107 protein-coding genes, 2 tRNA genes and 1 pseudogene (1 of these 110 only partly in view) are annotated in these 111,681 nt (G+C 70.9%); 70 read left to right on the forward strand and 40 right to left on the reverse strand.

What is annotated here, in order from left to right; genetic code table 11:
* Positions 1–106: 106 nt before the first annotated feature.
* Together ABZT12_RS20045 and ABZT12_RS20050 are read right to left on the reverse strand one after the other, a co-directional pair.
* Complete coding sequence (locus ABZT12_RS20045) at positions 107–1,399, reverse strand: extracellular solute-binding protein (protein WP_356385921.1); 1,293 nt, start codon at positions 1,397–1,399, stop codon at positions 107–109.
* Positions 1,400–1,540: 141 nt separating this feature from the next.
* Positions 1,541–2,815, reverse strand: coding sequence for an MFS transporter (locus tag ABZT12_RS20050; protein WP_356385924.1), 1,275 nt, complete (start codon positions 2,813–2,815; stop codon positions 1,541–1,543).
* Positions 2,816–2,898: 83 nt separating this feature from the next.
* Here ABZT12_RS20050 and ABZT12_RS20055 point away from each other — a divergent pair, with 83 nt between their 5' ends.
* Positions 2,899–3,867: a LysR family transcriptional regulator gene (locus ABZT12_RS20055; protein ID WP_356385927.1), complete on the forward strand. Its 969-nt coding sequence runs from the start codon at positions 2,899–2,901 to the stop codon at positions 3,865–3,867.
* 575 nt (positions 3,868–4,442) lie between these two features.
* Here ABZT12_RS20055 and ABZT12_RS20060 read toward each other — a convergent pair.
* A complete protein-coding gene (locus tag ABZT12_RS20060) occupies positions 4,443–5,048 on the reverse strand; it encodes a hypothetical protein (RefSeq protein WP_356385930.1) in 606 nt (201 codons plus the stop codon).
* Positions 5,049–5,063: 15 nt separating this feature from the next.
* Between ABZT12_RS20060 and ABZT12_RS20065 the strand changes: the two genes are divergently transcribed.
* From ABZT12_RS20065 to ABZT12_RS20120, 12 genes are all read left to right on the forward strand, one after another.
* The gene (locus tag ABZT12_RS20065) at positions 5,064–7,292 is read left to right on the forward strand and encodes a bifunctional polysaccharide deacetylase/glycosyltransferase family 2 protein (RefSeq protein ID WP_356385933.1); all 2,229 of its coding nucleotides are present in this window, start codon (positions 5,064–5,066) and stop codon (positions 7,290–7,292) included.
* Positions 7,289–8,575, forward strand: a complete 1,287-nt coding sequence (locus ABZT12_RS20070) for an acyltransferase (protein ID WP_356385936.1) — start codon at positions 7,289–7,291, stop codon at positions 8,573–8,575. Before ABZT12_RS20065 ends, ABZT12_RS20070 begins: the two co-directional genes overlap by 4 nt.
* A gap of 107 nt (positions 8,576–8,682) precedes the next feature.
* Positions 8,683–9,099, forward strand: coding sequence for a polyketide cyclase (locus ABZT12_RS20075; protein ID WP_356385939.1), 417 nt, complete (start codon positions 8,683–8,685; stop codon positions 9,097–9,099).
* Entirely contained in the window at positions 9,099–9,533 is a 435-nt protein-coding gene (locus ABZT12_RS20080; RefSeq protein WP_356385942.1) for a MarR family transcriptional regulator, read from the forward strand. The genes ABZT12_RS20075 and ABZT12_RS20080 overlap by 1 nt, the downstream gene beginning before the upstream one ends.
* Before the next feature lie 282 nt (positions 9,534–9,815).
* Complete coding sequence (locus ABZT12_RS20085) at positions 9,816–11,171, forward strand: nitrate/nitrite transporter (RefSeq protein ID WP_356385945.1); 1,356 nt, start codon at positions 9,816–9,818, stop codon at positions 11,169–11,171.
* 126 nt (positions 11,172–11,297) lie between these two features.
* Complete coding sequence (locus ABZT12_RS20090) at positions 11,298–12,458, forward strand: uroporphyrinogen-III synthase (protein WP_356385947.1); 1,161 nt, start codon at positions 11,298–11,300, stop codon at positions 12,456–12,458.
* Between the two features lie 197 nt (positions 12,459–12,655).
* Positions 12,656–13,246 (forward strand): CGNR zinc finger domain-containing protein, encoded by a 591-nt coding sequence (locus ABZT12_RS20095; RefSeq protein WP_356385950.1) that lies wholly within the window; start codon positions 12,656–12,658, stop codon positions 13,244–13,246.
* Positions 13,247–13,575: 329 nt separating this feature from the next.
* Positions 13,576–14,097 (forward strand): sigma-70 family RNA polymerase sigma factor, encoded by a 522-nt coding sequence (locus tag ABZT12_RS20100; RefSeq protein ID WP_010039908.1) that lies wholly within the window; start codon positions 13,576–13,578, stop codon positions 14,095–14,097.
* A 38-nt stretch (positions 14,098–14,135) separates the two neighbouring features.
* Entirely contained in the window at positions 14,136–14,897 is a 762-nt protein-coding gene (locus ABZT12_RS20105) for a zf-HC2 domain-containing protein (RefSeq protein ID WP_356385953.1), read from the forward strand.
* 144 nt (positions 14,898–15,041) lie between these two features.
* Positions 15,042–17,306, forward strand: a complete 2,265-nt coding sequence (locus ABZT12_RS20110) for a UvrD-helicase domain-containing protein (protein ID WP_356386290.1) — start codon at positions 15,042–15,044, stop codon at positions 17,304–17,306.
* Between the two features lie 342 nt (positions 17,307–17,648).
* Entirely contained in the window at positions 17,649–19,076 is a 1,428-nt protein-coding gene (locus tag ABZT12_RS20115) for an NAD-dependent malic enzyme (RefSeq protein ID WP_356385956.1), read from the forward strand.
* Between the two features lie 464 nt (positions 19,077–19,540).
* Positions 19,541–19,822: an HU family DNA-binding protein gene (locus tag ABZT12_RS20120; protein WP_007382399.1), complete on the forward strand. Its 282-nt coding sequence runs from the start codon at positions 19,541–19,543 to the stop codon at positions 19,820–19,822.
* 163 nt (positions 19,823–19,985) lie between these two features.
* On the opposite strand, the gene murA is transcribed toward ABZT12_RS20120, so the two are convergent.
* Positions 19,986–21,332, reverse strand: coding sequence for a UDP-N-acetylglucosamine 1-carboxyvinyltransferase (gene murA, locus ABZT12_RS20125; RefSeq protein WP_356385959.1), 1,347 nt, complete (start codon positions 21,330–21,332; stop codon positions 19,986–19,988).
* Between the two features lie 309 nt (positions 21,333–21,641).
* On the opposite strand from murA, the gene ABZT12_RS20130 reads away from it, so the two are divergent.
* From ABZT12_RS20130 to ABZT12_RS20165, 8 genes are all read left to right on the forward strand, one after another.
* A complete protein-coding gene (locus ABZT12_RS20130; RefSeq protein WP_356385962.1) occupies positions 21,642–22,214 on the forward strand; it encodes a YqgE/AlgH family protein in 573 nt (190 codons plus the stop codon).
* 28 nt (positions 22,215–22,242) lie between these two features.
* A complete protein-coding gene (locus tag ABZT12_RS20135; RefSeq protein WP_356385965.1) occupies positions 22,243–22,530 on the forward strand; it encodes a DUF3039 domain-containing protein in 288 nt (95 codons plus the stop codon).
* A 211-nt stretch (positions 22,531–22,741) separates the two neighbouring features.
* Positions 22,742–24,031: an extracellular solute-binding protein gene (locus ABZT12_RS20140; protein WP_356385968.1), complete on the forward strand. Its 1,290-nt coding sequence runs from the start codon at positions 22,742–22,744 to the stop codon at positions 24,029–24,031.
* Between the two features lie 115 nt (positions 24,032–24,146).
* Positions 24,147–25,817 carry a beta-N-acetylhexosaminidase gene (locus ABZT12_RS20145; RefSeq protein WP_356385971.1) on the forward strand — a complete coding sequence of 557 codons (1,671 nt, stop codon included), beginning with the start codon at positions 24,147–24,149 and terminating at the stop codon, positions 25,815–25,817.
* Positions 25,818–26,050: 233 nt separating this feature from the next.
* The gene (locus ABZT12_RS20150; RefSeq protein ID WP_356385974.1) at positions 26,051–26,944 is read left to right on the forward strand and encodes an FAD binding domain-containing protein; all 894 of its coding nucleotides are present in this window, start codon (positions 26,051–26,053) and stop codon (positions 26,942–26,944) included.
* Positions 26,941–28,728 (forward strand): 2Fe-2S iron-sulfur cluster-binding protein, encoded by a 1,788-nt coding sequence (locus ABZT12_RS20155; RefSeq protein WP_356385977.1) that lies wholly within the window; start codon positions 26,941–26,943, stop codon positions 28,726–28,728. Before ABZT12_RS20150 ends, ABZT12_RS20155 begins: the two co-directional genes overlap by 4 nt.
* On the forward strand, positions 28,725–31,034 hold the full coding sequence (locus tag ABZT12_RS20160) for a molybdopterin cofactor-binding domain-containing protein (RefSeq protein WP_356385980.1): 2,310 nt from the start codon (positions 28,725–28,727) through the stop codon (positions 31,032–31,034). The genes ABZT12_RS20155 and ABZT12_RS20160 overlap by 4 nt, the downstream gene beginning before the upstream one ends.
* Before the next feature lie 156 nt (positions 31,035–31,190).
* Entirely contained in the window at positions 31,191–32,102 is a 912-nt protein-coding gene (locus ABZT12_RS20165) for an SUKH-4 family immunity protein (RefSeq protein WP_356385983.1), read from the forward strand.
* 66 nt (positions 32,103–32,168) lie between these two features.
* Here the strand turns inward: ABZT12_RS20165 and ABZT12_RS20170 are convergent.
* Positions 32,169–32,240: transfer RNA gene (locus tag ABZT12_RS20170), tRNA-Cys, on the reverse strand.
* An 89-nt stretch (positions 32,241–32,329) separates the two neighbouring features.
* Between ABZT12_RS20170 and ABZT12_RS20175 the strand changes: the two genes are divergently transcribed.
* The 4 genes from ABZT12_RS20175 (at position 32,330) to ABZT12_RS20190 (ending at position 36,344) form a co-directional block, all read left to right on the forward strand.
* On the forward strand, positions 32,330–32,572 hold the full coding sequence (locus tag ABZT12_RS20175) for a hypothetical protein (protein ID WP_356385986.1): 243 nt from the start codon (positions 32,330–32,332) through the stop codon (positions 32,570–32,572).
* Positions 32,573–32,727: 155 nt separating this feature from the next.
* Positions 32,728–34,524, forward strand: coding sequence for a DEAD/DEAH box helicase (locus ABZT12_RS20180; RefSeq protein ID WP_356385989.1), 1,797 nt, complete (start codon positions 32,728–32,730; stop codon positions 34,522–34,524).
* 305 nt (positions 34,525–34,829) lie between these two features.
* Complete coding sequence (locus ABZT12_RS20185; RefSeq protein ID WP_356385992.1) at positions 34,830–35,471, forward strand: helix-turn-helix domain-containing protein; 642 nt, start codon at positions 34,830–34,832, stop codon at positions 35,469–35,471.
* A gap of 69 nt (positions 35,472–35,540) precedes the next feature.
* Complete coding sequence (locus ABZT12_RS20190) at positions 35,541–36,344, forward strand: S16 family serine protease (protein WP_356385995.1); 804 nt, start codon at positions 35,541–35,543, stop codon at positions 36,342–36,344.
* A 7-nt stretch (positions 36,345–36,351) separates the two neighbouring features.
* On the opposite strand, the gene ABZT12_RS20195 is transcribed toward ABZT12_RS20190, so the two are convergent.
* Genes ABZT12_RS20195 through ABZT12_RS20215 form a run of 5 tightly spaced genes read right to left on the reverse strand, consistent with a single transcriptional unit; the run spans position 36,352 to position 40,533 of the window.
* Positions 36,352–37,308: a glycine betaine ABC transporter substrate-binding protein gene (locus tag ABZT12_RS20195; protein ID WP_356385998.1), complete on the reverse strand. Its 957-nt coding sequence runs from the start codon at positions 37,306–37,308 to the stop codon at positions 36,352–36,354.
* Positions 37,305–38,150: an ABC transporter permease gene (locus ABZT12_RS20200; protein WP_356386001.1), complete on the reverse strand. Its 846-nt coding sequence runs from the start codon at positions 38,148–38,150 to the stop codon at positions 37,305–37,307. The genes ABZT12_RS20195 and ABZT12_RS20200 overlap by 4 nt, the downstream gene beginning before the upstream one ends.
* The gene (locus ABZT12_RS20205; RefSeq protein ID WP_356386004.1) at positions 38,147–39,388 is read right to left on the reverse strand and encodes a betaine/proline/choline family ABC transporter ATP-binding protein; all 1,242 of its coding nucleotides are present in this window, start codon (positions 39,386–39,388) and stop codon (positions 38,147–38,149) included. The genes ABZT12_RS20200 and ABZT12_RS20205 overlap by 4 nt, the downstream gene beginning before the upstream one ends.
* On the reverse strand, positions 39,381–40,028 hold the full coding sequence (locus ABZT12_RS20210; RefSeq protein WP_356386008.1) for an ABC transporter permease: 648 nt from the start codon (positions 40,026–40,028) through the stop codon (positions 39,381–39,383). The genes ABZT12_RS20205 and ABZT12_RS20210 overlap by 8 nt, the downstream gene beginning before the upstream one ends.
* Before the next feature lie 13 nt (positions 40,029–40,041).
* Complete coding sequence (locus ABZT12_RS20215) at positions 40,042–40,533, reverse strand: Lrp/AsnC family transcriptional regulator (RefSeq protein ID WP_356386010.1); 492 nt, start codon at positions 40,531–40,533, stop codon at positions 40,042–40,044.
* Positions 40,534–40,657: 124 nt separating this feature from the next.
* On the opposite strand from ABZT12_RS20215, the gene hppD reads away from it, so the two are divergent.
* Positions 40,658–41,812 carry a 4-hydroxyphenylpyruvate dioxygenase gene (hppD, locus tag ABZT12_RS20220; RefSeq protein WP_356386013.1) on the forward strand — a complete coding sequence of 385 codons (1,155 nt, stop codon included), beginning with the start codon at positions 40,658–40,660 and terminating at the stop codon, positions 41,810–41,812.
* A 32-nt stretch (positions 41,813–41,844) separates the two neighbouring features.
* Positions 41,845–42,705: a Teichoic acid biosynthesis protein C (Precursor) gene (locus ABZT12_RS20225; protein ID WP_356386016.1), complete on the forward strand. Its 861-nt coding sequence runs from the start codon at positions 41,845–41,847 to the stop codon at positions 42,703–42,705.
* 36 nt (positions 42,706–42,741) lie between these two features.
* Here ABZT12_RS20225 and ABZT12_RS20230 read toward each other — a convergent pair whose 3' ends face one another.
* Positions 42,742–44,325, reverse strand: coding sequence for a tetratricopeptide repeat protein (locus tag ABZT12_RS20230; protein WP_356386019.1), 1,584 nt, complete (start codon positions 44,323–44,325; stop codon positions 42,742–42,744).
* A 92-nt stretch (positions 44,326–44,417) separates the two neighbouring features.
* On the opposite strand from ABZT12_RS20230, the gene ABZT12_RS20235 reads away from it, so the two are divergent.
* The gene (locus tag ABZT12_RS20235) at positions 44,418–45,833 is read left to right on the forward strand and encodes an FAD-linked oxidase C-terminal domain-containing protein (protein WP_356386022.1); all 1,416 of its coding nucleotides are present in this window, start codon (positions 44,418–44,420) and stop codon (positions 45,831–45,833) included.
* Between the two features lie 24 nt (positions 45,834–45,857).
* Here ABZT12_RS20235 and ABZT12_RS20240 read toward each other — a convergent pair whose 3' ends face one another.
* Positions 45,858–46,316, reverse strand: a complete 459-nt coding sequence (locus ABZT12_RS20240; protein ID WP_356386025.1) for an SsgA family sporulation/cell division regulator — start codon at positions 46,314–46,316, stop codon at positions 45,858–45,860.
* Positions 46,317–46,560: 244 nt separating this feature from the next.
* Here ABZT12_RS20240 and ABZT12_RS20245 point away from each other — a divergent pair, with 244 nt between their 5' ends.
* A complete protein-coding gene (locus tag ABZT12_RS20245) occupies positions 46,561–48,216 on the forward strand; it encodes an RDD family protein (RefSeq protein ID WP_356386028.1) in 1,656 nt (551 codons plus the stop codon).
* An 89-nt stretch (positions 48,217–48,305) separates the two neighbouring features.
* Complete coding sequence (locus ABZT12_RS20250) at positions 48,306–48,959, forward strand: RDD family protein (RefSeq protein WP_356386031.1); 654 nt, start codon at positions 48,306–48,308, stop codon at positions 48,957–48,959.
* A 200-nt stretch (positions 48,960–49,159) separates the two neighbouring features.
* Here ABZT12_RS20250 and ABZT12_RS20255 read toward each other — a convergent pair whose 3' ends face one another.
* Positions 49,160–49,462 carry a hypothetical protein gene (locus ABZT12_RS20255; protein WP_356386033.1) on the reverse strand — a complete coding sequence of 101 codons (303 nt, stop codon included), beginning with the start codon at positions 49,460–49,462 and terminating at the stop codon, positions 49,160–49,162.
* A 518-nt stretch (positions 49,463–49,980) separates the two neighbouring features.
* On the opposite strand from ABZT12_RS20255, the gene ABZT12_RS20260 reads away from it, so the two are divergent.
* Complete coding sequence (locus tag ABZT12_RS20260; RefSeq protein WP_356386036.1) at positions 49,981–52,323, forward strand: immune inhibitor A domain-containing protein; 2,343 nt, start codon at positions 49,981–49,983, stop codon at positions 52,321–52,323.
* 121 nt (positions 52,324–52,444) lie between these two features.
* Entirely contained in the window at positions 52,445–52,792 is a 348-nt protein-coding gene (locus ABZT12_RS20265; RefSeq protein WP_356386039.1) for a hypothetical protein, read from the forward strand.
* A gap of 74 nt (positions 52,793–52,866) precedes the next feature.
* Here the strand turns inward: ABZT12_RS20265 and ABZT12_RS20270 are convergent, their stop codons facing one another.
* Together ABZT12_RS20270 and ABZT12_RS20275 are read right to left on the reverse strand one after the other, a co-directional pair.
* Positions 52,867–53,454: an isochorismatase family protein gene (locus tag ABZT12_RS20270; protein WP_356386041.1), complete on the reverse strand. Its 588-nt coding sequence runs from the start codon at positions 53,452–53,454 to the stop codon at positions 52,867–52,869.
* 149 nt (positions 53,455–53,603) lie between these two features.
* On the reverse strand, positions 53,604–54,950 hold the full coding sequence (locus ABZT12_RS20275) for a nicotinate phosphoribosyltransferase (protein WP_356386044.1): 1,347 nt from the start codon (positions 54,948–54,950) through the stop codon (positions 53,604–53,606).
* A gap of 158 nt (positions 54,951–55,108) precedes the next feature.
* Between ABZT12_RS20275 and clpS the strand changes: the two genes are divergently transcribed.
* The 7 genes from clpS to ABZT12_RS20310 all read left to right on the forward strand — a co-directional run bounded on the left by clpS (position 55,109) and on the right by ABZT12_RS20310 (position 59,803).
* On the forward strand, positions 55,109–55,426 hold the full coding sequence (gene clpS, locus ABZT12_RS20280; protein ID WP_242773010.1) for an ATP-dependent Clp protease adapter ClpS: 318 nt from the start codon (positions 55,109–55,111) through the stop codon (positions 55,424–55,426).
* A gap of 12 nt (positions 55,427–55,438) precedes the next feature.
* On the forward strand, positions 55,439–56,044 hold the full coding sequence (locus tag ABZT12_RS20285) for a DUF2017 domain-containing protein (RefSeq protein ID WP_356386049.1): 606 nt from the start codon (positions 55,439–55,441) through the stop codon (positions 56,042–56,044).
* Between the two features lie 277 nt (positions 56,045–56,321).
* Positions 56,322–57,734, forward strand: coding sequence for an amino acid permease (locus ABZT12_RS20290; RefSeq protein ID WP_356386052.1), 1,413 nt, complete (start codon positions 56,322–56,324; stop codon positions 57,732–57,734).
* A 116-nt stretch (positions 57,735–57,850) separates the two neighbouring features.
* A complete protein-coding gene (locus tag ABZT12_RS20295) occupies positions 57,851–58,273 on the forward strand; it encodes a M67 family metallopeptidase (protein ID WP_356386055.1) in 423 nt (140 codons plus the stop codon).
* A 79-nt stretch (positions 58,274–58,352) separates the two neighbouring features.
* The gene (locus tag ABZT12_RS20300; protein ID WP_356386058.1) at positions 58,353–58,454 is read left to right on the forward strand and encodes a putative leader peptide; all 102 of its coding nucleotides are present in this window, start codon (positions 58,353–58,355) and stop codon (positions 58,452–58,454) included.
* 103 nt (positions 58,455–58,557) lie between these two features.
* Positions 58,558–58,836, forward strand: coding sequence for a MoaD/ThiS family protein (locus tag ABZT12_RS20305; RefSeq protein ID WP_356386061.1), 279 nt, complete (start codon positions 58,558–58,560; stop codon positions 58,834–58,836).
* A gap of 16 nt (positions 58,837–58,852) precedes the next feature.
* A complete protein-coding gene (locus ABZT12_RS20310; RefSeq protein WP_356386064.1) occupies positions 58,853–59,803 on the forward strand; it encodes a cysteine synthase in 951 nt (316 codons plus the stop codon).
* Positions 59,804–59,939: 136 nt separating this feature from the next.
* On the opposite strand, the gene ABZT12_RS20315 is transcribed toward ABZT12_RS20310, so the two are convergent.
* Positions 59,940–60,398, reverse strand: a complete 459-nt coding sequence (locus ABZT12_RS20315; protein ID WP_356386067.1) for a type II toxin-antitoxin system PemK/MazF family toxin — start codon at positions 60,396–60,398, stop codon at positions 59,940–59,942.
* Between the two features lie 213 nt (positions 60,399–60,611).
* Here ABZT12_RS20315 and ABZT12_RS20320 point away from each other — a divergent pair, with 213 nt between their 5' ends.
* The gene (locus ABZT12_RS20320; RefSeq protein ID WP_356386070.1) at positions 60,612–61,364 is read left to right on the forward strand and encodes an MBL fold metallo-hydrolase; all 753 of its coding nucleotides are present in this window, start codon (positions 60,612–60,614) and stop codon (positions 61,362–61,364) included.
* Between the two features lie 80 nt (positions 61,365–61,444).
* Here the strand turns inward: ABZT12_RS20320 and ABZT12_RS20325 are convergent, their stop codons facing one another.
* Together ABZT12_RS20325 and ABZT12_RS20330 are read right to left on the reverse strand one after the other, a co-directional pair.
* Positions 61,445–62,761 (reverse strand): PTS transporter subunit EIIC, encoded by a 1,317-nt coding sequence (locus ABZT12_RS20325; protein ID WP_356386074.1) that lies wholly within the window; start codon positions 62,759–62,761, stop codon positions 61,445–61,447.
* A 184-nt stretch (positions 62,762–62,945) separates the two neighbouring features.
* Positions 62,946–64,238 (reverse strand): PTS transporter subunit EIIC, encoded by a 1,293-nt coding sequence (locus ABZT12_RS20330; RefSeq protein ID WP_356386077.1) that lies wholly within the window; start codon positions 64,236–64,238, stop codon positions 62,946–62,948.
* Positions 64,239–64,344: 106 nt separating this feature from the next.
* Between ABZT12_RS20330 and ABZT12_RS20335 the strand changes: the two genes are divergently transcribed.
* From ABZT12_RS20335 to rdgB, 4 genes are all read left to right on the forward strand, one after another.
* A complete protein-coding gene (locus ABZT12_RS20335; RefSeq protein WP_356386293.1) occupies positions 64,345–64,614 on the forward strand; it encodes a PTS glucose/sucrose transporter subunit IIB in 270 nt (89 codons plus the stop codon).
* A gap of 107 nt (positions 64,615–64,721) precedes the next feature.
* On the forward strand, positions 64,722–65,459 hold the full coding sequence (gene rph / locus ABZT12_RS20340) for a ribonuclease PH (protein WP_356386081.1): 738 nt from the start codon (positions 64,722–64,724) through the stop codon (positions 65,457–65,459).
* A gap of 116 nt (positions 65,460–65,575) precedes the next feature.
* On the forward strand, positions 65,576–66,007 hold the full coding sequence (locus ABZT12_RS20345) for a hypothetical protein (RefSeq protein WP_356386084.1): 432 nt from the start codon (positions 65,576–65,578) through the stop codon (positions 66,005–66,007).
* 31 nt (positions 66,008–66,038) lie between these two features.
* Positions 66,039–66,641 (forward strand): RdgB/HAM1 family non-canonical purine NTP pyrophosphatase, encoded by a 603-nt coding sequence (gene rdgB / locus ABZT12_RS20350; protein ID WP_356386087.1) that lies wholly within the window; start codon positions 66,039–66,041, stop codon positions 66,639–66,641.
* A 145-nt stretch (positions 66,642–66,786) separates the two neighbouring features.
* Here rdgB and ABZT12_RS20355 read toward each other — a convergent pair whose 3' ends face one another.
* The 3 genes from ABZT12_RS20355 to bcp form a co-directional block, all read right to left on the reverse strand.
* Entirely contained in the window at positions 66,787–67,446 is a 660-nt protein-coding gene (locus ABZT12_RS20355) for an HNH endonuclease signature motif containing protein (protein ID WP_356386089.1), read from the reverse strand.
* Positions 67,443–68,096 carry an HNH endonuclease signature motif containing protein gene (locus ABZT12_RS20360; protein WP_356386091.1) on the reverse strand — a complete coding sequence of 218 codons (654 nt, stop codon included), beginning with the start codon at positions 68,094–68,096 and terminating at the stop codon, positions 67,443–67,445. Before ABZT12_RS20360 ends, ABZT12_RS20355 begins: the two co-directional genes overlap by 4 nt.
* Positions 68,097–68,246: 150 nt before the next feature.
* The gene (gene bcp / locus ABZT12_RS20365) at positions 68,247–68,714 is read right to left on the reverse strand and encodes a thioredoxin-dependent thiol peroxidase (RefSeq protein WP_356386093.1); all 468 of its coding nucleotides are present in this window, start codon (positions 68,712–68,714) and stop codon (positions 68,247–68,249) included.
* Positions 68,715–68,807: 93 nt separating this feature from the next.
* Here bcp and ABZT12_RS20370 point away from each other — a divergent pair, with 93 nt between their 5' ends.
* Together ABZT12_RS20370 and ABZT12_RS20375 are read left to right on the forward strand one after the other, a co-directional pair.
* The gene (locus ABZT12_RS20370; RefSeq protein ID WP_356386097.1) at positions 68,808–69,137 is read left to right on the forward strand and encodes a DUF3618 domain-containing protein; all 330 of its coding nucleotides are present in this window, start codon (positions 68,808–68,810) and stop codon (positions 69,135–69,137) included.
* 54 nt (positions 69,138–69,191) lie between these two features.
* A complete protein-coding gene (locus ABZT12_RS20375; RefSeq protein WP_356386100.1) occupies positions 69,192–69,548 on the forward strand; it encodes a co-chaperone GroES in 357 nt (118 codons plus the stop codon).
* 109 nt (positions 69,549–69,657) lie between these two features.
* On the opposite strand, the gene ABZT12_RS20380 is transcribed toward ABZT12_RS20375, so the two are convergent.
* Positions 69,658–72,093: a transglycosylase domain-containing protein gene (locus ABZT12_RS20380; protein ID WP_356386103.1), complete on the reverse strand. Its 2,436-nt coding sequence runs from the start codon at positions 72,091–72,093 to the stop codon at positions 69,658–69,660.
* A 241-nt stretch (positions 72,094–72,334) separates the two neighbouring features.
* Between ABZT12_RS20380 and ABZT12_RS20385 the strand changes: the two genes are divergently transcribed.
* The 4 genes from ABZT12_RS20385 to ABZT12_RS20400 all read left to right on the forward strand — a co-directional run bounded on the left by ABZT12_RS20385 (position 72,335) and on the right by ABZT12_RS20400 (position 75,966).
* On the forward strand, positions 72,335–73,135 hold the full coding sequence (locus ABZT12_RS20385) for an ABC-2 family transporter protein (RefSeq protein ID WP_356386106.1): 801 nt from the start codon (positions 72,335–72,337) through the stop codon (positions 73,133–73,135).
* 37 nt (positions 73,136–73,172) lie between these two features.
* Positions 73,173–73,949: an ABC transporter permease gene (locus ABZT12_RS20390; protein WP_356386296.1), complete on the forward strand. Its 777-nt coding sequence runs from the start codon at positions 73,173–73,175 to the stop codon at positions 73,947–73,949.
* A gap of 82 nt (positions 73,950–74,031) precedes the next feature.
* Positions 74,032–75,024, forward strand: a complete 993-nt coding sequence (locus ABZT12_RS20395) for an ABC transporter ATP-binding protein (protein WP_356386299.1) — start codon at positions 74,032–74,034, stop codon at positions 75,022–75,024.
* A gap of 33 nt (positions 75,025–75,057) precedes the next feature.
* Positions 75,058–75,966: a DUF1707 domain-containing protein gene (locus ABZT12_RS20400; protein WP_356386109.1), complete on the forward strand. Its 909-nt coding sequence runs from the start codon at positions 75,058–75,060 to the stop codon at positions 75,964–75,966.
* 27 nt (positions 75,967–75,993) lie between these two features.
* Here ABZT12_RS20400 and ABZT12_RS20405 read toward each other — a convergent pair whose 3' ends face one another.
* Positions 75,994–77,331, reverse strand: coding sequence for an SGNH/GDSL hydrolase family protein (locus tag ABZT12_RS20405; RefSeq protein WP_356386112.1), 1,338 nt, complete (start codon positions 77,329–77,331; stop codon positions 75,994–75,996).
* Between the two features lie 212 nt (positions 77,332–77,543).
* Here ABZT12_RS20405 and ABZT12_RS20410 point away from each other — a divergent pair, with 212 nt between their 5' ends.
* From ABZT12_RS20410 to ABZT12_RS20420, 3 genes are all read left to right on the forward strand, one after another.
* Entirely contained in the window at positions 77,544–78,854 is a 1,311-nt protein-coding gene (locus ABZT12_RS20410; protein ID WP_356386115.1) for a DUF445 domain-containing protein, read from the forward strand.
* 63 nt (positions 78,855–78,917) lie between these two features.
* On the forward strand, positions 78,918–80,408 hold the full coding sequence (locus ABZT12_RS20415) for an MFS transporter (RefSeq protein ID WP_356386118.1): 1,491 nt from the start codon (positions 78,918–78,920) through the stop codon (positions 80,406–80,408).
* A gap of 111 nt (positions 80,409–80,519) precedes the next feature.
* Complete coding sequence (locus tag ABZT12_RS20420) at positions 80,520–80,942, forward strand: hypothetical protein (RefSeq protein ID WP_356386121.1); 423 nt, start codon at positions 80,520–80,522, stop codon at positions 80,940–80,942.
* Positions 80,943–81,009: 67 nt separating this feature from the next.
* On the opposite strand, the gene ABZT12_RS20425 is transcribed toward ABZT12_RS20420, so the two are convergent.
* Both ABZT12_RS20425 and ABZT12_RS20430 read right to left on the reverse strand, forming a co-directional pair.
* Positions 81,010–81,312, reverse strand: coding sequence for a hypothetical protein (locus tag ABZT12_RS20425; RefSeq protein ID WP_356386124.1), 303 nt, complete (start codon positions 81,310–81,312; stop codon positions 81,010–81,012).
* A 158-nt stretch (positions 81,313–81,470) separates the two neighbouring features.
* Positions 81,471–82,577, reverse strand: a complete 1,107-nt coding sequence (locus ABZT12_RS20430; protein ID WP_356386127.1) for a serine hydrolase domain-containing protein — start codon at positions 82,575–82,577, stop codon at positions 81,471–81,473.
* A gap of 175 nt (positions 82,578–82,752) precedes the next feature.
* Here ABZT12_RS20430 and ABZT12_RS20435 point away from each other — a divergent pair, with 175 nt between their 5' ends.
* Entirely contained in the window at positions 82,753–83,355 is a 603-nt protein-coding gene (locus ABZT12_RS20435) for a nitroreductase family protein (protein WP_356386130.1), read from the forward strand.
* Positions 83,356–83,372: 17 nt separating this feature from the next.
* Here ABZT12_RS20435 and ABZT12_RS20440 read toward each other — a convergent pair whose 3' ends face one another.
* From ABZT12_RS20440 to ABZT12_RS20465, 6 genes and pseudogenes are all read right to left on the reverse strand, one after another.
* Positions 83,373–83,783, reverse strand: coding sequence for a hypothetical protein (locus ABZT12_RS20440; RefSeq protein ID WP_356386133.1), 411 nt, complete (start codon positions 83,781–83,783; stop codon positions 83,373–83,375).
* A gap of 49 nt (positions 83,784–83,832) precedes the next feature.
* Complete coding sequence (locus tag ABZT12_RS20445) at positions 83,833–84,270, reverse strand: hypothetical protein (RefSeq protein ID WP_356386136.1); 438 nt, start codon at positions 84,268–84,270, stop codon at positions 83,833–83,835.
* 246 nt (positions 84,271–84,516) lie between these two features.
* Positions 84,517–85,364, reverse strand: a pseudogene (locus ABZT12_RS20450) (helix-turn-helix transcriptional regulator).
* Complete coding sequence (locus ABZT12_RS20455; RefSeq protein ID WP_356386139.1) at positions 85,361–86,101, reverse strand: DUF6879 family protein; 741 nt, start codon at positions 86,099–86,101, stop codon at positions 85,361–85,363. The pseudogene ABZT12_RS20450 and the gene ABZT12_RS20455 overlap by 4 nt, the downstream one beginning before the upstream one ends.
* A 186-nt stretch (positions 86,102–86,287) precedes the next feature.
* Positions 86,288–86,452: a DUF397 domain-containing protein gene (locus tag ABZT12_RS20460; RefSeq protein WP_356386142.1), complete on the reverse strand. Its 165-nt coding sequence runs from the start codon at positions 86,450–86,452 to the stop codon at positions 86,288–86,290.
* Between the two features lie 22 nt (positions 86,453–86,474).
* Positions 86,475–87,332 (reverse strand): helix-turn-helix transcriptional regulator, encoded by an 858-nt coding sequence (locus ABZT12_RS20465; RefSeq protein ID WP_356386145.1) that lies wholly within the window; start codon positions 87,330–87,332, stop codon positions 86,475–86,477.
* Positions 87,333–87,571: 239 nt separating this feature from the next.
* Between ABZT12_RS20465 and ABZT12_RS20470 the strand changes: the two genes are divergently transcribed.
* Positions 87,572–88,195 carry an ATP-binding protein gene (locus ABZT12_RS20470; RefSeq protein WP_356386148.1) on the forward strand — a complete coding sequence of 208 codons (624 nt, stop codon included), beginning with the start codon at positions 87,572–87,574 and terminating at the stop codon, positions 88,193–88,195.
* Between the two features lie 19 nt (positions 88,196–88,214).
* Here the strand turns inward: ABZT12_RS20470 and ABZT12_RS20475 are convergent, their stop codons facing one another.
* On the reverse strand, positions 88,215–89,249 hold the full coding sequence (locus ABZT12_RS20475) for a hypothetical protein (RefSeq protein WP_356386151.1): 1,035 nt from the start codon (positions 89,247–89,249) through the stop codon (positions 88,215–88,217).
* A 101-nt stretch (positions 89,250–89,350) separates the two neighbouring features.
* Between ABZT12_RS20475 and ABZT12_RS20480 the strand changes: the two genes are divergently transcribed.
* Positions 89,351–89,926, forward strand: a complete 576-nt coding sequence (locus tag ABZT12_RS20480; RefSeq protein ID WP_356386154.1) for a hypothetical protein — start codon at positions 89,351–89,353, stop codon at positions 89,924–89,926.
* Here the strand turns inward: ABZT12_RS20480 and ABZT12_RS20485 are convergent.
* The 3 genes from ABZT12_RS20485 to ABZT12_RS20495 all read right to left on the reverse strand — a co-directional run bounded on the left by ABZT12_RS20485 (position 89,923) and on the right by ABZT12_RS20495 (position 95,873).
* Positions 89,923–93,072 (reverse strand): DUF3427 domain-containing protein, encoded by a 3,150-nt coding sequence (locus ABZT12_RS20485; RefSeq protein ID WP_356386157.1) that lies wholly within the window; start codon positions 93,070–93,072, stop codon positions 89,923–89,925. The two genes, ABZT12_RS20480 and ABZT12_RS20485, sit on opposite strands and share 4 nt — an antisense overlap.
* A gap of 136 nt (positions 93,073–93,208) precedes the next feature.
* Complete coding sequence (locus tag ABZT12_RS20490) at positions 93,209–94,219, reverse strand: hypothetical protein (RefSeq protein ID WP_356386160.1); 1,011 nt, start codon at positions 94,217–94,219, stop codon at positions 93,209–93,211.
* A 178-nt stretch (positions 94,220–94,397) separates the two neighbouring features.
* Entirely contained in the window at positions 94,398–95,873 is a 1,476-nt protein-coding gene (locus tag ABZT12_RS20495) for a beta-1,6-galactanase (RefSeq protein WP_356386163.1), read from the reverse strand.
* 271 nt (positions 95,874–96,144) lie between these two features.
* Between ABZT12_RS20495 and ABZT12_RS20500 the strand changes: the two genes are divergently transcribed.
* The 4 genes from ABZT12_RS20500 (at position 96,145) to ABZT12_RS20515 (ending at position 99,137) form a co-directional block, all read left to right on the forward strand.
* Entirely contained in the window at positions 96,145–96,927 is a 783-nt protein-coding gene (locus ABZT12_RS20500; protein WP_356386166.1) for a class E sortase, read from the forward strand.
* A gap of 103 nt (positions 96,928–97,030) precedes the next feature.
* Positions 97,031–97,345: a DUF6412 domain-containing protein gene (locus tag ABZT12_RS20505; RefSeq protein WP_356386169.1), complete on the forward strand. Its 315-nt coding sequence runs from the start codon at positions 97,031–97,033 to the stop codon at positions 97,343–97,345.
* A gap of 87 nt (positions 97,346–97,432) precedes the next feature.
* Complete coding sequence (gene yidC, locus ABZT12_RS20510) at positions 97,433–98,152, forward strand: membrane protein insertase YidC (RefSeq protein WP_356386172.1); 720 nt, start codon at positions 97,433–97,435, stop codon at positions 98,150–98,152.
* 127 nt (positions 98,153–98,279) lie between these two features.
* Entirely contained in the window at positions 98,280–99,137 is an 858-nt protein-coding gene (locus tag ABZT12_RS20515; protein ID WP_356386175.1) for a fumarylacetoacetate hydrolase family protein, read from the forward strand.
* 27 nt (positions 99,138–99,164) lie between these two features.
* Here ABZT12_RS20515 and ABZT12_RS20520 read toward each other — a convergent pair whose 3' ends face one another.
* The 3 genes from ABZT12_RS20520 to ABZT12_RS20530 are packed head-to-tail and all read right to left on the reverse strand — an operon-like array spanning position 99,165 to position 101,689.
* Complete coding sequence (locus ABZT12_RS20520) at positions 99,165–100,031, reverse strand: LLM class F420-dependent oxidoreductase (protein ID WP_356386178.1); 867 nt, start codon at positions 100,029–100,031, stop codon at positions 99,165–99,167.
* A gap of 60 nt (positions 100,032–100,091) precedes the next feature.
* The gene (locus ABZT12_RS20525; protein WP_356386181.1) at positions 100,092–100,613 is read right to left on the reverse strand and encodes a heme-degrading domain-containing protein; all 522 of its coding nucleotides are present in this window, start codon (positions 100,611–100,613) and stop codon (positions 100,092–100,094) included.
* The gene (locus ABZT12_RS20530) at positions 100,610–101,689 is read right to left on the reverse strand and encodes a Gfo/Idh/MocA family oxidoreductase (RefSeq protein ID WP_356386184.1); all 1,080 of its coding nucleotides are present in this window, start codon (positions 101,687–101,689) and stop codon (positions 100,610–100,612) included. The genes ABZT12_RS20525 and ABZT12_RS20530 overlap by 4 nt, the downstream gene beginning before the upstream one ends.
* A gap of 56 nt (positions 101,690–101,745) precedes the next feature.
* Here ABZT12_RS20530 and ABZT12_RS20535 point away from each other — a divergent pair, with 56 nt between their 5' ends.
* The 5 genes from ABZT12_RS20535 (at position 101,746) to ABZT12_RS20555 (ending at position 106,329) form a co-directional block, all read left to right on the forward strand.
* Positions 101,746–102,855 (forward strand): ROK family transcriptional regulator, encoded by a 1,110-nt coding sequence (locus ABZT12_RS20535; RefSeq protein ID WP_356386187.1) that lies wholly within the window; start codon positions 101,746–101,748, stop codon positions 102,853–102,855.
* A 307-nt stretch (positions 102,856–103,162) separates the two neighbouring features.
* The gene (locus ABZT12_RS20540; RefSeq protein WP_356386190.1) at positions 103,163–103,969 is read left to right on the forward strand and encodes an LPXTG cell wall anchor domain-containing protein; all 807 of its coding nucleotides are present in this window, start codon (positions 103,163–103,165) and stop codon (positions 103,967–103,969) included.
* 240 nt (positions 103,970–104,209) lie between these two features.
* The gene (locus ABZT12_RS20545; protein WP_356386193.1) at positions 104,210–104,989 is read left to right on the forward strand and encodes an HAD-IIA family hydrolase; all 780 of its coding nucleotides are present in this window, start codon (positions 104,210–104,212) and stop codon (positions 104,987–104,989) included.
* 96 nt (positions 104,990–105,085) lie between these two features.
* Complete coding sequence (locus ABZT12_RS20550; RefSeq protein ID WP_356386196.1) at positions 105,086–105,628, forward strand: hypothetical protein; 543 nt, start codon at positions 105,086–105,088, stop codon at positions 105,626–105,628.
* Positions 105,629–105,630: 2 nt separating this feature from the next.
* Complete coding sequence (locus ABZT12_RS20555) at positions 105,631–106,329, forward strand: class F sortase (protein WP_356386199.1); 699 nt, start codon at positions 105,631–105,633, stop codon at positions 106,327–106,329.
* A 327-nt stretch (positions 106,330–106,656) separates the two neighbouring features.
* Here the strand turns inward: ABZT12_RS20555 and ABZT12_RS20560 are convergent, their stop codons facing one another.
* Together ABZT12_RS20560 and ABZT12_RS20565 are read right to left on the reverse strand one after the other, a co-directional pair.
* Positions 106,657–107,334, reverse strand: a complete 678-nt coding sequence (locus ABZT12_RS20560) for a FadR/GntR family transcriptional regulator (protein ID WP_356386202.1) — start codon at positions 107,332–107,334, stop codon at positions 106,657–106,659.
* Between the two features lie 67 nt (positions 107,335–107,401).
* A tRNA-Lys gene (locus ABZT12_RS20565) sits at positions 107,402–107,475 on the reverse strand.
* Between the two features lie 187 nt (positions 107,476–107,662).
* Here ABZT12_RS20565 and ABZT12_RS20570 point away from each other — a divergent pair.
* From ABZT12_RS20570 to ABZT12_RS20590, 5 genes are all read left to right on the forward strand, one after another.
* On the forward strand, positions 107,663–108,340 hold the full coding sequence (locus ABZT12_RS20570) for a peptidoglycan-binding protein (RefSeq protein ID WP_356386205.1): 678 nt from the start codon (positions 107,663–107,665) through the stop codon (positions 108,338–108,340).
* Between the two features lie 132 nt (positions 108,341–108,472).
* Positions 108,473–109,585 (forward strand): SPFH domain-containing protein, encoded by a 1,113-nt coding sequence (locus ABZT12_RS20575; protein ID WP_356386208.1) that lies wholly within the window; start codon positions 108,473–108,475, stop codon positions 109,583–109,585.
* A 165-nt stretch (positions 109,586–109,750) separates the two neighbouring features.
* Complete coding sequence (locus ABZT12_RS20580; protein WP_356386211.1) at positions 109,751–110,356, forward strand: lytic polysaccharide monooxygenase; 606 nt, start codon at positions 109,751–109,753, stop codon at positions 110,354–110,356.
* 74 nt (positions 110,357–110,430) lie between these two features.
* Positions 110,431–110,895: a DUF3592 domain-containing protein gene (locus ABZT12_RS20585; protein ID WP_356386215.1), complete on the forward strand. Its 465-nt coding sequence runs from the start codon at positions 110,431–110,433 to the stop codon at positions 110,893–110,895.
* Between the two features lie 48 nt (positions 110,896–110,943).
* On the forward strand, positions 110,944–111,681 hold the start of the coding sequence (locus ABZT12_RS20590) for an AMP-binding protein (RefSeq protein WP_356386218.1). It continues 942 nt past the right edge of the window; 738 of the gene's 1,680 nt are visible here — the first part of the coding sequence; the start codon lies at positions 110,944–110,946; its stop codon lies off the right edge, out of view.

The following is a 111,681-nucleotide window of genomic DNA, read 5'->3' on the forward strand; positions in this document are numbered from 1 at the left end:
GAGCCCGCGCCCGCCCTCCGACTTCATGGACAACTCCCTTGGCAGGCACGGAAGTAGGTGGACCGGCCCGCGCCGACGGCCCGCGCGCCCCTTTCGGCGGTGACCGTCATGTGGTGGGTACGCCCTTGTCGTACGCCTTCTGCAGGTTGCTCAGGTAGGCGTCCGGCTTCTCGCTGCCGGTGATCAGCTTCTGGGTCTCGGAGACGAGGACGTCGTAGAAGCCGGGGACCGGCCAGTCGGGGTAGAAGGCCAGGCCGTCGCGGCCGGAGACGGTGTTGAAGTCGGCGATCAGCTTCTTGGACTTGGGGTCCGTGATCGCGGAGGTGTCGGCCGCCACCGGGATGCCGCCCTTGTTGCCGAGCAGGTTCTGGATCTTCTTCGACAGGGTGATGTCGATGAAGTCGTAGGCGAGTTGCTTGTTCTTGGCGCCCTTGGGGACGACCCAGAGGTTGCCGCCGGAGCCGGGGGTGAGGTTCGAGCCGGGCCACAGGGTGGTGTCCCAGTCGAACTTGGCCTCCGTCTGGAAGCGGCCGTACCACCAGCTGCCGGAGAACAGGATCGGTGCCTTGCCCTGGATCCAGGAGACACCGGCGTCCTCGGCCTTGGTCCCGCTGGAGGTCTTGGCGATGTACCCCTTCTTCACCCAGTCGGCGAAGGTGGTCGCCGCGTACGTCCAGGCGGCGTCGTGGAAGTCCGTCTTGCCCTTGTACAGCTCGTACTTGTCGACCCAGGCGCGGTCGGCCTTCGACAGGGCCAGCTGGTAGAGGTACTGCTGGGCTATGTACTCGGCGCCCGCGTTGGCGAGGGGGGTGACGCCCTTGGCCGCGAACTGGCCCATGGCGGCGGTGAGTTCGTCGAGGGTCTTCGGTTCGGCGATCTTGTACTTCTTGAACAGCTCCTTGTTGTAGTAGACCATCGTGTACTCGCCGTAGTCGGTGACGCCGTACCACTTGCCGGAGCCCATCACGCCGTTGGCGTCGTACCTGCTGGTCGTGCCGACGCTGGACGGGATCTTCTTGTCCCAGCCGCGCTTCGTCGCCTCGGCGGTGAGGTCGGTGAGCAGGCCCTGCTTGGACAGGAGTCCCGCCGTCGCGTTGCCCTTGTTGTACTCCATGAGGTCGGGCGCGTCGGAGGAGTTGAGGACCATCGGGGCCGTCTTCTGGATCTGCTCGAAACCCTTCTCCTCGAACTTCACCTTGACGCCCGGGTGTTGGGCCTCGAACTCCTTGATGGCCTCGTTCCAGGCCACGCCCATCGCGCTGTCGGGGCCCTCGTAGTGCCACAGCTTCAGGGTCTTGCCGTCCGAGGAACCGCTGTCCGAGCCGGAGCAGGAGGAGAGGAGCAGTGATCCGCTGAGGATCACCGCCGCGGCCGTCGCACGCCTTCGTGCCGTCAACATCCAGTGCCTCCGCGTAAGTCGGACGGGTATCGGGGCGCCACGCGTCCGCGTCGAACCGACCGGGGACGCGTGGTCGAATCGATTCGACGCGGAACGTCGAAGCGCTTCGACGCAGGAAGGTATGTACACCCCGTGGGTGCGTCAATGGGTACGGCAGGAATTGGCGCAAGCGATTCGACGGCCGGGCCGGGCACGCCTCCCGAGGAGACCGATCAGCAGCGCCCCGGCCGCCGCCGCCACCGGAACCAGGAAGCCCGCCGTGGGCGACAGACGCTGCACCGTCCAGCCGCCCGCCGCCGAGCCGCAGGCGACCCCGGCCAGCAGCCCCGTCACGGCCAGGCTCATGCCCTCGTTCAGGCGCCCCTCGGGGGTGCGGTGCTGGACCAGGGTCAGCGCGGTGACCATGGTCGGGGCGGTCGCCGTGCCCGCGAGGAGCAGCGCCGCCGCGAGGGCGGGGAGGGAGTCGAGCGCGCGGGCCGCCAGCAGGGGCAGGGACATCAGGGCGGCCATCGCCAGCAGGCACCACGGCAGCCGGCGTTCCGGGGGAGCGGCCGGTCTCAGCGTGCCGTACAGCAGGCCCGCCGCGCAGGACCCGGCCGCCTGGAGCGCGAGCACCGCGCCGCCCGCCGAGCGGTGCCCGTGGGCGTCCGCGTACGCCAGTGTGACGACCTCCAGCGCGCCGAACACCGCGCCGGTCGCGACGAACCCGGCGATCAGCGGCGGCATGCCGGGCACCCGCAGCGGCGCCCGGCCCCGTACCGACGGGCGCGGCGGCGGCTCGGTGGCGCGCTGGGCCGCGAAGACCAGCATCCCGGTCAGCAGCAGTAGGGCCGCGACGAGCATCCCCGCTTCCGGGAAGAGCGTGCCGCTCAGGAAGGCGGCGAGCGCAGGACCGAGCAGGAAGCAGAGTTCGTCGGCGGCCTGTTCGAAGGAGTTCGCGGTGTGCAGCGCGCCCGCGTCCCCCGCCAGCAGATGCGCCCAGCGGGCCCGGGACATGCCCCCCGTGTTGGGTGTCGTCGCGGTCGCGGCGTACGCGGCGAAGAGTGTCCAGTCGGGCGCGCCGAGCCGCACGCAGAGCAGCAGCGCCAGGGCACCGAGGACCGCGATGACCGTCGCGGGCACGCCGGTTCGCGCCTGGCCGTACCGGTCGACCAGCCGCGCCACCCAGGGCCCCGCCACGGCGGTCGCCGCCAGGCCGGTAGCGCTGACGGCGCCGGCGAGGGCGTACGAGCCCCGGGTACCGGCGATCATCACCACCGCGCTCACCCCGAACATGCCCATCGGGAGGCGGGCGAGGAGGTTGCCCGCGATGAAGGCCCGGGTGCCCGGGAGGGCGAACAGGGCGCGGTAGGAGGTTGGTTGGGATGCGGCAGGTTGGGATGCGGTCGGTTGGGATGTGGTCGGGGAGGTGGGCATGGGGTCACGGTCGCTCCGGGCGGTCCGCGGGGTCCAACACCTTCCGGGCGCTGATTCACGCACCCGGGTTGTAGGTTCACCGGATGTCCCGGACCCCCGCCCATCTGGACCCCCGCCTCCTCCGTGCCTTCGTCACCGTCGCCGAAGAGCTGCACTTCACCCGCGCCGCCGCCCGGCTCTACCTCGCCCAGCAGGCCCTCAGCCGTGATGTGCGGCGCCTGGAACGGGAGTTGGGCGCCGAGCTCTTCGTACGGACCACCCGGCAGGTGACGTTGACGGCGGACGGGGAGCGTCTGCTGCCGTACGCCCGGCGGGTGCTCGCGGCGCAGGACGAGCTGCTCGGCGCCTTCCGGCAGGCCCGGCCGCTGCTGGTGGATCTCAACTCGCCGGGTCTCGGCACCGGGCGACGGGTGCTGCTCCGGGCCCGTGAACTGGCGCCGGAGCAGGAGCTGATGGCCCGGTACGAGAGCGGACTGGGCGGCGCGGCGCTGGAGTTGCTCGCGGGGCGGCTCGACGTGTCGTTCGGGCGGTTCGCGGGGCTGGAACCGGCGCTGCGGGCCGGTCTCGCGCACCGGCCGGTCCGGTACGAGCCCATGGCGGTCGTGCTGCCCGAGGATCACCGGCTCGCGGCGTTGGCGGAGGTGCCCCTGGCGGCGCTCGCGGGGGAGAGCGTGTACGCCGGTGCCGGGAACCCGCGCACCCCCGAGTGGACGGATCTGGCGCGTCGGCTGTTCGAGGGGCGTGGCATCGCGGTCGCGCCGCCCGCCCCCTTCGCCGTGGGGGACGAGGAGTTCGGGCGGATCATGGCGAAGACCCGGAATCCGGTTCTCGCCGTGGTGGATTTTCCGGCCATGCCGCGGACGGTGCTGAGGCCTCTGGTGGAGCCGGTGCCGTTGTCCCCTGTGTCGCTCGTGTGGCGAAAGGGGCTGGTGCACCCTGGATTCAACACACTTGTTCGAGCTGCGGCGGAGATCGGCTCGGCGGAGAACTGGCTGATCCGGCCCGCCGATGGATGGATTCCAGCCATGGACGTGGACATGATAAAAACGTAAAAATGACACATCCCGCACGTCGAGAGCCCCACTGCGCTACCTTCAGGCACCTGAGCACGGTGTGGTAAGGGGGGCGCAAGAACCGGGTGGGGGCCCGGTTCGGCGGCGTGAGCTCAGGGGTCGGACGCGCGCCCGCAACTGTCCCGTGGGGGGATGAACGTGCGCGTCGAGAAGTGGCGAGAAGAGACCCGACCGGAGTGGCCCGAGGCAGCATCCGGGGCGTCGGAAACGGTGGGCGCGGGAGAAGGGGCACAGGCCTTCCCGGAGGGCGCGGCACCCGAGCTTCTGGCGGGCGGACGGGGTGGGGGTGACGATCCCGACGAGGTGACCGTCCAGCTCGCCGACGTCGGACCGCTGCCGGCCGGGTCAGCCGGGTCACCCGGGTCAGTCGGGTCAGTCGGGTCAGTCGGGTCAGTCGGGTCACCCGGGTTAGTCGGGCCTGCCGGGTCAGTCGGGTCGGCCGTGGCCGGCAGTGGACCCGAGGGCTCCGACCGGCCCGTCTTCGTCGACGAGTCGGGGCGGCGCGGCCGTACGTTCCGCCGGATCGGCATGGTGATCGGGGTCGCCTGCGCGGTCTACGCCGTCGCCATCGTCGTCACGCTGCTCTCCGGCAGCTCGGACGCGCCTTGGCTGCCCGTGCCCGGCCAGAACGACGGCTCGCCGGCCGGCAAGGTCGACACCTCGCCGCTGCCCACCGCCTCGGTCCCGCCGAGCGGCGGCACGGGCTCGGGGGTCCTCCCGCCCGGCAGTCCGCCCACGGCGGGCAACGGTACGACGCCCATGGCCGCCGCCAGACCCGGCGGGACCGGTGCGACCGGCGGGACCGGAGCCTCCGCGCGCCCCGGCCGGCCGAGCACGTCCGCCGTTCCGCGGCCGACGGCGTCCAGGAGCGGGGCGGGCACCGGGCAGACCGGACCGACCTCTCCGGTGGTGCGTCCGTCCGTGTCACCGCCGGTGTCGACCTCGCCCGGCCCCGCCCCGTCGACCAGCAGCGCCCCGCCGGGCCCGTCCGTGTCTCCGTCCCCGACCGCGGGCACCGGAACGGTCGCCGACGCCCCGGTCTCCGCGCCGCCGGTGGCGTCGGAACCGGCGGACCCGGACCCGTCGTCCGCGCCGCCCGCATCGCCTTCCTCGCCCGCGTCGCCTGAACTGCCCGCGTTGCCCGCGTCGCTCCCCTCCACGGAGAGTGTCGTCTGATGGCATCGCGCACCCACCGTGCCGGTGCCGTGTCCGCCGCTCCGGCCCGTTCCGCCCGCCGCCGCCTGTCCATGCGCTTCCTGCTGCCGGTGCTGGTCCTCGTCGCACTGCTGGCGATGATGATGCTGCGCGGCTATGTGCACAGCGAGATCCTCGCCGACCACCGTGTCCGCCCCGAGGCCGCCACCGACAAGGTGCCCGGGGAGATCCTCGACGGCGGCCCGGTCATCGACACCCGTGGCGGCCGTACGGCCAGCCTCGACGTGCCGGACCACCGGATCGTCCTGACCTTCGACGACGGACCCGATCCGACCTGGACCCCCAAGGTCCTCGACGTGCTCGAGAAGCACCACGCGCACGCGGTCTTCTTCGTCACCGGCACCATGGCCTCGCGCTACCCCGCCCTGGTCAGACGCATGGTGGCCGACGGCAACGAGGTCGGGCTGCACACCTTCAGCCACCCCGACCTCTCCTTCCAGTCCCCCCGGCGCATCGACTGGGAGCTGACCCAGAACCAGTTGGCGATTAGCGGCGCGGCCGGTATCCGCACCTCGCTGTTCCGGCCGCCGTACTCGTCCTCCGCCGACGCCATGGACAACGCGTCGTGGCCGGTGACCCGGTACATCGGCACCCGCGGCTACATCACCGTCGTCAACGACAGGGACAGCGAGGACTGGCGGAAGCCCGGCGTAGGCAGCATCGTCCGGAACGCCACCCCGCACGGCGGCGAGGGCGCGATCGTCCTGATGCACGACTCCGGCGGCGACCGCCACCAGACCGTGCGGGCGCTGGACCGGTTCCTGCCCCTGATGCAGCACCGGGGCTACCGGTTCGACAACCTCACCGAGGCGCTCGGCGCGCCCAGCGCCCTCACCCCGGTGACCGGCGTCGACCTCTGGCAGGGCAAGGCGTGGATCTTCCTGGTCCGCGCCTCGGACGACCTCACGGACGCGATGGTGGTCGGCCTCGCGGTGATCGGCTCCCTGGTCATCGCCCGGTTCGCCCTGATGCTGCTGCTCTCCGCCGTGCACGCGCGCCGGGTGCGCGCCGGCGGTTTCGCCTGGGGGGCACCGGTCACCGAACCGGCGACGGTCCTGGTCCCCGCCTACAACGAGGCCAAGTGCATCGAGAACACCGTCCGTTCACTGACGGCGAGCGAGCATCCCATCGAGGTGGTGGTGATCGACGACGGTTCGAGTGACGGCACGGCGGGCATCGTGGAGGGGCTCGGTCTGCCCGGTGTCCGGGTGGTGCGGCAGCCCAACGCCGGCAAGCCGGCCGCGCTCAACCGCGGTCTGGCGAACGCCCGTCACGACCTCGTCGTGATGATGGACGGCGACACGGTCTTCGAACCGGCCACCGTCCGCGAGCTGGTCCAGCCCTTCGGCGACCCGCGTGTCGGCGCGGTCGCGGGCAACGCCAAGGTCGGCAACCGGGATTCGCTCATCGGCGCCTGGCAGCACATCGAGTACGTGATGGGCTTCAACCTCGACCGCCGCATGTACGACGTCCTGGGCTGCATGCCCACCATCCCGGGCGCCGTGGGGGCGTTCAGGAGAAGCGCGCTGGAGCGGGTCGGCGGCATGAGCGACGACACCCTCGCCGAGGACACCGACATCACCATGGCGATGCACCGCGACGGCTGGCGCGTGGTCTACGCCGAGAAGGCCCGCGCGTGGACCGAAGCCCCGGAATCCGTCCAGCAGTTGTGGTCCCAGCGCTACCGCTGGTCCTACGGCACCATGCAGGCGATCTGGAAACACCGCGGCGCCCTGCTGGAGCGGGGCCCGTCGGGCCGCTTCGGCCGGGTCGGTCTGCCCCTGGTCTCCCTCTTCATGGTGCTGGCCCCGCTGCTGGCCCCGCTGATCGACGTCTTCCTGCTCTACGGCGTGGTGTTCGGCCCGACGCGCAGGACGATCGTGGCGTGGCTGGGTGTGCTCGCCCTCCAGGCGGTCTGCGCTGCGTACGCCTTCCGCCTGGACCGCGAACGCATGACCCATCTCGTCTCGCTGCCCCTCCAGCAGATCCTCTACCGCCAGCTCATGTACGTCGTGCTGCTCCAGTCCTGGATCACCGCGCTGACCGGAGGGCGGCTGCGCTGGCAGAAGCTGCGGCGCACCGGAGTCGTCGGGGCGCCGGTCGGAGCGGTGCCGAGCCCGCGGGCCCACGGCGCGGGCGTCCGTGGCGTGAGTGACCGTGGCGTGAGTGACCGGAGGCCGGTGGCATGACCCAGGGACACACGGCGGGCGCGGGAACGGACCCCGACCCCGAGGCGACACCGGCGTACGGGCTTCCGCGGCAGCGGCAGGCGGAACCCGCGACCGGCCCGGAGACCGGCACCGCAACCGGCGCGAGGAAGGACGGTGGCCGGGACCGCTATCTGGATCTCCTGCGTTCGATCGCGTTGGTCCGGGTCGTCGTCTACCACCTCTTCGGCTGGGCCTGGCTGTCGGTGCTCTTCCCGTCGATGGGCGTGATGTTCGCGCTGGCGGGTTCACTGATGGCCCGCTCGCTGAACCGTCCGGCGCCGAGCGTGATCAGGGGCAGGCTGCGGCGACTGCTGCCGCCGCTCTGGGCGTTCGCGGCGGTGGCGTTGACGATGATGTTCGCGGACGGCTGGAATCCGCTCAAGGACCCTGACATCGGCGGCACTTGGGGGCTGCCGAGACTCCTCGACTACCTCGTGCCGATCGGCGCGCCGCCGTACCCGGAGCAATTGGGCTCCGCGTCGGGCCTGTTGGAGGCGGCCTGGCCGGACGACGCGGCGGGCCCGCTGTGGTACCTGCGGGCGTACCTGTGGTTCGTGCTGGCCTCCCCGCTGTTGCTGTGGGCGTTCAGGAAGGTCCCGTGGGCCACGCTGCTGGCGCCTCTCGCGCTGACGGCGGTGGTGGGCACGGGCCTGGTCACGATCCCCGGCGAAACGGGCGACGCGGTCACCGACTTCGGTGTCTACGGCGGCTGCTGGGTCCTGGGCCTCGCCCACCACGAGGGGGTGCTGAAGCGCGTCCCCCGCTATCTGGCGGTGTCCGGCTCGGCCCTGTTCATGGCCCTCGGCCTGTGGTGGGCGTCCGGTCATCTCGGCCCGGACGGCTGGGACCTGAACGACATCCCGCTCGCCCAGGCGGCCTGGTCCTTCGGCTTCGTGGTGATCCTGCTCCAGTACTCCCCGTCCTGGCGGGAGCTGCCCGGCCGCCTGGCCCGGTGGGACAGGCTGGTGACCCTCTCCAACAACCGCGCGATGACGATCTACCTCTGGCACAACCTGCTGATCATCGCCACCGTCCCGATCATCGACCGGCTCTACGACGTCCCCTTCCTGCAAGGCGACACCGCCTCCGCGGCCCTCGACTCGTCGTACACCTTCCTGATGTTCGTCCTCGTCTGGCCGCTGATCGCCCTGGCGATCCTCGCGTTCGGCTGGGTCGAGGACCTCGCCGCCCGGCGGAGCCCTCGACTCTGGCCCAACGGGGTTGCCCGGGAGGGTGGTTGGGGTAAGAGGACGTCTTCCTAGCGGCCGGTACCGGGAGTCTCCGGGGCCGCACCAGATCTTCCCCTCACTCGACAGATAGTCTGCGCGCAGATAATCTATGAACACATTATCTGGTCGAGGAGGCCCGCATGTGGGAGTACGAGCACAGTGTCGAGACCGGTGCCGGCGCCGAGGCGATCTGGCGGCTCTGGGCCGACGTCGAGAACTGGGGCACCTGGAACGGCGAGATCGAGAAGATCGAGATCAACGGTCCGTTCGCGGCGGGCAGCCGGATCACGATGACGCCGCCCGGGGACGACCCGGTACTGCTGCGGATCACCGAGGCCACGGAAGGCGAACTCTTCGTCGACGAGGCCCGCTTCGGCGACCTGCTGCTGCGGACCGTCCACCGGATCGACCGGATCGACCGCGACCGGGTCCGGGTGGTCTACCGGATGGAGATCACCGGCCCCGGCGCCGACGAGGCCGGTCCCCAGATCGGCCCCGGAATCACCGCTGACTGGCCCGACACCATGGCCTCGCTGGTCGAACTGGCCCTGCGCTGATGCCACTCAGCCCCGGCGAGAGCCCCGGGCTGCTGCTGTGGCACGCCACGCTGCGCTGGCAGCGGGACGTCGCCACAGCCCTGGCCCCCCTCGGTCTCACCCATGTGCAGTTCGTGCTGCTCGCCTGCGCCTGGTGGCTCAACGGTCAGGGGGAGCGCCCCAACCAGCTGGCCCTCGCCCGCCAAGCGGGCACCGATGTCAAGATGACCTCCCAGGTCCTGCGCACCCTTGAGGAGAAAGGGCTCGTCGAGCGCGAGGTCGACCCGGCCGACACCCGCGCCAAACGCCTGCGCGTCACCGACACCGGCGCCGAGCTGGCCCCCCGCGCGATCGCCGCCGTCGAGCTCGCCGACGCACGGTTCTTCCAGCCGGTGCCCCTCGACGACGCGATAGCCCTGCTCGGCCGCCTGGCCCGCCCCCACCCCGAAACGTGAGCATCGCGGTCCCGCGCCGGTCTCCCCGGGGGACCCTTCGCCAAAAAAGCGTGACACTTCAGCGCCAAGTGTCACGCTTTTTCAGCGAAGGGTCCCTCCCCCCGCGTCCCGCCGTCGCCCCGGGCCACCTCACCGCCGCCCTCCGCCGTACGTGAGAGCAACGTTCCCGCCAGGTCACCCACAGCCACAGCGCGGAAACGCGTCCTCCCTACCTTCAGGACTCAGCACCCCGAAAGGGGACCCCCGAACCCCTGAGCCCGGCCCGGAGCACGTGGAGGCGTCATGACAGCCCAGAGCAAGTGGATCGAGCACTGGGATCCCGAGAACGAGACCTTCTGGCGGGAGGGCGGCGAGAAGATCGCCCGGCGCAACCTCGCCTTCTCCGTCCTCTCCGAGCACATCGGCTTCTCGATCTGGACGCTGTGGTCGGTGCTGGTGCTCTTCATGGGCCCGGAGTACGGACTGACCCCGGCCGACAAGTTCCTGCTCACCTCGGTGGTGACGCTGGTCGGCGCGGTCGTGCGCGTCCCCTACACCTTCGCCGTCGCCGTCTTCGGCGGGCGCAACTGGACCATCGTCTCCGCGAGCCTCCTGCTCGTCCCGACGATCGCCGCGTTCGCGGTGATGAAGCCGGGGACCTCCTTCCACACCTTCCTCTGGATCGGCCTGCTGGCCGGTATCGGCGGCGGCAACTTCGCCTCCTCCATGACCAACATCAACGCCTTCTTCCCGCTGCGGAAGAAGGGCTGGGCCCTCGGGCTGAACGCCGGCGGCGGCAACATCGGCGTACCGGTCATCCAGCTGGTGGCGCTGGCGATCATCGGCGCGAGCGGCGGACCGCGCGTGCTGCTGGGGATCTACATCCCGCTGATCCTCGTCGCCGCCATCCTCGCCGCCGTCTTCATGGACAACCTGACCTCCGTGAAGAACGACACCGGCGCCGCCAAGGACGCCGCGAGGGACGCACACACCTGGATCATGGCGTTCCTCTACGTCGGCACGTTCGGGTCGTTCATCGGGTACGCGTTCGCCTTCGGGCAGGTGCTCCAGGTGCAGTTCGGGCGTACGCCGCTCCAGGCGGCCTATCTCACCTTCATCGGGCCGCTGCTCGGTTCCCTGATCCGGCCCGTGGGCGGCTGGCTCGCCGACCGCTACGGCGGCGCGCGGATCACCCTCTGGAACTTCGTCGCCATGGCCGCCGCCACCGCCGTCCTGATCGTGGCCGGCCGGCAGAAGTCGCTGCCCCTCTTCGTCTCCGTGTTCATCGCGCTGTTCGCGCTGAGCGGTCTCGGCAACGGCTCCACGTTCAAGATGATCCCCGGCATCTTCCAGCGCAAGGCGCTGGCCGAGGGGCTCACGGGCGACGAGGCGGTGGCCTACGGGCGGCGGCTCTCCGGAGCCTCCATGGGACTCATCGGGGCGGTCGGCGCGCTCGGCGGGGTCGCCATCAACCTCGCCTTCCGCCAGTCGTTCCTCTCCTCCGGCACCGGCACCGGCGCGTTCACCGCCTTCCTCGCCTTCTACGGCCTCTGCTTCGCGGTCACCTGGGCCGTATACCTTCGCCGCCCCGCCGACCGGACGCACACCGACACCTCGGCGTCGGAAGCGACACCGCACCTCGGATATGCGGAGGTGTGACGTAACACCGACGACATCATGGTGAACCGGGCCTGTCACGCACCGTTGACAGGCTCGTTCGCCATGTAGGTCACACAGGTGCGGCACCTCCGTACGCACGACGACTCCAGCCCCGGGACGAGAACCATGTACGACGAACAGCAGCGACCGGACGGCGGCGAGCACGGCCCGCTCGCGGGGTTCACCGTGGGCGTCACCGCCGCGCGCCGGGCCGAGGAACTGGGAACGCTGCTCCAGCGGCGCGGCGCGAACGTCGTGCACGCGCCCGCCCTGCGCATCGTGCCCCTCGCCGACGACAGCGAACTGCTCGCCGCCACGCAGGAGTTGATCGACCGGGCCCCGGACGTCGTGATCGCCACCACCGCGATCGGCTTCCGCGGCTGGATCGAGGCGTCGGACGGCTGGGGACTCGGTGAGACCCTGCTGGACCGGCTGAGCGAGGTGGAGCTGCTCGCGCGCGGGCCCAAGGTCAAAGGGGCGGTCCGGGCCGCCGGTCTGACCGAGGAGTGGTCCCCGTCGTCCGAGTCCATGGCCGAGGTGCTCGACCGGCTGCTGGAGGAGGGCGTCGAGGGCCGCCGGATCGCCGTACAGCTGCACGGGGAGCCGCTGCCCGGGTTCGTCGAGTCGCTGCGGGCCGGGGGAGCGGACGTGGTGGGGGTGCCGGTGTACCGGTGGATGGCGCCCGAGGACATCGGCCCGGTGGACCGGATGCTGGACGCGACGGTCGCGCGCGGCGTGGACGCGCTCACCTTCACCAGCGCGCCCGCCGCCGCGTCCTTCCTGTCCCGCGCCGAGACGCGGGGCCTGCTGCCCGAGGTACTCGCGGCGCTCGGGCACGACGTCCTGACCGCCTGCGTCGGCCCGGTCACCGCGCTGCCCTTGCAGGGCCACGGCGTCGACACCCTCCAGCCGGAACGGTTCAGGCTCGGACCGCTGGTGCAGTTGCTGTGCCAGGAACTCCCGGGCCGTGCAAAGGTGTTGCCCATCGCCGGACACCGGGTGGAGATCCGCGGCCAGGCTGTCGTGGTGGACGGGACGTTGCGGGCGGTGCCACCGGCCGGCATGTCGCTGCTGCGGGCGCTCTCCCGCCGGCCGGGATGGGTCGTGGCCCGCGCGGAGCTGCTGCGGGCGCTGCCGGGTGCCGGGCGCGACGAACACGCCGTGGAGACGGCGATGGCCCGCCTCCGTACGGCACTCGGCGCGCCGAAGCTGATCCAGACGGTGGTGAAACGCGGGTACCGACTGGCGCTTGACCCGGCGGCGGACGCCAAGTACTCCGACGGATAGGCCGGTTGAGCCGGTTGAGCCGGTTGAGCCGGTTGGGCCCCGCCCCCCTGGCCGCTGCCGCGCGCGACCGTGCCCGGTGTGAGGGGTTCCGGCCGGGGGAGTGGGCAGGCACTGTAGGGAGAACGGTTCCCCACACCCCCGCACTCGCGACGCACCGACCCGTCCGACCGGGGTAACTCTCAGGCGGTGACAGGCACATGGCACTGGGCACGCCCACGGCCCCCTACGAGCTGCGGTTCGACGCCGGGCGGATCTGTCTCGATCTGCTGGCGACCACCCACCCCGAGGAACGGCTGGACGCCCTCGAACCGTTGCGCGCGTGGATCGTCCGTTCCGCGCTCGTCCCGCCGGACACCCCGCTCACCCGCGCCGACCCCTCCTGGCTGGCCGGCTTCCGCGAACTGCGCGGCCAGATAGCCCAGTTGGTGCGCGGCCTGGTCCCCGACGCCCGGCCCTACGACATCGCGCTGGCCAGGATCAACGAGCTGGCCGGCACCGCGCCCCCGGCCCCCCGCGCCGTACGCGGCGAAGACGGCACGCTCGTACGCCGGTTGGCCGGTCCGCCGGAGTGTGCCGCGCTGCTCGCGGTGATCGCCAGGGACGCCGTGGAACTGCTCACCGACCCGGTCGCCCGGGCGGGTCTGCGGGAGTGCGAGGGCGACAGCTGTCCGATCGTCTACCTCGACACCTCCCGCGGACGGCGCCGCCGCTGGTGCTCCAGCGAGGTCTGCGGAAACCGCGAAAGGGTGGCCCGGCACCGCCGGCGCGCGGCCCTCGCGCGCGCCTGAGAGTCCGATTCGCGGCTTCTGTGAGGGGGGTGGTTCAACGGAGCCGACGTGATTTCGACAACACCGCGTTTCCGGGAGCCCGCTCCCGGGCAGCCCGAGCGATCTTGCCGATGTGGTGGAAATGTAAAGAACGTACAGCGTAAATGTGCACTCATGTCCCTCTCGTCACGACACCGGGAAGAAAACTGTCACGTCACGTTGAACACTCCGGTACCCCCCTGCGTACCCGTGGATGAGCGACCGACTGGGGGATCCCCCGGACACCGGAGGTGGGCGTGCGCAAGGATTCCGTCGTGGCCAATGAACGCGCACCGAGGGCCCGACATCGCATGTCCCAGCCCTCGGAACCTGACGAGGAGCTGATGCGTGCCCTGTACCGAGAGCACGCCGGACCCCTCCTGGCCTATGTACTCAGGCTGGTGGCGGGCGACCGGCAGCGTGCCGAGGACGTGGTGCAGGAAACCCTCATCCGTGCCTGGAAGAACGCCGGCCAGCTCAATCGGGCGACCGGTTCGGTACGACCCTGGCTGGTGACGGTCGCCCGGCGCATCGTCATCGACGGTCACCGCAGCCGGCAGGCCCGGCCGCAGGAGGTTGACCCGTCACCGCTGGAGGTCATCCCCGCGGAGGACGAGATCGACAAGGCGTTGTGGCTGATGACACTGTCGGACGCGCTGGACGACCTGACCCCGGCCCACCGGGAGGTGCTCGTCGAGACGTACTTCAAGGGGCGTACCGTCAATGAGGCGGCTGAGACGCTTGGCATCCCCAGTGGCACGGTGCGCTCAAGGGTGTTCTACGCCCTGCGTTCGATGAAGCTGGCTCTGGAGGAGCGGGGGGTGACGGCATGAGCATTTACGGGGGAATCGGAACGGGTAGTCCTGGTCCCATGCAGGGATCACAGGGCTCGAACGAACACGAGACCGTAGGCGCTTACGCGCTGGGCATCCTCGACGACGCGGAGGCGACCGCGTTCGAGGTCCATCTCGCCACCTGCGAATGGTGCGCACAGCAGCTCGACGAGCTGTCCGGGATGGAACCCATGCTCGCCGCACTCGCGGACCTGCCGGGCTCCGGCACCCCCGCGATCGGCGAGTCGCTCTCCGCCAAACCCAGCCCCCGGCTGGTGGAACGGCTCGTCGACGACGTCGGCGAACGCCGCGCCCTGAAGCGCCGGCGCAGCTTCTACATGATCGCCGCCTCCGTGGCGCTGATCATCGCCGGTCCCATCGCCGTCATGGCGGCCGGCGGCGGCAGCGACTCGGGACAGAGCGCCACGCCCCTCGCGGCGACCGCGAAGTCCACCTTCGACACCTTGTCCGACAAGGTCTCGGCCACGGACTCCGGCACCAAGGTCAGCGCGACCGTCGCCATGGCGCCGAAGGCCTGGGGCACCCAGGCGGTCCTCGAACTGAAGAACGTCAAGGGCCCGCTCAAGTGCTCGCTCATCGCCGTCGGCAAGAACGGCGAGCGCGAGACCATGACCTCCTGGTCGGTCCCCAACTGGGGCTACGGCATCACCAACGCCAAGACCGAGGAGGCCAAGAACCCGCTCTACGCCCAGGGCGGCGCGGCCCTCACCCCGAACCAGATCGACCACTTCGAGGTCATGACGTTCGACGGAAAGCGACTCGTGCAGGTCGACGCGTAGCTACAAGGGGTCCCCTTCGCGTACGGTTGACGGCTGCTCAGCACGTCAGAAGGGGACCCGGTGGCCGCACAGGCTCAGGCTCAACAGGAGACCGCGCGCGGAACGGTCGACGAATCCAACCCGGATTCGGTACGGGACCGGGAGATCGGGGTCGAACAGGAACACCTCGACCGGGTCTACCGGCGCCTTGAGGAGAAGATCCACGAGGCCGAGTTCCTCATGAACGACGCCGCCCAGCGCGGCCAGGTCGGCACGCCCGGCGCGCTCGCCGAGCGGGACGCCCAGGTCTTCCGTGCCGGCATCCACCTCAACCGGCTCAACAACGAGTTCGAGGACTTCCTCTTCGGCAGGATCGACCTGCTGCCCGGGAAGGACGGCAGGAAGGGGCCCGACGGCGCCTACACCGCCGTCGAACCGGCCGAAGGCGCCGTACGGGACGACAACACCGCCGACATCGCCGAAACCCTGCACATCGGACGCATCGGGGTCCTGGACTCCGAGTACGCCCCGCTGGTGATCGACTGGCGGGCGCCCGCCGCCGCGCCCTTCTACCGCTCCACCCCGGTCGAACCCGGCCGGGTCGTACGACGCCGCGTCATCCGCTCCAAGGGCCGCCAGGTCCTCGGGGTCGAGGACGACCTGATGCGCCCCGAACTCACCGCCTCCCTCGACGGCCGTGCACTGGCCGTCATCGGCGACGGCGCCCTGATGGCCGCGCTCGGCCAGGCCCGCAGCCACACCATGCGGGACATCGTGGCGTCGATCCAGGCCGAACAGGACCTGGTGATCCGAGCCCCGGCTGCCTCCGTCACCTACGTCGAGGGCGGCCCCGGCACCGGCAAGACGGCCGTGGCGCTGCACCGCGCCGCCTACCTGCTCTACCAGGACCGGCGCCGGTACGCGGGCGGCATCCTCATCGTCTCGCCCACGCCCCTGCTCGTCGCCTACACCGAGGGCGTCCTGCCCTCCCTCGGCGAGGAGGGGCAGGTCGCGATCCGCGCCATCGGCTCACTCGCGGAGGACGCGGGCAGCGCCGGGGCCACGCTGTACGACGCGCCGGCCGTGGCCCGCGCCAAGGGCTCGTACCGCATGCTCACGGTGTTGCGGAAAGCCGCGCGCGGAGCACTGGAGCTGAACGATTCACCGGCCCGGCTGCGCGTCGTTGCGTTCAACCGGCGGCTGGAGCTGGACGCCGCCGACCTGGAGCGCATCCGGCAGAGCGCGCTGAGCGGCACCGCGCCGGTCAACCTGCTCCGCCCGCGCGCCCGCAAGCTCCTCCTCGACGCACTCTGGGAGCGCTCCGGCGCGGCCGGCCGGCACTCCGACCCCGAACTCGCCGCCGAACTGCGCTCCTCCTTCGACGAGGACATCACCGGCGAGGACGACTTCATCGCGTTCCTCGACGCCTGGTGGCCCGAGCTGACCCCGCGCGCGGTCCTCGACGCGATGTCCGACGAACGGCGCCTGGGCCGCTGGGCGAGACGGGTCCTCAACCCCGGCGAAGTGCGCCGCACCGCCCGTTCACTGAAGCGCGACGGGTTGTCCGTGCACGACGTGGCGATGCTGGACGAACTCCGGGCGATCCTCGGCACCCCGGCCCGCCCGCGCCGCAAACGCGAGCTGGACCCGCTGGACCAGCTCACCGGACTCGACGAGCTGATGCCCGTACGGGAGGAGACGCGGCGCGAGCGGGCCGAGCGGCTCGCCGAGGAGCGGACCGAGTACGCGCACGTCATCGTCGACGAGGCCCAGGACCTCACCCCCATGCAGTGGCGGATGGTGGGCCGGCGCGGCCGGCACGCCACCTGGACGGTCGTCGGCGACCCTGCCCAGTCCTCCTGGTCCGACCCCGAGGAGGCCGCCGCGGCCCGCGACGAGGCGCTCGGCAGCCGTCCCCGCCGCCGCTTCACCCTCACCGTGAACTACCGCAACCCGGCCGAGATCGCCGAACTCGCCGCCAAGGTCCTCGCCCTCGCCATGCCCGGCGCCGAGTCCCCGACCGCCGTCCGCTCCACCGGCCTGCGGCCGCGTTTCGTGGCGACGGAGAGGGAACAGGGCGCCGCCGTACGCGGTTCCCTGGCCGGCACGGTCCGCGAGGAGGCCGCCCGGCTGCTCGCGCTGGTCGACGGCACGGTCGGCGTGGTCGTCGCCATGAACCGCCGCGAGGAGGCCCGCCGCTGGCTGGCCGGCCTCGGCGACCGCGTGGTGGCGCTCGGCAGCCTGGAGGCGAAGGGACTCGAATACGACGCCACGGTCGTCGTCTCACCCGCCGAGATCGCCGACGAGTCGCCCGCCGGCCTGCGCGTCCTGTACGTCGCCCTCACCCGCGCCACCCAGCAGCTCACGGTCGTCTCCACCGACCGGGACCAGCCGGACGGGTCGGGAGTGCCCGACCTGCTCCGGGAGTAGGGCGCCGCCGTCGCGGGGACCGTGTCACCGGCGGATTCCTGTGAAGTCTCCGGTGGGGAATGGCCTTACGCCATCCGTTTGTTAGCCTGGGTGTGACACCGGCCCGATCCAAGCCCCCGGGCCCAACCTTCGTCGCTACGAGCGACCACTTGCCGCGAGGCGAGCATGGCGGGCCGGTGTCATTGAACGAAGGAAGAGGCCCACGTCACCGTAAAGGTGACGTGGGCCTCTTCTCGTCATGAACAAAACGTTCGCAATCGGGGGTGGCTAACGCCTACCCGACAGTAGGTGCGACCATCGACGGCATACCCAGCGTCACGGTGAAAGCAGAGGAAGTCGGCCATGGCAACGGCGCCCAGCGTCTCCTACTCGATTACGGTCCGTCTGGAGGTGCCCGCGAGCGGAACCGCGGTCTCCCAGATCACCACGGCCGTGGAGTCAAGCGGGGGCTCGGTGACCGGCCTCGACGTCACCGCGTCCGGTCACGAGAAGCTCCGCATCGACGTCACCATCGCGGGGACCTCCACCGCGCACGGCGACGAGATCGTGGAGAAGCTGCGCGGCATCGAGGGCGTCAGCCTCGGCAAGGTCTCCGACCGTACGTTCCTCATGCACCTCGGCGGCAAGATCGAGATGCAGTCCAAGCACCCCATCCGCAACCGTGACGACCTGTCCATGATCTACACCCCGGGCGTCGCGCGGGTGTGCATGGCCATCGCGGAGAACCCCGAGGACGCGCGCCGCCTCACCATCAAGCGCAACTCCGTCGCGGTCGTCACCGACGGCTCGGCCGTGCTCGGCCTGGGCAACATCGGCCCCAAGGCCGCACTGCCGGTCATGGAGGGCAAGGCGGCCCTGTTCAAGCGGTTCGCCGGCATCGACGCCTGGCCGCTCTGCCTGGACACCCAGGACACCGACGCGATCGTCGAGATCGTCAAGGCCATCGCGCCCGGCTTCGCGGGCATCAACCTGGAGGACATCTCCGCGCCCCGCTGCTTCGAGATCGAGGCCCGGCTGCGCGAGGCCCTCGACATCCCCGTCTTCCACGACGACCAGCACGGCACCGCGATCGTGGTGCTGGCCGCGCTGACCAACGCGCTGCGGGTCGTCAACAAGGCGATCGGTGACGTACGGGTCGTCATGTCCGGAGCGGGCGCGGCCGGTACCGCCATCCTGAAGCTGCTGATCGCGGCGGGCGTCAAGAACGCGGTCGTCGCCGACATCCACGGTGTCGTGCACTGCGACCGCGAGGACCTGGTCGACGCCGCGGCCGACTCGCCGCTGCGCTGGATCGCCGACAACACCAACCCGGAGAACCTGACGGGCACGCTGAAGGAGGCCGTGCGCGGCGCCGACGTCTTCGTCGGGGTCTCCGCCCCGAACGTCATCGACGGCGACGACGTGGCCGCGATGGCCGACGGCGCGATCGTGTTCGCGCTCGCGAACCCCGACCCCGAGGTCGAGCCGGCCGTCGCCCGTCAGACGGCGGCCGTGGTGGCCACCGGCCGCTCGGACTTCCCGAACCAGATCAACAACGTGCTGGTCTTCCCGGGTGTCTTCCGCGGTCTGCTGGACGCGCAGTCCACCACCGTCAACACCGAGATGATGCTGGCCGCGGCGACCGCACTCGCGAACGTGGTGACCGAGGACGAGCTCAACCCGAACTACATCATCCCCAGCGTCTTCAACGACAAGGTCGCGGGTGCCGTGGCCGGCGCGGTACGCGACGCGGCGAAGGCCGCCGGCGTGACGGCGGCCTCGGCGTCGTAGCGGCGTAACGGCGTAGCGACATAGCGGCGCCGCTACGAACGCGTCGTAGCGGCGTAACGGGGTACCGGGTACCAGGTGCGGCGGTTGTGAGGATCGCCACGACCGGCCGCCCCCCGGCGCGTCGCGGAACTCGGCGCCTTCGGCGGCCGTTTATCGTGGCGGCCGGGTTCCGGGCCTGCGAGGCCCAGAGATCCGCCGCCGGGAGCGGACGGGGGCGTCACCCCGCTGACGCGGTGGCGCCTCTCGTGTGACTCCCAAGGGTGTTCTCGCGACTCCTACGGGTGCCGGATTGGCTTTCCCGCCGCAGGTAGGGGCAGGATGCGTCCCTGGGCGCGAGGGCCTGACGGCGGACCCGGGTCCGGGGACCCACCGGGGAACCTGGCAGCATCGGCTTCACCGTGCCCGATATGCGGCTCCGCCGCGTGGCACGCCTCAAACGGCAAGAAGAACACGGGAGTAACAACATGAACCGCAGTGAGCTGGTGGCCGCGCTGGCCGACCGTGCCGAGGTGACCCGCAAGGACGCCGACGCCGTTCTGGCCGCGTTCGCCGAGACCGTCGGCGAGATCGTCGCCAAGGGCGACGAGAAGGTCACCATCCCCGGCTTCCTGACCTTCGAGCGCACCCACCGTGCCGCTCGCACCGCGCGCAACCCGCAGACCGGCGACCCGATCCAGATCCCCGCCGGCTACAGCGTCAAGGTGTCCGCGGGCTCGAAGCTCAAGGAAGCCGCCAAGGGCAAGTAAGCCTTCGCGTACGCGACGGGATTGCGTACGAGGCTGAGCAACGCGAATGGGGCGGCCACCCGGTCAGGGTGGCCGCCCCATCGTCGTACGCGCGAACGCCGTGGCCGAGCGGTGCGCCCGCCTTACGCGGCGACGCCCGGCCGAGCGGTGCGCCCGAGGGCGTCTAGCCCAGCGCCTTGCCCGGCAGTTCGACCTTCGCGCCCAGCTCGACGAGCTTCTCCATGAAGTTCTCGTAGCCGCGGTTGATGAGGTCGATGCCGTGGACGCGGGAGGTGCCCTGGGCCGCGAGAGCGGCGATCAGGTAGGAGAAGCCGCCGCGCAGGTCGGGGATGACCAGGTCGGCGCCCTGGAGGCGGGTCGGTCCCGAGACGACCGCCGAGTGCAGGAAGTTGCGCTGCCCGAAGCGGCAGTTCGAGGCGCCGAGGCACTCGCGGTAGAGCTGGATGTGGGCGCCCATCTGGTTGAGCGCGGAGGTGAAGCCGAGGCGGGACTCGTAGACCGTCTCGTGGATGATGGACAGCCCGGTGGCCTGGGTGAGGGCGACGACCAGCGGCTGCTGCCAGTCCGTCTGGAAGCCGGGGTGCACGTCCGTCTCCAGCGCGATGGACTTCAACTGGCCGCCGGGGTGCCAGAAGCGGATGCCCTCGTCGTCGATCGCGAAGGCACCGCCCACCTTCCGGTAGGTGTTGAGGAACGTCATCATCGACCGCTGCTGGGCGCCACGGACGTAGATGTCGCCCTCGGTCGCCAGCGCCGCCGAGGCCCAGGACGCGGCCTCCAGACGGTCCGGCAGGGCCGCGTGGTTGTAGCCGCCGAGGGAGTCGACACCGGTGATGCGGATCGTCCGGTCGGTGTCCATGGCGATGATCGCGCCCATCTTCTGCAGTACGCAGATGAGGTCCTCGATCTCCGGTTCCACGGCCGCGTTGGCGAGTTCGGTGACGCCCTCCGCGAGCACGGCCGTCAGCAGCACCTGCTCGGTGGCGCCCACGGACGGGTACGGCAGCTGGATCTTCGTGCCGCGCAGCCGCTGCGGGGCCTCCAGGTACTGGCCGTCCGCACGCTTCTCGATCTTCGCGCCGAACTGCCGCAGCACCTCGAAGTGGAAGTCGATCGGCCGGCCGCCGATGTCACAGCCGCCGAGGCCCGGGATGAACGCGTGCCCGAGCCGGTGCAGCAGCGGGCCGCAGAACAGGATCGGGATGCGCGACGAGCCGGCGTGGGCGTCGATGTCGGCGACGTTGGCGCTCTCCACGTGCGAGGGGTCGAGGATCAGCTCGCCCGGCTCCTCGCCCGGACGGACCGTCACCCCGTGCAGCTGGAGCAGTCCGCGGACGACGCGCACGTCGCGGATGTCGGGAACGTTGCGCAGTCGACTTGGCGCACTGCCCAGCAGGGCGGCGACCATGGCCTTCGGTACGAGGTTCTTCGCACCGCGGACCCGGATCTCGCCCTCCAGCGGGGTGCCGCCGTGGACAAGCAGTACGTCGTCTGAGCCGTTGACGGTCATGTATCTCGCGTTCCGATGAGTGGGGCAGGGGGCCGAAGAGACAGAGTAATCGCCGCCCACCCCTCTCCCGTAAGCCCAGGGACCGCCCAGCCGCGTCATAGCCGTGTCACAACACATACCGTTCCTCATCGGGCACAACGGGTCACCGGAGGGGCTCCGCGCCCCGGCCGCCGCGCTCCGTCCCGCCGGTCCCGCAACAGCTCTCCGGTGGTGCCCTGACGGGCCGGTTCTCGCGGCGCGCGGTCCGTAATCACCCCTGAACCCGCATTGCCTCCCCCTCGGAGGCGAAGATGCGGGATCATGTCAGGCATGACCGAGGTGTCCTCGCTCACAGGGCGGTTGCTCGTGGCGACCCCCGCCCTGGCGGACCCGAACTTCGACCGTGCGGTGGTGCTCCTCCTCGACCACGACGAGAAGGGCTCCCTAGGCGTCGTCCTCAACCGGCCCACCCCGGTGGACGTCTGCGACATCCTGGAGGGCTGGGCGGATCTCGCCGGTGAACCCGGGGTGGTCTTCCAGGGCGGCCCGGTCTCGCTGGACTCCGCCCTCGGGGTCGCGGTGATCCCGGGCGGCGCGGTCGGCGAGCGTACCCCGCTCGGCTGGCGGCGGGTGCACGGCGCGATCGGGCTGGTGGATCTGGAGGCCCCGCCGGAGCTGCTGGCCTCGGCGCTCGGCTCGCTCAGGATCTTCGCCGGGTACAGCGGCTGGGGCCCGGGACAGCTGGAGGACGAGCTGGTGGAGGGCGCCTGGTACGTCGTCGAGTCGGAGCCCGGCGACGTCTCCTCGCCGTCCCCGGAGAGACTCTGGCGCGAGGTGCTGCGCCGCCAGCGCAACGAGCTGGCTATGGTCGCGACGTATCCGGACGACCCTTCGCTCAACTGATGGGCCCGGGCTTCAGTACCCTTGCTGTATGAGCACTCTTGAGCCCGAGCGCGGGACTGGTACCGGGACCCTCGTAGAGCCGACGCCGCAGGTGTCGCACGGCGACGGTGACCACGAGCGCTTCGCCCACTACGTCCAGAAGGACAAGATCATGGCGAGCGCCCTGGACGGGACGCCCGTCGTGGCGCTGTGCGGCAAGGTCTGGGTGCCCGGCCGCGATCCGAAGAAGTACCCCGTCTGTCCCATGTGCAAGGAGATCTACGAGTCCATGGGTGCCGGCGGCGACGGTGACCAGGGCAAGGACGGCGGCAAGTAGCCCGTCCGGTGGGCCCGGTGGAGTTCCCGGGTGTGACGTTTCCGTAGTGAGGCCCTCGGGGCGCGCCGCGCCGCGCCGCGAGGGCCTCGGCGCGTCCCGAAGCGGCGGGGGCCTCTTGCGGACGGGTTCGGGTAGTCCCTAGCCTCCGCGGTGTTGTGCAGAGTGAAACCCCCATTGCAGATGCTGCAACGTACGCTCGGAGGAACGCTGCATGAAGCTCGCCCCCCGACTCGCCGTACTGCTCACGGCCGCCGCCCTCGCGGGCTGCTCCTCCCAGAGCTCCGGCACCTCCTCCGGTAAGGACGAGAAGACCGGGACCCTGCGCGTCTGGCTCTTCCAGGAGGTCGACAACAAGCCGAAGGAACAGGTCGTCGACTCCGTCCTGGCGTCCTTCGAGAAGGCCCACAAGGGCGTCAGGGTCCGCGTCGAGTACATCCCCGTCGAGACCCGCGCCCGACGCGTCAAGGCCGCCTTCGACGACCCGAAGAGCGCCCCCGACCTCATCGAGTACGGCAACACCGACACCGCGGGCTATGTGAAGGACGGCGGACTCGCCGACGTCACCCGGGAGTTCACCTCCTGGAACGAGGCCAAGGACACCGACCCGACCGCCCGGCAGTCGGTGACCGTGGACGGCAGGATCTACGGCTCCCCGTTCTACGTCGGCGTCCGCGCGCTCTACTACCGCACCGACGTCTTCGATGAACTCGGTCTCCAACCCCCCAGTACCCTGGCCGAGTTGGTCACCACGGCGCGCACGATCCACGCCGCCCGGCCCGAGCTCTACGGCCTCGCGGTCGGCGGTGCCTACACCTACGGCGCGCTGCCGTTCATCTGGGCCAACGGCGGTGAACTCGCCACCGGGCGGGGCGGTTCGTACGCCTCCGCCATCGACAGCGCCGCCGCTCGCAAGGGCATCAAGGCGTACACCTCGCTCTTCGGCTCCGACAACTGCCCCGCCGCCCAGTGCGCGGGCATGGGCGGCAACGACACGGTGACCGCGTTCGCCGCCGGCAAGGCCGCCATGGCGATCGGCGGCGACTTCAGCCACCAGGCCGTCGAGGCGGGCAAGGTGAAGGGCGAGTACGCGGTCGTCCCGCTGCCCGGCGTGACCCCCGGCTCGGTGGCACCGGCGTTCGCCGGCGGCAACAACATCGGTGTCCTGAAAGGCACTTCGCACCGCACGCTCGCGGTCGGCCTGATGGAGAGCCTCACCTCGAAGACGACACAGGGCCGGCTCTTCGACGCGATGGGGTTCCTGCCGACCTTCTCCGACGTACGGGACCAGGTCGCGGCGGAGCAGCCCTTCGTGAAGCCGTTCGTGAAGACGCTCGCCTCCGGCACCAAGTTCGTCCCCGCGTCGCCCGCCTGGGCCCAGATCGACGCCTCGCTCGTGCTGCCGACCATGTTCCAGCAGGTCATCAGCGGCAAGAAGGACGTCGCCGCGGCTTCCGCGGACGCGGCCAAGAAGATGAACGACGCCTTCGGCTCCGCCGGGTGACGCCGGTGGTGCCCGGCGGCCCGGCGGCCCGGCGGTCGCGGAGCGTCGGCTCGCGCGGACCGGAGGCGACCGGTCACGAAGTTTCCCGGACTCGGCGGAGCGGTGAAGGACCGACATGACTGGCATGACTGACGCGAGCGGGACGGGCGTGAGCGGGGCGGGCGTGACTGACCTGATTCCGGCGCCTGTCGCCGTTGACGGCCCCGCCCGGGGCGCTTTCCCCTTCGGGCCGGACACCACCCTGTGGGGCGCGCCCGGCACCGAGACCACGCAACGCTGGCTGCGGGCCACCCTCGGCGCCGCCCTCGCGCTGCCGCTGCCGCCGGGCCGCGACGGCGCCCGCGACGGCGTCACGCTGCGCCTCGACGACACCCTGCCCACGGAGGCGTACCGCCTGGAGGTGACCGCCGACCGGGGTGTCGTGCTCACGGGCGGCAGCCCCGCCGGGGTCTTCTGGGGCGCCCAGACGCTGCGTCAACTGCTCGGACCAGCAGCCTTCCGGCGCGCTCCCGTCCGGCCCGGCACCACCCACGGCGTACCCCAGCAGACCATCGAGGACGCGCCCCGCTTCCCCTGGCGCGGGCTCATGCTCGACGTCGCCCGGCACTTCATGCCCAAGGAAGGCGTCCTGCGCTATCTGGACCTGATGGCCGCGCACAAACTGAACGTGTTCCACTTCCACCTGACGGACGACCAGGGCTGGCGGGTCGAGATCGAGCGGCATCCGAAGCTGACCGGGATCGGCTCCTGGCGGACGCGCACGAAATTCGGCCACCGCGCCTCACCGCTGTGGGAGGAGAAGCCGCACGGCGGCCACTACACCCAGGACGACATCCGCGAGATCGTCGCCTACGCCGCCGGGCGGCATATCACCGTGGTCCCCGAGATCGACGTACCGGGACACTCGCAGGCCGCCATCGCCGCGTATCCGGAACTCGGCAACACCGATGTCATCGACACCACTTCCCTCTCCGTCTGGGACTCCTGGGGGATCTCTCCGAACGTACTCGCCCCCACTGACAACACCCTGCGGTTCTACGAGGGGGTGTTCGAGGAAGTGCTCCAACTCTTCCCCTCGGAGTTCATCCACATCGGCGGCGACGAATGCCTCAAGGACCAGTGGCGGCGGTCGCCCGCCGCGCAGGCGCGCATCGGCGAACTCGGACTCGCCGACGAGGACGCGTTGCAGTCCTGGTTCGTCGGACACTTCGCCACCTGGCTCTCCGCGCGCGGGCGCAGGCTCGTCGGCTGGGACGAGATCCTCGAAGGCGGCCTCGCCGACGGGGCGGTGGTGTCGTCCTGGCGCGGCTACGAGGGCGGGATCACGGCCGCCCGCGCGGGCCACGACGTCGTCATGTGCCCCGAGCAGCACGTCTACCTGGACTGGCGGCAGGCCCCCGGTGCGGACGAACCGGTGCCCATCGCCCATGTGCGCACCCTGGAGGACGTGTACCGCTTCGAACCGGTTCCCGAGCGGCTCACCGAGGCCGAGGCCCGCCATGTCCTCGGCACCCAGGCCAACGTCTGGACGGAGGTGATGGAGGATCACGCACGCGTGGACTACCAGACCTTCCCCCGGCTCGCCGCCCTCGCCGAGGTGGCCTGGAGCTCCCTGCCCGCCCCGGCGGAGCGGGACTTCGCCGATTTCGAGCGGCGGATGCGCGCCCACTACCGGCGGCTCGACGCCCTCGGCGTCGCCTACCGCCCGCCCGCCGGACCGCATCCGTGGCAGCGGCGCCCCGGAGTGCCCGGCCGCCCGAAGGACGGTCCGCCCGCCAACAGGTAGGGGAGAAAGGCCCCATGGTCACCGAAGAGCGTCAATCCACCCGCACCGGTGAAGTCACGGGAAAACATGCCATCTCGCCGGTGAAACGGGCGAATGCCTCCTAGCGGACCCCGGCGTTCGGGTCTTGCGAAGATGTGCCAGAGTTGCCACGTCCGCCCTGTCAGCACGTACCGTACGGCAGCACAGGTGGGACCACGTGGCACCAGGTGGGGCAGCGGGAAGGGGCAGCCGGTTTGACCACGCACGCACCGCAGGCGGGGCAGTCCGTGACGCTGCCCACGACACTCGACGAAGCCGTCGCGGCACTCGCCGCCGTACCCGCCGCCGTGCCCGTGGCGGGCGGCACCGACCTCATGGCCGCCGTCAACTCCGGGCAGCTCAGGCCCGCCGCCCTGGTCGGCCTCGGCCGGATCAGCGAGATCCGCGGCTGGCAGTACCAGGACGGACACGCGCTGCTCGGCGCCGGCCTCACGCTCGCCCGCATGGGCCGCCCCGACTTCGCCGCCCTCATCCCGGCGCTCGCCGCCTCCGCGCGCGCAGCCGGCCCCCCGCAGATCCGTAACGCGGGCACCCTGGGCGGCAACATCGCCTCGGCCGCGCCCACCGGGGACGCGCTGCCCGTACTGGCCGCCCTGGAGGCCACGCTCATCATCGCGGGGCAGGGCGGCGCCCGCCGGGAGATCCCGGTGTCGCACCTGCTGGCCGGTGTCGAGATGCTGCGCGGCGGCGAACTCATCGGCTACGTGCGCGTGCCGCTGCTGCACGCCCCGCAGGTCTTCATGAAGGCCACCGGCCGGACCGGCCCCGGGCGTTCGGTCGCCTCCGTCGCCGTCGTCCTCGACCCCGCCCGGCGCGGGGTCCGGTGCGCGGTGGGCGCCATAGCGCCGATGCCCCTCAGACCCCTGGACGCCGAGCAGTGGGTGGCCCGGCTGATCGACTGGGACAACAGCCGCACCATCGTCCCCGAGGCGCTGCGGGCCTTCGGGGAGTACGTCGCCGCGGCCTGCATCCCCGACCCGGCCCCGGCCGAGGACGGCTCCGTGGAACAGCTTCCGCCCGCCGTACTGCACCTGCGGCGCACCGTCGCCGCACTGGCCCGACGAGCACTCGGGAGGGCGCTGTCGTGACCGACGACCAGCACGGAGAGGGCAGGCCCCGGAGCGGCGGCCGCTGGGACCCGCTCCCCCAGGGGGACTACGACGACGGTGCCACCGCCTTCGTGAAACTCCCCGAAGGCGGCATCGACGCCCTCCTGGCCGCCGACAGCCCGCTGGCGGCGCCGGGCCACGGCTACGTGCCGCCGCACATCACGGCCTCCCACCCGGTGGACACCGGCACCGACCCGGCGTCCTCGGGCGGCTGGGGGGTGCCCGCCGAGGGCGTCCAGTGGCCCGAACCGAACGCCGCGCCCCACCAGGGCGGCGCCGACGACCGCTTCACCTACCGGCCCCCCTCCACCGGCCAGTGGACCTTCGAGGACACCAACGCGCGGGAGGCGGGCGGTCCGCCCGGTCACGACGTGACCGGACAGTGGTCGATCCCGGTCGCCGACGGTGAACTGCCCGACGAATCGGGCGAGTTCACCACGTCGGCCCTGGTCGAGCAGTGGGGCGGCACCCCGCCCGCCACCCTGCCCGGCGGCGCGGCGGCGCCCTGGGCGACCGAGGCCGCGGGACAGCCGTGGGGCGAACAGGCGTCGGCGGCCGAGGTCACCGACCGGATCGCCGCGCACCCGGACGAGCGGTCCGGGGCCGAGGCCGCCGCGGAGGCGCCGGCCGCCACCCGCCCGCCCGCGGAGCCCTACGGCGATCCCCGGTCCGACCTGTACACGCACGGCCGCGGCGAGGCCTACCCGGACCCGGACGCCTACGCGGACCGGTACGAGAACCCGGCCGCCGCTGCGGACACCGCCCCGGCCGCCGCCCGGCTCCCGGACGCGGCACCGCGGTCCGCGCCGGCCACCGACGAACCCTCCGGACCCGCCGACTCCGCCCCGCACCACGAGGTCTCCCCACCCGCCGAGCCCTTCGAATCCGCGGAGCCCGCCGAGTTCTTCGCGCCCCCCGAGTCCGCCGCGGCCCCCGAGCCGGTCGAGTCGTCCGCGTACGAGGAAGGTCTCGCCGAAGGCCCTGAGGGCCCTGCAGAGCCTCCCGCGGCGGCCGACGGGACCGACGATGCCCCCGGCGGCCCGGAGACCGTTGAGGCGGCCGTGACGCCCGACGGGCCCGACGGTTCCGACGCTTCCGACAGGGCCGCCGCCCGGCCGTCCGCGTCGTCCGGCGAGGAACACCCGCTCGCCTCCTACGTGTTGCGGGTCAACGGCGTCGACCGGCCCGTCACCGACGCCTGGATCGGCGAGTCGCTGCTCTACGTACTGCGCGAGCGGCTCGGCCTCGCGGGCGCCAAGGACGGCTGCTCGCAGGGCGAGTGCGGAGCGTGCAACGTCCAGGTCGACGGCCGGCTCGTCGCCTCCTGCCTGGTCCCCGGCGTCACCGCCGCCGGCTCCGAGGTCCGCACCGTGGAGGGCCTCGCCGTCGACGGCCGGCCCTCCGACGTGCAGCGCGCGCTCGCCAAGTGCGGTGCCGTGCAGTGCGGTTTCTGCGTACCCGGGATGGCGATGACCGTGCACGACCTCCTGGAGGGCAACCCCGCACCCACCGAACTGGAGGCGCGCCAGGCCCTGTGCGGCAACCTGTGCCGCTGCTCCGGCTACCGGGGTGTCCTGGACGCCGTACAGGAAGTGGTCGCCGAACGCGAGGCGCACGCCGCCGCAGCCGAACCCGAGCCGGACGGCGACGAGGCGCGCATCCCCCACCAGGCGGGTCCCGGAGCCGGCGGTGTCAACCACTCGGCCTTCGAGTCCCCGCGCAGGCACGACCAGGCGTACGGCCAGGACGGAGGCCAGGCGTGAGCAGCGAAACCGCCACCGTGACCACAGCCGTAGAGGCCGTCACCGCCCCGGAGCCGCCGCCGCACGGACTCGGCGTCGACCTCCCGGCCGCCGACGCCCGCGCCAAGACCGAGGGCACCTTCCCGTACGCGGCCGACCTGTGGGCCGAGGGCCTCCTGTGGGCGGCCGTCCTGCGCTCGCCACACCCGCACGCGCGGATCCTGTCCATCGACACCTCCCACGCGCGCGACATGCCCGGCGTACGGGCCGTCATCACCCACGAGGACGTGCCCGGGGCCACCGTGTACGGCCGGGGCACCGCCGACCGCCCGGTCTTCGCCTCCGAGGTCGTACGCCACCACGGCGAGCCCATCGCCGCCGTCGCCGCCGACCACCCGGACACCGCCCGCATGGCCGCGGCGGCCGTCGTCGTCGAGTACGAGGTCCTCGACCCGGTCACCGACCCGGAGCAGGCCTTCGAGGCCGAACCGCTGCACCCCGACGGCAACTTGATCCGGCACATCCCGCTGCGCCACGGCGACCCGGATGCGGTCGGCGAGATCGTCGTCGAGGGCCTCTACCGCATCGGCCGCCAGGACCCCGCCCCGATCGGCGCCGAGGCCGGGCTCGCCGTGCCCCGCCCCGACGGCGGCGTCGAGCTCTACCTCGCCTCCACCGACCCGCACACCGACCGCGACACCGCCGCCGCCTGCTTCGGCCTGGAGCCCGAGCGCGTCAAGGTCGTCGTCACCGGAGTGCCCGGCGCCACCGCCGACCGCGAGGACCAGGGGTTCCAACTCCCGCTCGGCCTGCTCGCGTTGAGGACCGGCTGCCCGGTCAAACTCACCGCCACGCGCGAGGAGTCCTTCCTCGGCCACACCCACCGCCACCCCACCCTGCTGCGCTACCGCCACCACGCGGACGAGGACGGCCGGCTGGTCAAGGTCGAGGCCCAGGTGCTGTTGGACGCGGGCGCCTACGCCGACACCTCCGCCGAAGTGCTGGCCGCCGCGGTCTCCTTCGCCTGCGGCCCCTACGTCGTCCCGAACGCCTTCATCGAGGGCTGGGCCGTACGCACCAACAACCCGCCCTCCGGGCACGTCCGCGGCGAGGGCGCCATGCAGGTGTGCGCCGCCTACGAGGCCCAGATGGACAAGCTCGCCAAGAAGCTCGCCGTGGACCCGGCCGAGCTGCGCCTGCGCAACGCCATGGCCACCGGCGACGTCCTGCCGACCGGCCAGACGGTGACCTGCCCGGCGCCCGTCGCCGAACTTCTCCAGGCGGTACGGGACTTCCCGCTGCCCGCGCTGCCCAAGGACACCCCCGAGGAGGAGTGGCTGCTGCCCGGCGGCCTGGAGGGCGCGGGCGAACCGGGCGCGGTGCGCCGGGGCGTCGGCTACGGACTCGGCATGGTCCACATGCTCGGCGCGGAGGGCGCGGACGAGGTCTCCACCGCCACCGTGAAGGTCCACGACGGCATCGCGACCGTGCTGTGCGCGGCCGTCGAGACCGGCCAGGGCTTCACCACGCTCGCCCGGCAGATCGTCCAGGAGACCCTCGGTATCGACGAGGTGCACGTCGCGCCCGTGGACACCGACCAGCCGCCCGCGGGACCCGGCTGCCGCGGACGCCACACCTGGGTCTCAGGCGGCGCGGTCGAACGGGCCGCGAAGATGGTCCGCACCCAGCTGCTGCAACCGCTGGCGCACAAGTTCGGCATGTCCACCGAGCTGCTCCAGATCACCGACGGCAAGATCACCTCGTACGACGGGGTCCTCTCCACCACCGTCACCGAGGCCATGGACGGCAAGGAACTGTGGGCCACCGCCCAGTGCCGCCCCCACCCCACCGAGCCCCTGGACGAGGCGGGCCAGGGCGACGCCTTCGTGGGGCTCGCCTTCTGCGCGATCCGCGCGGTGGTCGACGTCGACATCGAACTCGGCTCCGTACGGGTCGTGGAACTCGCCCTCGCCCAGGACGTGGGCCGCATCCTGAACCCGGCCCAGCTGGTCGCGCGCATCGAGGGCGGCGTCACCCAGGGCGTGGGCATCGCCCTGACCGAGAACCTGCGCACCGCGCGCGGACTGATCCGCCACCCCGACCTCACCGGCTACGCCCTGCCCACCGCCCTCGACGTCCCCGACATCCGGATCGTCAAACTCGTCGAGGAGCGCGACGTGGTCGCCCCCTTCGGCGCCAAGGCGGTCAGCGCGGTCCCGGTCGTCACCTCCCCGGCGGCGATCGCCTCCGCCGTACGCTCCGCCACCGGCCGCCCGGTCAACCGCCTGCCGATCCGGCCGCAGGCGGCGGTGGTGACGGGCCAGTAGCCCGCTCCCGGCGGAGGGGTGCGCGACGGCCTGTACTCGCTGGTCGGAGCCGTTGTCAGTGGTGCGGCGTACTGTGCTGGTCAGTGGGATTCACGGAGACTTCCAGCTCTCCGGACACCGACACCGCACGGGGGACGATTCATGCGCGGGGGAGCGATGAGCACGACCGACGCCGGCACCACGGCGGTCATCTGGACCGAGGACGACCTCGATCCGTACGTCAAGCACGCGGCGGCGCGCCGCCGGCCGACCGTCCTGAGCGGCCGGTTCGCTCCCTACGACAGCCATTTCGTCCCCTACGACAGCCAGTCGACCTCCGACGGCAGCCACTGCGCCTCCTACGACGGCCATGTCGGCCCGAGGCCGGCGACACGGGCCTCCTGGCGGCTGCTGACGGTCTTCGAGGAGAACACCCGCGGCGAGGTGCCGCCGTACCGGAAGGTGGCGGCCCTGATCCGCCCGCTGGCCCTGGCGGTGGGTCCCGGCACCGCGTCGGGGCTGACCCTGGACGTCCCGGCCCGCCTGCTGGACGAGGAGTTCGGCCGGGGCCGGGTCGCCCGCTTCGAGGACGTCGACTTCCCCGCCACGCTCACCCACGAGCCGACCCGCCGATTCCTGCGCGAGACGGGCCTGCCCGTGGACGCCTTCCTCTTCCACCTGGACACCGACGTCCCGCTCCCCACCCTCGCGGAGTTCCACGAGGACGAGCCCGACGCGGAACTCCCGCCCCGCGCTGACCAGTTGATCCGCCTCGGCCGGCTCGTCGAGGACAACAGCCTGGTCGTGGACGGCGAGACGGCCGCGATCCTCAACTGGAGCGAGTCCGAGGCCACGCTGCACCCGCTCAACAGGGACGTCTCCGCCCTCGCCGTCACCCTCTGGCTCCTCCACCGCGAGAGAACGATCGACGCCGGCCTGCCGGCCGAGCTGACGGAAGAGGCGTACGACCAGCTCGCCACGACGATGCTCCGGACCCTGTCCACGATCGACCCGACCGGCCCCACGCGTGCGTGGCCCCCGGCGGACGCGAGACCGCCGGCAACGGCCCACGTGCCGCCGCTGCGGTGACCGGCCGAAGGGCGGCCCCTCCGAAGAGGTGCCGCCCTTCTTGTTCTGCCTGGTCAGGCCGCTCAGAGGCCGTGGCGGGAATCGAACCCGCGTAACTCGCTTTGCAGGCGAGTCCCTGAGCCACTCGGGCACACGGCCAGGTCGGGGAGGGAGACCGGGGGCTTCCGTTCCGAACTTGGTGACTCGACCGTAGGGCCGGGGCGGGGGCGGGCTCAAGAGCGGCGGCGGTGCCGCAACGGGACTGCCACACGCCGTTCACGAACGGGACCGGCGGCGACGCCGCGTTCGCCGCGCTGGGCGGCGGCTCGGTCACCCACGCGGCCGGCCCGGCCGACGCCTCCCGCCCCGCCGCCTACGCCGCCGTGTTCCTGCCGATGGCGGCGGTCGCGCTGCTGGGCGCCTGGGTGACCACACGGCTGCGCGAGCACCGGCCCGGGAACGGGAGGGCGCCGGCCACCGGGGCGGCGTGACCCGAGCGGCGTGACCGGCGCGGGCGTGGAGGTTGTGACGTCAGTCCCATCGGGGGGTGCCCGGGCATCGTGCGCGCGGTGACGGCGGTGGGGCGCCGGTAGGGTGGCCCGGTTGTCATACGTAGCCGAGCCGCCTATCCCCGAACCCGGAGACCGTGACTACTACCGCCTCCTCCGCCTCGTCCCACCACCTCTCTCCCGCCTTCCCCGGCCGCGCCCCCTGGGGCACCGCCGGCAAGCTGCGCGCCTGGCAGCAGGGTGCGATGGAGAGGTATGTCCAGGAGCAGCCGCGCGACTTCCTCGCGGTCGCCACCCCGGGCGCCGGGAAGACGACCTTCGCGCTGACGCTGGCGTCCTGGCTGCTGCACCACCATGTCGTGCAGCAGGTGACCGTGGTCGCGCCCACCGAGCACCTGAAGAAGCAGTGGGCGGAGGCCGCCGCGCGGATCGGGATCAAACTCGACCCGGAGTACAGTGCCGGGCCGCTCGGCAAGGACTACCACGGCATCGCCGTCACCTACGCCGGTGTCGGCGTCCGCCCGATGCTGCACCGCAACCGCGTCGAGCAGCGCAAGACCCTGGTGATCCTCGACGAGATCCACCACGCCGGTGACTCCAAGTCGTGGGGCGAGGCCTGCCTGGAGGCCTTCGAACCGGCCACCCGGCGGCTCGCGCTGACCGGTACGCCGTTCCGTTCCGACACCAACCCCATCCCGTTCGTGACGTACGAGGAAGGCAACGACGGGATCCGCCGGTCGTCCGCCGACTACACCTACGGCTACGGCTCCGCGCTCTCCGACGGTGTCGTGCGGCCGGTCATCTTCCTCTCCTACAGCGGCAACATGCGCTGGCGGACCAAGGCCGGCGACGAGATCGAGGCCCGGCTCGGCGAGCCGATGACGAAGGACGCGGTCAGCCAGGCCTGGCGCACCGCCCTCGATCCGCGCGGCGAGTGGATGCCGAGCGTGCTGCGCGCCGCCGACCAGCGGCTGACCGAGGTCAGGAAGGGCATCCCGGACGCCGGCGCGCTCGTCATCGCCACCGACCAGGAACAGGCCCGCGCCTACGCCAAGTTGATCCGCGACATCACCGGGAGCCGGGCGACCCTCGTGCTCTCCGACGACTCCGGCGCCTCGGCCCGCATCGACGCGTTCAGCGCGAGCGACGACCGGTGGATGGTCGCCGTACGCATGGTGTCGGAGGGCGTCGACGTGCCCCGGCTCGCCGTCGGGGTCTACGCCACCACCATCTCCACCCCGCTCTTCTTCGCCCAGGCGGTCGGCCGGTTCGTGCGGTCGCGCCGGCGCGGCGAGACCGCCTCCGTCTTCCTCCCCACCGTCCCCGACCTCCTCACCTTCGCCAACGAGATGGAGGTCGAGCGCGACCACGCCCTCGACAAGCCGAAGAAGGAGGGCGAGGAGGACCCGTACGCCGAGTCCGAGAAGGAGATGGAGGAGGCGAACAAGGAGCAGGACGAGGAGACCGGCGAGCAGGAGCAGTTCGCCTTCGAGGCGCTGGAGTCCGAGGCCGTCTTCGACCGGGTCCTCTACGACGGTGCCGAGTTCGGCATGCAGGCCCACCCCGGGAGCGAGGAGGAGCGGGACTACCTCGGCATCCCGGGACTCCTCGAACCCGACCAGGTCCAGCTGCTGCTCCAGAAGCGGCAGGCCCGGCAGATCGCGCACAGCCGCAAGAAGCCGGACGACCAGGCCGACCTGCTGGAGCTGCCCGCCGAGCGGCGGCCGGTCGTCTCGCACAAGGAGATGATGGAGCTGCGCAAGCAGCTCAACACGATGGTCGCCGCCTACGTCCACCAGAGCGGCAAACCGCACGGCGTCATCCACACCGAGCTGCGCCGGGTCTGCGGCGGCCCGCCGAGCGCCGAGGCCACGGCGGGCCAGTTGCGCCAGCGCATCGCCAAGGTCCAGGAGTGGGCCACCCGGATGCGCTGACCCGCCCCGCGCGACGAGGACTCCGTCGCAGGTCAGGACGGATCGGGACGAAGCGACGGCGTCCGTACCGGGGGGTGCCCGGATTCTGGACGGTGACTTCCGCTCAGCGAACCGCCTTCGCTACTGTCCCGCTACGCACACGCCCCGTGGCAGCGCCGCCGCGGAGCGCAGCCGTGCAGCGGCCGGGCCCGGACACGCCGGGCCGTCTCGCTGACCGGCGGCCTCTGTAGCGCGTCACTGACGGGACTCGGTGACGCATCCGCCGCGAGGGGGCCGCCGACCTCACCACATAAGGAGTGGGCGTCGTGACCGCGGAGACCTCTCAGACGCTCGACCGGGGACTGCGGGTCCTCAAACTGCTGGCCGACACCGACCACGGGCTGACCGTCACCGAGCTGTCCACCAAACTGGGCGTGAACCGGACCGTCGTGTACCGGTTGCTCGCCACCCTCGAACAGCACGCCCTGGTACGCCGTGATCTGGGCGGCCGGGCCCGGGTCGGGCTCGGGGTGCTGCGGCTGGGGAGCCAGGTGCATCCCCTGGTACGGGAGGCGGCGCTGCCCGCGCTGCGCTCGCTGGCCGAGGACATCGGGGCGACCGCGCACCTGACGCTGGTCGACGGCCCGGAGGCCCTCGCGGTCGCCGTCGTCGAACCGACGTGGACGGACTACCACGTCGCCTACCGCGCCGGGTTCCGGCATCCGCTGGACCGGGGGGCCGCGGGCCGGGCGATCCTGGCGGCCCGGCGGCCGCCGCCGGACGACCCCGGCTACACCCTCACCCACGGCGAACTGGAGGCCGGGGCCAGCGGTGCCGCCGCGCCGCTCCTCGGGGTGACGGGCGTCGAGGGCAGCGTCGGTGTCGTGATGCTCGCGGAGGCGGTGCCCGAACGGGTCGGCCCCCGGGTCGTGGAGGCGGCCCGGGAGGTGGCGGAGGCCCTGCGCTGATCCGGGCCGGCGGCCACGGGCGGCCGACCGGCCCCCGGCCGCCGGTGACCCTCGCGTTAGATTGACCCCGTGCTGCTCTCTCGCCTCTCCGGCCTCACGCGCCCCCGGGCCGTCGCCGTCTGCGCCCTGCCCGTCGTGGCCCTGCTCGCCACGGCGGGGCTGGCGCCGCTGCCGTTGTCGCTGGCGCAGCCCGGTCTGACGGCGAACGTGCTCGGGGAGAACAAGGGCACCCCCGTGATCACGATCTCCGGAGCGCCGGTGCGCCGGACCAGCGGCCAGCTGCGGATGACGACGATCGAGGCCACCGGCCCCGACCAGCGGATCTCGCTGAGCGACGCGATCGGCGCGTGGTTCGACACGGACCGGGCGGTGATGCCGCGCGACTCGGTCTATCCGAGCGGTGACAGCGTCAAGGAGATCGAGCGGCACAACTCGGAGCAGATGAGGCAGTCGCAGGACGCGGCGACCGAGGCGGCCCTCACCTACCTGCACCTCAGCGACAAGAACATCAAGGTCACCCTCACGCTGGCCGACGTCGGCGGCCCCAGCGCCGGTCTGCTGTTCACCCTCGGCATCATCGACAAGCTGGCCGGCGACGGCTCCGGCGGCGACCTCACGGGCGGGCGCGCCATCGCCGGTACGGGCACCATCGCGGCCGACGGCACAGTCGGCGCGGTCGGCGGAGTGGCCCTCAAGACGCAGGCCGCGCACCGCGACGGCGCGACGGTCTTCCTGGTCCCGAAGGCGGAGTGCGCCGACGCCCGGACCAACCTGCCCAAGGGCCTGCGCCTGGTCCCGGTGACCTCCCTGAAGACCACGGTGGACACCCTCGACGCCCTGAAGAAGGGCGGCGGTTCGGTCCCGAGCTGCTGACCCCCTCCTACTTCACCAGCCCCTCCGTCTTCATCCAGTCCAGCGCCACCTCGTGCGGGTCCTCCCCGTCGACGTCCACCCTGGCGTTCAGGGTGCGGGCCACCGTGTTGTTCAGCTTCTTCGTGACCGGGGCCAGGACCTCGGCGATCGCCGGCCACTTCTTCAGGGCCTTGGTGTTGATCTCGGGGGCCGCGTTGTAGTTGGGGAAGAACTTCTTGTCGTCGGCCATCACCGCGAGGTTCATCGACTTGATGCGGCCGTCGGTGGTGAAGACCTCGCCGTAGGTGCAACTGCCCTTCGCCACCTGGGTGTAGATGATCCCGGTGTCCATCTGCGTGGCGTTCTTCGCCGGGATTCTCATGCCGTACGCCTTCTCCAGGCCCGGCAGCCCGTCCGCGCGGTTGGCGAACTCGCCCTCCACGCACAGCGTCACCGCGCCCGGGTCCTTCCTGGACAGGGCGGCCACCTCGGAGAGCGTCCGCGTCCCGTACTTCTTGAAGTTGGCCTGGTTCATCGCGAGCGCGTAGGTGTTGTTGAGGGTCGAGGGGGGCAGCCAGGTCACGCCGTTGCGCAGGTCCGCGTCGCGTACCGCCCGCCACTGCCGCTCGGGGTCGGGGATCGGTCTGCTGTTGCCGAGGTAGGTGATCCACGCGGTGCCGGTGTACTCGTACATCCCGTCCGCGGTGCCGCTTCTGACCGCCTCCCGCGCGCCGATCGAACCCTGGATGCCGGTCCGGTCGAGGACCTCCGCGCCGGCCGCCTCGAAGGCGATGCCCATCATCGCGCCGAGGATCAGCTGCTCGGTGAACTCCTTGGAGGTGACGGTGAGACGGGCGCCCTTGAGGGGCTCGCCCCGGCCGACGGTGCCGGGCTTCACGTCGTCGACCATCGGGGAGCCGCTGGTCAGCCCGCAGCCGGAGACGACGATCAGCGCGCCGGCCGTCAGCAGACAGGTCCGCTTCACGTATCCACCTCCAACCCCCGTGGCCGCAGCATCAGTTCGGCCAGCGAGGCCAGCCAGTCCACCAGCAGGGCGAGCGCGATGGTGAGGACCGAGCCGAGGACGAGGACCGGCATCCGCTGGGTGGTGATCCCGGTGGTGATCAGCACCCCGAGGCCGCCGCCCCCGCCGAAGGTCGCCAGCGTCGCCGTACCGACGTTGAGGACGAGCGCCGTACGGACGCCCGCCAGGATCAGCGGGACGGCCAGTGGGAGTTCGACCCGGGTCAGCACCCCGAGAGGGGACATGCCGATGCCGCGGGCCGCCTCCATCAGTGTGGGGTCGTTGGCCTTCAGGCCCGCGATGGTGTTGGAGAGCACCGGCAGGATGGCGTAGACGATGATGCCGATCAGGGCGGCCTTCTCGCCGATGCCGAGCCAGATCACCAGCAGCGCCAGCAGTCCGATCGCCGGGGTCGCCTGACCCATGTTGGCGAACGCCATCGCCACCGGCACGGCCCGGCGGAACGCGCCGCGGGTCAGCAGGATGCCCAGCGGGATCGCGATGACGAGCACGAAGAACGTGGAGATCACGGTCAGCCGGATCTGCTGCCAGAGCGCTTTGGAGACCTGGCCGTTGGAGAGCGCGTTCTCGGAGATCGGGTCCAGCCGCGCCTGGTGGAACCAGAGCCAGGTGGCGAGCAGGACCGCCACCAGCACCGCCGGCAGGAAGGTCAGCTGCTGCCAGGTGATGCGGCGGCTCGGCCGGGCGGGGGAGCGGACCGGGGCCCCGGTCCCGTCCCGCTCCGTGGGGCGCGGTTCCGCCGTGTCCGTGTCCGTGTCCAGGTCCGGTCCGGGAATGGTCACCGCGCCCGCTCCTCCCCTCCGGCGCCCTCCTGCTCGGCGTGCGTCCGCTCGGCCCGGGTCGCGTCCAGTTCGTGCTGGGCCTCCAGCGCCTCCAGCCGGTCCGCGTCCAGCAGTTCGTGCACCGAGTTCATCAGCGTCTCCATGTCGACGACCCCCGTGTACTCGCCGCGCCGCCCGGTCACCGCGACCCGGCCCGCGTTGTCCGTCAGGACGGCCTCCAGCGCGTCCCGCAGGGTCGCGTCCCGGGTCACCGTGTCGTGCACCAGCGTGCCGGCCCGGGCCAGCGAGCCCCGGGCGCGCATCATGTCGCCGCGCCGCAGCCACTTGTAGGGCCGGCCGCGCTTGTCGAGCAGCAAAACCTCGTTGGTGCCGCTGGCCCGCAGCCGGTTGAAGATCTCCTGGAGCGGGTCGTCGACGGTCACCGTGGGGTAGTCGGTGACCTCCACATCCCGCACCCGGGTCAGGTTGAGCCGCTTCAGGGCCGCCCCGGCGCCCACGAACCCGGACACGAAGTCGTCCGCCGGGTTGGTCAGGATCGCCTCGGGGGTGTCGAACTGGGCGATGTGCGAGCGTTCCCGCAGGACCGCGATCCGGTCGCCCAGCTTGATCGCCTCGTCGAAGTCGTGGGTGACGAACACGATCGTCTTGTGCAGCTCGTGCTGGAGCCGGATCAGCTCGTCCTGGAGGTGGTCGCGGGTGATCGGGTCGACCGCGCCGAACGGCTCGTCCATCAGCAGCACCGGCGGATCCGCCGCCAACGCCCTTGCCACGCCCACCCGTTGCTGCTGGCCGCCGGAGAGCTGGCGCGGATAGCGGCCGTGGAACTCGCCCGGGTCCAGCCCGACGAGGTCGAGCATCTCCTCGACCCGGTCCCTGGTCCGGGACGTGGACCAGCCGACCATCCTCGGCACCAGCGCGATGTTCTGGGCGACCGTCATGTGCGGGAAGAGGCCGCTGGACTGGATCGCGTAGCCGATCTTGCGGCGCAGCCGTACCGGGTCGATGTCGGTGACGTCCTCGCCGCCGATACGGATCCGGCCGCCGGTCGGCTCGATCAGGCGATTGATCATCTTCAGCGTCGTCGACTTGCCGCACCCCGAGGGGCCGACGAGGATCACGATCTCGCCCGCCTTGATCTCCATGGTGACGCTCTCCACGGCCGGGTCGGCGCTGCCCGGGTACCGCTTGGTGAGGTTCTCCAGCTCGATGGAGGCGCCGGAGGCCGTCGTCTCAGACACGGATCCCCCTGGGAATGGTCAGCCGTCCGACGAGGACGTACGCGGCGTCGAACAGCAGCGCCAGGATGATGATCCCGATCGTGCCCGCGAGCACCTGGTTGAGGGCGTTCGCGCTGCCCAGCGACCCGATGCCACGGAAGATCTCGTTGCCGAGGCCGGGCCCGGAGGCGTAGGCGGCGATGGCCGCGATGCCCATCAGCATCTGGGTGGAGACCCGGATGCCGGTGAGGATCGGCGGCCAGGCCAGCGGGAGTTCGACCCGCGTCAGCCGCATCGGCCGGGACATCCCGATGCCTGTCGCCGCGTCCACCAGCGAGGGATCGACCCCGCGCAGGCCCACGATCGCGTTCCGCACGATCGGCAGCAGCCCGTAGAGCGTCAGCGCGATCACGGTGGGCGGCACGCCCAGCCCCACGACCGGGATGAGCAGACCGATCATGGCGAGCGAGGGGACGGTCAGGATCGTCGAGGTGGTCGTGGTGGCCAGGCTGCCGGCCCACTCGCTGCGGTAGGTGAGGACCCCGATCAGCACCCCCGCCAGGGTGGCCACGACCATGCACTGGAAGACCACGCTGGCGTGCTGGTAGGCGTCGGTGAGCAGTTGCTGGTGACGGTTGCCCACGTACTCCCAGAAGCTCACGTGCTCGCACCCCCTACGTCGGCCGGCCGGTCCTGTCCCGGTCCTGGGCCGCCTGCTCCACCAGCGGGATGAACCGCAGCGGAACGGGGTTCTCCATCACGATCGCCGTGGCGGCCCGGACAATGCCATCAAAACCGACAACCCGGTCGATGACCCGCTGGAGATCGGCGTTGGAGCGGGCCACCAGACGGCAGAGCATGTCCCCGCTGCCGGTGGTGGTGTGCAGCTCCAGCACCTCCGGCACGGTCGCCAAGTGCGCGCGTACGTCCGGCCCTTGGCCCTGCCGGATCTCCAGCGTCGCGAACGCCGTGACCGGGTAGCCGAGCGCCGCCGGGTCGACCTGCGGACCGAATCCGCGGATGACGCCATTCGACTGAAGCCGGTCCAGCCGGGCCTGCGCGGTGCCCCGGGCCACGCCGAGCCGCCGGGACATCTCCAGCACCCCGATCCGCGGCTCCCGGGCGAGCAGCACGATGATCCGGCCGTCGAGGTCGTCGATCGTCACAGCACCCTCCTGAGGATGGTCATCCTGTACAGAAGTCCCGCACGTCCGCGTATTCCACCGGACAGGTTGTCCAGCGGTTCCGCAAACTATTGCGCACCTTGCGAAACGGCGGGAGCCTGCGGCCATGGCTGCTATCGCTGCGCACACTCACCCGACACCCGACTCCGCCCGGCAGGCCGATCCCTTCCCGGTCAAGGGGATGGACGCCGTCGTCTTCGCCGTGGGCAACGCCAAGCAGGCGGCCCACTACTACTCCGCGGCCTTCGGCATGCGGCTCGTGGCCTACTCCGGACCGGAGAACGGCAGCCGCGAAACGGCGTCGTACGTCCTGGAGAACGGCTCCGCGCGCTTCGTCCTCACCTCCGTCATCAAGCCGGCCACCCCGTGGGGCCACTTCCTCTCGCGCCATGTGGCCGAGCACGGCGACGGCGTGGTCGACCTCGCGATCGAGGTCCCGGACGCGTACGCCGCCCACGCCTACGCCGTCGAACACGGCGCCCGCTCGCTGGTCGAGCCGCACAAGGTCGAGGACGAGCACGGCACGGTCGTCCTGGCCGCGATCGCCACCTACGGCGAGACCCGGCACACCCTGGTCGAGCGCACCGGCTACGACGGCCCCTACCTGCCCGGCTACGTGCCCGCGCGGCCCCTCGTCGAACCGGCCGCCGAGAGGACCTTCCAGGCCATCGACCACTGCGTCGGCAACGTCGAACTCGGCCACATGAACGAGTGGGTCGGCTTCTACAACAAGGTCATGGGCTTCACGAACATGAAGGAGTTCGTGGGCGACGACATCGCGACCGAGTACAGCGCGCTGATGTCGAAGGTCGTGGCCGACGGCACCCTGAAGGTCAAGTTCCCCATCAACGAGCCGGCCGCGGGCAAGAAGAAGTCCCAGATCGACGAGTACCTGGAGTTCTACGGCGGCGCGGGCGTCCAGCACATCGCGCTCAACACCAACGACATCGTCCGCACGGTACGGACCATGCGCGCGGCCGGCGTCCAGTTCCTCGACACCCCCGACTCCTACTACGACACCCTCGGCGAATGGGTCGGCGACACCCGCGTCCCGGTCGAGACGCTGCGCGAGCTGAAGATCCTCGCCGACCGCGACGAAGACGGATACCTCCTCCAGATCTTCACCAAGCCGGTGCAGGACCGGCCTACGGTGTTCTTCGAACTCATCGAGCGGCACGGCTCGATGGGCTTCGGCAAGGGCAACTTCAAGGCTCTGTTCGAGGCGATCGAGCGCGAGCAGGCGAAGCGGGGCAACCTGTAACTCACCGGTCCCGCAAGGGACTCGGGAGGACCGTGGGCACCGCGAGCATCGACCTGACCACACCGGCGCTCCCGTGGCTGTGGAAGAAGAGGACGCTGCACGAGCCCACGGTTCTCCAGTCCTTCGCCCTGGACGAGGTCCACCAGCACCTGTACGCCCTCCAACTCCTGCCGGGCGCGGCCGACTCCGGCGACCTGTGCCTCAACCGGCTGGACTACCAGGGCACTTCGCTCGGCCATATGCACCTCAAGGGCTTCGGGCACGGCGTGAGCATGGGCGTGCAGAACACCGCCGACGGCGACGTCTGGATCTGGACCGAGGCCGCCGCCGAGTCCGGCTACGGCACCGGCGTCACCCGCTTCCACTTCGCGGACGGCGCCGTCCGCACCGGCTCCCAGGTCGCCGTCCGCGAACCGCTCCCCGGCTCCACCCACAACCAGCCCTCAGTCTGCATGGCCTCCCACCGCATCGCCGTCCGCCACCGCACGGCGACCGGCCCCCGCTACCGCGTCTGGGACCTCGACCGCTTCGTCGCCGGGGACTACACCAGCCCGGTCGCCGACCTCGCCCAGACCGGCGCCCACCCCGACCCGGCGGTCCCGTTCCAGGGTTACGCCCTCCACGGCGACCGGCTCTACCAACTGGCCGGCTCCGCCTACGACGACACCACCAACCCCCCAGCCCGGTACGGCAACACGTACCTGTCCTGCCTCGACATCACCACCGGAGCCCTGCTCCAGCGCTCCCGCACCGAGGCCGGCCGCTCGCTCGCCCACCGCGAACCCGAGGGCGTCGCCGTCCGCCGCGCCCCCACACCCTGGCTGTGCGCGGGCTTCGCCGGCGGGCCGGTCGGAGCCCGCCACTTCTCCGTCTTCTACAAACCGCCCGCCTGAACCGCCCACCCGACGGCCCCTCCGACCGGCCCCGACTCACCGCCCCCGTACGGGCCGCCGTACGGGCCCCCGTACGGCCGGCTTCGCGTCCTGGGTGACCTTCGCGTCCCGGGTGTCCTGGCCGTCATGGCTGTCGGGGCCCTCCTGGCCGTCCCCGCCCGGCACCGCCACGTCCGGCGGCTCGCCCAGCGCGGCCAGCGCCTCCCTCGCCAACGGCACCCGCAGCGGCGAGAAGTACGGGTTGATCTGCAAGGCCTCCCGCAGATGGCGCCGGGCCGCCCCGGACCTCCCGGCGCCCCGCTCGGCGTTCCGCTCGGCGGACCACTCGATCATGCCCTGATGGAAGACGTACAGCGCGACCCGCATCCCGCCCCCGTGCGCCCGGTCCGTCGTGATCCCGGCGAACCTCAACGCCTCCGCGTCCTGCCCGGCCCGGTGCAACGCCCACCCCAGCGCGTCCGCCACCTCGATCCCCGGCTGCCGCCGCCACTCGTCCCGCAGCCGCCGTACGGCGTCCCGCGCGTCGCCGTGGTCCGCCTCGAACCGGCCGAGGAGCAACTCGTCGTCCACTCCGCCCGTCTCGTCCTTCGCCACCCGCACCCGCAGCGTGTCGTACTGCACCCGGGCCGCCTGCGCGAGCCCCAGCGACTCGTACAACTCGCCCAGTTCCAGGGCGTATTCGGGGCACGGCTGCTTGGCGAGGGCCACCTGGTAGGCGTTCAGCGCCTCCGAGGTCCGGCCCAGCGCGGCCAGCACCCGCCCCTGACCGGCCTGCGCGGCCCGCTGGTCGGGGTCGATCCGCACGGCCGCCTCGAAGTGCCGCAGCGCGTCCTCGCGGTCCCCGCGCTCCCAGGCCAGCTCCCCGGCCCGCTCCAGCCAGGCCGCCCGCTCCGCGGGTCCCTGCGCCCCGGCCGCCGCGTCCGCCAGCTGGGCGGCGGCGTCCTCACGCCAGCCCCGGTCGCGGTACACGGCCGCGGCTCGCGCCATCACGGCCGGACCGGTGTGCAGTTTCAGCAACTTGTCGAGCGCCTTGCGGGCCGCCTTGTAATCCCCGAGCCCGGTGTAGGCGTCGATGAGCGGCGGATACGTCGACCACCGCTTCGGCGCCAGTTTCAGGGCCGCCTCGCCCCAGCCGCGCGCCGCGGGGAAGTCCCGGCGCTCGTTCGCCAGGGCCGCCAGGCCGCCCAGCGCCTCGGCGTTCCCCCGGGGCAGCTCCCGCAGCGAGGCGCGCAACGCCTGGTCGGCCCTCGGGAAGTAGGCGGCGTCGGCGGTCCGCCGACCCTGCTCCACATAGGCGGCGCCGAGCACCGCCCAGGCCCGCCCGTCCCCGGGACGTGTCCGCAGTCGGCTCTCGCGGTCGGCGATCAGCGCCGCCAGCTCGGACAGCGAGGCGGGCACCCCGGCGGTGACCGCCGTCAGCGCCTGCGCCCGGGGCCCCGGCACGGGCGGCCGGGGAGCGGGCCGCGGCTCCTGCGGCAGCAGGGTCACCAGCGTCAGCAGCCCGCCCAGTGCCGCGCAGACCGCCGCCACCGCGATCAGCACGCGCCGCCGCACGGGGGAGCGGCGCGGCGTCTGCCGGGCCGGCAGGGAGGTGCCCGGACTCCGCTGTTGTTTCACCATGGCGCTCACTGTGCGTCCGTACGACGACCACACCGCGCCACCGAAAGCCGCGCGCGGACGGGGTTCACACCGATGGCCCCGGGTGCGAACCTGTGATCATGAGCCGTATCGAAGCGCCTCGCGACGACAGCGCGGCAGACACCGACAGTCTGGTGGACCGGCTGCTCGGCGGGCTGCCCGCGGACGCCGTCCTCACCGACCCGGACGTCACGGTCTCCTACGCCAACGACATGGCGAGCTTCTGCCCCTCGGGCACCCCGGCCGTGGTCGTGCTGCCCCGCACGGTCGAAGAGGTCCAGCACGTCATGCGCACCGCGACCGCGCTGCGCGTCCCGGTCGTCGCCCAGGGCGCCCGCACCGGCCTGTCCGGCGCGGCCAACGCCTCCGACGGCTGCGTGGTCCTCTCCCTCACCCGGATGGACCGCATCCTGGAGATCAGCCCGGTCGACCGGATCGCGGTCGTCGAACCGGGCGTCGTCAACGCCGCGCTGACCCGCGCCGTCAACGCCCACGGTCTGCACTACCCGCCCGACCCCTCCAGCTGGGAGACGTGCACGATCGGCGGCAACATCGGCACCGCCTCCGGCGGCCTGTGCTGCGTCAAGTACGGGGTGACGGCCGAGTACGTCCTCGGCCTGGACGTCGTCCTCGCCGACGGCCGGCTCCTGACCACCGGCCGCCGCACCGCCAAGGGCGTCGCCGGATACGACCTGACCCGCCTCTTCGTCGGCTCCGAGGGCTCGCTCGGCATCGTCGTACGGGCGGTCCTCGCGCTGAAGCCGCGACCGCCCCAACAGCTCGTGCTGGCCGCCGAGTTCGGGTCCGCGTCGGCCGCCTGCGACGCCGTCTGCGCGATCATGGCGGGCGGGCACGTCCCGTCCCTCCTCGAACTCATGGACCGTACGACGGTCAAGGCCGTCAACGACCTGGCCCGCATGGACCTCCCGGAGACGACCGAGGCCCTCCTGCTGGCCGCCTTCGACACCCCGGACCCGGCAGCCGACCTGGCCGCCGTAGGAGCACTCTGCGAGGCGGCCGGCGCCACCCGGGTGGTGCCCGCCGACGACGCCGCCGAGTCCGAACTCCTGCTGCAGGCACGGCGGTTGGCCCTCCCCGCGCTCGAAGCGGTCAAGGGCACCACGATGATCGACGACGTGTGCGTGCCCCGCTCGCGCCTCGGCGACATGCTCGAAGGCATCGAACGGGTCGCCGAGAAGTACCGGTTGACGATCGGCGTCTGCGCCCACGCCGGGGACGGCAACACCCACCCCACCGTCTGCTTCGACGCCCAGGACCCCGAAGAGTCGCGCCGCGCCCGCGACTCCTTCGACGAGATCATGGCCCTCGGGCTGGAACTCGGCGGCACGATCACCGGCGAACACGGCGTCGGCGTCCTGAAGAAGGAGTGGCTGGCGCGCGAACTCGGCCCGGTGGGCGTGGAGATGCAGCGGGCGGTCAAGGCGGCCTTCGACCCGCTGGGCCTCCTCAACCCCGGCAAGCTCTTCTGAACCACCGCCCGGCCCCGCCCCGGCTCACTCCCCGTCCGCCGGCTCGTCCGCCGGCCGCAGGTCGTCGGCCGGGGTCGGGGCGAGCAACTCCGCGAGACCGTCGTCGATACCGAGCCGCTCCGCCTCGGAGCCCGGCTCCACCGCCAGCAGCGTCAGCTCCAGCCAGGCCGACACCTGCGCCGAGGGCGCCTGGAGCAGCGCCTCCCCGTCGGGCGAACTCAGCGCCATCAGCACCACGGCGTGCCCGTCCACCTTCGTCGGCCACACCCGTACGTCCCCGTACCCGCACGGCCGGTGCACCCCCTTCACGAGCAGCTCGCGGGCGAACGTCCAGTGCACCGGGTGCTCGGACCGGGTGTGGAAGGCGATGTGGACGGCGTAGGGGTCGTCGGTGCGGTAGCTGAGACGGGCCGGGACGGGGATGCTGCGCTCCGGCGACAGGATGAGCTGAAGCTCCAGCTCGCGCTCCACCACGGTGTGCATATGTCTCTCCCTCTCTTGTGGCGCTCGGTGTCCTCGTCGCTGCGCGACTGTCGTGGCGGGCCGCCGCGACGGGCCGCCCGCACGAGTGAGAGCGGGACGGACCGGAAGCGTTACGCGGGTTCGCGGAACTTTTTCTTTCCTGCTCGAAAGGAGTGGGTACGGCGGGACCGGCCGTGTCGGTTGCGCCGGTCTGATAGATGTGGAGGCCCTCTTTTGACCCCCGAGCAGATACGGGACGACGGACATGAGCGCCCCCACCCCGGCACCCGGTGACGACAGGCCCCGCGAGGGGTACTACCCGGACCCGTCCATCCCTGGATATGTCCGGTACTGGAACGGCACGGCCTGGGTGCCCGGCACCAGCCGGCCCGCGCCGACGGACGGGCTGCCGCTCCCCGCGCCCTCCGTCGAGGAGACGGGACCGCACTTCTTCGACGAGGACCCCGCGCCGCAGAGCCGGGTGAGCCCGGCCGAGGCACAGCACGGCAGCCGGCCGGAGCCCGCGTCGGCGTGGGGCGCCGACCGCTCCCGGCAGACCGGCTTCGGCGGCGACCCGGACCGCCGGGTGTCGTGGGGGTCGCCGCAGGGCCCGGACCCGAGGGTGGCGAACGAGCCCCGGTCCGTCCCGGACGGACCACCGGCCGAGCCGGACTCCCCGGGCACGTTCGTCTTCCGCCGGCCGGGCACCGAGCACCCCGCCCCCGCCGCCGACGAGGGCACCGTCACCTTCCGCCCCGATCGGCAGCCGGGGGCGCCCGGGGCGCGACAGGAGGGCGCGGGGAACGTGGGGGCCGACGGCGCCTCCGGCCCCGGCTTCGGTGCCGGCAAGGCTGCCGCCGCCCGGGCCGCCGCCGTACACGCCCAGGCGGCCGGCGCCGATCCGGCACACCCCGGCTCCCCGGCCGCCCCCGCCGGACCGCACCCCGGCGGCCTCCTGCCGTCCGCGCAGGGCGGCCCCCAGGCGGCCGGCCGGCCGGGCGGTCCTCCGGCGGCGCGGCAGGGCCCCGCCGTAGCACCGCGGGGCGCGCCCGCGCCGCCCGGGCAGGGCGGTCCCCCGGAGCCGCGGCAGGGACCCGGCGTGCCCCCGCAGGGCGGCGCCCCCGCTCCGCAGCCGGGCCTCCCCGGGCCGGGGCAGGGCGGTTCCGCCGCGGCCCGGCAGGGCGCCGCCGTACCGCCCGGCCCGCGACAGCCCGGCCCCGCCGTGCGTCCGCAGGCCGCTTCCGCCGTTCCGCAGCAGCCGGGTCCCGCGCAGCCGCAGGCGGCCTCCGGGCCGACGCCGATGGCCACCGGAGTCGGTGGCGGGCAGCCTTCCTGGGCCCAGCAGGTGCACCGGCTCGCCGGTGCCGACGAGGGCCCGGTCCTGCCCTGGAAGCCGCCCGTGGAGGACGTGTTCCAGGCCGCCGCGCGCCGGCAGTCGGAGGCGCGGCCCGCCGGGCTCGGGAGGCGGCTGGCGGCCCGGCTCGTCGACACCGTCGTCCTCGCCGGGGTGACCGGGTCCGCCGCCGTGCCGCTCGGTACCAGGGCCCTGGCCCACATCAACGACAAGATCGACGCGGCCAAGCTCTCCGGCCGCACCGAGACGGTCTGGCTGCTCGACGGCACCACCTCCGTCTGCCTCGGCGTCGTGCTCGCCGTACTCCTCCTCTTCGGCGTCCTCTACGAGGCGCTGCCCACCGCCAAGTGGGGCCGCACCCTGGGCAAGAAGCTGTGCGGCCTGGAGGTGCGGGGCATCGAGAGCCACGACTCCCCGGCCTTCGGCGCGGCCGTGCGCCGCTGGCTGGTGTTCAGCGTGCCGGGCCTGCTCGGCATCGGGGTCGTCGGCGTCGCGTGGTGCCTGTTCGACCGGCCCTGGCGCCAGTGCTGGCACGACAAGGCGGCCCGTACGTTCGTAGCCGGATAGGCGTATACGTCGTCCGGAGCAGTGGATTTCGTACCCCGGACGGCGGCTCGCCGGATGCGGTGCCACGGGGTTCGCGGTCGACTCGGGCCATGAGCACCGAACCGCCCCCGGGAGCCGGCGGGCAGCCGCCGGAAGACGACCCGTTCAGGAAGCAGCCCCCGCCTGACCAGGGCGCGGGCTCACCGTACGGGAACCAGCCGTACGGCGATCAGCCCTACGGAGGCCGGTCCTACGGCGGTCAGCCGCCCCCCTACGCCGGCGGCGGCGGTCCCTACCCCGACGACCCCCTCGCCGGGATGCCCGCGCTCGCCGACGGCGGCCGGCGCACGCTCGCCCGGATCATCGACATGATCCTCGTCGGCATCGTCGTCTGGCTGCTGACCTGGGCCGTCGGCGTCCACGAGTACAACGTGAACTCCGACAAGATGCAGTACTCCAAGTCCTTCGGTCAGTCCCTCATCGCGGTCGTGCTCTACATGGGCTACGACACCCTGATGCTCTCCAAGTCGGGCCAGACCCTCGGCAAGAAGTGGCTCGGGCTGCGGGTGGCCGACCTCGACAACGGCTCCACGCCCTCCGTGCGGACCAACCTGATCCGCGCGGCGGTGCTGTGGATCCCGTTCGCGTTCTGCTGCGCCTGCGTGTGGACGGCGATCTGCGGCGGCTGGAGCTTCTTCGACAAGCCGTACCGGCAGGGGCTGCACGACAAGGCGGCCAAGACGGTGGTGGTCAGCACCCGTTGAGGGGAGGCCGGCCGGGGGCGGCCGGGGGCGGCCGGACCTCGTACGACGAGCGGCGGGACCCGCCACGTGCGGTCCCGCCGCTCGTCATACGGTGCTGCTGCCGGGTGCGACGCCGCGAGTGACGCCGTGCGCCGCGTCGTGCGGGGCGCCGGTGGCACAACGGGTGCGTGAAAAGCGTGTACTGCGTGAAGTGCCGTGCGTCAGGGGGCGGTTCGCTCCCGTACCGGCTTCGCGGCCGGTGCGGCGGAGACGGTCTCGCGCCGTACCGGCACCCGCTCCCGCGGGGGGTTCGGTACGGCGGCCGGAGTCGCGGCCGAGGCGGCTGCGCGAGCCTTGGGCTGCGGGACCGTCAGGGAGACGAGCAGCCCGAGGGCGAGCGCCGCGAGCGCGATCACCGCGATCCCGAGGCCCGAACTCGTCTGTGACAGCAGCAGCATGGCGAGCGTCGAGAAGATCACGGTGCATGAACCGTAGGCGAGCTGTGCGGCAGTCGGACGAGGCATGGCAATCGAGTCCTCGTTAGGGGTGGGGGCAAGGATCGGGGGGTGGGACAAGGTTGTCGGCCTGGCAATCCGCCGGATTCCGGACGGGCCGCCAACCGACTCTAATCGGCTGCATGCCCGAGCGGAACGCGGAGTAAGCGTGACCTAACGCACGGCTCCGGTGCATGGGGGGCGCACGGAGTCATGGCGTCCACCAAGTGGACTGCCTCACGCGCCCGTTGAGGGCCGCCCGAGCCGACTGTGCACACGCCCCGGTGATCTCCGCCGGAGCCCCGCGCGGAGTTCGCGCGACGTCCGTGCGGAGTCCGCGCGGAGTCCGTGCCGTGTCCGTGCCGTGTCCGTAAAGCGGACCCCGGCTTCGCATAGTGCACTTGTCCTGCTCAAGTCAAGGTCTGTCTTTTCCCGTAAACCTCTAGTCAAATGTCGTCACTTGACTATCACGCGTACACCGCGCGCGGACCTTTCGTGACTTCCAGGACCCCCTTCCGCGCGGTCGGGTACGCAGGGGAGGACCTCAAGTGACCAGCAGACCCTGGACGTTCAGAGCGGCCGCGGTGGGCGTCGCCCTCGCGGCGGCCACCGCCACGTTCTCGACGTTCGCCACGGCGGAGGCCAGTACGACGGCCGACTCCGCCCGTATCGACCGGCACGACCCCGCACCGGTCGCACAGAAGAAGCACGACCTCGACGGCCCGCTGAGCAAGACGCAGGACGCCCAGCACCAGGAGGCCCTGAACGAGGTCATCTCCGGCAAGGCGTCCGTCAAGGACCGCGACGGCTCCAAGGTCGTCCAGCTCAAGAGCCGGGGCGGCAAGGGCAAGTACGTCGAACTGGGCCGGGAGAAGACCGACAAGATCTTCACGATCCTCGTCGAGTTCGGCGACCAGGTCGACAGCCGCTACGGCGGCACCGCCGGCCCGCTGCACAACCAGATAGCCGCGCCGGACCGCGCGAAGGACAACTCCACCGCCTGGCAGGCGGATTACAACCAGGCGCACTTCCAGGACCTGTACTTCGGCACCGGCAAGAAGACCGAGTCGCTCAAGAAGTACTACGAGAAGCAGTCCTCGGGCCGCTACTCGGTCGACGGCGAGGTCACCGACTGGGTCAAGGTCCCCTACAACGAGGCACGTTACGGCTCCAACAAGGCGTCCACCGGCGCCTGGTACGCGGTCCAGGACGGCGTCAACGCCTGGGTCGCCGACCGCGAGGCCGCCGGTGACTCGGCCGCCGAGATCAAGGCGGAACTGGCCCAGTACGACCAGTGGGACCGCTACGACTACGACGGCGACGGCAACTTCAACGAGCCCGACGGCTACATCGACCACTTCCAGATCGTGCACGCCGGCGAGGACGAGTCCGCGGGCGGCGGCGCGCAGGGCGCGGACGCGATCTGGGCCCACCGCTGGTACGCCTTCGGCACCGACGCCGGCTCCACCGGCCCGGGCACCAACAAGCTCGGCGGCACCCAGATCGGCGACACCGGCATCTGGGTCGGCGACTACACCATCCAGCCGGAGAACGGCGGACTCGGCGTCTACGCCCACGAGTACGGCCACGACCTCGGCCTGCCCGACGAGTACGACACCGCGGGCGGCGAGAACTCCACCGGCTTCTGGACGCTGATGTCGTCCGGTTCCTGGCTCGGCACCGGCAAGGAGGCCATCGGCGACCTGCCCGGCGACCTCAACGCCTGGGACAAGCTCCAACTCGGCTGGCTCGACTACGACGTGGCCAAGGCCGGTGCCAAGTCGAAGCACACGCTGGGTGTCGCGGAGTACAACACCAAGAACCCGCAGGCCCTCGTGGTCCAGTTGCCGAAGAAGGAGGTCACCACCGAGGTGGTCACCCCGGCCCAGGGCGCCACGCAGTGGTGGAGCGGCAGCGGCAACGACCTGAGCAACACCCTTGCCCGCTCGGTCGACCTGACCGGAAAGTCCTCCGCCGCCCTCACCCTGGACGGCTGGTACGACATCGAGGCCGACTACGACTACCTCTACACCGAGGTGTCCAAGGACGGCGGCGCGACCTGGACGGCGATCGACGGCACCCTCGCCGACGGCTCCGCCATCCCGCGCGACGGCAGCGGCAAGCCCGCCCTCACCGGCACGACGGCCGCGTACCAGAAGCTGACGTACCCGCTGGACGCCTACGCGGGCCAGAAGATCGACGTCCGCTTCCGTTACCAGACGGACGGCGGGGTGGCGCAGAAGGGCTTCGCGGCCGACGAGATCACGGTGACCGCCGACGGCGCCACCCTCTTCTCCGACAACGCCGAGTCCGCCGACACCGCCTGGACGGCCGACGGCTTCTCCCGCATCGGCGCCTCCTTCGCGGACGACTACGCGCAGTACTACCTCGCCGAGAACCGCCAGTACGTGTCGTACGACCGGACCCTGAAGACCGGCCCGTACAACTTCGGCTTCTCGACCACCCGTCCGGACTGGGTGGAGCACTACGCGTACCAGAACGGTCTGCTGATCTGGAAGTGGGACACCTCCCAGGCGGACGACAACACCAGCGCGCACCCCGGTGAGGGCCTGATCCTGCCGATCGACTCCCACCCGAAGCCGCTGAAGTGGTCCAACGGGGCGCTGATGCGCAACCGCGTGCAGGCCTACGACTCGACGTTCGGCCTGTACTCCACGGACGCGATCACCCTGCACAACGCGGACGTGGCGACCACGGTCAAGTCGCAGCGGGGCGTGCCGGTCTTCGACGACGGAACGTCGACGTACTACGACGCCTCGAACCCGGCGGCCGGTGTCAAGGTCACTGACACCAACACCCGGATCAAGATCACCAAGGAGCCGCGGAACGGCTCCACGGTCTCGCTCCAGGTCGGACCGTCGGTGAAGTAGCCGATAGAACCGCAGGTCAGAACCGTATCGGCGGCGACCCCCTGGCGGGTCGCCGCCGATCGTGTTTGAGTGCGTCCTGTGGCTCTCTTATTGACACCGACTCGCACCGGGATGTGACCGCATGGCCGCAGGAGGTTTCTGCAAGCTGCCGACAGGCAGCGTGGTGGTGGCGCTGAACCTGCCCACACCCACCGCCGACGGCGCGGAGTGCGTCCGTTTCCTGGTGCACGCCCACAACCGCGCCCGCGCCCTGACCAGGCTCCGCAACCTGGGCATGCGCGCCGTCTACCTGCGCGGCAACGCGGCCCCGCCGACCCCGGACGAGATCACCGCCGTCCTGCACCACCCCGACGGCCTGATATGGCGTACGGCGCCTGACAACGCTGTCGTCGCGCCGGGCCCGGAGCTGCCGCAGGAACTCTGGCACCCGATCCGGGCACTGGTCCGCCGCCCGCCGACCCCGGCGTGAGAGACCACGGCGGGACCGAATGCGACCGAGTGTGAGCGAGCAGGAGCGAGTGGGACCTGATCCGACCGGCAGTCCTAGGCGACCACGGGCTTGCCACTGAGTGCCACGCCCGCCGCCCGCAGCTCCGCCAGGGTCCGCTCGGTGGAGGCCTGGGCCACGCCCGCGGTGAGGTCGAGCAGCACCCGGGTACGGAAGCCCGCGCGGGCGGAGTCCAAGGCGGTGGCGCGTACGCAGTGGTCGGTGGCGATCCCGACCACGTCCACCTCGTCGATCTCCCGGGCGCGCAGCCAGTCGCCCAACGGCACGCCGTTCTCGTCGAGCCCCTCGAACCCGCTGTACGCCGCCGCGTACGCCCCCTTGTCGAAGACGGCGTCGATCGCGCCGGAGGCGACCGCGGGCGCGAAGTTCGGGTGGAAGCCCACGCCCTCCGTGCCGGCCACGCAGTGCGCGGGCCAGGAGTGGGTGTAGTCGGGGTGGTCGGCGAAGTGGCCGCCGGGCGCGATGTGGTGGTCACGGGTGGCCACCACATGGCGGTAGCCGGCCGGCGCCTGGCCGATCAGCTCGGTGATGGCGGCGGCCACATCGGCACCCCCGGCGACCGCGAGGCTGCCGCCCTCGCAGAAGTCGTTCTGCACGTCTACGACGATCAAGGCGCGGCGCATGGTCGGTGTCCTTCGACTATGGGGGTCGGTGGAGGGGGAGTGCGGGCCCGGCCGGTGGGGTTCCGAGCGTAGGGAGTTACTGACGGGTGCGGGAGGGGCGGCGCGGGAACGGGGTGCGGGGTGCGTGCGGGGTACTGCGGGCTCAGGCCCTAGTTACCCGAGGGCAGATGCAGGTACTCCGTCGGGATGACCGCCTCGCCGCGCGAGAGCTGGAGCGCGGAGAGCGGCAGACCGGCCCGCGCGACCGCGTGCCGGTCCCGTACGACGTCCAGCGGTTCGCGGGCCACCACCTCGCCGCCCTTGACCAGCTCCACCAGGAGCTGCCGGTCGGCCAGCTCGGCCGGGACGGCGCCGGTGCCGACGACTTCGGCCTCGGCGACCCCGTCCCCGTCCAGCCGGCGCGCGGCCCACTTGCGGCCGCCGATCGAGGTCTTGCCGCCGGTGGACTTCTTCGCCACCGGCACCAGGGGCGCCTTCGGATCGGCCGACTCGGCGCGCGCGACCAGCTTGTACACCATCGAGCAGGTCGGGTGCCCGGAGCCGGTCACCAGCTGGGTGCCGACGCCGTACGCGTCCACGGGCGCCGCCGCCAGCGAGGCGATGGCGTACTCGTCCAGGTCGGAGGTGACGACGATCTTCGTGTCGACGGCGCCCAGCTCGTCCAGCTGCTGGCGCACCCGGTGGGCGACGAGCAGCAGGTCGCCGGAGTCGATGCGCACGGCGCCCAGCTCGGGCCCGGCCACCTCGACGGCCGTCCGGACGGCCTCGGTGACGTCGTAGGTGTCGACGAGCAGGGTGGTGCCCGCGCCCAGCGAGTCGACCTGGGCCCGGAAGGCGTCGCGCTCGTGGTCGTGGAGCAGGGTGAAGGCGTGCGCGGAGGTACCGACGGTGGGGATGTCGTAGCGGAAGCCGGCCGCGAGGTCGGAGGTGGTGGCGAAGCCGCCGACGTAGGCGGCGCGCGCGGCGGCCACGGCGGCCAGTTCGTGGGTGCGCCGGGCGCCCATCTCGATCAGCGGGCGGTCGCCGGCGGCGGAGGCCATCCGGGAGGCGGCGGCGGCGATCGCGGAGTCGTGGTTGAGGATGGAGAGGATCACCGTCTCCAGCAGGACGCACTCGGCGAACGAGCCCTCGACCCGCATGATCGGCGAGCCCGGGAAGTACACCTCGCCCTCCGGGTAGCCCCAGATGTCACCGCCGAAGCGGTAGCCGGCCAGCCACTCCAGGGTCGCCTCGTCGATGACCCGGCGCTCGTGCAGGAAGCGCAGGACGCCGCCGTCGAACCGGAAGTTCTCCACCGCGTCCAGGACGCGTCCGGTGCCCGCGACCACGCCGTAGCGGCGGCCCTCCGGCAGCCGTCGGGTGAAGACCTCGAAGACCGAACGCCGGTCGGCCGTGCCCGCCTTCAGGGCGGCCTGCAGCATCGTCAGCTCGTAGTGGTCGGTGAAGAGCGCCGTCGAGGGAACGTCCACCGGCAGCCCAAGGTCCGCTACGTCCACCAAAGCTCCTAGGTGTGAGTCTCCGCGCTCCCCGGGGTCCGCCGGGGGCCCGGGGTCGTCCCCCGGCGCACGCGCCATGACGATGGAGCGTACCCCTATCTCGTCAGTTTGACGATTTGTGGGGTCCGTTTGTGCGAGCACCCCCTTGTGGTGGCAGCATGGGCCGCGTGACGTCACCCGCACCCCTGGAGATCGAACGCACCGAGTCGGCCGAGGAGGTCTTCGCCGTACCCGAGCCGGACGTCCCCTGGGTCACGATCGTCCACAACGACCCGGTCAACCTCATGAGCTATGTGACGTACGTCTTCCAGACGTACTTCGGCTACAGCAAGGACAAGGCCACCAAGCTCATGCTCGACGTCCACCACAAGGGCCGGGCGGTCGTCTCCAGCGGAACCCGCGAGGAGATGGAACGCGACGTGCAGGCGATGCACGGCTACGGTCTGTGGGCCACCCTTCAGCAGGACCGGAAGTAGCGACCTCAAGCGATGCCAGGACACTTCGAACCGCTCCCCGGCGGCGGCGCGGCCGTCGCGCTCGACGACGTCGAGATCTCCATCATCCGCTCGCTCGCCGTGCAGCTGCTGGAACTCATCGGACCGGGCCCGGGGGAGGACGCCTCCGCCGACCCGCTCGCCGAACTCTTCGCCGAAGGGCCGAGCGAGCCGCCCGCCGACCCGGTGCTGCGCCGGCTCTTCCCCGACGCCTACGGCGATCCCGGCCAGGCACCGGCCTCCCCGCGCGAGGCCGAGGAACGGCTCGCCCACTCCGCCGAGTTCCGCCGCTTCACCGAGAACGACCTCCGGGCCGGCAAGCGCGAGAGCGCCCTCACGGTGATCCGCACCCTGGACACGCTGACCCCGCGGGGCGACGGAGGGGCGGTCCTCAAGCTCACTGCCGAGGAGTCCCGGCAGTGGCTCGGTGCCCTCAACGACCTGCGCCTGGCGATCGGTTCGCGACTGGACATCACCGCCGAGGACGACGCGGACGACCTCTACCGGCTCCCGGACGAGGACCCGCGCAAGCCGATGGTGATGGCCTACCTCTGGCTGGGCGGGCTTCAGGAGACGCTGGTCGCCACCCTTATGCCGTGAGATGTGTCGGTTCCGCGTTCGCTCAGCGGACGCTCAAATCCGGATAACGATCGCGTCACCGCCGTAGCCGGTAATGCCGATCAAGCTGCCTCTTTGTCCGCTTCTGTCCGTGGGCTCCGCCACACCCGTTTGCAGTCGCCAACGGTCGGGCCGTGATAAATCTTCACGACCGCCCGGCCGACGCCACCCCTGTCCGCCGGGTGCGCCGTAAGGCCGGAGGACCTCGGCCCGGCAGCTCCAGTTCACGCGGGGGGATTCGGAGAAAGGCGCACCACACATGAGCTCGTCACGGGTCACCCCGGAAGAGGGGTACGAGCGCGGACTCGGCAGCCGCCAGGTCCAGATGATCGCGATCGGCGGCGCCGTCGGCGTCGGTCTCTTCCTCAACGCCGGGGCGAACATCGCCAAGGCGGGCCCCAGCCTGATCGTGATGTACGCCCTCGCGGGCGTGATCATCTTCTTCGTCATGCGGGCGCTCGGCGAACTGCTGCTCTACCGCCCGGTCTCGGGCTCCTTCGCCGAGTACTCACGCGAGTTCCTCGGCCCGTTCTTCGGCTACTTCACCGCCTGGACGTACTGGCTGATGTGGGTGGTCACCGGCATGGCGGAACTCACCGCCGCCGCGATCTACGTCCACTACTGGTTCCACTCGATCCCGCAGTGGCTCTCGGCGCTGGTCTTCCTGGTCGTGCTCTTCGTCGCCAACCTGATCTCGGTCAAGCTCTTCGGCGAGATCGAGTTCTGGGCCTCGATGATCAAGGTCACCGCCCTCATCGGCATGATCGTGATCGGGCTGGGCGTCCTCACCTTCGGCTTCAGCGCCGCCGGTGACACCGCCTCGGTCGCCAACCTCTGGCAGTTCGACGGCTTCTTCCCCCGGGGCATCGGCTCCTCCCTGATGACCCTCCAGGGCGTCATGTTCGCCTACCTCGCCGTCGAACTCGTCGGCGTCACGGCCGGCGAGTCCGAGAACCCGGAGAAGACCCTCCCGAAGGCGATCAACACCCTGCCCTGGCGCATCGCCCTCTTCTACGTCGGCGCCCTCACCGTCATCCTGTGCGTCGTCAAGTGGACCGAGTTCGCACCCGGCGTCAGCCCCTTCGTGCGGGCGTTCGCGGTGATCGGCATCCCGGCCGGCGCCGGCATCGTCAACTTCGTGGTGCTGACCGCCGCCCTCTCCTCCTGCAACTCCGGCATGTACTCCACCGGCCGCATGCTGCGCACCCTCGCCGACAACGGCGAGGCACCCAGGGCCTTCGCCCGCCTCTCCGCCTCGAAGACCCCGGCGCTCGGCATCACCGTCTCCGTCGCCTTCATGGGCATCGGCGTGCTCCTCAACTACGTCGTCCCGGAGAAGGCGTTCGGCTACGTCACCTCGGTCGCCACCGCGGCCGGCATCTGGACCTGGCTGATGATCCTGATCAGCCACGTCCTGTACCGCCGGGCCGTCGACGCCGGCCGCCTGCCCGCCTCGTCCTTCCCGGCCCCCGGCGGCGCGAAGTGCAGCTGGATCGCCATCGCCTTCCTGCTCTTCGTCACGGCCCTCATCGCCTACGACCCCGACTCGCGGATCTGCCTCTACGTCATGGCCGGCTGGACCGCCGCCCTCGCGGCCGGCTGGTGGCTCCTCAACTCCCGTGACCCACAAGGCACCGAGCGTCGCGAACCCGCCCTGGAACAGGTCGGCTGACCACCCCGTCCCGGCATACGGGCCCTGCCGTACCACCACTCGGTACGGCAGGGCCCGCCCGTCGTTCGCCCCCACCCCGCCCGACGCCTTCCGGCCGCCTGCTTATCCTGACGACCATGCTGACCATCACCCAGGACCTCCACGACCGGATCGTCGCGCACGCCCGCGAGGACCACCCCGACGAGGCGTGCGGGATCATCGCGGGCCCCGAGGGCTCCGACCGGCCCGAGCGGTATGTGCGCATGCTCAACGCCGAGCGGTCGCCGACCTTCTACAAGTTCGACGCCGACGAGCACAAGAAGCTCTACGACCGGATGTGGGACGCCGACGAGGAGGCCGTGGTCGTCTACCACTCCCACACCGCGACCGAGGCCTACCCCTCCCGCACCGACATCTCGTACGCCAACGAGCCTCAAGCGCACTACGTCATCGTCTCCACCGCGGACACCGACGGCTTCGGCGACTTCCAGTTCCGCTCCTTCCGGATCCGCGCCGGCGAGGTCGAGGAGGAGGAGGTCAAGGTGGTGGAGGCGTACTGATCTCGCACCTTGGATGAAATCGGTCCGAAATGTGAGATCACCTACCGGAAGCCGGCCCGGGAATCGATACGATGAGCCCATGGTTCTTCTCGACGTGAGCGACAAGACGCCGGGCGTGCTGCTCGTGGCGCGGCTGCACGTCGACCTGTGCAGGCTGCAGAGCGCGATCTGTCCGCGCTGACCCCGCCGCCGTACGGCCGTGAGCCGCGGCGCACACGCACCACCCGCCGCACCGCGCCGCCGCGCGCCCACCGACTGACTACTCCCGACAGGAGCCCGCACCCATGGCCATCGAGGTCCGCATCCCCACCATCCTCCGCCCGTACACCGACGGCCAGAAGGCGGTGGAGGGCAACGGGGACACCCTCGTCGAACTCTTCGCCGACCTGGAGACCCGGCACGCCGGCGTCCAGGCCCGCGTCGTGGACGGCGGCCAGCTGCGCCGCTTCGTCAACGTCTACCTCAACGACGAGGACGTCCGCTTCGTCGACGGCATCAACACCAAGCTGTCCGACGGTGACATCGTCACGATCCTGCCGGCCGTCGCCGGCGGCATGCGCTAGGGCGCGCTGACCACCGATGCGTTACGACTCCCCGCTGGCCGCGGTGGGCAACACCCCCCTGGTGCGCCTGCCGCGGCTCTCGCCGTCCCCCGAGGTCCGCATCTGGGCCAAGCTGGAGGACCGCAACCCCACCGGCTCCGTCAAGGACCGCCCGGCCCTGCACATGATCGAACAGGCCGAGAAGGACGGCCGGCTCACCCCCGGCTGCACCATCCTGGAGCCGACCTCCGGCAACACCGGCATCTCCCTCGCCATGGCGGCCAGGCTCAAGGGCTACCGCATGGTCTGCGTGATGCCCGAGAACACCTCACGGGAACGCCGTGAACTCCTCGCCATGTGGGGCGCCGAGATCATCCCCTCGCCGGCCGCCGGCGGCTCCAACACCGCCGTCCGCGCGGCCAAGGAACTCGCCGCCGAGCACCCCGACTGGGTGATGCTCTACCAGTACGGCAACCCGGACAACGCGGGCGCCCACTACGCCACCACCGGCCCGGAGATCCTCGCCGACCTCCCCTCCGTCACCCACTTCGTCGCCGGCCTCGGCACCACCGGCACCCTCATGGGAGTCGGCCGCTTCCTGCGCGAACACAAGCCCGACGTCCGTATCGTCGCCGCAGAACCGCGCTACGACGACCTCGTCTACGGCCTGCGCAACCTCGACGAGGGCTTCGTCCCCGAGCTGTACGACGCCTCCGTCCTGACCACCCGCTTCTCCGTCGGCTCCGCCGACGCCGTCACCCGCACCCGTGAACTCCTCCAGCAGGAAGGCATCTTCGCCGGCGTCTCCACCGGCGCCGCCCTGCACGCCGCGATCGGCGTCGGCAAGAAGGCCGTGGCCGCGGGCGAGCAGGCGGACATCGTCTTCGTCGTGGCGGACGGCGGCTGGAAGTACCTCTCCACCGGCGTCTACACCGCGCCGACCACCGAGGAAGCGATCGCCACGCTCCAGGGCCAGCTCTGGGCGTGACCCGCGCCCCGCGAGACCGCGGCCACCACGGGAGGGCGCCCCGGCCCGGCACCGCGGGCCGGTCACCCGCCGCCACGCCGGCCCGGGAGACGAAGGCGTCGCGGCAGCCCGCGCACCCGGAACCGGAAGGCGTCCGCTAACCGGCCAGATGACGGACCTGGTCCCACAGCGCCGGGTCCGCCACCCCGACCCGGCGCCGGAACTCCCGCACCCGCACCGAACGCAGCTCGTCCGTCTCCAGATAACTCGTCCGCCCCCGCGCGTCCCCCACCGACCCGGGAGGCATCGGGATCACCCCGGCCCGCTCCGTGTGGTACTTGCTGGTGATCTTGGCGACCGTCACCCGGTTCCCGCGCACCGCGAGCACCAGACACGGCCGGTCCTTCGCCTCCCCCGGCTGGTCCTCGTAGGGCACGTTCGCCCACCAGATCTCCGCCGGCCGCGGCCGGTCGCCCCGCCCCGCGCGCCCCGGATGTCCCGGCGGCCGGGACCGGCGACCCGCCGGCCGCCGCCCGCGCCCCCAGCCGTCCACGAGCGTGGCGACGAGCGCCAGCAATATCACCGCCGCGAGCGCGAGCCACCAGGACCTGTCCATGGAGACGACGTTACCGGCGCGCAATCCCGACCGCGCGCCTTCCCGCAAGCTCCCGCGCCCCTGTTCCAGCCGAACCGGTGACACAGCAGGTGAGTTGCCCCACAACAGCCCTTGGCGGAGGAGCGACCCACCCTTTCGCGCCTTACGCTCGACGGACCGCACGACCCCCGTCTCCCCACTCCAGAAGTTCCCGCCAGCGGAGGTTTCTGCTTCATGAAGCTCACCGTCGTCGGCTGCTCGGGGTCGTTCCCGTCCGTGGAATCGGCCTGTTCGAGCTACCTCGTAGAGGCCGACGGCTTCCGGCTGCTCCTCGACATGGGCAACGGCGCCCTTGGCGAGTTGCAGCGCCACTGCGGTCTCTACGACCTCGACGCGATCTTCCTCAGCCATCTGCACGCCGACCACTGCATCGACATGTGCGCCTACTTCGTGGCCCGCTACTACCGCCACGACGGCGGTCGCTGCGACCCCATCCCGGTCTACGGCCCCGAGGGCACCGAGCACCGGCTCACCACGGCCTACGCCGACACCCCCACCGCCTCCTCGATGAGCGAGGTCTTCGACTTCCACACCGTCAAGCCCTCCACCTTCGACATCGGCCCCTTCACCGTGCACACCGAGCGGGTCCGCCACCCCGTCGAGGCGTACGGCATCCGCGTCGAGCACGGCGGACGGTCCCTGACATACTCCGGCGACACCGGCCGCAGCGACTCCCTGGACGAACTCGCCCGCGACACCGACCTGTTCCTCTGCGAGGCCGCGTTCACCCACGGCAAGGAGAGCATCCCCGACCTCCACCTCAACGGCCGCGAGGCAGGCGAGACCGCCACCCGCGCCGGAGCCCGCCGCCTGGTCCTCACCCACATCCCCCCGTGGACCGACCCCCAGGTCAACTTGGCCGACGCGAGGGCGACTTACGGCGGCCCGGTGGAACTGGCGGCGCCGAGGGCGGCGTACGAAATCTGACGCGTTCCGCGGGAAAGACGTGAGGGCCCGGTCCGCTTCTCGCTCGCGGACCGGGCCCTCTGCGCGGACGGTGTCCGGGGCTACTTGGCCTCGGCCTTCTCCAGTTCCGCCAGTTCCTCGTCGGACTCCCGGCCCGGAGTCGGGAGGTTGAACTTGGTGATGGCGAAGCGGAAGACGACGTAGTAGATCGCGGCGAAGACGAGGCCGACCGGGATCAGCAGCCAGGGCTTGGTGGAGATGCCCCAGTTGATGAACACGTCGGTGAAGCCGGCCGAGAAGCTGAAGCCCATGTGCATGCCGAGCGCCCAGGTCACGGCCATCGACAGGGCGGTGAGCACCGCGTGGATCGCGTACAGCACCGGGGCGATGAACATGAACGAGAACTCGATCGGCTCGGTCACACCGGTGAGGAACGAGGTCAGCGCCAGCGACACCATCATTCCCGTCACGGCCTTGCGCCGCTCGGGGCGGGCCGAGTGCGCGATGGCCAGGGCGGCGGCCGGCAGACCGAACATCATGATCGGGAAAAATCCGGTCATGAACATGCCGGCGGTCGGGTCGCCCGCGAAGAAGCGGGGAAGGTCGCCGTGGAAGACGGTGCCCGCGGAGTTGGTGTAGTCGCCGATCTGGAACCAGGCGACCGAGTTCACGAACTGGTGCATGCCGATCGGGATCAGCGCGCGGTTGATGAGACCGAAGAGCGCCGCGCCGAAGGAGCCGAGCCCGGTCATCCACTCGCCGAAGTTGGTGATCACGTCACCGATGGGCTGCCAGCCGAGGACGACCAGGACGCCGAGAACGGCGCCGACGACGGCCATGATGATCGGAACGAGGCGGCGGCCGTTGAAGAAGCCGAGCCAGTCCACCAGCTTCTTGCGGTGGTAGCGCTGCCACAGGACGGCGGTCAGCAGACCGATGATGATGCCGCCGAGTACGCCCGGGTTCTGGAAGGTCGCGGCTGTCGCGGCCTCGTGACCCTTCTGCCAGAAGCCGCCGAAGGGGGCGACCGACGTGTAGGTGGCGCCGTCGTGGCCGTCCTTGATCGGAAACTGGTGGATCACCGCGTAGTAGGTGAGGAAGCTGACCACGGCGGCGAGGGCCGTCGAGCCGTCGGCCTTCTTCGCGAAGCCGATGGCCACACCTATACAGAACAGCAGCGGCAGCCCGAACGACCCGTCGAACAGGATGCCACCGGCGCCGGCGAAGACCTTCGCGACATTGGTCGGGAGGTGCAACTTCGCCTGGACGTCGGGCTGGCCCAGACGCATCAGAAGACCCGCCGCCGGCAGCACCGCGATGGGCAGCTGCAAGCTGCGGCCGATCTTCTGCAGGCCCTGGAACAGGCCGGAACCCCACTTCTTCGGGGGTGCCGCCGTCGGCGCGGTGGCGGTGCTCATAGACTTCCTCCATCGGGTGGTGGTCTACACCACTCAGTGGTGTAGACCTGTTGTAGCAGATGAAGTCCGCATAAGGAACCCGCGAATTCCGCGACCGGATCACTACGCCGCGTACACGACGAAGAGCCCCCGGACCGGTGTTCCGGAGGGCTCAACTCGCTTGCCTGTTCGGGTCGTCAGGCCTTCAGGCCTTGGTGACGTCCTCCCGCTCGTCGTCCGGTTCCCGCCCCGGCGTCTTCAGGTCGAACCGGAGAATCGCGAACCGGAACACCACGTAGTAGACCGCCGCGAAGCACAGCCCGATCGGAATGATGCCCCAAGGGCGTGTCGCCAGGCCCCAGTTGATGGCGTAGTCGATCAGACCGGCCGAGAAGCTGAACCCGTCGTGCACCCCCAGCCCCCACGTCACCGCCATCGACACCCCGGTCAGCACCGCGTGCACCGCGTAGAGGACCGGCGCGACGAAGAGGAACGAGTACTCGATGGGCTCGGTGATGCCGGTCACGAACGACGTGAGGGCGACCGACAGCATCAGACCACCGACCTCCTTGCGCCGGCTCGGCTTCGCACAGTGCGTGATCGCGAGCGCCGCCGCCGGCAGCGCGAACATCATGATCGGGAAGAACCCCGACGTGAACTGGCCCGCGTGCGGGTCGCCCGCCAGGAACATGTTGATGTCACCGTGCACCACCGTGCCGTCCGGCTCCGTGTAACTCCCGAACTGGAACCAGATGGGCACGTTCAGGAACTGGTGCAACCCCACCACCAGCAACGCCCTGTTGGCGACACCGAACACACCCGCGCCCCACGCGCCCAGCCCCACCAGCCAGTCACTGAAGTGCTCCAGAGCACCGCCGATCGGCGGCCACACCCACAGACAGAGCGCGGCGAAGAAGATCGCCACGAACGCCATGATGATCGGCACCAGCCGCCGCCCGTTGAAGAAGCCCAGCCAGTCCACCAGCTTCGTCCGGTGAAAACGCATCCAGAAGTACGCGGCGAGCAGCCCGATCACGATCCCGCCGAACACCCCAGGATTCTGGTAAGTGAACGCCGTGACCGTTCCGTCCGACGCCTGGCACCCGATGCCCGTCACCGACTTCGCCCCGCCCACGCAGTCCTTGGGGAACTGGCGCAGCACGTTGTAGTAGACGAGGAACCCGGCCACCGCCGCCAGCGCCGTCGACCCGTCCGACTTCTTCGCCATGCCGATCGAGACACCCACACAGAACAGCAGCGGCAGCCCCAGCGACCCGTCCAGCAGCGCACTGCCCGCGCCCGCCATCACCTTCGAGACATCGGTCCACCCCAGCCCCTGGTCCCCGAACACGTCCGGCTGCCCGAGCCGGTTGAGGATGCCGGCGGCCGGCAGTACGGCGATGGGGAGTTGGAGACTGCGGCCCATCTTCTGCAAGCCCTGGAACAGGGTGTTCCACCGGAGGCGCGGGGGACCGGCGGCGGCGCTGTCGGCACTCATGGACGCCCCTCGGTAAGGTGGTGTAGACCAGTTGGCGACGTGCTCAGCAACCATCCTTCGGCAAGGGCGACATGACCGCTCGCGAAGCTGGGCCAACTGTGGGTTACTGCGACAAAGCGGCTCGGATCAGGGAGAAAAGAACATGGCCAGCAAGGCTGAGAAGATCGTCGCCGGGCTCGGCGGCATCGAGAACATCGAAGAGATCGAAGGCTGCATCACCCGCCTCCGCACCGAGGTCATCGACCCCTCCAAGGTCGACGACGCCGCCCTGAAAGCCGCCGGCGCCCACGGCGTCGTCAAGATGGGCACCGCCATCCAGGTCGTCATCGGCACCGACGCCGACCCCATCGCGGCGGACATCGAAGACATGATGTGAAACCCGCGACCCCCCGCTGAGGGGCTCCTCCCGCCCCGGACCCACCACGTCCGACCCGGGAGGAGCCCCTTTCCCCGCACCCCCGCACAGGCCCTAGGCTCGTCGCCATGTCTCGAATTGACGGCCGCACCCCCCGACAACTCCGCCCCGTCACGATCGAACGCGGCTGGAGCAAGCACGCCGAAGGCTCCGTCCTCGTCTCCTTCGGCGACACCAAGGTCTTCTGCACCGCCTCCGTGACCGAAGGCGTCCCCCGCTGGCGCAAAGGCAGCGGCGAGGGCTGGGTCACCGCGGAGTACTCCATGCTGCCCCGCGCCACCAACACCCGCGGCGACCGCGAATCCGTACGCGGCAAGATCGGCGGCCGCACCCACGAGATCAGCCGTCTCATCGGCCGCTCCCTGCGCGCGGTCATCGACTACAAGGCCCTCGGCGAGAACACCATCGTCCTCGACTGCGACGTCCTCCAGGCCGACGGCGGCACCCGCACCGCCGCCATCACCGGCGCCTACGTCGCCCTCGCCGACGCCGTCACCTGGGCCCAGGGCCGGAAACTCGTCAAAGCCGGCCGCCGCCCCCTGACCGGCACGGTCGCCGCGGTCTCGGTCGGCATCGTCGGCGGAGTCCCCCTGCTCGACCTCTGCTACGAGGAGGACGTCCGCGCCGACACCGACATGAACGTCGTCTGCACCGGCGACGGCCGCTTCGTCGAAGTCCAGGGCACCGCCGAGGCGGAACCCTTCGATCGAGCGGAACTCGACTCACTCCTCGACCTCGCCGTGTCAGGCTGTGACGAACTGGCGGCCCTCCAGCGCAAAGCGCTCGAAACGACCCTCGAACGGTAACGGGAACGCGGTCGAGGGCGGGCGGTCCGGGGCAACCCGGCCGCCCGCCCGCACGTCCTGACCGGTACGGGGGAACGGGGCCGCACAGGCCTGCCCGACGGGAGGGGAACCCATCCATGGCCGCGACTCGATTACGCCGACCCGGACACCCACGCCGACCCGGACGCCGCCGCATCCACGCCATCGCCGCCCCACTCGCGACCGTCGCCCTGATCGCCGGAGTGACCGCCGGCTGCGACGCCGCCCACAAAGCCCTGGACTGCGTCCGCACCGCGGACGCCGTCGCGGACAGCATCACCGACCTCCAGGAGTCCGCCGAACACGCGGCGCTCTATCCCCACCAGGCCGACCGGTCCGTCGACGACATCAAGCAGAACCTCCACAAGATCGGCGACAGAACCGACGACGCCGACCTCAACAAGGCCGTCGACGACCTGGACCGGGCCGTCGACAACGTCCGTACCGCCGTCAAACACGGCGACAACACCCCCGACCTCAGCCCGGTCACCGACGCGGCCGGCGAGCTGAGCAAAACCTGCACCTCGTAGCGGCGAGGCGGGCGGCCGGGATACTGGACGTATGACACGCCTGATCCTCGCCACCCGCAACGCCGGAAAGATCACCGAGCTGCGGTCGATCCTCACCGACGCGGCCCTGCCCCACGAACTCGTCGGCACGGAGGCCTACCCCGACGTCCCCGACGTCAAGGAGACAGGCGTGACCTTCGCCGAGAACGCCCTCCTCAAGGCCCACGCCCTCGCCCGGGCCACCGGTCTGCCCGCGGTCGCCGACGACTCCGGCCTCTGCGTCGACGTCCTGAACGGCGCGCCCGGCATCTTCTCCGCCCGCTGGTCCGGCCGCCACGGCGACGACCGGGCCAACCTCGACCTGCTCCTCGCCCAGCTCGCCGACATCGCCGAGGAACACCGCGGCGCCCACTTCGCCTGCGCCGCCGCCCTCGCCCTGCCCGACGGCACGGAACGCGTCGTCGAGGGCCAACTCCGGGGCGTACTGCGCCACACCCCGGCCGGCACCAACGGCTTCGGCTACGACCCGATCCTCCAACCGGACGGCGAGACCCGCACCTGCGCGGAACTCACCCCCGCGGAGAAGAACGCGATCAGTCACCGAGGCAAGGCGTTCCGGGGCTTGGTGCCGGTGGTGCGGGAGTTGCTGGGGTGAGCCGATGAGAAAGCCCCGCACCTGTGAATCGAAGGTGCGGGGCCTTGTCTACCTGTGCGCCCGGTCGGATTCGAACCGACAGACACGATCACCTAAAAATCGCCGCTCAGCCCATGGCGTACGGGCGCCTGTGCCGCGACCTACCTTACCGGGCGTCGCCATGGAGCTGTCGACCTCCTCTGCACCAGGTGTTGGTGACCGCATGGCAATTGGGACACAGCAACCGCAGGTTCTCCCGCCGGTCGTCGCCCCAGTCCCCGTTGCAGTGATCGACTTCCAAGGTCATCGGCTTGCCGAGCCATTCCGGACCGCTCCCGCACTCGGCGCACTGCTCGGGTACACCGGTCTCGCGCAGCGCGCGACGTAGCAGATACGTTCTCGTCCGGCGCTCTTCGTTGTGCCGGACCAGGATTTCCTCGGGGCGTTTGACGGGATTCAAACCAGGCTTGCCTCGTTGGTGTGCCTGTCCAAGGAAGTGGGCGGTCGAAAGCTGTTCCTCGGCGGTCCACTGGCGCAACAACGCCCGCTGCGTGCCGCTGTCCGGCCGGCCCAGGCGTCGGAGCACCCCCGCGATGGAGATCGACTCGGTGACGGCCGCCCGCAACTCGTCACTCGTGGGCCGCTGCTGTCCGTCGCGGGGATTGAAGTGCGAGATGTCGATCCCGAAGTGAACGAAGCGCTGCGACAGGTAGCGATGGAGTCGGTCGTAAGGCCGAGTGCCGAAGAAGGCGATGACCTCGTCCAGATCGGCACACTGCTTCGCCGCCTCGGCCAGTCGCTCGCGTGTGTACTGCACGCCGCTCATGAGGCACCCTCTTTACGACGCCCCTTGCCGCGACCCCGGTAACTGTCCGTCGTCGAATGGCAGTTGGGGCACAGAAGCCGCAGATTCTGGATTCGGTTGTCTCGCCAGTTGCCGTCCAGGTGGTCCACTTCAAGTGGAAGCGTGCGTCCCCGCCACACCGTGTCCGTACCGCAGAGCGCACACCTTTCCGGAACACCGACTGCCGTCATCGCCCACCGGAGCCGATCGCTTTGCATGCGCCGGGCGCAGGCGGCCGCTTGCTCGACGAGCAAGGCAGCCGGTGTCCTGGGGCGCCGGGGTTTCCCTCGCCGGGTCGGCCGCTGAAAGTGCGACGTGTCGATGTCGTACGCCTTGATCCGGCGGCTGATGTGCGTGTGGTGCCCGCCCACCACCTCCAATCCGAGGTGGCGCAGCACCTCACACATGTTCGTCGAGGCAGAAACCGCCGTCTGGAGCCGGTCCTTGGTCCACTTGACCCCCTCCCGCTCGAAGTGCGAGACATCCACCCCCAGGTTCTTCATGCGGCCAAGTACGTACCGCCGCGTGGAACTCCCTGGATCCACCCCCAGCCTCTCCAACGCCTCCGACAGCGTCCGAGCCCCGCGGGCGGCCTCCGCCAGCCGTTCTCGTGTGTACGCGCTGAGCCTCATCTTCGTTCCCCTCCGGTCTCGACCACGCGTTCGCGGTCTCGTACGGAGTAACGAAGGGATTGTCGGACCGTCACGCGCCGAGGAGCGCGGGCCGGTCCCCTGGCCGGGGGCGGGCCCGCGCTCCTCGGCGGGTGTGCGGGGGCGGGTCGGTCAGATGCCCAGGTCCTTGATGATCTTCGCCACATGGCCCGTCGCGCGGACGTTGTACAGGGCCCGTTCGACCTTGCCCTGCTCGTCCACGACGATCGTGGAGCGGATCACGCCCAGGTAGGTCTTGCCGTAGTTCTTCTTCTCCCCGTAGGCGCCGTAGGACTCGGTGACCGTCTTCTCGGGGTCGGCGAGGAGGGTGATCCGCAGGGACTCCTTGTCGCGGAACTTCGCCAGTTTCTCGGGCTTGTCGGGGGAGATGCCGATGACGTCGTAGCCGGCGCCCGTCAGGAGTTCCAGGTTGTCCGTGAAGTCGCAGGCCTGCTTGGTGCAGCCGGGTGTCAGGGCCGCGGGATAGAAGTAGACGATGACCTTGCGGCCCTTGTGGTCCGACAGGGAGACCTCGTTGCCGTCGGCGTCCGGGAGGCTGAAGGCGGGGGCAACGTCCCCGGGCTGGAGTCGCTCACTCATCGCGCTAGCGTAACCGGGGGTGCTGACCGTGCGGCGGCGCGTGGAGCTGACAGACTGTCCAGGACAGGTACCAGCGACTTCGGAGGCCGTACGGTGGCGGACACGTCGGACACGAGAACCCCGGCGCAGATCGAGGCGGACATCAGTCGTCGCCGCGATGTGCTGGCCGAGACGCTCGACGAGATCGGGCTGCGGGTGCACCCGAAGACGATCGTGGGCGATGCGAAGGCCAAGGTGGTCTCCAACATCGACCAGACGCTCGGCAGGGCGTACGTCGGCGTCAACCGTGCCGTGAGCGAGGTGCGGACCCGGTTCGTGGACGAGGAGGGCGCGCCCCGGCTGGAGCGGATCATCCCCGTGGCGCTCGTCGCCGTCGGCGTCGTGGGGCTTCTCGTCGTCGGCTCGCGGCGTCTGAGGCGCTGAACCGGGCGCCACCCGCCCGCGTACGGGCTCGTCGAAGGCAGGTAGGTTCGTGGCGTGAGCGCCAACAAGAACGAGCACAGCACCCAGCACGACAAGCTGCCCATCCGGATGCTGCACGACCGTGTTCTCGTGCGGCAGGACGCCGGTGAGGGTGAGCGGCGTTCGGGTGGCGGGATCCTGATCCCGGCGACGGCTGCCGTGGGCCGCCGGCTGGCCTGGGCGGACGTCGTCGCCGTGGGGCAGAACGTGCGGACGGTGGAGACGGGCGACCGGGTGCTGTACGACCCGGAGGACCGTGCCGAGGTGGAGGTGCGGGGCATCGCCTACGTGCTGATGCGTGAACGCGATCTGCACGCCGTCGCCGCGGACCGTTTCGAGGGGTCCGAGGACGCGACGGGGCTCTACCTCTAGGGCCGCGGCCCGCGCGTACGGGACGGGAAGGGGCCGGCGACCCATGGTCGCCGGCCCCTTCCGTCGTGCCTGACTTCCGAGCCGGGGGCGGCCCGTGGTCGGCCGCCGGTCACTCTCGCTGTCTGCGGGTGGTGCCGGTGGTGCTGGTGCTCTGGGGTCCTCCGCCGGCGGTCGTGCCCGTGCCGGTCGTGTCGCCGGTGGTGGTGCCGTCCGTGGTGGTGCCCGTGGTGGTGCCGTCGGTGGTGGTGCCGGTCGTCCCGCCGGTCGTGGTGGTGCCGTCGGTCGTGGTGCCCGTGGTGCCGCCGGTGGTGGTGTCGCCCGTGGTGGTGCCGGTCGTGCCGCCGGTGGTGGTGCCGTCCGTCGTCGTGCCGGTGGTGCCGCCGGCGGTCTGGCCGTCGGTCTGGCCCTGGGTGCCGCCCTGGTCGCCCTGGCCGCCGGTGGTGGCCGTGCCGCCGTTGTCCTGGCCGGCGATGGCCGCGGGCTGGGAGGGGTCGACGCTCGGGGGCGCGGTGGAGTCGGCGCCGCTCTGGAGCTGGAGGTCGAAGTCGTGCGCCGGGGTGCCCTTGAGGGCGGACTTGGTGTACTGCGCCCAGATCTCGGCGGGCGCTCCGCCGCCGTTGACGCGTTGGAGGCCCATCGCGCCGTAGAGCGATTTGTGGGCGGCGGTGGTGGGGTCCTGGCCCATGACGGAGACGACGGTCGCGAGGTCGGGGGTGTAGCCCGCGAACCAGGCGGCGGTGTCCTCCTCGGCGGTGCCGGTCTTGCCGGCCGTCGGGCGGCCGGCGGCCTGGGCGGCGGTCGCGGTGCCGTTCTCGACGACGCTGCGCAGGACGGAGGTCGTGGTGTCGGCGGCCTCGCGGGTCACGGCCTTGGCGGTCTTGCGGGCGGGCAGCGCGATCTCGTCCGTGCCGTCCTTGGTGATCTTCGAGATCATCGTGTAGGGGGCGCGTTCGCCGTGGTTGGCGATGGTGGCGTACGCCTCCGCCATGTCGAGGACGCTGGCGGTGGACGGGCCGAGCGCGATCGAGGGGGTGGCGGTCAGGTCGGGGGTGCCGGCGGGGATGCCGAGGCGGATCGCCGTCTGCTTGACCTTGTCGGGGCCGACGTCGACGGCGAGTTGGGCGTAGACGGAGTTGACCGACTTGTCGGTGGCGGTGCGCAGGGTGATCTGGCCGTAGGAGGCGCCGTCCTCGTTCTCGGGGGCGTAGGAGCCGCCGCTCCAGCCTTGTACGGGGCGTTTGTCGGTGCCGTCGTAGTAGGTGTTGGGCGTGATCGTCTGGCCGTCCTGGGTCTGGGAGCCGTTCTGCAGGGCGGAGGTGAGGACGAAGGGTTTGAAGGTGGAGCCGACCTGGAAGTCGCCGCGGGTCGCGCCGTTCGTGTACTGCTTGACGTAGTCGACGCCGCCGTACATGGCGACGACCTCGCCGGTCCTGGGGTCGACGGAGGCGCCGCCGGCGCGGACGTAGGTGTCGGCCTTGCGGTTCTTCTTGTCGAGCTTCGACAGCAGTTTGTCGTCGACGGCCTTGACGAAGGCGTTCTGCTTGCTTCTCACCAGGGTGGTGGTGATGCGGTAGCCGCCGGCTTCGAGGGTGTCCGCGTCGATGATCTTGTTGGTGGTGAGGTAGTCCTTGATCGCGCCGACGATGTAACCGCGCTGCCCGGACATGCTGGTCGAGGCGGTCGCCGCCTTCGGCATCGGGAACTTCATGGCGGCGCGCCGGGTCTGGGTGAGCCAGCCCTTCTTGACCATGCCGTCGAGGACGTAGTTCCAGCGGGCCTCGGCCGCCGCCTTGTTCTCGGGGTGGGCGACGACGTCGTACTCGCTCGGCGCGTTGAGCAGGGCGGCGAGGTAGGCGCCGCGGCCGGCGTCGAGGCCGGTGGCGTCCATGCCGTAGTAGGCCTGGGCGGCGGCCTGGAGGCCGTAGGCGTTGCGGCCGAAGTAGCTGGTGTTGAGGTAGCCCTCCAGGATCTCGTCCTTGGACTCCGTGCGGTCCAGTTTGATCGAGATGAAGAACTCCTTCACCTTGCGGGTGACGGTCTGTTCCTGGCCCAGGTAGAAGTTCTTGACGTACTGCTGGGTGACGGTGGAGCCGGACTGGGTGCCCTTGCCGGTGGCGGTGTTCCAGGCGGCGCGGAGCATCGCCTTGGGGTCGATGGCGGACTCGGTGTAGAAGTCGCGGTCCTCGGCGGCGAGTACGGCGTGCTGGGCGTTCTTGGAGACCTGGGCGAGGGTGACGTTCTCGCGGTTGACCTCGCCGTCGCGGGCGAGCTGGCTGCCGTCGGCGTAGAGGTAGACGTTGGACTGCTTCATCGCCAGGGCGTTCGCGGCCGGGATCTTCACCATGGAGTAGCCGAGGAAGAACGCGCCGATGACCAGTGCCGCGAGGGCGACGAGGCCGCCGAGCACCATCCGCCAGGTGGGGAGGGCGCGCCGCCATCCGGTGCGCTTGGGCCGCTTGGGCTTCTTGCCGGGGTGCTGAACCGCTGGGGGTCCACTGGGTGCCCGGCCCTGTTCGGGCTGTTGCGGCTGCGGCTCGTCACTCATGTCGTGCACGGACTCCTGTTTCGCGTCGTACGTCTCCGTACGGCCCTGTGCGTATCGGTACGCCCCGTACGTCGCCGTACGTCGCTGTACGCCTCCTGCGTCCCCCAGACGAAGACTGTCGCACCCGGTGTTCCGTTCCCGCCGACCGACACCCGCTGCCCGGAAAAGGCGTGGCGTGTGTCACCACCTGCGCACTAGGCTCCTGCGCTTCGGTGCCGGGACATGGCGGAGGGGGGTCGGGGTGGGCTCGGGACGGTTGTACGCGGCCGTCGCCGCGGGGGGTTTCCGACGGTACGCGACCTATCGGGCGGCGACCGCGGCAGGGGTGTTCACCAATACTGTCTTCGGGCTCGTTCTCGTGTACACGTATCTCGCGCTGTGGGACGTGAAGCCGCACCTCGGGGGCTATGGGCAGGAGCAGGCCGTCACGTATGTGTGGCTGGGGCAGGCCCTGTTGTCGACGCTGGCGATCGGTGGCGGCGGGTTCGAGACGGAGTTGATCGACCGTATCCGTACGGGTGACATCGCGATCGATCTGAACCGCCCCGCCGACCTTCAACTGTGGTGGCTGGCGGCCGACTTCGGGCGGGCTCTGTTCCAGTTGCTGGGGCGGGGGGTGGTGCCGTTCGCGTTCGGGGCGCTGGTCTTCCCGGTGGCGCTGCCCGGGGAGTGGGGGACCTGGGCGGCGTTCCTGGTGGCCGTGGTGCTGGGGATGGTGGTCAGTTTCGGCATCCGGTATCTGATCGCGTTGTCCGCGTTCTGGCTGATGGACGGGGCGGGTGTGACCCAGATGGCCATGCTGCTGGGTTTCTTCTGTTCGGGGATGATGCTGCCGCTGAACGTCTTCCCGGGCGTCCTGGGGGAGGTGGTGCGGCTGCTGCCGTGGTCGTCGATGCTGCAACGGCCGGCGGACGTGCTGCTGGGGGAGGCCGATCCGTGGAGCACGTTCGCGTTCCAGGCTTTCTGGGCCGTACTGCTGCTGGGGGCGGGGCAGTTGGCGCAGTCGGCGGCGACGCGGAGGGTGGTGGTCCAGGGTGGCTGAGGGCGGCCGGGTGGCGGACGGGTTGCGGGCGTACCGGATGATCGCGGCGATGTGGATCCGCTCCACGATGGCGTACCGGACGTCGTTCGCGTTGACGACGGTCGCGAACTTCGCGGTGACCGGGCTGGACTTCGTGGCGATCCTGCTGATGTTCTCCCGGGTCGATGCGCTGGGCGGCTGGCCGTTGCCCCAAGTGGCGTTCCTGTACGGCCTGTCGAGCGTCGCGTTCGGTCTGGCGGACCTGGCGATCGGCTCGATGGACCGGTTGGGGACGCGGGTGCGGGACGGCACGCTGGACACGCTGCTGGTGCGTCCGGCGCCGGTTCTGGCGCAGGTGGCGGCCGACCGGTTCGGGCTGCGCAGGCTGGGCCGGGTGACGCAGGGGACGCTGGTCCTCGGCTACGCGCTGGCCACCGCCGGCATCCAATGGTCGTTCCTGAAGGCGCTGTTGATGCCGGTGATGGTGGTGAGCGGCGGGCTGATCTTCTGCGCGGTGTTCGTGGCGGGGGCGGCGTTCCAGTTCGTGGCGCTGGACGCCTCGGAGGTGCAGAACGCGTTCACGTACGGGGGGACGACGTTGTTGCAGTACCCGCCGACCGTGTTCGGGCGGGAGTTGGTGCGCGGGGTGACGTTCGTGCTGCCGCTGGCCTTCGTCAACTGGGTGCCGGCCGCCTATGTGCTGGGGCGGCCGTATCCGCTGGGGCTGCCGGGGTGGACGGCGTTCGCGTCGCCGCTGGTGGCGGTGGGGTGCTGTGCGCTGGCGGGGCTGGCGTGGCGGGCCGGGCTTCGTTCGTACCGGAGTACAGGGAGTTAGCGCGATGGACACAGGCGCAGGCACAGGCACGGAAGCAGGCACAGGCACGGAAGCAGGCACGGGCGCCGGCGCACGCACGGGCATGGGCTCCGACGCGGAGTTCGTGCTTCTCGACGGGGTCGAGAAGGTCTTCGACGTGCGCAGGAAGACCGGTTTCCTGAAGCGGGAGCGGCGGCAGGTGCGGGCGGTCGACTCGATCTCGTTCGCCGTGGCGCGCGGGGAGATGGTCGGCTACATCGGGCCGAACGGTGCCGGGAAGTCGACCACCATCAAGATGCTGACCGGCATCCTGACGCCGAGCGGCGGCCGGCTGCGGGTCGCGGGCATCGATCCGTCCCGGGAGCGCAGGCGGCTGGCGCACCGGATCGGCGTGGTGTTCGGGCAGCGTACGACGCTGTGGTGGGACCTGCCGCTGATCGACTCCTACCGGTTGGTGCACCGCATGTACCGCGTTCCTGACGCCCGTTACGCCGAGAACCTCGACCGCTGTGTCGAACTCCTCGAACTGGGGCCCCTGTTGGATGTGCCGGTGCGGCAGCTCTCGCTCGGGCAGCGGATGCGCGGTGACATCGCGGCGGCGCTGCTGCACGACCCGGAGGTGCTGTACCTGGACGAGCCGACGATCGGCCTCGACGTCGTCTCCAAGGCCAGGGTCCGCTCGTTCCTGCGGGATCTGAACTCCGAGCGGGGCACCACGGTGCTGCTCACCACGCACGACCTCCAGGACATCGAGCAGCTCTGCTCCCGGGTGATGGTGATCGACCACGGTCGCCTGATCTACGACGGTGCCCTCGCCGGGCTGCACGAGGCGGGGGAGAGCGAGCGGACCCTGGTGGTGGACCTGGAGCGGGAACTGCCGCCGGTCGAGGTGGCGGGCGCGCGGGTGGTGCGGGTGGAGGGGCCGCGCCAGTGGCTGGCGTTCCCGGCGTCGGCGTCGGCGGCGCCGCTGGTGGCGCGGATCGCGGCGGAGTACCCGTTGGTGGATCTGTCGGTGCGGGAGCCGGACATCGAGGCGGTGATCGCCAGGATGTACGGCGAGCAGGGCCGGGCCGAGGCAGGGGAGGCGGTCTCGTAGCCCCGGGCCGGGGGAACTCGTAGGCTGCTGGGTATGACCGACGACGCAGTTCCGGAGCTTCGCGCATCCGACGCCGATCGTGAACGAGTCACCGAGATCCTGCGCGACGCGGTCGCCGAGGGCCGGCTCGACATGGAGGAGTTCGAGGAGCGGCTGGAGGCGACGTACAAGGCGCGTACCTACGCCGAGTTGACTCCCATCACCCGGGACCTGCCGGCCGCCGGGTCGGCCCCGCTGCCGCCGGCGAACCCGGTGAACATGACCAAACCGCCTGCGGGTGACGGGAGTTGGGCGGGGCGGATCGTCGGTGGCGACGGTTCGTCGTCGGGTGCGGTGGCGATCATGTCCGGGTTCCAGCGCAGGGGCCGCTGGACCGTGCCGAAGCGGTTCACCTGTTTCGCCTTCTGGGGTGGTGGTGAACTCGACCTGCGTGAGGCGGACTTCGCGGACCACGAGGTCGAGATCAACTGTGTCGCGATCATGGGCGGGGTGCAGATCGTGGTGCCGCCGGGTGTGGAGGTCGTGGTGCGCGGCATCGGCGTCATGGGCGGTTTCGACCACCGGCAGGCGGGGGTTCCGGGTGAGCCGGGTGCCCCGCGCGTCATCGTCTCGGGCTTCGCCTTCTGGGGCGGGGTCGGCGTGGAGCGGAAGCAGACCCGGGCCGAGCGGCAGCGGCTGAAGGAGCAGCGGCGCCAGGAGAAACGGGAACGGGGTTCCTCGGCACGGGAGTTGCGCGGCTCCCGGCATGACCTGCTGGGCGGCCTGGACGGCCTGGGCGGTCTGCACGGTGACCGTCGGGAGGAGTTGGAGGAGCACCTGGACGCGCTGGAGGAGCACCGGGACGCGATGCGCCGGCGTCACGAGGAGCGCCGGGAGCGTCACGAGGAGCGCCGCGAGCGGCACCGGGACCGGCGGGAGCGCCGCCGGGGGGACTGGGACTGAGGCGGGTCCCAATCCCCCTGGTCCGGTTCAGAGTTCGGCGAACGCCGAGCCCTTCAGATCGGTGAGGTCGAAGACGGTGGCCATCCGCCGGTATCCCCGGTCGCTGGGGTGGAGGTGGTCGCCCGAGTCGTACGCGGCGCGCAGTCGGCCCGGGTCGTAGGGGTCGCGCAGGGCCCGGTCGAAGTCGACGACGGTGTCGTACACGCCGCCGCTTCTGATGCGGGCGTTGACCTGCTGTCGTACGGTCTCGCGGGCGGCGCTCCAGCCGCGGTGGCCGCCGAAGGGCATCAGGGTGGCGCCGACGACCTTGAGGCCGTGGGCGTGGGCCTCGCGGACCAGGGTGCGCAGGCCGGCCACGATCCCGTCGGGGTCGGCGAGTCGCGGGTTGCGCAGGATGTCGTTGACGCCGAGGTCGATGACGACGACCTTGACGTTGGTCCGGCCGAGCACGTCCCGGCCGAAGCGGCCGAGTCCGCTCTGGTTCTCGGCGGGGCGGCCGGTGCCGTCGGCGAGTACCTGGTTGCCGCTGATGCCCTCGTTGACGACGCTGTAGCGGGGCAGGTCCTGTCCGGCGTGGACCGCGGCGCGCAGTCGTGCCGAAAGCACGTCGGGCCAGCGGTGGTTGGCGCCGACGGTCGAGGTGATGCCGTCGGTGATGGAGTCGCCGAAGACGACGACCGTTCCGTCGGCGTCGTCGCTCAGCAGGTCGAGGGCGGTCAAGTAGCGCCAGTACTGGGTCTGTTGGGTGTAGGGCGTGCCGGTCGCGTCCTCGGTGCGGTCGCCGTCGGCCAGGTAGGAGACCTGGCGGCCGTGCGGGTGGTAGGTGACGGGTCCGGACTCGGTGGGGGAATAGGTGGTCACCAACACGTCGGCACCCTGCGGGACTTGAAGGCGTACGGCGTCGCTGACCACCTGCTGTCCGGCCGGCACGGTGACCGTGGTGGAGCCGCCGAAGGTCAGCCGGCGCAGGGTCCCGCCGGCCGCCGCGGCGGTTCCGCCGGTGGCGGCGAGGGCGATCGTGGCGTGGGTGAGGACGAGCGGTTCCTGGCCGTAGAGGTTGGAGAGGGTGATCCGGGCGCTGGTTCCGCCGACGCCGGTGTGGACGACGTTGCGCACCGAGCGGTCCGCCAGGCCGGCCGGCTCGGTGCCGGGTTCGGCGCCCACCGGGGACGCGGACCAGGCCCCGACCCAGGTGCCGGTCGAGACCGGGGCGGCGGAGTGGCGGGTGGCGCTGGGTCCGGCGAGGGTGTCGGCGGGGCCTGTGCTGCCGTCGTCGGCGGTGACACCGACGTGGATGGCGAGGGACAGGGCCACGACGAGGGTGATGATCGCGGACAGCAGGGCACCACCATGACGCTTGGTCATGCGGGGCGGTTCTCCTCGAACGAAGGGGAGCCCGAAGCTCCGGTGTGATGATCCCCATGATGGGTCATGAGGGTGTCGATGATGGAGTCAGGGACTGACAGGCCCCTGCCACAGTTCTCCCTCGTCCGGACAGACGCCGGGAACTCCTGTTCCGTTCCGGGAGTCGGTCAGGAAGGGACAATGTGTACGGGACCGGCGAACGGGTGGAGCGAATGGAACGTACGAGCACGGGCACGGGGAGCGGTACCGACCACCGCGCGATGACCACGTTCAGCGCCGCCGACGAGGAGAAACGGCGCGGGGTGCGGCGGATGAAGCTCACCGCGAGCGGCCTCCTCCTCTTCGTGGCGGTGGTCTACGTCCTGGCGAAATGGGCTTCCCACGCGGGCGCGGGCTCCTGGGCTGGCTATGTGGCCGCCGCCGCCGAAGCGGGCATGGTCGGCGCGATGGCGGACTGGTTCGCGGTCACCGCCCTCTTCCGTCACCCGCTCGGGCTGCCCATTCCGCACACGGCAATCATCCCCAAGAAGAAGGACCAGCTCGGTATCTCGCTCGGCGAGTTCGTCGGCGAGAACTTCCTCTCCGAGGACGTCGTACGGGAGCGGCTGCGCGCCGTCGGCATCGGCAGCCGGCTCGGCCTCTGGCTCGCCGACCCCGCGCACGCGGACCGGGTCACGGCCGAGCTGGCGGCGGCCCTGCGCGGCGCCCTCACCGTCCTGCGGGACTCCGACGTCCAGGCGGTGGTCGGCGAGGCGATCACCCGCCGGGCCGACGTCAAGGAGATCGGGCCCGGCCTCGGCAAGATGCTGGAGAGGATCGTCGGCGACGGCGGTCACCGGCGGATCGTCGACCTGGTCGTCACCCGCGCGCACGACTGGCTCGTCCTCCACGACGAGCAGGTCATGGTCGCGGTCCAGGGCGGCGCGCCCGGCTGGACCCCGCGGTTCGTCGACAAGAAGGTCGGCGAGCGCGTCTACCGGGAGCTGCTCCGCTTCGTCACCGAGATGCGGGACATGCCCTCGCACCCGGCGCGCGGCGCCCTCGACCGCTTCCTCCACGACTTCGCCTCCGACCTCCAGTCCGACACCGACACCCGGGCCCGGATCGAACGCCTCAAGGGCGAGGTCCTCGGCCGCGGCGAGGTCCAGGACCTGATCGCCTCCGCGTGGACCGCCGTACGGTCGATGATCGTCTCGGCGGCCGAGGACGAGCGCAGCGAACTGCGGCTGCGGGTAAGGGCGTCGCTGCTCTCCCTCGGCTCCCGGATGGCGGCGGAGCCCAAGCTCCAGGCGAAGATCGACGGTTGGGTGGAGGGCGCGGCGGTCTACGTCGTCACCACCTACCGCACGGAGATCACCTCCCTGATCACGGACACGGTGGCCGGCTGGGACGCGGAGCACACCACGAAGAAGATCGAGGCGAACATCGGCCGCGACCTGCAGTTCATCCGCATCAACGGAACGGTGGTGGGGTCACTGGCGGGGCTGCTGATCTACACGGTGTCGCGGGCGCTGGGCGCGTAGCGCGGAGCTTGACCCGCTGGATCCGGGGCACCTGTTCGGCGTTCGTTCGTCGAGGAGGGACCTATGCCAGAAGTCAGCGCCGACGCCCCGGCAGGGGCCGGCGGCCGTACCGTCACCACGAACATTCCCGCCCGCCTGGACCGCCTCCCGTGGTCGCGCTGGCACTGGACGATCGTGATCGGTCTCGGCACGGTGTGGATCCTGGACGGCCTGGAGGTCACGGTCGTCGGCAACATCGCCGGCCGCCTCTCGGAGCCGGGCAGCGGGCTGGCGATCAGCTCCGGGCAGGTCACCGGCATCGCCGCCGCGCTGTACGTGGCCGGCGCCTGTGTCGGCGCGCTCTTCTGGGGCCACCTCACCGACCGGTTCGGCCGCAAGAAGCTGTTCATGATCACCCTCGCGGTCTACCTCGCCGCCACCGCCCTGACCGCGTTCTCCTTCCAGAGCTGGTGGTTCTTCGCCTTCCGCTTCCTCACCGGCTTCGGCATCGGCGGCGAGTACGCGGCCATCAACTCCGCGATCGACGAGCTGATCCCGTCCAACCACCGCGGCCGGGTCGACCTCATCATCAACGGCAGCTTCTGGGTCGGCGCGATCTTCGGCTCGCTGCTCTCGATCGTCGCGCTGAACACGGACATCTTCGCCGCGGACGTCGGCTGGCGGCTGACCTTCGCCCTGGGCGTCGTCCTCGGCCTGGTCATCCTCCTCGTCCGCCGCAACGTCCCGGAGAGCCCACGCTGGCTGCTGATCCACGGCAGGGAGCGGGAGGCGGAGGAAGTGGTCTCCTCGATCGAGCGGACGATCGAGACGCAGACCGGCCAGACCCTGCCGCGCCCCGAAGGTGAACTCACCATCCAGCAGCGCGAGTTGGTGACCTTCAGGGAGATCGCCCGCACCCTCTTCTCGGACTACCGCAAGCGCTCCGTGCTCGGCTTCTCCCTCTTCATCGGCCAGGCGTTCCTCTACAACGCGATCACCTTCGGCTTCGGCGCCATCCTGACCAAGTTCTTCGACGTGCCGACCGGCAACACCGGCTACTACTTCGCCGTCATCGCGGTCGGCAACTTCATGGGTCCGCTGCTGCTCGGCCGGTTCTTCGACACGGTCGGACGCCGGGTGATGATCTCCTCGACGTACCTGCTCTCCGGCGTGCTGCTGTTCGGCACGGCCTGGCTCTTCGAGCAGGGCTCGCTGAGCGCGACCACCCTGACGGCGTGCTGGTGCGCGGTGCTCTTCTTCGCCTCGGCGGGCGCCTCCAGCGCCTATCTGACGGTGTCGGAGATCTTCCCGATGGAGACCCGCGCCATGTCGATCGCCTTCTTCTACGCCCTCGGCACCGCGGCCGGCGGCATCAGCGGCCCGCTGATCTTCGCCGACCTCACCAGCACCGGCAAGGTCGGCGACACGGTCCTCGCCTTCCAGATCGGCGCGGGCCTGATGTGCGCGGCCGGCCTGGTCGCGGCGCTGCTCGCGGTCCGCGCGGAACGCCGCTCGCTGGAGGACATCGCGGCCCCGCTCAGCGCGGTCCCGAACAAGGCGCCGGCGCAGGCGTAGCCGTAGCCCCGGTCCGGGCGGCGGCGCGGAGACACCCGTCCAGCGGGACACCCGTCCATCTGAGTACGCGTACTCTGTCGCCGCCGCCTCGCACGGACAACCCTCGTACGCATGACCGAGAAGCTGTTGAGTCCGCTGCGCACCCGCCCCTGGCCGGAACGCTGGCTGACCCGCGCGCTCGGCGCCGCCGTCGCGTCGGCCGCGTACCTCGTCTGCGGCCCGCTGACGGGCGCGTCCGCCGCGGGCGCGCTCGTCCTCCTGCTGATCCTGCTGCCCCTCGCGGCCTACGTCGGCCACCGCGACGACCTGGCCTGGCCCCTGCTCCAGGTCGCCCTGCCCCCGGCCGCGTTCATGTACGACAGCGTTCCGGCCGCCTACGCGAACTGGCCCGACGACACCGTACGGCCCCTCCAGTGGGCCTTCGCCACCCTGGTGATCGCGACGGCGGTGCTCGTGGCGGCGACGGTGGGGCGCAGGCTCCGCCCCCGCGCGGAGGACTCCACGGACGGCCTGCTGACCGCCCCCCGACCGTGACGCGCCGGTACGCCCGGGACCTTCTGACACGCCCGTACGGAACAGCCCCCGAGGGTGACTCGGTGACTCAGGCGTGCCGGTCGGCGACCGCCCACGACGCCAGCGCCACCGCTCCGGCGACACCGAACACGGCCGGCCAGGCGCCGACCTTCTTGGCCAGCGGGTGGGACCCGGCGAAGGCGGCGACGTAGGCGACGCTCAGCGCACCCGCCGCCCGGCCGCCCGCCCGCTGCCGCCACTGCTGCGCCGCGGTGGCCCCGGCCACCGCCAGCACCACCCCGCCGAGCTGCCGCTTCCTCGTCCACCGGGCCACGCCGTAGCCGCCCACGAGCCCGCCCGCGGCGACCACCGCGCTGGGAACCTTCGCCATCGTCCTGCCTCCTGCACTCACCCGCGGCCGCCTCACCGCCACTGCCACCACCGCTACGGCTACCGCTCCAGCTTCTACGACCGAGGCTAACGCGCGGCTGCCACCGACCACCCGGCAGGTCCGGCGGTCACCTCATCACCCGCTCCCGGCAAGCGAGTTCAGGCGCCCAGCCCCTGGAGCCCGTCGTAGGCGGCCATCACGAGGTCGAGGCCGCGGCTGTCATCGCCGGGCTCGCGCATCTGGTTGGTGACGTACGCCACCGCCAGCCGGGCGTCCGGCTCGACCATGACCAGCGAACCGCCCCAGCCGCCCCAGCCGAAGGTGGTGCCGAACAGGCCGTAGCCCAGACCCCAGCGCATCGGCATGCCCAGGACCCGGTCCTCACCGGCGAACTGTTCCACCCGGGCCCGCTCGCACCCGGCCCGCGACAGCAGCCGCACCCCCCGCACGGTCCCGCCGCACGCCATCACCGACTGCACGAGCGCGACCGAACGGGCGTTGCCGAAGCCGCTCGCGGCGGGGATCTGGGCGCGCCGCCAGGCCACACTGTTCCCGTCGCGGACCCGCAGCCGGGTCCCGGCGCCGGACGACGCGGCCGGGCTCGGCGCGCTCGCGAGATAGTCCTCGTCCCGGGACGGCGGCGGCACCGCGAGCGCGACCCGGTGATCGTGCTCGGCGGTCAGCCCGATGCGGAAGTCCGCGCCGAGCGGACCGGTCACCTCGTCGGTGAGGACCTCGCCCACCGTGCGCCCGGTGATCCGCCGTACGACCTCGCCCACGAGGAAGCCCTGGGTGAGCGAGTGGTATCCGGCCGCGGTGCCCGGCTCCCAGCGCGGCGGGGTCGCGGCGAGTCGTGCCGTGGCGGCCGGCCAGTCGTAGAGCTCCTCGACGGGCCCTTCCCAGTCGGGCAGACCGGCGGTGTGGGCGAGCACATGCCGTACCAGCACGCGCTCCTTGCCCTCGGCCGCGAACTCGGGCCAGTACCGCGCGACCGGCGCGTCCAGGTCCAGCTCCCCGCGGTCCGCCAGTACGAGTGCGCACAGCGCGGTCATCGTCTTGGTGACGGAGAAGACCCCGGCGATCGTGGAGCGCTCCCACGGGACCGTGCGCGCCGCGTCGGCGAAGCCGCCCCACACGTCCACCACCGGCTCACCGTCCACGAACACCGCCACCGAGCCGCCCACGTCCCCGGCGTCGAGCAACGCCGCCAGCGCGGTGGGCACAGCTGCGAACAGTTCGTCGTACGCACCCTGAATCTCGGCCATGCGCGCAACGTAGCCCCCGCCGCACAGGCCCGGTCAACTCAATTTCCACACAGCGGAGTTGGGGCCGCCGAGTCCGGAAGTGGCTGGAACTCCCGTGTGCGCAAGCCCGGTTGTCGGATCACCGACCCTGCAACACCTCCCGGCAACCGCCCGGTTACTGGCAAAATCTGCGGTCATGGAATTCTCCGAGGTAGTCCGCCGTCGGCGCATGATCCGCCACTACTCCGACAAGCCGCTGACCGAGGAGGCGATCGAACGCGTCCTCGCCTCCGCCCTACGAGCCCCCTCGGCCGGCTTCTCCCAGGGCTGGGCCTTCCTCGCCCTGACCGACCCCGCCGACCGCGCCCGCTTCTGGCCGTTCGTCCCCACCCGGGTCGAGTCCACCCCCACCATGCAGAACGCCCCCCTGGTCGTCGTCCCCCTGGCCCACAAGGCGGCCTACCTGGAGCGCTACGCCGAACCCGACAAGGGCTGGGAGGACCGCGCCGAGGCCCGCTGGCCCGCACCGTACTGGTACATCGACACCGGAATGGCCGCCCTCCTGATGCTCCTGACAGCGGTCGACGAGGGCCTCGACGCCTGCTTCTTCGGCATCATGCCGGAGCAACTCCCGTCCTTCTGCCAGGAGTTCGGAGTCCCGGACGAGTACGCCCCGATCGGCGGCATCACGGTCGGCTACCGCGCGGAGGACACCCCGCCCCAGACAGCCCGGGTCACGGAGCGCCGCCGGAACGCGAACGAGGTCATTCACCGCGGGAGTTGGGGACGGCACTCCTGAACCGGCACGGTCAGACCTCACCCCCGGCGCCCGGCGGCACGCCGGCCGGCACCGGACCGGGAATCGGGCAGCGTGATACGGCCGGTGAACAGGAAGTCGTGATTGACGTAGCTCCCGTCGAGACCGAAACGGCGCCTGATGTACGCGGTCCACGTCGCGTACGGCAGGTCGGTGTACCCGGCGACCACGCGGGCGCGGCTCGCCTGGGTGAGGATCCACCGGGCCTGGTCCGCGTCCCGGCCACGACCACCGAGGTCGCGCGCCAGCCGCCACAACTCCTCCCCGTCACCCAGCGCATCGACCACAGCGACCAGCCCGATGTCACCGAGGCCGCGGGCGTCACTGGACTGGCTGGTGTAGGCGAGGGTGAGAGCGCCGAGGGGAAAGACGGTGACGCGACTGGTCGCCGTCAACTCGGTCAGGAACACGGCGCGGTCCGTTCTGGCGGGGTGGCGGCGGCCCGCCCCACCGGCTCGGTCAGCAACAGGGCCCGTCGCCGCAGCAGGCGGGCGGGTTGCACTCGGCCGCCGTACCCCACAACCGCTCGTCGACCTCGAAGCCGGCCGCGCGAATCCTCCCGACCACGTCCGTCATCAGCCCGCGCGTGCGGGCCTTGCTGTTCGGCCGATGGTGCAGGAAGTAACCGAACTGCCGCACACACCAGTCGGCGTACCACTCGGTGTGCAGGACGAGGGTGTGCCAGCCGGGATCGACGAGCCGCGAGGGAGCCATGTCGGCACCCGCACCGCTGGAACCCATGACGTGGACCAGGGCGAGCGCCTGATCAACGACACGATCAGCGACGCACCGCTCCATCCCGTACTCATCGGCACAGAAGGCGCCGAGCATGTCGAACTCGGCTGCGGAGATGAGGGATCGGCGGGTGCGGGTGCGGGTGGTGACGGCGGCCTTCATCACGAGGGCCTGTGCTGTGGTGCGGTCGCGCGGGCCTACCGTTGAACGTACGAGGAGCGCCCCGAGTGAGGGAGTATCGGTCGCGTCGGCTGTCGGGGGAGAGATGGCGGCATGGGCCGTCATCCATGGGCCTTCACAGAGAGCGGGCTTTGTGACCATGCCCAGGACGGTAGGGGCCGCGATTGCGCCAGCGGAGGGTGATTGCGCGTAATTGCGCAGGCCGCGGAAGGGCTTGCCGCGAATTGCCTACAGACGGTCCAGGGAAGCCCTGGCGCGGCCGATCAACCGGCGTGCCGTGGTCCCGTGTGCAGCCGATTCGGCGAGCCAGTCCCAAGCTCGCTCATACAGCTGGATGTCTTCCTCGCCGGTGAGCCACAGTTCTTCGCTGATGGTCTCGACGATGACCAGTCCGCGATCGTAGATCCAGAAGGCGTGCGGTGCCGTGCGGCGCAATTGCGCACCGAAGGGGAGGACTCCGAGCTCGATCCTGCGTTGGCCCACAAGGTTGTACAGGCGGTCCAGTTGCTCGGCCATGACGTCCGCTGGGCATGAGCGGTGGTAGAGGGCGGCTTCGCAGACTAGGAAGTTGAAGGTTTTTTCAGGGTCGTACAACGACTCCTGACGCCGCATACGCGCCTCTACGGCCGCCTCGGTGGTCGGCGGATGCCTCGGAACTCCGCGTTGCGATCAAAGATCACACGGGCGTACTCGGGCGTCTGGAACAGCCCTGGAACTCGGGAAACCTCAAGACCCCGGATCGCCGTCGTCGCCTCGGTCTGCCGGACAGCGATCTCCTGACGGCCTCGGTGTCCGCCGGCCAACTGGCGTCGCCAGGAACGGTGCCGTTGCTTCAACTCCAACCCGGCACGCAGCCCCTGGAGTTCTCTCTCGGTGTCGGACCGACCGCAGGCCTGGGCCCATGATGTCAGGTCGGACATGGTCGGGGTCTGCTTGCCGTTCTGCAACCGGGAGATCTTTGAAGGCTGCCAACCCAATCTGGCTGCGAGATCCTTGCCTTCCAGACCGGCCTCGGCGCGCAGTTCGCGCAACCGCGCGCCGAGGGCTTCTCTCGCGGTCTGATAGTCCGTGCTCACACCGTGGAACGTACCCGCCTAGCGAACTCTTCGGTTCGGACGGCGTGATGCCAAGCGGCGTCACGTGCCTGGCAGGCGGCGAGGACTTCGGCCGGGTCCTCGGTGACGTACACACCCAGCGTGGTGTCCTCGTCGTCGAAAGCGAAACGGACCAGAACCCGAGAGTCGAAGAGCCAGAAGTCGTGTTCGGGAAGCCGTAGTTCCTGAGCACGAGCGCGGATCAGGAGGCGGATGTCCTCGCCTGCCGCGATGTTGCTGGGCGCACTCGCCAGGAGGAACTTCTGTCCCTTACTGGGTGGTTCATCGGCCACGCGTACACGCTCGAATCGCTTACCCAGTGCGGTCTGCGCGCGGACGTTCTCACGCCAGGTGTTGTCCGGTCCGCAGGCGATGTCCTCACCCGCGAGAAACCGTGGCCACTTCGGGGAGTTGCGGTCGGAGGCGTAGCCGCGACGTGTCTCCAGGCGCCAAGCGGTGTGCTTGAAATCGCGGAACAGGTGGGAGACCGAGGCGAACGGCTGGAGTTCAGGAGGGCCGGTCCTCGGAGCGTAACGGGTCAGCAAGCTGCGAGGCACTCGGACGAACGTCTCGGACTCCTTGACGTCCCGCAACTGGGCGAGGTGCTCCGGTTCGCTCTCCCGCTCGCCCTGGACGAGGATCTCGTCCGTTCCCTCGATGTCGTAGAGAGTCGGGCAGTCACCGTCGTCGCTGGTCGTCCCGATGAACCTGAGCGTCATGTCATTCTCCGTCGCGCTGGCTGGAGCTTCAGGATGCGTGCGCCGATAAGGGGTGGCCCGACGATTGCGGCGGATTGCGCGAGCGGGCCATGCCCTCGGAGTTGCGCGCAACTAGCCAGTACTGCGGCTGCTCAGGCCGGGTGAACCACCCGCCCGGTGACCTCTACGGAGCGGTGCGGGAGGGACTCATGCCTTGAGGGCCTCCAGGAAGGCACCCCAGGCTCCGCCGCGAACAGCGAGAACTGGACCCTCCGTCCCCTTGGAGTCGCGCACCAACGCCCGCTCGTCGGTCAGCGCGCACTCCACACACTCACCCCCGGCACCGTTGCTGTACGAGGATGTGAACCACATCGGACGGCCGTAACTACTGGACTCAACAACGCTCATTTGCGTATTCCTTCAGAACCGATTTGATCAACTGGGCCGAGCGCGGAGGGCTCAGCGCTGCGGCCCGCAAGCCGTCGAAGGCCCTCGTGTACTCACGCACATGATGCTCGCCCTCCAGGTACACAGCATCGGTGATGCCGTCCCGGTAGACCAGGTCCGGATCCTCTGGGGCCGGAAACCCCAGCATGGTGAAGGCGCCGGTGGCCGGATACGTGCCGGCGTCGAAGGGCAAGACCTGCAAGGTGACGCAGGCCAACAGGACCGACTCAAGGACGCGTTCCAGTTGCTCGCGCATCAGAGCCCGGTCACCGATGATGTGGCGCAGAGCGCCCTCACTGACGATGAACCAGGCGTCCGGTGCATCGGAGCGGGTCAGCATGGCCTGGCGCTCCATGCGTACGCGCACCGCCCTGTCGATGTCCTCAGTAGACATGTGAGCTCCGGTTTTGTGGAGTTCACCGGTGTAGGCCTCGGTCTGTAGGAGGCCGGGGATCAACTCGCACTGGTACTGGCGGAATGTGGAAGCGTCCTGCTCCAACCCGATGTAAATGTTGAACCACTCCGGGACACCGGCGCCGTGCACCTGCCACCAACCACGCGTCCTTGCCTCCCGGGCCAGTGACTTGAGGAACTCGCGTAGTTCGTCAGTGGTGCCGTAGAACCGACACAGGGCATCAATGTCCGACGGTTGGACCCGGCCGCTGCCCGTCTCCATGCGGTTGACCTTGGAACCACTCCAGTCCAGGGCTTGCCCGACCTGCGCGCAGGTGGCTGCGCGACTCTCTCGGAGCTTCTTCAGCTCGATCGAGAGACGACGACGGCGTGCTGTCGGTGAACCGGCCATCTCAACCCTCTCAACCATCCGTGCAGTAGCGGGGGTTCAGTCTCGCGCCACGGCCCCCGCCTGCCAATCACTCGTTCGTGGGAATCCCTTCCTGCACATTGCAGGAAGGGATAGGCGCGAGTCATCCTGAGGCAATCCCGCGACAGAACGTGAGGATCCGTAACACTCTGCTTGGCGGCCTCGGGCCCGGGCGGAGAGGGCGCGCGATGAGAGAGGTCCTCATGGTTCAGGAACCGTGTATGTCCCGGCGGCCCTGGGAACTGGCCTTCACAGCCGAACCCGAGGAAGTAGGCGCCCTGCGCCGCATTATGAGGCTGCACCTGGGGATGTGGGGGCTGCATGACGTCATGGACGAAGCGCAGCTGTGTGTCAGCGAGTTGGTGTCCAACGTCATCACACACGTCGGCGTCGGCACCCCGGCCACGCTCATGGTTTCCATGAAGCAGACGCATTTGCGCATCGAGGTCCACGACCCGGACACGCGGGCCCTGCCCGCCCTCGTTGACGCGAGTTTTGATGCCGAGGGCGGACGGGGCCTGGCCCTCGTCGCTGCGGTCACCGACCGCTGGGGTGTTCTGCTCCGCCCAGATCGCAAGGTGACTTGGTGCGAACTGGTGACGGGGCTCAGCACCCCGAATGGGCACGTTGCTTGTCCTGGCGTTAAGCGCGCTGAAGTACTGCTGGGCCTGTATGCAGGACGGCAGATCCCAGTCGATTTTGCTGCAAGCAGACTGGGCTCAACAAGCGCGGAGGAGGCGGCAATTGGCTTGGTTGTGGACCTACTCCACTGGTTTCGGGCGCACGGCTGCGATTCCGATGAGCTCATCGACCGCGCTCAACGGCACTTTGAGGCCCAGGCGTAGCAAGCAGGTCGAAGCCCGTTCAGGCAGGCACAGGACAGTCGAAACAGCGGGCGGAGCGCTGAGCGTCGGCAAAGGTCGAAGTGTCTCTCTCGAACTGCGAGAAGCCGCCGCTGTCGTTGCGGTACACCAGGCCGATCCCATGTTCGGCGAGCAGGTCGCGGAGATCCTCGCGAGGGAGGGCTGGCGCGAGCACCATGAGGTGGAAGGGCTGCGCTTGGTTGAGGCCCCTCAAGTGGTTACGCGCAAGCAGTAGTTGAGCAAGGGCCTGGGTAATCGACTCGCTGGCCGCGCTGCCTACCGGCTCGTACACGGTGTTGTTCGTTTCGTTGAAGAGCTCGAATATGAGCCGGGTTGTCGAGTCGCGCATCGATAACTCCATTTGACCGATGGTCTCTCCGGCTGCGGACTCGACTTCCTCAAAGCTGTCCGCCAGGTCATCTCGGGTTTCTGCCACCTGGTTGACAGCGGTTCGCGGCAAGCGCTGGCGTCTCTGGCGTCGGACTGCTCGGGTTATTCGCCCTGCGGTCCGATTGAATCGAGACTGCGGTGCGGGTGCAGGCAGGAGCGTGTCGGACGCCTCTCGGATGTGAAGGCCGATGGGGCGCAGGCGGAAGACGATGACGTTGCGGTCGAGGCCCAGCTCGTCTTTGGCCTGCCGCATCTCGAATGGCGTCCGCTCGTCAATCTTGAACTTCCCGATGTACCTGTGGGTCCTTGTGTCGGTTCCGGGTACTTTGCCCACAGCGATAAATAAGTGCAGGGTGCGCCCTTTGTCTAAATGCTCCAGGATCGATGCGTTTCCACCCTTGAAGACCTGGTCGCCCTGTTTTCCGACTCCGGTGTAGGTGAATATGGGCCCGAGGTCGTCCTCTTCGGCGAGCCATCCGTCGCTATACCCGTAGCGATTGCCGATCTCGCTGTCCGAGAAAATGAGAACGTTCTGCTTCTCCACCGCTGGGCAGATCCCGGCGTACCTGCTTCCGCCGAGCACGGGGTGGATTTCGTCACGTGTCAGGATGTCGCCGGGTTGGAACCCGGACGTGCTCGTTGTCATGTACCGAGGTTAGTGTGTGCACGTTGCCTGGGGAGGAGCAGGAGGCATAGGTCGCCTAGCGGGACGTTGTGGTCGCTTCTGGCGCAGGTGAAGATGGTGCCATGAGTGAGACGACGGGGACGATCATCGCGAGCCTCATCGCTTTCGTATCGGCCATCATCGGAGCGGTGATCGCCGGCATATACGCCAAGCGTGGAGCTGAGGTCGGCGGTCGTAAAGCAGTTGAGGCAGCGCTGGCACAAGTGCACGGCGAGGCCGCGGCGGAACATTGGCAGTGGGTGCGAAGCCAGCGCCATCAGTCCTTTGCGGCCCTCCTTGTGGCTTATGCCGCATTCGATGAGGTGCTCGTACGCGTCATGCCTGAGGTGCGCAATGGAGGCAGGCTGGATGAGGCGACAGGTCGCGAGCTAAGGGAGCGCACATTGTCGCTCCAGAATAAAACGAGTGAATTGGCACTCTGGGGACCGCGTGAAGCGAGCGGGTTGGCCTATGCCTTAACTCAAAAGGCAACGGATGCGGTAGGTGCCCTGCTGCGAGCGTCCCCCGCAAGCTCCACACATCCGAACGCAGACTGGTCCAGCGCTGAGCGGGCTAGAGGCGAGATGGCTGCGGCCTACGCCGGATTTTTACAGAGGGCTGGAGAGATCATTCGGGATCCCCGCCAGCCGCTTAGCTAGCCAGGGGTGATGGCCGAGTACGACCACACGTCGGCGGGCAACTCATGGTGTAGCTGCCAGGTAATTGCCATCGGCTTGCTCCCTTCGTGCTGCGCATAGGTTGCTGGGCCGAGCAGCATCCAAGGTTGAGCCTTGCCGATGTCTGTGTCCTTGTAACGCCGCATGAACAGCAGTACGTGGCTGCCGAGTTGCTGGTGGTGCTGGTAGCGCAGACCTGTGGGAGAGGTCTCCGCCGTAGTGCTCTGCGACTCCCAGTGGAAGAGAGAAGGACTCACTGCGTAGTCCTTATATCGGACGCTTGGTGAGAAGTCCTTCTCGTTCTTTTCGAGGGTGATGAGCAGAGCATCTGTCTTATGCGGCTCATCCCACAGGACGCCTTGAGCGAAGGAACCAGGCATCTGTCCACCAAGGCGGGCCACGCCAAGGGCGGCCAAGATTTCTGAGCGGTTGTACGCGCTGTGGACCTTCAGGGGGAGCTGCGCATGCGGACCCTCAAGCGCGATGGGGAAGTGGTCGGCATAGCCCATCACGTGGTCGAGTACTTGCCGTAGTTCACTGCGAAGGGCGCGCTGCTCTCGGAGTGAGTCCAGTCCTTCGGCATAGGAGTTGAAACCACCGGCCTTGTCCCACAGGTTGAAGAAAAGCATGCGTGCGTACGTCTTGTCCCTCGGCGCGAGAGCCTCGTAGGTCGGGGCGTCATCACTCAGTAGGCGCGTGTACGTCTCAGCCCGTTCGAGGTCATCGACGTGAAGGAACGCGTGCACGCGCTTCAACAGGTCCTCTTCGCCGGCCTGTTCAGGAAGGTCAGCCAGTCCGGACCGGCGTAGGACCGTCGTCCATGAGTTACTCGACTTGTACAACTCCTTGATCTCGCGGCGACTTTCGCGAAGGTAGTCAGCGAGGAGCGGAGTCTTGAAGGCCCTGACTTCCTTGGCGAGGCTCTGTACGTTCGCCTTGAGTTGGGTCCGGATGTTGTCCAGTACGAGATCCTTGGATTTTCCTTCAAGGATGATTTGACAACCGGACGGCAGCAGAGGGAAGTCGTGCTCGGCGTGGTCAAGAAGCCGATTGCGTGACAGGTTCGTCATGGCACGGAACTGTTCTTCGAACCGGAACTCGGCGCGATGTTGTCCAATAAAGTCGAGCACAGTCAGCACGGGCTTGTCCGGCGTGCGGCGCAGGCCTCGACCGAGTTGCTGAAGGAACACAGTGGCGCTGTTCGTCGGACGAAGGAGCAGCAGCGTGTCGACGTCAGGAATGTCCAAGCCCTCGTTGAACAGGTCCACGGAGAAGACGGCTTGGAGATCTCCTGCCTTGAGTTCAGAAAGTATCCGGTCACGCGTTTCGGGCCTCGACTCGCTGTCCAAGGCCGCAGCTTTCAGACCCGCTTCTTGAAAGCACTTCGCCATAAAATGAGCGTGCTTCCTGCTGACGCAGAACCCGAGCGCGCGCATCCTACTCGGGTCGGACACCTTGTCCCGCACCTGCTTGATGACGATGCGAGCCCGCGCATGGTCAGCGGAGAACAGCTCGCCGAGCTGACTCTGGTCGTACGTACCAGAACGCCAGTTGAGACGGGTGAGATCGGTGCCGTCTGGGACGCCGAAGTAGTGGAAGGGGCAGAGAAGGTCGTTGTCGAGGGCCTCCCACAGTCGCATCTCCGCGGCGATCCGCCCACCGAAGAATTCGTCCTGTACGTTGAGTCCATCGGCGCGCTCGGGAGTGGCGGTGAGACCAAGGAGTTGCTTCGGTTTGAAGTGGTTCAAAACCCGGCGATACGTCGTAGCAGTGGCGTGGTGGAACTCATCGACAACGATAATGTCAAAGTGTTCCGGGTCGAACTGGTCGAGTCGCTGATCGGTAAGCGATTGGACGCTGGCGAAGACATGCTTCCAATCGCGCGGTAGCTCCCCGCTGAAGAGCGTTTCGCCGAAAGATGCGTCGTCCAGTACCTCGCGGTATGTCCGCAGTGACTGCTTCAAGATCTCCTTGCGATGTGCCACGAAGAGCAGCGTGGGGTACTGCTTTCCGCCCCACTTCCTATGCAAGTTGCGGTAGTCCAGCGCGGCCATCACGGTTTTGCCTGTCCCAGTCGCGGCAACTAGCAGGTTCTGATGGTGGTCGCGGACTTCGCGCTCCACGTGCAACCGCTCAAGCATGTCCGCTTGATACGGATACGGTCGGACCTCAAGTCCTGAGAGGCTGATCTTGGTGTCGCGGCCAGAGATCGAGCCGCCTGCCACCCCCAGGGCTTCGTCCAGCTTTCGGGCATCGCGTGACGGGTCGTACGGCTCAAATGCCATGTCGTTCCAATAAGAATTGAAGCTGGCTGCAAACTTGGTCAGTACGGCGGGCGTTGCGACTGAAGACAGGCGTACGTTCCACTCCAGCCCGTCGAGGAGTGCGGCCTTGGAGAGATTGGAACTGCCCACGTACGCAGTGTCGAAGCCGCTCCGGCGGCGGAACAACCACGCCTTGGCGTGCAAGCGAGTTGAACGCGTCTCATAGTTGACCCGCACCTCGGCGCCGAAGTCCCGGACAAGACGATCGAGAGCATGTCGATCCGTGGCGCCCATGTACGTCGTCGTGATGACACGAATAGGTACACCGCGCGCGGCGGCTTCGCGGAGCGAGCTTTCGAGTACACGGAGGCCGTACCACTTCACGAAGGCGCAGAGCAGGTCGATGCGGTCTGCGGTAGCTAGCTCTGCCCGCAACTCCGTGCCGAGGCTGGGGTCTTCGGAGGCGTTTGTGATGAGTGCTGTCTCGGAGAGGGGAGTGAGCGGGCGCAAAGCGTAGGCCCCCGGCGCCTCTTGCTTGACAAGTGTGAGGAGTTGGCGAGGACCTTCAATGATGTTGCCTAGGGCCTCTGCCTCGCCGGGTGCGGACCCATCCGAGCCCAAGGACTCAAGGATGCGATTGGCAACGGCTACTTGGTCGCTTACCGGCAGTTGACTCAACCGGTCCCTGACGGCTTCACCAACGTACCGACTCAGCACGTGAGGAGCGGATTCGGTGCTGACCTCAGCATCGATGGCCTTCCAACCCGCAGCTTCGAACTGCTCCAGCTCAGCGCGTACGCTGCGGGTGATCAACTTCTCGTAAAGCCCCGCAATTGGCTCCAACCGGCCCCCCGGATCCGTCAACGGTGCTCCCCTTAACCCTCGTAACGCGCGTATACGATCGAGCGGATCGACCTAAACCTAGCGGTGGCGACTGGCTGGGCACTGCTTGCTCCGCGCGCTAGTTGCAACCCAGCCGGTGGAGGCGCGGCCTCCCCGTTCAGACCCCGTGACACCCCCCATACCCCCGTCCCGACCCGCACCAGCAGGCTGCTCCCCGTTGTGGGGGCCACGGGGTTGCTCGGGCTCGGGCTGCGAGGGTTGTGGCGTATTGGGGGAGGAGGTCCGTGTCGGACGGGGTGGTGCCTTCCGAGGCGGCGAAGGCCTCGTAGGACGGGACCGTGCCGGTGACGATGCCGAGGTTGGGGGTGCCTGAGGCCGCCAGCTCGCGCAGCGATGCCTCTATCGTCGCGAGGTGGTCCTCGTGTGAGGGGTACTCGGAGGCCAGGGTCGGGTAGCCGGCGAGGAGTTCGGTCAGTTCGCCCTCGGGCCAGTGCAGGACCGCGACCGGGAAGGGGCGGGAGAGGGCCTCGCGGTAGGCGCCCAGTTCGGCTCGTAGGCGGGAGATCTCCGCTTCCAGTTCGGCGGGGTTCTCCGAGCCGAGGGACCAGACGCGCTTGGGGTCGTGGAGTTCGTCGAGCGACACCGGCAGGGAGTGCAGCGTGTCGGCCAGCTGGTCCCAGTCGTCGTGGGCCAGGCCCAGCATGCGGCGTACGCGGTGGCGGCCGAAGAGCAACGGGTGGGTGGAGTACGGGGGTTCGGGTACGTCCGTGAGGAGCAGGCGGGCGCCCTCCGTGAACGTCTCCTGCGCCGCCTCCAGTTCGTCGTGGGTCTCCAGGGACTCCGCGACGATCACGTAGGGGGCCGGGTCTCTCGGGGACGCCGCCCGGATGCCGTCGATGATGGCGCGGGCCTCGGCCTCGTGGCCGTACTCCCAGAGGTTCGACGCCTTGAGGGCTCGTACCAGGTGGGGGGTTTCCAGGGAGTCGGGGGCGGCGAGCAGGCGGTCGTAGAGCGTGGTCGCCGCGGGGCGGTCGCCGGACAGTTCCAGGTGGGCCGCGGCCTGGAGGAGCATGGCTTCGGCGTCCTCCGGGTACAGGCCGGCGGTCCGTTCCAGGCGGGCCGCTTCGGCGGCGTGGTCGACGTTCTCGGCGGGCGTGTCGGGGCGCATGAACGACACCGTACTGCCGATGCCGAGTGGCATGGAGACAAGGGGCGGGAAGGGGCGGCGGCAGGGGGAGGGTCAGGTGCGGGCCGCGTGCGCCGGCACCCGGGAGGGTCGGCGCCGTGCCGGGCGGCCCGACGGCTCGCCCGGCACCTCCGTCGTACGTCGCGCCTCCGTCACGCGGTCAGATCACCACCCCGTCCACCTGGAGCGTCTGCACCGCCCCCGCCGCGAACGGGACGGCCACGGTCCTGCCGCTCAGGTACGTGTCGGAGTGGGCGGTGTAGAGGTCGCCTCCGCCGCCGGTCACGGTGTTCCAGCGCGGGACGAGCCCGTTCGTCCCGCCTGTCACCGTCGTGAACTTCGACAGGTCGAAGGTGAGGGTCGACGCGGACGTGCCGGTGTTCGCGGCGACGATCACCAGGCGCTTGGCGGAGGCGTCGTAGGCCGCGACCGCGTTGCTCACGCCCGTGTTGAGGATCGTCATGCCGGGGCGGATGTGGCGGCTGAACTGGGCCATGACGTAGTACTTCGTCTGGACCGCGCCGGCCGTGAGGGTGCTCTGGTCGTAGGCGATCATCGCCCAGCCCGAACTCGGGTCCATCACCTGCCAGTAGACCCAGGCGGTGGGGTGCAGCCAGTTGAAGTCGTAGAGCAGGTTGCTCGCCAGGGTGAGGCCCGTGCCGTCGCTGTCGCCCGTCTCTGAGTTCCACAGGGCCTTGCCCGACGTCGTGACAACGTCCGTGTAGAGCAGGTCCCTTCGGCCGCCGGAGCCCTGGTAGCCGTGGACGTTGACCCGGTTGACGTACCCCTTCGTCGTGGAGCTGAAGGCGGCCCAGGTGGTGCGCGCGAGGTCGTAACTCGTCTCGTCCGAGGCGGATATCTTCGTGCCGGTGAGGCCCCGGGTGTCCAACTCGCTGCGCAGGTAGGGGAGTACGGCGGCCTGGACCGTGGAGTCCATGTGGCAGCCCTCCTGGGTGCCGGTCGCCGTCCACCAGGCGGAGCTGGGCTCGTTGAACGCCTCGACCGTCGCGAAGTTCACGCCCCAGTTGTTCTTCGCGTAGAGGGCGACCGCCGCCAGGTGGGAGGCGTGCTGGCGGTAGTTCCAGGTCTGGAGGTTGTTGCCGCCGCCCGAGGCGCCCGACGGGTTGTGGTTGGAACACATCCACCACATGGGGGAGTTGGCGAAGAGTTCGGTCGTCGCGCCCCGGTTCACCGCCTTCACCAGCATCGCGCGCTGGGTGGCGTCGGCCGTCCAGTCCCAGGCGGAGGAGGTGGGGTCCTCGTTGTTCCAGTCCTGCCAGTAGCCCTCGATCTGCTTGAACGCGGGGATGTTGGCGGAGGCCGTCATCGTCTCGCCGCCCACGGAGTTCCAGCTGCTCGCGCCGAGGTTGTAGCGGGCGATGTTGAGGCCGAGGCCGGGGAGCGATTTCCCGTTGTACGTCACCGACTTGGTGGTGAAGAAGAGGTCGGCGAAGTCGTCGCGGGCGCCGAAGACGTTGGCCCACCAGGCGAGGGAGGTACCCCAGCCCTCCCAAGTGCCGTACTTGGTGGCCGGGTTGACGGCGACCGTCGCGTCGGCGCGGGCGGTGCCGGCCGCCAGGGCGGTCCCGAGGAGACCTCCGCCGGCTGCCGCCAGCAGGGTTCTGCGTCGGATCATCTCGTCTCCGTTTCGCTCAGCCGCCGGTCGTCCGCCGGCGTCGGGCCATCCCCCCGGCTCGTGCCACCAGGAAGCATCGAGGGTGCCGTACGGGGTTGTCGAGGGTTGTGTCACCCCTTTCTAAAACCGGTGTACGAAGACCCGAACGGGGTCGGCCGGGGGCATGTCTGGCGCATTGCGGACTGGCCGCCTATCGTGCGGGCGGCTCGGCGGGCGGCCTTCGTGGGCGGCCGTCGGTGGGTGCGGGCTCCGGGGTGGAGGAGGCTTGCGGATGCGCGTTCGGGTACGTGTCGTACGGCAGCGCGGCCGGAGCCTCGGCCGGCGTGCGCTCTGGACCGGCGGCGAGCTGCTCGTCACCGCCGGAGTCGTGCTGTTGCTCCTGGTCGTGCACCAGCTGTGGTGGACCAACCGCGAGGCCCGGCGCGGCGCCGAACACCAGGTCCAGGCCCTGGAACGGGAGTGGGGCACCCCCTCGGCCACCGCCGGGCCTCCGGCCGTCCCGCGCTCCGGGTCCCGGGTCGACGGCGCCGGGGGAACGGGCCCCGGCGGCAGCGGCGGCGGCTCCCGTACGACCACCCTCAACGGGCCACCCGGCGCCCGCACTTCACAGGCCTACGCCGTCCTCAGCATCCCGCGCCTGCACCTCCGCGTCCCGATCGCCGAGGGCGTCAGCAAGCGGAACGTCCTCAACAAGGGCTACGTCGGCCACTACTCCGGCACCCAACAGGCGGGCGAGGAGGGCAACTTCGCCCTCGCCGGGCACCGCAACACGCACGGCGAGCCGTTCCGCCACCTGCCGAGCCTCCGCCTCAAGGACAGCGTCCAGGTCGAGACGAGCACGGCCGTCTACACCTACACGGTCGACCAGATCCTCCCGCGGACCTCCGCCACCGACTCGGGCGTCATCCGCCCCGTCCCCCGCTCCGACGCCAGACCGTCCTACGGCTACACCCGACCCGGCCACTACCTCACCCTCACCACCTGCACACCGGAGTTCACGTCCAGATACCGCATGGCGGTGTGGGGGGAACTGACGTCGACGCGACCGCGTTAGCGCCTGCGCGCCCGCGGCCGCGGTCGGACAACCCCCGGGCCGGATCGCGGCCGGTCCTGTATAACCGATGGCAGGGACCGGGACGTAGGGGAGGGGGCAGCTCATGAACCGCGGTCGCGCCACCGTTCTGCTGCTCCTGCTCCTCCAACTCGCGCTGCTGGACAGCGGGGGCCTCACCGCCGCCGCCGGCCTCCCCGCCACCGTCGCGTTCGCCGCGACCGCCGCGGCAGGCTCTGCGCTCGTCCTGTGCGCCCTGCTCACCGCGCGCCGCGCGCCCGCCCTACCGCCCACCCACGTCCGTACAGCCATGCGCGAACGGGCCCGCCGTACGGCGTTCCTGCCCCAGCGCGACCCCGACGCCTCCGGACGGCCACGGCCCAGGGCGCCCGGACAGGCCCTCCGGACGGCCACCGCGTAGGGCTTGCACCACCGTCACCGCCCACGCGTGGGTCGTCACGCCGCTGTCTCCCACTCCGGCACGACGAGACCCTCGGAGGGCTCCACCATGTCCGTCTTCGCCCGCCTGGTCGGCCAACTCGCCGACCAGCTTCACCCGTTGTTCGGCGCCGCCGCGACGGCCGCCGCGATCGTCCTGTTCACCGCGCTGGTACGACTCCTCGTCCACCCCCTCTCCCGGGCCGCCGCGCGCGGCCAGCGAGCCCGCCAACGGCTCCAGCCGCGCATCACCGAGCTGCGGCGGCGGCATGGGAAGGAACCGGAGAAGCTACAGAAGGCGGTGCTCGAACTGCACGCCGAGGAGAAGGTGTCGCCGGTCTCCGGCTGTCTGCCGAGTCTGATCCAGCTGCCGGCCTTCTTCCTCCTTTACCACCTGTTCTCGAACACGAAAATCGACGGGGGCGCCAACGACCTCCTCTCGCACCAGCTCTTCGCCGCCCCGCTCGGCGGCCGGTGGGCCGACGCGCTGGGCGAGGGCGGGGTGTTCGGGCCGGCCGGCCTCGTCTACCTCGGGATGTTCGCCGTCGTCGCTGTTGTCGCCGCCTTCAACTTCCGCCGAGCGAAGCCGATGACGGGGATGAACGGTCCCCTCGCGGGGCCGACGGAAGAGGACGGGCCGGCGCCCGGGCTGGGCGCGGTCACCAGGCTGATGCCGTTCCTGTCCTTCTTCACGCTCTTCACCGTGGCCCTGGTGCCGCTCGCCGCCGCCCTCTACGTGGTGACCAGCCAGGCGTGGAGCGCGGTGGAACGGGCGTTGCTGTACCCCTGAGCGGCGAGGCCCCCGGTCCACTCCGTGAACCGGGTATTGCGGAGTGGACCTTCAGCTTGGAGGATCGACCAGTCCTCCGATGGCTGCACCCATCGGGCGGGCGCCCGCGATCGAGGGAGATGGTGCAATGAAGCTGCTGCGAGTCGGTACGGCGGGGGCCGAGCGGCCCGCGCTGCTCGATGCCGAGGGGAAGCTGCGGGATCTGTCGGGCGTCGTCGCGGACATCGACGGGGCGTTGCTCGCCGACGGCGCCGCGCTCGGCCGGGTCCGGGACGCCGCCGAGGCGGGGTCGCTGCCCGTGCTGGACGCGGCGGGGGTGCGGATCGGGCCGCCGGTCGCGCGGATCGGCAAGGTGGTGTGCATCGGGCTGAACTACCACGACCACGCCCGCGAGACCGGCGCGGAGCCGCCCGCCGAGCCGGTGGTCTTCTTCAAGGCCGCCGACACGGTGGTAGGGCCGCACGACACCGTGCTCGTCCCGCGCGGGTCGGTGAAGACCGACTGGGAGGTGGAGCTCGCCGTCGTCATCGGGCGTACGGCCCGCTATCTGGGCTCGCACGAGGAGGCGCTCGCGCACGTCGCCGGGTACGCGGTCGCGCACGACGTCTCGGAGCGGGAGTTCCAGATCGAGCGGGGCGGCACCTGGGACAAGGGCAAGAACTGCGAGACGTTCAATCCGCTCGGGCCGTGGCTGGTGACCGCGGACGAGGTCGCCGATCCGCAGGACCTCTCCCTGCGGCTCTGGGTCAACGGGGAGCTGAAGCAGGACGGCACCACGGCCGAGCAGATCTTCCCGGTGGCCGAAGTGGTGCGCTACGTCAGCCAGTTCATGACGCTGTACCCCGGAGACGTGATCAACACCGGGACACCGGCGGGCGTCGCCCTCGGGCGGCCCGAGCCCAAGCCGTATCTCCGCGCCGGGGATGTCGTGGAGTTGGAGATCGGCGGACTCGGGCGGCAGCGGCAGGAGTTCAAGGACGCCTGAGGGGACGGGGGTTCGGCGGCGGCCCGGTCAGCTGAGCAGGGCGGCCAGCCGCCGCCAGGCTTCCCGCGGGAGGGTGTCCCGGGGCGCGCCGTCCACCACCTGGAGGGCCACATGGTCCGCGCCCGCCCGGCGGAACGCGTCGACGCGGTCGCGGATCGTCCCCTCGTCGCCCCACGCGAACACCGCGTCGACCAGGCGGTCGCTGCCGCCGTCCGTGAGGTCGGCCTCGGTGAAGCCGTGGCGGAGGAAGTTGTTGGTGTAGTTCGGCAGGGCGAGGTACATGGCGAGGGTCTCGCGGGCCAGCGTGCGGGCGCGGGCCGGGTCGGTCTCCAGGACCACCTTCAACTCCGGTGCCAGCAGCGGGCCTTCGCCGAGGATCTCGCGGGCACGGGCGGTGTGCTCGGGGGTGACCAGGTACGGGATGGAGCCGGCCGCGCGGTCCCGGGCCAGCTCCAGGGTCCGGGGGCCGAGGGCGGCCAGCAGGCGGCGGCCGGCCGGTACCCCGGCGGAGTCCAGGGCGTCGAGATAGCCGGCCAGCGCCGAGTACGGGCGGCGGTACTGGTCCGCGAGCTTGGCGTGGCTCACCCCGAGGCCGAGCAGGAAGCGGCCGGGGTGGGCCGCCTCCAGCCCGGCGTAGCCGGCCGCGGTCTCGGCGGCGTCGTACTGCCAGATGCTCTGGATGCTGGTGCCGACGGTGAGCGTGGAGGTCGCCTCGATGAGCGGGGCCGCGTGCCGGGGGGCGCTGCTGCCGCCGAGCCAGACGGCGCCGTAACCGAGCTGTTCCAACTCGGCCGCGGCGTCGGCCAGTTCGTGGCGTCGGCCGGGATCCTCGGAGCGCAGGCCCACGCTCCAGATGCCGTAGCGGCCTACCGTTTCCTTCAGGGAGCTGCTCATCGGTTTCGGTTCCCTCCGGTGTCGTACCTGTGGAGAGTGCCAACCGGGGGCGGCGCCGGGTTAATCCCCGGCCGTCCGGTCGCCCAGGAACTGATCCAGAGCCTCCACCACGAAACGGTGGTCCTGCAACTGGGGCAGACCCGACACCGTGACCGCGCCGATCACGCCCACGTCCTCGACGGTGAGGGGGAACGAGCCGCCGTGGGCCGCGTAGGTGTCGGGGTCGAGCCGGGAGGAGTCCTCGAAGGTCGTGCCCTTGGCGCGGAAGCGGGCGCCGACCAGATAGGAGGAGGCGTGGTAGCGCTCCACCACCCGGCGCTTGCGGTCGATCCACGCGTCGTTGTCCGGCGCCGAACCGGGCAGCGTCGCGTGGAAGAGCTGCTGGCCGCCGCGCCGGATGTCGACGGCGACCGGCGCCTGCCGCTCCCGGGCCAGCTCGACGAGGAGCGAACCGAGCGCCCACGCGTCGTCGTGGGTGAACCGCCGGAACACCAAGTGGCGTTCCTGCGCTTCGAGTTCCTCGACGGTCGGGGTGATCTCCGGGGCGATCCGCTGGGTGATCGAGGGCTTGTGCTGGGTCACAGGGTCACCGTCACTCCGTCGCGGGCCGAGCGGCGCGCGGCCTCCAGTACGTCGAGGGCGGCGGCCGCCTCCAGGGCGGTCACCGGGTTGGGGGCGCCGTCCAGGAGGGCGGCGGCGACGGCCGCGTAGTAGGCGGGGTAGTCGCCGGCGAGGGTCGGCTCGGGGCGGCCGGCGCCGGTCAGGGGGGACTCGCCGGCGCCCACCCGGCCGTACACGGACTCGGGCTCCCGGCCCCAGCCCGGACCCGGCCGTTCGCCGTCGCGCAGGGCCGCCTCCTGCGGGTCGAGGCCGTACTTCACATAACCGGCGCGCGAGCCCAGCACCCGGAAACGGGGGCCGAGTTGGGCGGTGGTCGCCGAGACGTACAGGTGCGAGCGGACGCCGCCCGCGTGCGTCAGCGCGATGAACGTGTCGTCGTCCGTCTCCGCGCCCGGGCGCCGGATGTCGGACTCGGCGTAGACGGAGGCGGCCGGGCCGAAGAGGGCCAGTGCCTGGTCGACGACGTGGCTGCCGAGGTCGTAGAGCAGACCTCCGATCTCTGCCGGGTCGCCGGACTCGCGCCAGCCGCCCTTGGGCCGCGGGCGCCAGCGCTCGAAGCGCGACTCGAAGCGCCACACGTCACCGAGCGCGCCCTCGGCGAGCAGCTTGCGGAGGGTCAGGAAGTCGTTGTCCCAGCGGCGGTTCTGGAAGACGGAGAGCAGCAGGCCGCGTTCCTCGGCGAGGGCCGCCAGCGCGCGGGCCTCGGCCGCCGTGCCCGCGACCGGCTTGTCGACCACCACCGGGAGGCCCGCCCCCAACGCGGCCGTGGCGAGGGGGACATGGGTCTTGTTCGGGGACGCGACGACGATCAGGTCGAGGCTGTCCGCCCGGTCGAGCAGTTCGTCGGCGGTCGCGGCGAAGCGGATGTCCGGGAACTCGGCGCGGGCCTGTTCCCGGCGCCCGGGGTCGGAGGTGACGACCGTGTCGAGCGTGAGGCCCTCGGTCGCCGCGATCAGCGGGGCATGGAAGACGGAGCCCGCGAGGCCGTAGCCGACGAGGCCGACGCGGAGGGGTGGGCGAGTCGTGGGTCCAGTCATGCCCTCCACTTTCGCAACGCTGTTGCCAAAGTGCAAGCGGCAGGGAGAATGGCGGTGTGAACACCACGAGAGGCGGGACCGGAGAGGCGGCGGGCGCCAACCTGCCCGCCCTCCGCAGCCACAACACCGCGCTCGTCCTCGACCTGCTGCGGACGGCCGGCGCGGAAGGGATCAGCCGACTCGAACTCGCCGAGCGGACCGGCCTCACCCCGCAGGCCGTCAGCAAGATCACCGCCCGGCTGCGCGCGTCCGGCCTCGCCGCGGAGGCGGGCCGCCGCGCCTCCACGGGCGGCAAACCGCGTACGGTCCTGCGGCTCGTACCGGAGGCCGGCCACGCCGTCGGCGTCCATCTGGACCGGGACGAACTGCGCGCCGTCCTCGTCGACCTCACGGGCGCGGTGACGGGGGAGCGGTGCGCGCCGCTGGACCTGGGGGCGGGGGCCGAGGCGGTGCTCGCCGCGGTCGCCGCGCAGGCGGCAGGCCTCGCGGCCGGGGCGGCCGGGAACCCGCTCGGCGTGGGCGTCGCCCTCCCCGGCCCCCTCGACCACACCCACGGCGTCCTGCACCGCGTCACCGGTTTCCCCGAGTGGGACGGGTTCCCGCTGCGGGACGCGCTGGCGGCGCGGCTCGGCAGGCCGGTCGTCGTCGACAAGGACACCAACGCGGCGGCGCTCGGGCTCGCCGTGGGCGGGGAGGGCGGGTCCTTCGCCTATCTGCACCTGGGGACGGGGCTCGGCGCCGGGCTGGTGATCGGCGGGAGCGTGCACCGGGGGGCGCGGACCGGGGCCGGTGAGTTCGGGCACCAGGTGATCCAGCTCGACGGGCCGCCCTGCGGCTGCGGGAACCGGGGCTGCGTCGAGGCGCTGTGCCTGGCCGCCGTGGCGCGCGGCGACCTGGCCGAGGCGGCGCGGGTGCTCGGTGCGGGCGCCGCGAACCTGGTCGGACTGCTCGACATCGACCTCGTCCTGCTGGGCGGCCGTACGGTCACCGCCGCGCCGCACCCCTTCGTGCACGGCGTGGCCGCCATGCTGGCCGAGCACGCCCGGCGCGAGGGAGCGCGGGACGGGGCGGTGCCGGTACGGGTCGCCTCCGGCGGCGCACGCGGGATCGCGGAGGGTGCGGCACAGTTGGTGCTGGGGGCGCTGTTCGGGCGGGGGGACGGGTGACGCGGGGCGGGAGCGGGGACGGGGACGGGCGGGGTTGATGTCCGGTTCCGGCCGGCCGGAACCGACTGGCTGTGGACCGACGGCTCGCCGGCTCGCACTGGTCCGGGGTGACGTCCGCGTCTGTTCCTCGACTCGCACTCGTATCGGGGGGCGTCAACCTCCGTTCCTCGGCTCGCGTCCGTTCCCCGACCTGCCCTCGCCCGCACCCGTACGGGGTGACTTTGGCGACCGTTCGGGGTACGTGGTCGGCGCGGTGCGCTCCTTCGGCGTCCCAGCCCGGGATGGTCATGTGGTTATGCGACTGCCTATGCGACCGCTTCCGCGACGACCGCGCTCCCCGCTCTCCGCCTGCCTCGCCGCAGCCGCCCTCCCGTCAGCGTTCCTCGGGGCGCTCGGGGCGACCGCACCGGCGTACGCGGTCGGCGCCCCCGGGGCCGTTCCGGCCTGCGCGGCTCCCGCCGACCACGCCTTCCCCCTCACCACCCGCATCCACGACGGCCCCGGCGCCTACCCGGCCGGCGGCGGCTACGGCACCTGGTACCTCGACCTCACCAACACGACCGACCGCCGCTGCGCCGCCGTCCACCCGGTCGTCGTCCTCGTCGACGACAAACACGCGCTGACGGCCGCCCAGCCCCGGGTCGCGTTCTACGACGGCGGACGCGCGCACCCGGTCCGGTTCGAGACGACCGGCCGGGCCGAGCTCGTCGGCGCCTTCGACGACGGCTTCCCCGGGTTCGCCGTGGACCCGGGCAGGACCCTCACCGTGAAGGTGCGTCTCGCCTTCGCCCCGGACGCCGTGGCGAACGGGGTCACGCTCAAGGCGGCCGTCGTCCAGCGGCACGCCGACGACGGCGACTGGATCGGCCAGTCCAACGACTACCGGTTCACCGTCGACCCCGCGTCCCCCGCCCCCCAGGCCACCCCTCAGGCCACCCCCCGTCCCACCCCGCAGCCCACCCCGGGCGTTTCCGCGAGCGCCCCCGTCGACAGCCTTCCCTTCGCCGACGAACTCGCCAGCACCGGGCTCGGCACCCGGCACGGCGTCCTCGCCGTCGTGTCCGTCCTCCTCGTCATCGCCGGTGCTCTGCTCGTGGCCCGGAGGCGCCGCTGACTCAACTCGCGTACCGGAAAGGTGTGTTGGAGTCGCGGACGGCTGACCGACTCGCCCGCCCGGACAGGCGTGTCGGGGTGGCGGACGGCACCCGCGGATCGGCGGGACGGACCGCTCGCCGTCTCCGCCGCCACACCCGCCGGGAGGCGTACGGGGCTCCTCCGGGAGCGCCGGGTCGTGCCGAACGGCTGATCAGTAGGCTGGGCGCACGCAGCACCGCGCACGGCAGGAGACGGCACCATGGCAGACCGCAAGCCCATCGAATCGTGGCTCACCGACATGGACGGCGTGCTCATCCACGAGGGCGTGCCGATCCCCGGCGCCGACGCCTTCCTGCGGAAGCTGCGCGACTCCGGCCGGCCCTTCCTGGTGCTGACCAACAACTCCATCTACACCCCGCGCGACCTGCACGCCCGGCTGCGCCGCCTGGGCCTGGAGGTGCCGGTCGAGAACATCTGGACCTCGGCCCTGGCCACCGCGAAGTTCCTGGACGACCAGCGGCCGGGCGGCACGGCGTACGTCATCGGTGAGGCCGGCATGACCACCGCGCTGCACGACATCGGGTACGTCCTCACCGACCACGAGCCCGACTACGTGGTGCTCGGCGAAACCCGCACCTACTCCTTCGAGGCGATGACCAAGGCGGTCCGGCTGATCAACGGCGGCGCCCGCTTCATCTGCACCAACCCCGACGAGACCGGCCCCTCCGCCGAGGGCCCGCTGCCCGCGACCGGCGCCGTGGCCGCGCTGATCACCAAGGCGACCGGCAAGCAGCCCTACTTCGCCGGCAAGCCCAACCCGCTGATGATGCGCACCGGACTCAACGCGATCGGCGCGCACTCCGAGACCAGCGCGATGATCGGCGACCGGATGGACACCGACGTACTGGCCGGCATCGAGGCCGGAATGCGGACGTACCTGGTGCTCACCGGGCTGACCCGGCCCGAACAGGTCGAGGAGTACCCGTACCGCCCGTCGCGGATCGTCGACTCGATCGCGGACCTCGTCGACCGGATCTGAGCCCGCCCGCGGGACACCCGTTCGGAGTAGTCCGGCGCGGCTGAGGGTGCGGGGCGGGGTGCCCAGGAGGAGTCTCCAGGTAACTGGAGGTTCACGATGCGTTCAGTAAAAGTCACTCTCTGTGCGAGCGCGGCGTTCTTCGCGGTGCTCATCCCGGCGGCGTACGCGGCGGACGGAGGCACCGTCTCGGTGACCCCCACCTCCCCGGCCCCCGGCGGCGACGTGTCCCTGCGGATCAGCGGCTGTCCCGGTACGACCGGCAGCGCCTCCTCCGACGCGTTCGTCGCGGACGCCACGCTCACCGGCCGGGCCGGGACGCTGGCCGGTGAGACCCGGGTCCGCAGCACGATCAGGACCGGCCCCCACGACGTCAAGATCACCTGTGGCAACCTCACGGTCCGGGGCGCCATCACCATCGCGGCGGACGGATCCCGGTCGCCGTCGGAGCGGCCCTCCGGCCCCGCCTCGCCGGTCGCCCCGGTCCACGCGGGCGGCGGCGGCACCGCGCACCTCGCCGCCGCTGACGCCCGCGCGGCCGGACCCGGCACCGCGCAGACGGTCACCGGTCTGGTCCTCGCCGGAGTCGCCGCGGCGGCCTTCGCGGCGCGCAGCGCCCGCCGGAGCCGCAGGACGGACTGACCATGTCCGACCATGAGCCGCAGGGCGGACCGACCGCGTCCGACCCCGCGCGATCCACCGGCACCGGCCGTCTCCTGATGGGCGTGGCCTGGGCGGTCCTGCTGCTCGGCCTCTGGCTGTGGGGCCGGGACCTGACCGACGTACGGCTGGGGATATCCGCGCCGACCACCGGTGACGTGGCCGCCGTCGGGCGCCCCGCGGAGGTCGAACTGCCCTCCGCGGCAAGCCCGTTGGGGGGCGCCCGGCCGCGGCGCCTGGACATCCCCGGCCTGGGGGTGCGGGCCCCGGTGGTGGCCCGGGGACTCGACGCGCGGGGGGCGATCGACCCGCCGCCGTTCGACCGGTCCGGCGCGGTCGGCTGGTACGCGGACGGGGTCGGACCGGGGGCCGACGGCACCGCCCTGCTGGTGGGGCACGTCGACACCGAGACCCGGCCCGCCGTCTTCTACAAGCTGAGCACGCTCAGGCCGGGCGAGACGATCCGGGTCCTCCGCGACGACGGCAAGGTCGCCGACTTCACCGTCGACGACGTGCGGGTGCTGGCCCGCGACCACTTCGACGCCCGGCAGGCCTACGGCCCCCGGCAGTCGGGGCGGGCCGAACTGCGGCTGATCACCTGCGGCGGCACCTTCGACCGGTCCAGCCGCAGCTACACCGCGAACGTGGTCGTCTCCGCGTACCTCACCGGCACCGGACCGTGACGCACCTGGCCCGGCCGGTGACTGCTCCCCCCGAGGTCACCGGCCGGGCTGGTCCTCGACCGCGGGTGGCACGGGCTGCGGGAGTAACCCGGCGACCGTCGCGGGAGGCTCGGGCGCCGGCCGGGCGCCGGCCGGGCGACAGGCCGGGGGTCCAAGGCCATCTGAGAAGACTGTAGAGCGGATGAGCGCCCCGGCCTAGAGGCCGGTTCACGCCCGGTCCCGCGCCGGTGGCTCTCCGTGTCCGAGGCGGCCGGTGTCCCCTCAACTGGGGTTCGTGCGGCCCGGGTTGGTGATCAAGGCGATCGGGGCCGCTCCGGCGCGCGCCGCTCAGACGGTCGTGGAGAGCCGGGTGCGTACGTCGTCGAAGTGGTCCCGTATGGCCCGCTCCGCCCGTACGGCGTCCCCGGAGCGGACCGCGTCGAGGATCTCCCGGTGCTGCCGGCAGGTGACGTCGGGATCCTGCGGGCCGGCCGCGAGATCCGTGTGCACCTGGTGGAAGGCGTCCCAGAACGCCTCCAGCACCTCGCTCAGCAGCGCGTTGTCCAGGCCCCGGTAGAGGGTGGCGTGAAACGCCCGGTCGGTGGCGGCGAGACCGGCGCCCGTGGCGGCCTCCCGTTCCATGCGCTCGACCAGAGCGGCCAGTTCGGCGAGGTCCCGCGCGGGCAGCCGGCCCGCGAGCCGGGAGACGAGCCCGGTCTCCATCGCCTCCCGCAGTTCCAGCAGCTGGAGCAGGCTGTCCTCGCCCCGGTAGTGGCCGACGACCGTACGGAAGGTGAGTCCCTCGATCATCGGCGCGAGGGACATCGGGCCGACGTAGGTGCCGAAGCCGTGCCGGATCTCGACGATGCCCATCGCCTGGAGCGCCTTCAGGGCCTCGCGCACCGAGTTCCGGCTGGCGCCGAGGTACCCCATCAGCTCGGGCTCGGTGGGCAGCGGGGCCCCGGAGGCCAGCCGCCGCTCGACGATGAGCTTCTTGATCCGGTCCTGGAGGTCTCGGGCTGCCATGGGCCAGAGGGTATCCGGCCAAACAAGCGAACAGGCCCCTCGCCGAAGCGAAGGGCCTGCTGTCATGTGCGCCGCCAGGGACTCGAACCCCGGACCCGCTGATTAAGAGTCAGCTGCTCTAACCAACTGAGCTAGCGGCGCCTGCCGACCCGGAGAACTCTACCGGACCTGCGACGGTGCTCCGGACCACCGGGACGGGGACGACCCCGGGCGGGAAGGGTGCCGTACATCATTCGGACCGTCAGCATGCGCGTCCACCCGACAGTTGCGAAACTGGCGAAAGTGCGCGAGTGCGGACATTTTTTACCCGAAGTGTGAGGGGCGTCGCATGGAGACTCCGGTGTTCGAGGAGGTCGAGCCCGCGAGCGACCGCGACTGCGACTGCCCAGGCTGCGTGCACTGGAGGCGCGTACTTCCCCATGTCCCGGCCAGCCGTGCCCTCGGCCATCCGGCCGCCGCCCGGGCCCTCGTCCTGGCCGCCGCCGCGTCGGCCGCTCTCGGCGAGGGCCACGTCGTACCGGCCGTGGCGGCGCCGCACACCGCGCCCCGGCCCGCCGTTCCAGCGGACGGCAAGGCGGGGGACGCGGACGGTGAGCCCGCGACCCCGCAGGGCGGCAAGGCCCCGCTGCACGGTCCGGCCGGGCGACCCATGGAGCCCGGCGCACCGTTCGGCCAGGCCGCCGAGGAGACGTCGACGCCGTATCCGGCCTCGTCACCCTCGTCACCCTCCTCACCCTCGTCGCCCGTCTCGCCCGTGTCGCACGGTGTCCCCGGCTATCCCGGCCGGGGCCTGTTCCGTCCAGGCGCGGAGAACGCGTATGTGACCCGGCTGGGGAAGCGGCTGGTCCAGCGCGGGTTCGGCGCGTACTACCCGGACGGTCCGGGGCCGCGCTGGGGCGAGGACGACCGCCGGAACGTCGAGGCCTTCCAGCGCGCCCAGGGCTGGCGGGGCGGCGCGGCGGACGGCTGCCCGGGGCCGGAGACCTGGCGGCGGCTCTTCTCCTGACCACCTGCCCCTCCTGACCACCTGCCCCTTCCCACCACCTGCCCCTCCTGACCACCGGCCCCCGTGGGCCACCTGACCACCCTTCTTCTCACCATCCGTCGGGACGCGGCCGGCGCGGAGGCTGGAGGCACCATGAGTACGACGACCACTTCACAGACGCCCGAGTCGGAGGGGCCGGGCAGACCGGCCCGGCTCATCCAGAACGAGGCGACCACCGAGATCCCCGTCCATCTGCTCTTCCGCGACGAGCCGGACCCGGTCCCGCCGGCGCTCGGGCCGGCCGTGGTCGCCCGCCGGCAGGGCACCGGCGAGCAGCCGCGTTTCCGGCGTCCGGGGCCGGTGGGGCCGCGGGCGGCGCCGGAGGTCGACCCCGACCTCGTCGAGCGAGCAGCGCGGGTGCTGCCCGGCGCGGCGGGCCTCCTCGCCGGCGTCTGCGGGGCGGCCGGGTGCGCGGTGAACACGTGGTGGGCGGGGGTGTTGCCGCCGCTCGCGGTGCGGGCGTTGCGGCTGCCGGCGTACGCGGGCGCCGGTCTCGGTCCCGCGCAGTGGGCCGCCTACGCCGGGGCGGGCGCGCTCGGTCTGTTCGGGTTCGGCGGTCTCGCCCGGGGCCGGACCGGGCGGGCCTGGGTGCTCGGTCTGTTCGGCCGTTACCGGGGGACCGTCCGGCGTACCGGTCTGCTCTGGGTCAACCCGCTGGTGCTGCGGAGCAGGGTCGACGTACGGCTGCGGCACTGGCGGGGTGAGCCGATGCCGGCCGCCGACGGGAACGGGGTCGCGCTGCGCGTGGTGGTGCTGGTGGTGTGGCGGGTGCGGGACACCGCGCGGGCCACGCTCGGGGTCGAGGACCACGAGACGTATCTGCGCGAGTGCGTGGAGGCGGCGCTGGCCCGGGTGCCGGTGGAGGCGGCGGGGGCCGCGCGGGGTGCGGCGGGCGCGGCCGGGGACGCGCTGACCCGGCTGGTGGCGGCGGACGCGGGGCCGGTCGGCCTGGAGGTGTTCTCGGTGCGGCCGGTGCGGGTCGAGTACGCGCCGGAGGTCGCCGCGGTGATGACCCGCCGCCGGATCGCCGCGCTGGACGCGCGGCACCGGGCGAGCGTGCTCACCTCGGTCGTCGACTCGGTGGAGGACACGGTGGCCCGGCTGACCATGCGCGGGCTCGTGGACCTGGACGACCGCGAACGCAAGGCGCTGGTCAAGGACTTGACGGTCGCGTTCTGCTCGGGACGGGGGGAGACGGGACCCTGACGGCTCTCGGTGCGCGCGCCCCGTCGTGTACTTGCCGCCGTACACCTGCCGCCGTGCACCTCCCGTGATGGGTATGGACAGCACCAATTGACGGCAATATCCTGGGACTTGGTCTAGACCTGCACAGCTCACGGAACTCCCCACACGTTCTCCAGGAGCGGCAGTATGCGTAAGAAGACCAGGTGGTACGCCGCCGTGCTCGGACTCACCACGGCCGGTGCCGTCGTGCTCTCGACGGGCGGCGCCAGCGGCCACGGCTACACCGACCTCCCTGTCGGCAGGCAGAAGCTCTGCGCCAACGGCACGGTGCGGAACTGCGGCGACATCCAGTACGAGCCGCAGAGCGTCGAAGGGCCCAAGGGCTTCCCGGCCGTGGGCCCGGCCGACGGGCAGATCTGCAACGGCGGTCTGAGCAGGTTCGCCCAGCTCAGTTCGCCGGCCACCCCGGCGGGCACGGCGTGGCCGACGACCAGGGTGACGGGTGGTCAGTCCTACACCTTCCGTTGGCAGTTCACCGCCCTGCACGCCACGACCGACTTCAGGTACTACGTCACCAGGCAGGGCTGGAACCAGAACCACGCCCTCGCCCGCTCCGACCTCAACACCACCCCGTTCCTGACGGTCCCCTACGACGGCCGGCGCCCGCCGGCCACGCTCTCCCACAGCGGCACCCTGCCGTCCGGTCTCTCCGGCCACCACGTCATCGTCGCGGTGTGGACGATCGCGGACACGGCCAACGCGTTCTACGCCTGCTCGGACGTCACGTTCTGAGCTTGGCTTGAGCCGGTCCGGTCTCCCCCGGGGGTAGGTTCCCCCCACCAGCGGCACCGACCTCGGGGGACTCCATGGAAGCGCTGTTCTACGTCATACCCCTGCTCATGATCGCCCTCGCGGTGTTCGGCGCGGTCAGCGTCGTCCGCCGCTCGCGCCAGGTCAGCGGCGCCTGGAGCGGCGGCCTCACCGCCGAGGCCACCTGCCTGCGCACGTACACGACGACCGGAGGCGGCGGGGAGAGCATGGTGCACACCACGATGCACCACGTCTACGAGTTCACCACGCGCGAGGGCCGCGCCGTCCGCTTCGACGAGGCGAACGGGCCGTCGACGACCGTCCAGGGCGACCTCGTCACCGTCTACTACGCGGCGGACCACCCCGAGCAGGCCACGGCCCACGCCCCGGCCCCCGGGAAGCTGGCGGCGGGAACGGGCTGCCTGCTGACGTTCTTCGGCGTCTTCATCCTCTTCTGCCTCGGGTTCATGCTGATGGTGCACGGCGTGTTCTCGGTGGCGGACGACTTCCTGCACTCCTAGCCTCCCCGGGCTCCCCATCTGACGGTACGTCAACTACCGTGCGGCTCCATGGAGTCCACCAGGTGCACGGTCGCGGAGCTCGTACGGGCGCGGTGGGGCGACCACCGGCCGGGCCTGTGGTTCGAGGGGCGGACGCTGACCCATCACGAGACCGCGGCGGGGGCGGCGGCCCGGGCGGCACTCCTCGCCGACCTCCTGCCGCCCGAAGCCGCACCGCACTTGGGCGTGCTGCTCGACAACACCCCCGAGTACCCGATGTGGTTGGGCGCCGCGGCCCTCGCGGGAGCGGCCGTCGCCGGCCTCAACCCCACCCGCCGAGGCGCCGAACTCGCCCGGGACATCCTGCACACCGAGTGCCGCCTCCTCGTCACCGAACGCGCCCGCCTCCCCCTCCTGGACGGTCTCCGACTCCCCGGCGTCCGCCTCCTGGTGACCGACACCGGCGCCTACGACGACCTGCTCGCGCCCTACGCCGACGCCGTACCGGACGCCTCCCGGGCCACCCCGGACGACCGCCTCCTGCTCTACTTCACCTCCGGTTCGACCGGCGCGCCCAAGGCCGCGATCTGCACGCAGGGCAGGCTGGCCGCCGCCGGCCGGTCGCTGGTGGGCCAGTTCGGCGTGGGCGAGGACGACGTGCACTACGTCTGCATGCCGATGTTCCACGGCAACGCGGTGATCGCCGACTGGGCGCCCGCGCTCGCGGCCGGGGCCGGGGTGGCGCTGCGCCGCAGGTTCTCCGCCTCCCATTTCCTGGACGACGTACGGGAGTTCGGGGCGACGTAC

It is taken from the genome of Streptomyces sp. NPDC005423, assembly GCF_040606415.1.
Classification (GTDB): Bacteria; Actinomycetota; Actinomycetes; order Streptomycetales; family Streptomycetaceae; genus Streptomyces.

What these genes read in the sequence shown, in the direction of transcription:
- ABZT12_RS20045 (WP_356385921.1), bottom strand. Translation starts at nt 1,399, where the DNA reads ATGTTGACGGCACGAAGGCGTGCGACGGCCGCGGCGGTGATCCTCAGC.
- ABZT12_RS20050 (WP_356385924.1), bottom strand. Translation starts at nt 2,815, where the DNA reads ATGCCCACCTCCCCGACCACATCCCAACCGACCGCATCCCAACCTGCC.
- ABZT12_RS20055 (WP_356385927.1), top strand. Translation starts at nt 2,899, where the DNA reads ATGTCCCGGACCCCCGCCCATCTGGACCCCCGCCTCCTCCGTGCCTTC.
- ABZT12_RS20065 (WP_356385933.1), top strand. Translation starts at nt 5,064, where the DNA reads ATGGCATCGCGCACCCACCGTGCCGGTGCCGTGTCCGCCGCTCCGGCC.
- ABZT12_RS20070 (WP_356385936.1), top strand. Translation starts at nt 7,289, where the DNA reads ATGACCCAGGGACACACGGCGGGCGCGGGAACGGACCCCGACCCCGAG.
- ABZT12_RS20075 (WP_356385939.1), top strand. Translation starts at nt 8,683, where the DNA reads ATGTGGGAGTACGAGCACAGTGTCGAGACCGGTGCCGGCGCCGAGGCG.
- ABZT12_RS20080 (WP_356385942.1), top strand. Translation starts at nt 9,099, where the DNA reads ATGCCACTCAGCCCCGGCGAGAGCCCCGGGCTGCTGCTGTGGCACGCC.
- ABZT12_RS20085 (WP_356385945.1), top strand. Translation starts at nt 9,816, where the DNA reads ATGACAGCCCAGAGCAAGTGGATCGAGCACTGGGATCCCGAGAACGAG.
- ABZT12_RS20090 (WP_356385947.1), top strand. Translation starts at nt 11,298, where the DNA reads ATGTACGACGAACAGCAGCGACCGGACGGCGGCGAGCACGGCCCGCTC.
- ABZT12_RS20095 (WP_356385950.1), top strand. Translation starts at nt 12,656, where the DNA reads ATGGCACTGGGCACGCCCACGGCCCCCTACGAGCTGCGGTTCGACGCC.
- ABZT12_RS20100 (WP_010039908.1), top strand. Translation starts at nt 13,576, where the DNA reads ATGTCCCAGCCCTCGGAACCTGACGAGGAGCTGATGCGTGCCCTGTAC.
- ABZT12_RS20105 (WP_356385953.1), top strand. Translation starts at nt 14,136, where the DNA reads ATGCAGGGATCACAGGGCTCGAACGAACACGAGACCGTAGGCGCTTAC.
- ABZT12_RS20115 (WP_356385956.1), top strand. Translation starts at nt 17,649, where the DNA reads ATGGCAACGGCGCCCAGCGTCTCCTACTCGATTACGGTCCGTCTGGAG.
- ABZT12_RS20120 (WP_007382399.1), top strand. Translation starts at nt 19,541, where the DNA reads ATGAACCGCAGTGAGCTGGTGGCCGCGCTGGCCGACCGTGCCGAGGTG.
- murA (WP_356385959.1), bottom strand. Translation starts at nt 21,332, where the DNA reads ATGACCGTCAACGGCTCAGACGACGTACTGCTTGTCCACGGCGGCACC.
- ABZT12_RS20130 (WP_356385962.1), top strand. Translation starts at nt 21,642, where the DNA reads ATGACCGAGGTGTCCTCGCTCACAGGGCGGTTGCTCGTGGCGACCCCC.
- ABZT12_RS20135 (WP_356385965.1), top strand. Translation starts at nt 22,243, where the DNA reads ATGAGCACTCTTGAGCCCGAGCGCGGGACTGGTACCGGGACCCTCGTA.
- ABZT12_RS20140 (WP_356385968.1), top strand. Translation starts at nt 22,742, where the DNA reads ATGAAGCTCGCCCCCCGACTCGCCGTACTGCTCACGGCCGCCGCCCTC.
- ABZT12_RS20145 (WP_356385971.1), top strand. Translation starts at nt 24,147, where the DNA reads ATGACTGGCATGACTGACGCGAGCGGGACGGGCGTGAGCGGGGCGGGC.
- ABZT12_RS20165 (WP_356385983.1), top strand. Translation starts at nt 31,191, where the DNA reads ATGAGCACGACCGACGCCGGCACCACGGCGGTCATCTGGACCGAGGAC.
- hppD (WP_356386013.1), top strand. Translation starts at nt 40,658, where the DNA reads ATGGCTGCTATCGCTGCGCACACTCACCCGACACCCGACTCCGCCCGG.
- ABZT12_RS20230 (WP_356386019.1), bottom strand. Translation starts at nt 44,325, where the DNA reads ATGGTGAAACAACAGCGGAGTCCGGGCACCTCCCTGCCGGCCCGGCAG.
- ABZT12_RS20240 (WP_356386025.1), bottom strand. Translation starts at nt 46,316, where the DNA reads ATGCACACCGTGGTGGAGCGCGAGCTGGAGCTTCAGCTCATCCTGTCG.
- ABZT12_RS20245 (WP_356386028.1), top strand. Translation starts at nt 46,561, where the DNA reads ATGAGCGCCCCCACCCCGGCACCCGGTGACGACAGGCCCCGCGAGGGG.
- ABZT12_RS20250 (WP_356386031.1), top strand. Translation starts at nt 48,306, where the DNA reads ATGAGCACCGAACCGCCCCCGGGAGCCGGCGGGCAGCCGCCGGAAGAC.
- ABZT12_RS20255 (WP_356386033.1), bottom strand. Translation starts at nt 49,462, where the DNA reads ATGCCTCGTCCGACTGCCGCACAGCTCGCCTACGGTTCATGCACCGTG.
- ABZT12_RS20265 (WP_356386039.1), top strand. Translation starts at nt 52,445, where the DNA reads ATGGCCGCAGGAGGTTTCTGCAAGCTGCCGACAGGCAGCGTGGTGGTG.
- ABZT12_RS20270 (WP_356386041.1), bottom strand. Translation starts at nt 53,454, where the DNA reads ATGCGCCGCGCCTTGATCGTCGTAGACGTGCAGAACGACTTCTGCGAG.
- clpS (WP_242773010.1), top strand. Translation starts at nt 55,109, where the DNA reads ATGGGCCGCGTGACGTCACCCGCACCCCTGGAGATCGAACGCACCGAG.
- ABZT12_RS20285 (WP_356386049.1), top strand. Translation starts at nt 55,439, where the DNA reads ATGCCAGGACACTTCGAACCGCTCCCCGGCGGCGGCGCGGCCGTCGCG.
- ABZT12_RS20290 (WP_356386052.1), top strand. Translation starts at nt 56,322, where the DNA reads ATGAGCTCGTCACGGGTCACCCCGGAAGAGGGGTACGAGCGCGGACTC.
- ABZT12_RS20295 (WP_356386055.1), top strand. Translation starts at nt 57,851, where the DNA reads ATGCTGACCATCACCCAGGACCTCCACGACCGGATCGTCGCGCACGCC.
- ABZT12_RS20300 (WP_356386058.1), top strand. Translation starts at nt 58,353, where the DNA reads ATGGTTCTTCTCGACGTGAGCGACAAGACGCCGGGCGTGCTGCTCGTG.
- ABZT12_RS20305 (WP_356386061.1), top strand. Translation starts at nt 58,558, where the DNA reads ATGGCCATCGAGGTCCGCATCCCCACCATCCTCCGCCCGTACACCGAC.
- ABZT12_RS20310 (WP_356386064.1), top strand. Translation starts at nt 58,853, where the DNA reads ATGCGTTACGACTCCCCGCTGGCCGCGGTGGGCAACACCCCCCTGGTG.
- ABZT12_RS20315 (WP_356386067.1), bottom strand. Translation starts at nt 60,398, where the DNA reads ATGGACAGGTCCTGGTGGCTCGCGCTCGCGGCGGTGATATTGCTGGCG.
- ABZT12_RS20320 (WP_356386070.1), top strand. Translation starts at nt 60,612, where the DNA reads ATGAAGCTCACCGTCGTCGGCTGCTCGGGGTCGTTCCCGTCCGTGGAA.
- ABZT12_RS20325 (WP_356386074.1), bottom strand. Translation starts at nt 62,761, where the DNA reads ATGAGCACCGCCACCGCGCCGACGGCGGCACCCCCGAAGAAGTGGGGT.
- ABZT12_RS20330 (WP_356386077.1), bottom strand. Translation starts at nt 64,238, where the DNA reads ATGAGTGCCGACAGCGCCGCCGCCGGTCCCCCGCGCCTCCGGTGGAAC.
- rph (WP_356386081.1), top strand. Translation starts at nt 64,722, where the DNA reads ATGTCTCGAATTGACGGCCGCACCCCCCGACAACTCCGCCCCGTCACG.
- ABZT12_RS20345 (WP_356386084.1), top strand. Translation starts at nt 65,576, where the DNA reads ATGGCCGCGACTCGATTACGCCGACCCGGACACCCACGCCGACCCGGA.
- rdgB (WP_356386087.1), top strand. Translation starts at nt 66,039, where the DNA reads ATGACACGCCTGATCCTCGCCACCCGCAACGCCGGAAAGATCACCGAG.
- ABZT12_RS20355 (WP_356386089.1), bottom strand. Translation starts at nt 67,446, where the DNA reads ATGAGCGGCGTGCAGTACACACGCGAGCGACTGGCCGAGGCGGCGAAG.
- ABZT12_RS20360 (WP_356386091.1), bottom strand. Translation starts at nt 68,096, where the DNA reads ATGAGGCTCAGCGCGTACACACGAGAACGGCTGGCGGAGGCCGCCCGC.
- bcp (WP_356386093.1), bottom strand. Translation starts at nt 68,714, where the DNA reads ATGAGTGAGCGACTCCAGCCCGGGGACGTTGCCCCCGCCTTCAGCCTC.
- ABZT12_RS20380 (WP_356386103.1), bottom strand. Translation starts at nt 72,093, where the DNA reads ATGAGTGACGAGCCGCAGCCGCAACAGCCCGAACAGGGCCGGGCACCC.
- ABZT12_RS20390 (WP_356386296.1), top strand. Translation starts at nt 73,173, where the DNA reads ATGATCGCGGCGATGTGGATCCGCTCCACGATGGCGTACCGGACGTCG.
- ABZT12_RS20395 (WP_356386299.1), top strand. Translation starts at nt 74,032, where the DNA reads ATGGGCTCCGACGCGGAGTTCGTGCTTCTCGACGGGGTCGAGAAGGTC.
- ABZT12_RS20400 (WP_356386109.1), top strand. Translation starts at nt 75,058, where the DNA reads ATGACCGACGACGCAGTTCCGGAGCTTCGCGCATCCGACGCCGATCGT.
- ABZT12_RS20405 (WP_356386112.1), bottom strand. Translation starts at nt 77,331, where the DNA reads ATGACCAAGCGTCATGGTGGTGCCCTGCTGTCCGCGATCATCACCCTC.
- ABZT12_RS20410 (WP_356386115.1), top strand. Translation starts at nt 77,544, where the DNA reads ATGGAACGTACGAGCACGGGCACGGGGAGCGGTACCGACCACCGCGCG.
- ABZT12_RS20415 (WP_356386118.1), top strand. Translation starts at nt 78,918, where the DNA reads ATGCCAGAAGTCAGCGCCGACGCCCCGGCAGGGGCCGGCGGCCGTACC.
- ABZT12_RS20420 (WP_356386121.1), top strand. Translation starts at nt 80,520, where the DNA reads ATGACCGAGAAGCTGTTGAGTCCGCTGCGCACCCGCCCCTGGCCGGAA.
- ABZT12_RS20425 (WP_356386124.1), bottom strand. Translation starts at nt 81,312, where the DNA reads ATGGCGAAGGTTCCCAGCGCGGTGGTCGCCGCGGGCGGGCTCGTGGGC.
- ABZT12_RS20430 (WP_356386127.1), bottom strand. Translation starts at nt 82,577, where the DNA reads ATGGCCGAGATTCAGGGTGCGTACGACGAACTGTTCGCAGCTGTGCCC.
- ABZT12_RS20435 (WP_356386130.1), top strand. Translation starts at nt 82,753, where the DNA reads ATGGAATTCTCCGAGGTAGTCCGCCGTCGGCGCATGATCCGCCACTAC.
- ABZT12_RS20445 (WP_356386136.1), bottom strand. Translation starts at nt 84,270, where the DNA reads ATGAAGGCCGCCGTCACCACCCGCACCCGCACCCGCCGATCCCTCATC.
- ABZT12_RS20455 (WP_356386139.1), bottom strand. Translation starts at nt 86,101, where the DNA reads ATGACGCTCAGGTTCATCGGGACGACCAGCGACGACGGTGACTGCCCG.
- ABZT12_RS20460 (WP_356386142.1), bottom strand. Translation starts at nt 86,452, where the DNA reads ATGTGGTTCACATCCTCGTACAGCAACGGTGCCGGGGGTGAGTGTGTG.
- ABZT12_RS20465 (WP_356386145.1), bottom strand. Translation starts at nt 87,332, where the DNA reads ATGGCCGGTTCACCGACAGCACGCCGTCGTCGTCTCTCGATCGAGCTG.
- ABZT12_RS20470 (WP_356386148.1), top strand. Translation starts at nt 87,572, where the DNA reads ATGTCCCGGCGGCCCTGGGAACTGGCCTTCACAGCCGAACCCGAGGAA.
- ABZT12_RS20475 (WP_356386151.1), bottom strand. Translation starts at nt 89,249, where the DNA reads ATGACAACGAGCACGTCCGGGTTCCAACCCGGCGACATCCTGACACGT.
- ABZT12_RS20480 (WP_356386154.1), top strand. Translation starts at nt 89,351, where the DNA reads ATGAGTGAGACGACGGGGACGATCATCGCGAGCCTCATCGCTTTCGTA.
- ABZT12_RS20490 (WP_356386160.1), bottom strand. Translation starts at nt 94,219, where the DNA reads ATGCGCCCCGACACGCCCGCCGAGAACGTCGACCACGCCGCCGAAGCG.
- ABZT12_RS20495 (WP_356386163.1), bottom strand. Translation starts at nt 95,873, where the DNA reads ATGATCCGACGCAGAACCCTGCTGGCGGCAGCCGGCGGAGGTCTCCTC.
- ABZT12_RS20500 (WP_356386166.1), top strand. Translation starts at nt 96,145, where the DNA reads ATGCGCGTTCGGGTACGTGTCGTACGGCAGCGCGGCCGGAGCCTCGGC.
- ABZT12_RS20505 (WP_356386169.1), top strand. Translation starts at nt 97,031, where the DNA reads ATGAACCGCGGTCGCGCCACCGTTCTGCTGCTCCTGCTCCTCCAACTC.
- yidC (WP_356386172.1), top strand. Translation starts at nt 97,433, where the DNA reads ATGTCCGTCTTCGCCCGCCTGGTCGGCCAACTCGCCGACCAGCTTCAC.
- ABZT12_RS20515 (WP_356386175.1), top strand. Translation starts at nt 98,280, where the DNA reads ATGAAGCTGCTGCGAGTCGGTACGGCGGGGGCCGAGCGGCCCGCGCTG.
- ABZT12_RS20520 (WP_356386178.1), bottom strand. Translation starts at nt 100,031, where the DNA reads ATGAGCAGCTCCCTGAAGGAAACGGTAGGCCGCTACGGCATCTGGAGC.
- ABZT12_RS20530 (WP_356386184.1), bottom strand. Translation starts at nt 101,689, where the DNA reads ATGACTGGACCCACGACTCGCCCACCCCTCCGCGTCGGCCTCGTCGGC.
- ABZT12_RS20540 (WP_356386190.1), top strand. Translation starts at nt 103,163, where the DNA reads ATGCGACCGCTTCCGCGACGACCGCGCTCCCCGCTCTCCGCCTGCCTC.
- ABZT12_RS20545 (WP_356386193.1), top strand. Translation starts at nt 104,210, where the DNA reads ATGGCAGACCGCAAGCCCATCGAATCGTGGCTCACCGACATGGACGGC.
- ABZT12_RS20550 (WP_356386196.1), top strand. Translation starts at nt 105,086, where the DNA reads ATGCGTTCAGTAAAAGTCACTCTCTGTGCGAGCGCGGCGTTCTTCGCG.
- ABZT12_RS20555 (WP_356386199.1), top strand. Translation starts at nt 105,631, where the DNA reads ATGTCCGACCATGAGCCGCAGGGCGGACCGACCGCGTCCGACCCCGCG.
- ABZT12_RS20560 (WP_356386202.1), bottom strand. Translation starts at nt 107,334, where the DNA reads ATGGCAGCCCGAGACCTCCAGGACCGGATCAAGAAGCTCATCGTCGAG.
- ABZT12_RS20570 (WP_356386205.1), top strand. Translation starts at nt 107,663, where the DNA reads ATGGAGACTCCGGTGTTCGAGGAGGTCGAGCCCGCGAGCGACCGCGAC.
- ABZT12_RS20575 (WP_356386208.1), top strand. Translation starts at nt 108,473, where the DNA reads ATGAGTACGACGACCACTTCACAGACGCCCGAGTCGGAGGGGCCGGGC.
- ABZT12_RS20580 (WP_356386211.1), top strand. Translation starts at nt 109,751, where the DNA reads ATGCGTAAGAAGACCAGGTGGTACGCCGCCGTGCTCGGACTCACCACG.
- ABZT12_RS20585 (WP_356386215.1), top strand. Translation starts at nt 110,431, where the DNA reads ATGGAAGCGCTGTTCTACGTCATACCCCTGCTCATGATCGCCCTCGCG.